The organism is Pseudomonas sp. zfem005 (assembly GCF_032621735.1).
Lineage (GTDB): Bacteria > Pseudomonadota > Gammaproteobacteria > Pseudomonadales > Pseudomonadaceae > Metapseudomonas > Metapseudomonas solani.
In genome coordinates this window covers 1-80,794 of the sequence record NZ_JAVYJE010000019.1, presented here as the reverse complement: position 1 = coordinate 80,794, position 80,794 = coordinate 1, and the positions used below count along the sequence as shown (strand labels likewise).

The 80,794-nt window shown below is 68.7% G+C and carries 53 protein-coding genes and 1 pseudogene; 41 read left to right on the top strand and 13 right to left on the bottom strand.

The features are described 5' to 3' along the window. The first annotated feature begins 709 nt into the window (after positions 1-709). The 16 genes and pseudogenes from RTW82_RS30450 (at position 710) to RTW82_RS30375 (ending at position 40,204) form a co-directional block, all read left to right on the top strand. Positions 710-2,488, top strand: a complete 1,779-nt coding sequence (locus RTW82_RS30450) for a methanol/ethanol family PQQ-dependent dehydrogenase (RefSeq protein ID WP_043241965.1) — start codon at positions 710-712, stop codon at positions 2,486-2,488. A gap of 143 nt (positions 2,489-2,631) precedes the next feature. Further along, the gene (locus RTW82_RS30445) at positions 2,632-5,340 is read left to right on the top strand and encodes an ATP-binding protein (RefSeq protein ID WP_316927414.1); all 2,709 of its coding nucleotides are present in this window, start codon (positions 2,632-2,634) and stop codon (positions 5,338-5,340) included. 64 nt (positions 5,341-5,404) lie between these two features. Beyond that, positions 5,405-6,133: a response regulator transcription factor gene (locus RTW82_RS30440; protein WP_316927413.1), complete on the top strand. Its 729-nt coding sequence runs from the start codon at positions 5,405-5,407 to the stop codon at positions 6,131-6,133. Positions 6,134-6,246: 113 nt separating this feature from the next. After that, positions 6,247-25,449, top strand: coding sequence for a leukotoxin LktA family filamentous adhesin (locus RTW82_RS30435; protein WP_316927412.1), 19,203 nt, complete (start codon positions 6,247-6,249; stop codon positions 25,447-25,449). A 2-nt stretch (positions 25,450-25,451) separates the two neighbouring features. Beyond that, entirely contained in the window at positions 25,452-27,089 is a 1,638-nt protein-coding gene (locus tag RTW82_RS30430) for a ShlB/FhaC/HecB family hemolysin secretion/activation protein (protein WP_316927411.1), read from the top strand. A 29-nt stretch (positions 27,090-27,118) separates the two neighbouring features. Then, positions 27,119-27,862: a SapC family protein gene (locus RTW82_RS30425; protein ID WP_111264069.1), complete on the top strand. Its 744-nt coding sequence runs from the start codon at positions 27,119-27,121 to the stop codon at positions 27,860-27,862. 268 nt (positions 27,863-28,130) lie between these two features. After that, complete coding sequence (locus RTW82_RS30420) at positions 28,131-29,687, top strand: methyl-accepting chemotaxis protein (RefSeq protein WP_316927410.1); 1,557 nt, start codon at positions 28,131-28,133, stop codon at positions 29,685-29,687. Positions 29,688-29,943: 256 nt separating this feature from the next. Further along, positions 29,944-31,465, top strand: a pseudogene (locus RTW82_RS30415) (aldehyde dehydrogenase family protein). 274 nt (positions 31,466-31,739) lie between these two features. Next, complete coding sequence (gene eat / locus RTW82_RS30410; RefSeq protein WP_021219343.1) at positions 31,740-33,110, top strand: ethanolamine permease; 1,371 nt, start codon at positions 31,740-31,742, stop codon at positions 33,108-33,110. Positions 33,111-33,165: 55 nt separating this feature from the next. Further along, positions 33,166-34,560 carry an ethanolamine ammonia-lyase subunit EutB gene (locus RTW82_RS30405; RefSeq protein WP_316927409.1) on the top strand — a complete coding sequence of 465 codons (1,395 nt, stop codon included), beginning with the start codon at positions 33,166-33,168 and terminating at the stop codon, positions 34,558-34,560. 9 nt (positions 34,561-34,569) lie between these two features. Then, on the top strand, positions 34,570-35,385 hold the full coding sequence (gene eutC, locus RTW82_RS30400) for an ethanolamine ammonia-lyase subunit EutC (protein WP_316927408.1): 816 nt from the start codon (positions 34,570-34,572) through the stop codon (positions 35,383-35,385). Positions 35,386-35,689: 304 nt separating this feature from the next. Next, positions 35,690-36,385 (top strand): glutathione S-transferase N-terminal domain-containing protein, encoded by a 696-nt coding sequence (locus RTW82_RS30395; protein ID WP_316927407.1) that lies wholly within the window; start codon positions 35,690-35,692, stop codon positions 36,383-36,385. A gap of 89 nt (positions 36,386-36,474) precedes the next feature. Next, positions 36,475-37,620, top strand: a complete 1,146-nt coding sequence (locus RTW82_RS30390; RefSeq protein ID WP_043243798.1) for a two-component system sensor histidine kinase NtrB — start codon at positions 36,475-36,477, stop codon at positions 37,618-37,620. A 193-nt stretch (positions 37,621-37,813) separates the two neighbouring features. Beyond that, complete coding sequence (locus RTW82_RS30385; protein ID WP_316927406.1) at positions 37,814-39,256, top strand: ATPase domain-containing protein; 1,443 nt, start codon at positions 37,814-37,816, stop codon at positions 39,254-39,256. Between the two features lie 24 nt (positions 39,257-39,280). Further along, positions 39,281-39,655 (top strand): response regulator, encoded by a 375-nt coding sequence (locus RTW82_RS30380; protein ID WP_021216742.1) that lies wholly within the window; start codon positions 39,281-39,283, stop codon positions 39,653-39,655. A gap of 84 nt (positions 39,656-39,739) precedes the next feature. After that, complete coding sequence (locus RTW82_RS30375; protein ID WP_410478879.1) at positions 39,740-40,204, top strand: hypothetical protein; 465 nt, start codon at positions 39,740-39,742, stop codon at positions 40,202-40,204. A 341-nt stretch (positions 40,205-40,545) separates the two neighbouring features. Here the strand turns inward: RTW82_RS30375 and RTW82_RS30370 are convergent, their stop codons facing one another. Beyond that, positions 40,546-42,504, bottom strand: a complete 1,959-nt coding sequence (locus RTW82_RS30370) for a DEAD/DEAH box helicase (RefSeq protein WP_316927405.1) — start codon at positions 42,502-42,504, stop codon at positions 40,546-40,548. Between the two features lie 230 nt (positions 42,505-42,734). Here RTW82_RS30370 and RTW82_RS30365 point away from each other — a divergent pair, with 230 nt between their 5' ends. After that, complete coding sequence (locus tag RTW82_RS30365) at positions 42,735-43,217, top strand: hypothetical protein (RefSeq protein ID WP_021216745.1); 483 nt, start codon at positions 42,735-42,737, stop codon at positions 43,215-43,217. Between the two features lie 3 nt (positions 43,218-43,220). On the opposite strand, the gene RTW82_RS30360 is transcribed toward RTW82_RS30365, so the two are convergent. The 3 genes from RTW82_RS30360 to RTW82_RS30350 all read right to left on the bottom strand — a co-directional run bounded on the left by RTW82_RS30360 (position 43,221) and on the right by RTW82_RS30350 (position 46,679). Further along, positions 43,221-43,988 (bottom strand): alpha/beta hydrolase, encoded by a 768-nt coding sequence (locus tag RTW82_RS30360; RefSeq protein ID WP_316927404.1) that lies wholly within the window; start codon positions 43,986-43,988, stop codon positions 43,221-43,223. A gap of 53 nt (positions 43,989-44,041) precedes the next feature. Continuing rightward, positions 44,042-46,189, bottom strand: coding sequence for a TonB-dependent copper receptor (locus RTW82_RS30355; RefSeq protein ID WP_316927403.1), 2,148 nt, complete (start codon positions 46,187-46,189; stop codon positions 44,042-44,044). A gap of 106 nt (positions 46,190-46,295) precedes the next feature. Continuing rightward, positions 46,296-46,679 carry a DUF2946 family protein gene (locus RTW82_RS30350; RefSeq protein ID WP_316927402.1) on the bottom strand — a complete coding sequence of 128 codons (384 nt, stop codon included), beginning with the start codon at positions 46,677-46,679 and terminating at the stop codon, positions 46,296-46,298. Between the two features lie 154 nt (positions 46,680-46,833). Between RTW82_RS30350 and RTW82_RS30345 the strand changes: the two genes are divergently transcribed. Continuing rightward, positions 46,834-47,835 carry a diaminopimelate epimerase gene (locus RTW82_RS30345; protein WP_316927401.1) on the top strand — a complete coding sequence of 334 codons (1,002 nt, stop codon included), beginning with the start codon at positions 46,834-46,836 and terminating at the stop codon, positions 47,833-47,835. Positions 47,836-47,838: 3 nt separating this feature from the next. Here RTW82_RS30345 and RTW82_RS30340 read toward each other — a convergent pair whose 3' ends face one another. Then, positions 47,839-49,971, bottom strand: coding sequence for an acetyl-CoA hydrolase/transferase C-terminal domain-containing protein (locus RTW82_RS30340; RefSeq protein ID WP_316927400.1), 2,133 nt, complete (start codon positions 49,969-49,971; stop codon positions 47,839-47,841). Between the two features lie 193 nt (positions 49,972-50,164). Between RTW82_RS30340 and RTW82_RS30335 the strand changes: the two genes are divergently transcribed. From RTW82_RS30335 to RTW82_RS30305, 7 genes are all read left to right on the top strand, one after another. Further along, complete coding sequence (locus RTW82_RS30335; protein WP_021216750.1) at positions 50,165-50,623, top strand: GNAT family N-acetyltransferase; 459 nt, start codon at positions 50,165-50,167, stop codon at positions 50,621-50,623. 243 nt (positions 50,624-50,866) lie between these two features. Beyond that, the gene (locus RTW82_RS30330; RefSeq protein WP_021216751.1) at positions 50,867-51,532 is read left to right on the top strand and encodes a DedA family protein; all 666 of its coding nucleotides are present in this window, start codon (positions 50,867-50,869) and stop codon (positions 51,530-51,532) included. A gap of 4 nt (positions 51,533-51,536) precedes the next feature. Then, on the top strand, positions 51,537-52,355 hold the full coding sequence (locus RTW82_RS30325) for a zinc-dependent peptidase (RefSeq protein WP_316927399.1): 819 nt from the start codon (positions 51,537-51,539) through the stop codon (positions 52,353-52,355). Between the two features lie 78 nt (positions 52,356-52,433). Next, entirely contained in the window at positions 52,434-52,961 is a 528-nt protein-coding gene (gene ppa, locus RTW82_RS30320; RefSeq protein WP_021216753.1) for an inorganic diphosphatase, read from the top strand. A gap of 306 nt (positions 52,962-53,267) precedes the next feature. Then, positions 53,268-54,029 (top strand): zeta toxin family protein, encoded by a 762-nt coding sequence (locus RTW82_RS30315; RefSeq protein WP_300936624.1) that lies wholly within the window; start codon positions 53,268-53,270, stop codon positions 54,027-54,029. Then, on the top strand, positions 53,995-54,168 hold the full coding sequence (locus tag RTW82_RS30310) for a hypothetical protein (RefSeq protein WP_164488217.1): 174 nt from the start codon (positions 53,995-53,997) through the stop codon (positions 54,166-54,168). The genes RTW82_RS30315 and RTW82_RS30310 overlap by 35 nt, the downstream gene beginning before the upstream one ends. A gap of 445 nt (positions 54,169-54,613) precedes the next feature. Further along, positions 54,614-54,985, top strand: a complete 372-nt coding sequence (locus RTW82_RS30305; RefSeq protein WP_316927398.1) for a DUF3592 domain-containing protein — start codon at positions 54,614-54,616, stop codon at positions 54,983-54,985. A 77-nt stretch (positions 54,986-55,062) separates the two neighbouring features. Here the strand turns inward: RTW82_RS30305 and RTW82_RS30300 are convergent, their stop codons facing one another. From RTW82_RS30300 to RTW82_RS30270, 7 genes are read right to left on the bottom strand one after another with little or no spacing between them, the layout of a single operon-like run. Beyond that, complete coding sequence (locus tag RTW82_RS30300) at positions 55,063-56,064, bottom strand: Rieske 2Fe-2S domain-containing protein (protein WP_316927397.1); 1,002 nt, start codon at positions 56,062-56,064, stop codon at positions 55,063-55,065. After that, positions 56,061-57,200 carry a hypothetical protein gene (locus tag RTW82_RS30295; protein WP_316927396.1) on the bottom strand — a complete coding sequence of 380 codons (1,140 nt, stop codon included), beginning with the start codon at positions 57,198-57,200 and terminating at the stop codon, positions 56,061-56,063. Before RTW82_RS30295 ends, RTW82_RS30300 begins: the two co-directional genes overlap by 4 nt. Further along, the gene (locus RTW82_RS30290) at positions 57,197-58,351 is read right to left on the bottom strand and encodes an ATP-grasp domain-containing protein (RefSeq protein ID WP_271659920.1); all 1,155 of its coding nucleotides are present in this window, start codon (positions 58,349-58,351) and stop codon (positions 57,197-57,199) included. The genes RTW82_RS30295 and RTW82_RS30290 overlap by 4 nt, the downstream gene beginning before the upstream one ends. Beyond that, complete coding sequence (locus tag RTW82_RS30285) at positions 58,339-59,697, bottom strand: F390 synthetase-related protein (RefSeq protein ID WP_316927395.1); 1,359 nt, start codon at positions 59,695-59,697, stop codon at positions 58,339-58,341. The genes RTW82_RS30290 and RTW82_RS30285 overlap by 13 nt, the downstream gene beginning before the upstream one ends. Then, positions 59,687-60,541 (bottom strand): MBL fold metallo-hydrolase, encoded by an 855-nt coding sequence (locus tag RTW82_RS30280; protein ID WP_265170415.1) that lies wholly within the window; start codon positions 60,539-60,541, stop codon positions 59,687-59,689. Before RTW82_RS30280 ends, RTW82_RS30285 begins: the two co-directional genes overlap by 11 nt. After that, positions 60,538-61,545, bottom strand: a complete 1,008-nt coding sequence (locus RTW82_RS30275; protein WP_316927394.1) for an NAD(P)-dependent oxidoreductase — start codon at positions 61,543-61,545, stop codon at positions 60,538-60,540. Before RTW82_RS30275 ends, RTW82_RS30280 begins: the two co-directional genes overlap by 4 nt. Next, positions 61,545-62,564, bottom strand: a complete 1,020-nt coding sequence (locus RTW82_RS30270) for a beta-ketoacyl-ACP synthase 3 (RefSeq protein ID WP_316927393.1) — start codon at positions 62,562-62,564, stop codon at positions 61,545-61,547. The genes RTW82_RS30275 and RTW82_RS30270 overlap by 1 nt, the downstream gene beginning before the upstream one ends. 285 nt (positions 62,565-62,849) lie before the next feature. On the opposite strand from RTW82_RS30270, the gene RTW82_RS30265 reads away from it, so the two are divergent. From RTW82_RS30265 to RTW82_RS30215, 11 genes are all read left to right on the top strand, one after another. Further along, on the top strand, positions 62,850-63,104 hold the full coding sequence (locus RTW82_RS30265) for a DUF2790 domain-containing protein (protein ID WP_316927392.1): 255 nt from the start codon (positions 62,850-62,852) through the stop codon (positions 63,102-63,104). A gap of 121 nt (positions 63,105-63,225) precedes the next feature. After that, complete coding sequence (locus tag RTW82_RS30260; RefSeq protein ID WP_021216764.1) at positions 63,226-63,984, top strand: sulfite exporter TauE/SafE family protein; 759 nt, start codon at positions 63,226-63,228, stop codon at positions 63,982-63,984. A 157-nt stretch (positions 63,985-64,141) separates the two neighbouring features. Continuing rightward, on the top strand, positions 64,142-64,384 hold the full coding sequence (locus RTW82_RS30255; RefSeq protein WP_021216765.1) for an exodeoxyribonuclease VII small subunit: 243 nt from the start codon (positions 64,142-64,144) through the stop codon (positions 64,382-64,384). After that, on the top strand, positions 64,381-65,268 hold the full coding sequence (gene ispA, locus RTW82_RS30250) for a (2E,6E)-farnesyl diphosphate synthase (RefSeq protein WP_021216766.1): 888 nt from the start codon (positions 64,381-64,383) through the stop codon (positions 65,266-65,268). The genes RTW82_RS30255 and ispA overlap by 4 nt, the downstream gene beginning before the upstream one ends. A gap of 171 nt (positions 65,269-65,439) precedes the next feature. Then, the gene (locus RTW82_RS30245; protein ID WP_316927391.1) at positions 65,440-66,186 is read left to right on the top strand and encodes an AraC family transcriptional regulator; all 747 of its coding nucleotides are present in this window, start codon (positions 65,440-65,442) and stop codon (positions 66,184-66,186) included. A gap of 175 nt (positions 66,187-66,361) precedes the next feature. Then, complete coding sequence (locus RTW82_RS30240; RefSeq protein WP_316927390.1) at positions 66,362-67,432, top strand: ABC transporter ATP-binding protein; 1,071 nt, start codon at positions 66,362-66,364, stop codon at positions 67,430-67,432. Next, positions 67,429-69,060, top strand: coding sequence for an iron ABC transporter permease (locus RTW82_RS30235; protein ID WP_316927389.1), 1,632 nt, complete (start codon positions 67,429-67,431; stop codon positions 69,058-69,060). The genes RTW82_RS30240 and RTW82_RS30235 overlap by 4 nt, the downstream gene beginning before the upstream one ends. 19 nt (positions 69,061-69,079) lie before the next feature. Continuing rightward, positions 69,080-70,072: an extracellular solute-binding protein gene (locus tag RTW82_RS30230; RefSeq protein ID WP_316927388.1), complete on the top strand. Its 993-nt coding sequence runs from the start codon at positions 69,080-69,082 to the stop codon at positions 70,070-70,072. A gap of 14 nt (positions 70,073-70,086) precedes the next feature. Further along, complete coding sequence (locus RTW82_RS30225) at positions 70,087-70,875, top strand: inositol monophosphatase family protein (RefSeq protein WP_316927387.1); 789 nt, start codon at positions 70,087-70,089, stop codon at positions 70,873-70,875. Between the two features lie 29 nt (positions 70,876-70,904). Next, on the top strand, positions 70,905-72,272 hold the full coding sequence (locus RTW82_RS30220) for an OprD family porin (RefSeq protein WP_316927386.1): 1,368 nt from the start codon (positions 70,905-70,907) through the stop codon (positions 72,270-72,272). Between the two features lie 144 nt (positions 72,273-72,416). Beyond that, positions 72,417-72,806, top strand: coding sequence for a cupin domain-containing protein (locus tag RTW82_RS30215; protein ID WP_184489581.1), 390 nt, complete (start codon positions 72,417-72,419; stop codon positions 72,804-72,806). A gap of 22 nt (positions 72,807-72,828) precedes the next feature. Here RTW82_RS30215 and RTW82_RS30210 read toward each other — a convergent pair whose 3' ends face one another. After that, positions 72,829-73,725, bottom strand: coding sequence for a phosphatase PAP2 family protein (locus RTW82_RS30210; protein WP_316927385.1), 897 nt, complete (start codon positions 73,723-73,725; stop codon positions 72,829-72,831). 219 nt (positions 73,726-73,944) lie between these two features. Between RTW82_RS30210 and RTW82_RS30205 the strand changes: the two genes are divergently transcribed. The 5 genes from RTW82_RS30205 to RTW82_RS30185 all read left to right on the top strand — a co-directional run. Beyond that, entirely contained in the window at positions 73,945-75,636 is a 1,692-nt protein-coding gene (locus tag RTW82_RS30205) for an AMP-binding protein (protein ID WP_184489579.1), read from the top strand. Continuing rightward, entirely contained in the window at positions 75,633-78,902 is a 3,270-nt protein-coding gene (locus RTW82_RS30200; protein WP_316927384.1) for a carboxyl transferase domain-containing protein, read from the top strand. The genes RTW82_RS30205 and RTW82_RS30200 overlap by 4 nt, the downstream gene beginning before the upstream one ends. A gap of 382 nt (positions 78,903-79,284) precedes the next feature. After that, the gene (locus RTW82_RS30195) at positions 79,285-79,734 is read left to right on the top strand and encodes a Bro-N domain-containing protein (protein WP_316927383.1); all 450 of its coding nucleotides are present in this window, start codon (positions 79,285-79,287) and stop codon (positions 79,732-79,734) included. Positions 79,735-79,908: 174 nt separating this feature from the next. Continuing rightward, positions 79,909-80,442, top strand: coding sequence for an REP-associated tyrosine transposase (locus RTW82_RS30190; RefSeq protein WP_316927382.1), 534 nt, complete (start codon positions 79,909-79,911; stop codon positions 80,440-80,442). Positions 80,443-80,629: 187 nt separating this feature from the next. Further along, a partial coding sequence (locus RTW82_RS30185; protein ID WP_316927415.1) for a helix-turn-helix domain-containing protein occupies positions 80,630-80,794 on the top strand: 165 nt, incomplete at its 3' end.

The window sequence follows — 80,794 nt, the reverse complement described above, 5'->3', positions numbered from 1 at the left end:
CATGGATGGCCCATCGCGCCGGCCCCCAGACGACGCTTGCGGCGAACGCACTTCAGTGCGGCCCGAAGGGCGAGCGTAGCGAGTAACGACGATGGAGTGAGGGAACCCGACGCAGTCGGGCCGGATGATGGGGCAAGCCCTTTTGGTTTCTTTTGGGTGGTTCGGCACCCCGACGACTGCCAAAAGAGACTCGCCCGGGGGGGCGAAACCAGAAACATCACCAGAGCTCGGCAATCAGCTGGACTCAAATCCTCTAGCAACACTTAACGCAGACAGAGCCAATGAATTCGCACACAAAAGCGGAGCGGCGCTACGCACCGCTTGGCGACTGAAGTCGCTCCTACGAGAAGCACATCGCCGATACACGGGGATCACCGCTGCGTAGGGTGGAGGTCGCTCTTTACCTCCACCAGGCGGAGTCGGGTGGGGCACGCCGTCATGCCCGATCGTTCGTTGCCTGGGCCTGGGAGCGGTGGGCTGAAGCTCACCCTACGCCCACCCGCCCACCCGCCGACCCACGCCCAAGCCCACCTACGCCGATCCTGTGCCCACCCAGCGCCCCTGGAACCGGGTGGGCCGGTATTGCTACCAAGGAACTACGAATCTCCGCACTGAGGTGAATTGGCGGGGAGGGCGGGCGAACCAAGAATTCGCGGCAGACCGGGAAATTTTCCCGGATGACAACAACAAGCCCGTAGAGGTAGCCGCAATGAACCCCACCGGTTTCACCCAGCCTTTCGTCCGCACGGCGCTGTTCGCCGCCATGACCCTTGCCAGCCTGTCGGCCTGGGCGGGCGTCACCGACCAGGACATCAGCGATGCCGGCAAGCGCAACGACCAGATCGTGGTCAACGGCCTCAACCAGCAGGGCCAGCGCTACAGCACGCTGGACACGCTCAACACCGACAACGTCAAGGAACTGCGCCCGGTCTGGGCGCTGTCCTTCGGCGGCGAGAAGCAGCGCGGCCAGCAGGCGCAGCCGCTGATCAAGGACGGCGTGATGTACGTCACCGCCTCCTACTCGCGGGTGTTCGCCGCCGACGCGCGCACCGGCAAGAAGCTCTGGCAGTACGACGCGCGCCTGCCCGACGGCATCATGCCCTGCTGCGACGTGATCAACCGGGGCGTGGCCCTGTACGGCGACCTGGTGATCTTCGGCACCCTCGACGCCAAGCTGGTGGCGCTGAACAAGGACACCGGCAAGGTGGTGTGGAAGAAGACCGTGGCCGACTACAAGGCCGGCTACTCCATCTCCGCCGCACCGCTGATCGCCAAGGGCAAGCTGATCACCGGCGTCGCCGGCGGCGAGTTCGGCGTGGTCGGCAAGATCGAGGCCTATGACCCCGCCACCGGCAACCTGCTGTGGAGCCGCCCCACCGTGGAAGGCCACATGGGCTACGTCTACAAGGACGGCAAGGCGGTGGAGAACGGCATCTCCGGCGGCGAAGCGGGCAAGACCTGGCCGGGCGACCTGTGGAAGACCGGCGGCGCCGCGCCCTGGCTGGGTGGCTATTACGACCCGAGCACCGACTCGCTGTTCATCGGCACCGGCAACCCCTCGCCGTGGAACTCCCACCTGCGCCCCGGCGACAACCTGTTCTCCTCCTCGCGCCTGGCGCTGAACCCGGAGGACGGCTCGATCAAGTGGCACTTCCAGACCACCCCGCACGACGGCTGGGACTACGACGGCGTCAACGAGCTGGTGTCGTTCGACTACCAGGATGGCGGCAAGACCATCAAGGCCGCCGGCACCGCCGACCGCAACGGCTTCTTCTATGTGCTCGACCGCACCAACGGCAAATTCATCCGTGGCTTCCCCTTCGTCGACAAGGTCACCTGGGCCAAGGGCCTGGACAAGAACGGCCGGCCCATCTACGACGACGCCCACCGTCCCGGTGCGCCGGGGGATGCGAAGAAGGGCACCTCGGTGTTCGTCGCGCCGTCCTTCCTCGGCGGCAAGAACTGGATGCCCATGGCCTACAGCCAGGACACCGGCCTGTTCTACGTGCCCTCCAACGAGTGGGGCATGGATATGTGGAACGAGGGCGTGACCTACAAGAAGGGCGCGGCCTACCTGGGCGCGGGCTTCACCATCAAGCCGCTGAACGAAGGCTACATCGGCGTGCTGCGCGCCATCGACCCGAAGACCGGCAAGCAAGTCTGGCGTTATGAAAACTACGCGCCGCTCTGGGGCGGCGTGCTGGCCACCAAGGGCAACCTGGTGTTCACCGGCAACCCGGAAGGCTTCCTGATGGCCTTCGACGCCAGGACCGGCAAGAAACTCTACGAGTTCAACACCGGCTCCGGCGTGATCGCCTCCCCGGTCACCTGGGAGATGGACGGCGAGCAGTACGTCACCGTGGTCTCCGGCTGGGGCGGCGCCGTGCCGTTGTGGGGCGGCGAGGTGGCCAAGCGCATCAAGGACCTGGACCAGGGCGGCATGATCTGGACCTTCAAGCTGCCCAAGGACCTGGTGGCCAAGCGCTGACGGAGCGGGCGCGGCGGCCCGGTGCCGCCGCGCTCTGCCCACTCCGGCGGGGTGGATTCACAGCCTGCCTCCTCATCCCCTAGACTGCGCTCCCCGCCGTCAGCGCTGCGTGCCGGCCTCTCGCCCCGAGGAGCGCCCTGCTCGTGATCCGTCTCAGCCTGCTTCCCTGCCTCGTCCTGCTGTCGTGGCTGCTCGCCCTGCCGGCACAGGCCTCCGCCCCCATCGACCTGCGTGACTGGAACCCCGAGCTGCAGCCCATGCACGCGCTGGACGGCGACTGGCGGCTGACCTGGATCGAGCCGGAGCGCGCCGAGCAGCAGGTGCGCATCCCCTTCACCTGGGGCAAGGGCACCCCGACCTTCTGGGGGGAGGTGGGGTTCGGCCGGGTGGAACTGCGCAGCCAACTGCTGCTGCCCGCCCATGCCAGCCAGCTGGCGCTGTACTTCGATGACTTCAAGTCGGCGGCGCGGGTCTGGGTCGACGGTGCCCTGGTGCTGGAGCGCGGGCGGCCGGGCGATGCCGGGGACGAGGTGCCGCGCCTGCAATCGGCCATCGTGCCGCTGCCCCAGGGGCACACGCAGGTGGACATCCGCATCGAGCTGTCCAACCACTTCCACCATGAGGGCGGCATCGACATGGCCGTCAGGGCCGGCACCCTGCAGACGCTGCAGATGGACGCGAGCCGGCAGCGCGCCCTGTACCTGCTGACCGTCGGCGCGGCCTTCATGATGGCGCTGTTCATGGGCCTGCTCGACCGCAGCGCGGCGCGCTCCCTGGGCGGTGCGCCGCTGGCCGCCATGCTGGTGCTGGCCGGGATGCGCGCGGCCTCCAGCGGCGAGCTGCTGGACCACTACCTGCAATGGCCGGCGCTCTGGATCTACCGCATCGAGTACCTGTCCGGGCACCTGTTCGCGCCGGCCTACGGCTTCCTCCTGCTGCGCCTGTTCCCGAGGGAGCTGTCGCGCCGGCTCGTGGTGCTGCTGGCCGGCGTGGGTGTGCTCGGTGCCGCCCTGACGCTGCTGCTGCCCGCGCACTTCTTCACCCTGCTGCGCGACCCCTGTGCCCTGTGGCTGCTGCTCAGCGAGCTGTACTTCCTCGGCGCCCTGCTGCTGGCTGCCAGGCGTCGCCGGGCGGGTGCCCTGTGGGTGCTGCTGGGGATGGTGGTGATGGACGCCACCATCGTCAACGACCTGCTGATGTACTCCTTCAGCGTCTCGACGCTCAATCTCATCCCGGTGGGGGTGCTGTTCTTCCTCCTCTCCCACGGCCTGGTGGTGGGCAGCCGGGTCATCGCCGCGCTGCAGCACAGCAACCAGTTGCGCGACGATCTCCAGCGCCTCAACGCCTCGCTGGAGGCCAGGGTCGACGAGCGCACCCGGGCGCTGGCGGTGGCCCGTGACCAGGCGCTGCACGAGGCGCAACAGTCGCTGGAGCGCCAGGCGATGCTCAGCCACGAACTGCGCACGCCCTTGGTGGCCATCCAGGGGCACCTCCAACTCCTCGATCAGGGCGGGCTGGATGGTCGCCAGCAGCAGCGCATCGAGACCGTACAGAGCGCGGCGCAGAGCCTCACCGACGTGCTCGACGGCCTGATGCTGCTCAGCCGCGCCGAGAAGTTGGAGCTGCCTCCGGCCCAGGCCTTCTCCCCCGTGCGCCTGGCCGAGGAGTGCGCTGCGATCTTCCAGCCCCAGGCCGAGGCGCGCGCCCTGCGGCTGTCGACCGCCTGCGCGGCCGGCTTGCCGGCCTTCGTGCTGGGCAACCCGAAGCCGCTGCGGCAGATCCTCTTCAACCTGCTGGGCAATGCCCTGAAGTTCACCGAGAGCGGGGAGGTGGTCATCCGCCTGGACAGGGACGGCGACGGCCTCCTCATCGAGGTCCGGGACACCGGCCCCGGTATCCGCCCCGAGCTGCAGGCCAGCATCTTCGACGCCTTCGTGCGGGACCCGCTATCCGACCGCCCCGGCATCGGCCTGGGCCTGTACATCAGCGCGCGGCTGGCCGCCCTGATCGGCCGGCAGCTGACCCTGGACAGTGCGCCCGGGCGCGGCACCACCCTGCGCCTGGCGCTGCCCTGGCCGGAGGTCGACGAGCCCGAGCCGGGCGCGGACGAGGTCGCCCAGCTGCAGGGCATGCGCGTGCTGCTGGTGGAGGACGTGGAGATCAGCCGCCTGGTGACCGCCGAGTTGCTGCAGAGCTGGGGCTGCCAGGTCGGCACGGCCAGCTCCGGCCTCGAAGCGGTCGCCGCCTGTCTGGCCACGCCCTACGACCTGGTGCTGATGGACATGCGCCTGCCCGACATCGACGGGCTCGCCGCCAGCCGCAGGATTCTCGAGGGGGCCAGCGGGCCCAGGCCGCTGCTGCTGGCCCTGACCGCCAACGCGGCTGACCTGGACCCCCAGCAGTGCCGGGAGGCCGGCCTGAGCGGCGTGCTGGCCAAACCCCTGCATCGCGAGGCCTTGCTGGCGGTGCTGGAAAACTGGGAGTCGCCCGCCCCGGTGGCCGCGCCGCAGACCGAGGAGCTGTCCCAGGAGCGTCTCGCGATGCTGCGCGGCTGGCTCGGCGCCGCGCTGTTCGATCGTCTCCTGCCGACCCTGTGCACCTCGTTGCGCGAGATACGGGCGTCGCTCGCCTCGCTGCCCGATGGCGGGCGGGGCACCGAGCAACTGGAGGCGCTGTGCCACCGCCTGCGCGGCAGCACGCTCAACTTCGGGCTCGATCAACTGGCCCAGGCAGCGGAGCGTACGCGCCGTCCGGAGCAGGTCCCGGCGTTGCTGGCGGTGCTCGACCGCCATCTGGTGCTGCTCGAGGATCGGCTCGCGGTCGAGGCCGCCATGAGGCGAACTGACGCATGAGGTGGCAACCCGCCAGCGCTTTGAGTCAGAATCCGCGCCGGTCCGAAACAGGGAAAATGGAGTGATGGCCGATAAGCTGGTGGTGGTGGAGGATGCTCCCGAGATCCGCGACATGATGGTGCTCTACCTGCAGAACGCGGGGTACGAGGTGCACGCCACCGATTCGGGGTGGCAATGCCTGGAACTGGTGCAGGCGCAGAATCCGGCGCTGGTGCTGCTAGACATCGGCCTTCCCGACCTGGACGGGCTGACCGTTACGGCGCAGCTGCGGCGCCGCCACCCGCAGCTCGGCATCATCCTGGTGACGGTGCGCGACGAGGACTACGACCGGGTCGTGGGCCTCGATGCTGGCGCCGATGGCTACCTCACCAAGCCGCTGAACCTGAACATCCTCCAGGCTCAGGTGCGCAGCCTGCTGCGCCGCTGTGGCGGGGGAGAGCGGGTCGGCGACTTCAACCTGCACCTGGGGCGTTTTCGCGTGGACCTGCTGCGCCGGCGCATCTACGACCCGCAGGGCCAGGACGTTAACCTCACGCCCGGCGAGTTCGCCCTGCTGATCGGCCTGATCGAGCGGCGCGGCAGCGCCATCAGCCGCCATGATCTGCTCCACTGCGTGCGCCGTGGCCAGGACGCCGACGAGCAGGTCGATGTGCGCACCGTGGATGCGCTGGTGGTACGTCTGCGTCGCAAACTGGAGCTCAACGCCAATCGGCCGCAACTGATCCTGACCGTCTACGGCAAGGGTTACAGGCTGGCGACTGACGACGAGATCGGCGGCGGCCCCGCTCACTAGGCGGGTATGAATGGCCGTTCACAAGCATGAACGGCGTCTCCTAGCCCTCGCTTATAGCGAATAGAGAAAATTCACCATCCGTGAAATTTCCTTTCGTGACAGTGAGGTCCAACATGCCGGTCGAGCGCTTCTCCCCCCGAACCACACCCCGCGTTCTTCCGGTCCAGCGCTTCCAGCCAAGCCGCATCGCTGCCGCCATCCTCGTCGGCATGGGCGTGCCTTCGGCCTGGGCCGAATCGAACAACATCGTCGCGGCGGGGGGCTCCTACCTGGTCGGCGACACCGTCATCCACTACGCCGGCACGGCGACCAATATCGCCACCAACGGCTCGGTGACGGACATCACCACCGAAACGGTGCGTGGCCAGACCGGCTTCAACTCCTTCAGCCACTTCCAGGTGGGCAGCGGCAATACCGTCAACCTCTACGTGCCCGGTGGCGCCAGCAACCTGGTGAACCTGGTGCACGACTCGCGCGTCGTCATCAATGGCACCCTCAATGGCGTGCTCGCCGATGGCAACCGCATCGGCGGCCATATCATCTTCGCCGACCCCCATGGGCTGGTGGTGGGCGCCAGTGGCGTGGTCAACGTCGGCAGCCTGACCATCACCACGCCGTCCACCCAGCAGATGCAGCAACTCTCCGGCGCCGTCGGCACCCTGTCGGCGGACGGTACCGCGCGCCTGGTGGACGACCTGCGCAACGGCCTCTACAACGACGCCGGTTCGCTCACCGACTACACCGGCACCGAGCGCGGCAAGGTGGAGATCAAGGGCCGGGTCAACGCCGTGGGAGCGGTCAACATCTTCGGCGCCGCCGCCGTGGTGGCCAATGGTGCCCGCATCGAAGCTGGCAAGGACATCGCCGACGCGGTGTTCCGCGGCACGGTGAACACCGAGGGCCTGGCGGTGGGGCAGGCCGTGGCGCGCGCCGATGGCGCCGTGCGCATCGTCGGACGCGATTCGGCGACGGTATCCGGCGAACTCGCGGCCCTGATGGCGGACGGCAGCGGCGCCAACGTTTCGGTGTCCGGCGGCCAGAGCCTGGAGCTCACCGCGACCGCCAACATCTCCACCCAGGGCGCTGCCGGCAAGAACGGCGGCAAGATCGCCCTTGAAGCCAGCACCGTCAATTTGCGCACGGGCTCGACCCTGAGCACCCGCGCCAGCGGTGCCGGCCGCTCGGGGGACATCCAGGTCAGCGCCGTCAGCGATGGCGGTTGCACCTTCTGCGAAGGCGACCAGGTGCAGACGGTCGCCGAACTCACCGACAGGCTGAGCAAACAGCCCAACTCCTTGCTGGCGCCGGAGCGTGGCGTGGCCAGCGTCAACATCGAGAAGGGTGCGGTGCTCGATGCCAGCCATGCCGAGGAATCCAGGCAGGGCGACATCAAGGTCAGCGCCACGGCGATCAGCCGGCAACTGGGGGGCTATTCCGCCGCCGATGCCAGCGTGAAGGTGGCGGGCACCCTCAAGGGCAACGACATCAGCCTGGCCAGCAATGCCGTGGCCGTGGTCGACCCGTCGCTGCTCGGCACGCTGTTCGACAGCGCCGCGATCAAGGCGGACGTGCTGCGTATCAAGAATGAGAACGGCTGGTCCGACGAGGCGGCCTGGGGCAAGGTGATCGGCGACCTCATCAAGCCGATCACCGGCATCGGTTCGCTGAACGATCCCGACCAGCTCAAGGCCCTTGGCGCCGATCCGGCCGACTTCAGCGAGCTGACGGCGCTCATCCCCTTCCTGGCGGTCTCCATCGCCCAGGCCGACTCCACGGTCGAGGTGCTCGATGGCGCCAGCCTGCAGGCCAGCCGCTCCCTGCTGGTCAAGGCCGACAGCACCCGCAACGTGGGAACCGAAAGCTTTTCCATTCCCGTGGTGCAGAGCCTGATCCCGTTCAACGCCGGTGTCGCCTTCGGGCGCATCAGCGGGGCGACCCGCGTCGAGATCAAGTCGGGGGCCGTGCTCAAGGGCGGGCAGGGCATCGCCGTGCAGGCCCACAGCGAGAACAGGCTGGACGTGAAGGCCGAGGCCTCCAATGGCCATGACGCCGAGGGCAAGCCGGTGACCACCACCGGCTTCGCCGCCGCCATGGCCAATACGGCACTGACCACCACCGCGCAGGTGAATGCCGGCGCCTCGCTGAACACCCGTGGCGACGTCAGCGTGCTGGCGCTCAGCGAACAGGACATCAGCAACACGGCCAGTTTCAAATCCATCGGCAACGGTGCCGCAGGCGGCGCGGTGCTCGCCCTCAGCGTGCTCGACAGCGACACCCGGGCGGCCTTCGATGCCAACCTCAGCGGTGCGCGCAACCTCAACGTCAGCGCCACCAACCTGGTATCCCGCCAGCACAACGAAGCCTCCTCGCAGGCCGGCAAGAGCCTGGCCGACTTCATCAAGTTCCGCGCCATGGGCACGGTCGACCCGATCAAGAACTTCGTCCTCAGCAAGTTCAAGGAGGTCAACCCGACCCAGCCCAGCGATAGCAAGTTCCGCCTCGCCGCCTCCCTCGCCCTGGTCGTCAGCGACCAGCAGGCCGAGGCCAGCATCGGCAAGGGCAGCCAGCTGAGCCTCAGCGGCGACCTCAGCCACACAGCGCTGCAGGAGATCCGCAACCTGCACAACCTGTCCAACAGCACGGTCAATGGTTCCAAGCGCGGCTCGGACCAGAACGACTACTCCCTGAGCATGGCGGTGGCCATCGCCACCCTCAACCAGGGCACCCGCGCCCTGGTGGGGGACGGCGCGCAGATCGCCGCGCAGCGCATCGGCATCGGCGCCAACTACATCCAGCCGCTCAACCTGAATGGCTTCGACCGCTGGAGTTCGCTAAGCGACATCGGCAAGCGGATGATCAGCCTCAAGGGCTGGCCCAACGACCTGGCGGGTGGGTTCTCGACGCAATACGCCAATTCCCAGGGCACCTCCGACGAGCTGGCGATCACCGGCTCCGTCTCGGTGCTCACCAACCTGGTGGACACCCGCGCCTGGGTCGGTGACAAGGTGCGCCTGGATGCGCTGACCACCGGCGAGCAGCCCTGGCAGAGCAGCCCGCTGGCCCAACTGGCGGAGCGCCGTGATGGCAAGGGCCAGCTCATCCCGCTCAGCGCCATGGCCAGCGACCGCCGCTGGGACTGGGCGCAGCCCATTACCGTGGCCGCCGGCAACCAGCTCGGGCAACTGGCGATCGCCGGCAATATCGGCATGTTCCTGTTCGGCACCAACGTCGGCGGCGAGGCGGCGTCCCCCTCGGACGGCAAGCCCACGGCCCTGGGCGGAGCGCTCAACGTGCAGACCGTTTCCAGCAAGGCGGTGGCGGGCATCGGTGCGCAGTCCGTGGTCAAGGCCGGCGGTGTCCAGGTCCAGGCGCTGCAGGACGACCTGATCCTCGCCATCAGTCCCTCGGCGGGGTCTGGCGTCAGCGCCGCGGCCAACGGCGCGGCGGTGGCCAATACCCTGACCTCCACCGTCAACGCCTCCATCCACAACACCGCCAGCGTGGAGGCGGGGCGTGTCGGTGTGCAGGCCGAGCACTGCCTGGGCCTGTGGACCGCATCCGGGGCCGTGGCCTTTGGCGCGGGGGCCGGCGTCGGCGGCGGGCTGGCGCTCAATGTGCTGACCACCGACGTCGACGCGCTGGTGGGCAACAACCGCAACTGGCGCCCCTCGGTGATGGGCCAGGGGCTCGACGCCAGCGGCAAGGGCATCTGGAAGGCCAACCTGCTGGACGTGCAGGCACTCAGTTCCGGGCAGAGCGGCGCCTTCGCCATCGCCGGGGCCGTGGTCAAGGGCAAGGAAGAGAAGAAGCAGCAGGAGGACGCCACCCAGAAGGCGGGGGACATCGGCAAGCCCACGGTGGAGCTGGCGGACAGCTTCGGCCAGGCGCTGTTGCAATCCATCACCCTGGGCGTGGTCAACGTCACCCCGGCCCTCAGCTCCCTGGCCAGTACGGCTGGCAAGGTCAAGGACGCTGTCAGCGAGGCGCCCTCGAAGATCGCCAGCGGCTGGGACAGCATTAAAAAGATGTTCGGCAAGCAGGATGCCGGCTCCGGCCCCGATGGTGGCGGCAGCGATTCCGGCGGGCAGGGCAAGGGCTTCTCCATCGCCGCTGCCGGCTCGAGCAGCATCAACGTTTCCCGCCAGCGCAGCCGGGCCGACCTCGGTGACATCGTCCTCGACCCGCGTGACCCGGCCCAGGGCGGCAGCAAGGTCCAGGTCCTGGCGCTCAACCAGACCCATCAGTTCAGCGGCTCCGGGGCCGGGGCGCTGACCCTCGCCGGCAAGCAGAAGAGCGAGTCGAGCTCCGCACTCTCGGGTGCGCTGGCTTACAACCACCTGATGAACGAGACCGATGCCCGGGTCGGCAACGTCCTGCTGCGTGGCAACGACCTGCTCCAGGTCCAGGCCCTCAGCGCCGGGGACCAGATCGCCATGGGCCTGGGCCTGGCCGCAGCCACGGCGGGCAGCGAGACCAACGTGGCGGTGGCGCTCTCCGGCTCGGCGGCCTACATGGGCAACCGCACCCGTGCACGGGTGGAGAACAGCCAGGTGGAGCAACGCGAGGCGGCGCCCGGCAGCATCGAGGTGAGCGCCTACGACCGGGCCCGGGTCATGCTCGGCGGCGGCGCCTTCGCCGGCAGCAAGGGCAACGGCGGCAGCGCCGGCGGCTCGCTGGTGGTGGGCGTGCTGGCCAATGAGCTGGCCGCCGAATGGCTGGGCAGCAGCGCCAGTCACTTCGCGCGCATGGATGTCGCCGCCGCCAGCGCCTCGCGGGTGCTGGCCGGTGCCCTGGCCGGTGCCGTCAGCACCGGCAGTGACAGCGGCGCGGGGGCGGGATCGTTGCTGGCGCTGGTGCTGGCCAACCAGGTCAAGGCGCGCATCGATGCCTATTCGCCCACGGGGGGCAGCAGCCCCGTGCTGTCGTCGTTGCAGGGCGGCGCGTTGAACCTGACCGCACAGAGCGTTTCCGGCGCTTCCGCGCTGGACGCCCGGTTCGCCGGCGCAGCGGATGCGACGCTGCTGGACAGCGGCCTGGACCTGGGCGGCGGCACGACCGTCTCCGCCATCCAGGTCAAGGGCGAGGTGGACAAGGACCTGCTCAACGGCAAGCAGGGCCCCGGTGACCTGTTCGACGGCGATATCGCTGGCGAGGCGGTGCTGGCCGTGGCCGGCAGCCTCGGGGCGTCGGGTGGCAAGGCTGGCGTGGGGGGCTCTCTCGCGCTGGTCTACGCCGGCAGTGGCTACACCGCGAAGCTGGCCAACAGCCAGGTCGATCTCAGTGGCGACCTGACCATCGCCGCCCGGCACAGCGCCGATGTGCTGGCCGCCGCGGTATCCGGGGCCGGCAGCGCCGAGGCTGGCGTGTCCGGTTCGGCCACCGCGCTGATCGGGCGCGGCACCGTGCTCGCCGGGCTGGACATGGGCGACCGCACCCTCAAGGCGAGGAACCTCGGCATCAGCGCCGAGCGCAGCGGTGGCCAGTACTCCCTGGCCGGCAACATCACCGGCAGCAGCGGCTCGACCGCCGTCGGCGGCGCCGTGGGCATCAGCGACATGCAACAGCGGGTCGAGGCCCTGCTGGAGAAAGGGCGCTACCAGCTGGGGGGCGACCTGACCCTGGACGCGGCGCAGCAGAGCCACATCATCAGCGCCGCGATCTCGGCGGCGGTCACCTCGGGCAATGTCGCGGTGGGCGGCGCGCTGACCTTCAACCGCATCGCCGACTCCACCCAGGCCCTGCTGCGCAACGCCCGGGTGGGCGCCGATGACCTGGTCATCCGCACGAGCCAGGCCGGGCAGGGCGCGCTGATCGGCTCGCTGGCCTTCAATCTGGCGGCCAGCGGCAGCAATACCGGGGTCGGCTCGGCCATCGCCATCAACCTCATCGAGGCGACGCGCCAGGCGTCGCTGAGTGACAGCGATGTCGAACTCACCGGCTCGGCGAAGCTGTCGTCGGGGCTCGATGGCCAGATCTGGGGCGTCGGCGTCAACGCCGTCGGGGGCAGCACGGCTGGCGTCGGCGGCTCCGTGGTGGTCAACAACATCGACGGCAGCGACAGCGTCACGATCTCCGGGGGCTCCCTGCGCACCAGCGGCAGCGGCAAGGCCCTCGTACTGGACGCGGCCCAGGGCCAGGGGATGTTGATCGCCTCGCTCTCCGGCCAGGTGACCGGCTCGGGCAATACCGGCGTGGGCGGGGCGTTCTCCGTGAACCGCATCGGTACCCAGCGCAGCGCAGCCATCGACAAGGGCACTATCAACGGCTTCTCCAGCGCGGCGCTGAGCGCCAGCCTCGACCAGGCCATCTACGCCGCTGCGGTGTCCGGTGCCGGAGCCAGCACGGCGGCGATCTCCGGCTCCTCCACCAGCAACGTGATCGAAGGGGGCGAGAAGGCCGGTATCAGCGCCAGCCACCTGGAGGTGGGCAGCCTGGAGTTGAACGCGAGCCGCGGCAACCGCGAGATATGGAGCCTGGCCGGCTCGGTCGGCGGCGCCGGCAACGTCTCGGTCGGCGTGGCCAACGCCAACAACGTGATCCTGGCGCAACGCATCGCCCAGGTCAGCGACAGCACCCTGAAGCTCGGTGGCAAGCTGAGCCTGCTCAGCGGCGGCTCTTCGGGAATCCGCTCCCTGGCCATTGGTGGCGCCGGTGCCGGCTCGGCGGCGGTGGGCGCGTCCCTGGCGATCAACGTGATCAAGGGCGAGGAGCGGGCCAGCCTGGACGACAGCACGGTGTCCGGCGCCAGCGGGGTGAAGATCAGCGTCAGCGAGGGGGCGGCCGATATCTACACCGGGGCCGGCAACCTGCAGGTCGGCGGCAGCGGTGCGGGCGCCGGAGCGGTCGCCATCAGCACCATCGAGCAGCAACGCATCGCGCGGGTCCGCGCCAGCACGGTGGATGCCGGCACCTCGTCGGTGGAGGTCTCGGCCGTCACCGATGGCAGCATCCGTACGCTGGCGGTCAGCGGCAGCGTCGGCGGCACGGGAGCTGTCGCGCTCTCCAACGCCAGCAACAACATTGGCGCGGTGACGCGCGCGCAGATCGACGGCAGCGCCGGCGTGGCCGGTGTGCTCAAGGTCAAGGCAGAGGATCGCTCCAGCATCGCGGCGCTGTCCGGCGGCGCAGCCGGTGCCGGCACGGCTGCCGTGGGCGTGGCGACCTCGGTCAACCGCGTGGCCAGCCAGGTGGAGGCCCGGCTGCTCGGGCGCAACGGCACCCAGGGCTGGAGCCTGAGCGACCTGAGCCTGGACGCGCACTCCGCCGCCACCATCCGCTCGGCATCCATCAGTGGTGCGGTGTCCTCCACCGCTTCGGTCGGCGGGTCGGCCGCCACCAACGTCATCCAGAGTTCCGTCCGGGCCTTCATCGAACAGGGCGCCTGGGTCCTGGCCCGCAACAACGTCGGCGTATCGGCCCGCACCACCGATCAGATCAGCGGTGCGGCCGGTGCCTTCATGGGCAGCGGCACCGCGTCTGTCGGCGGCTCCGCCACGGTCAACGTCATCGAGAGCAGCACCACCGCCGGGATAACCGGCGCGGAAACCCGCGTCAGCGCCCTCGCGTTGGGCGCTGCCGCGACGATCGATAACGGTGTGCTGCTCAACGGGCCCAGCAAGGATGCGCGCCTGTGGAGCAACGCCGAACAGTTCAACCCCATTCCCGGCCTCGCTCTGGGCTCCCGGCAGTTCCGCGGGCTGGCCGTGCAAGCCAGCTCCGTCCAGCAGGTGGGCCAACTGGCGGCGGCGGGGTCGGTTTCCTTCGTGCCGCTGTATAGCGCTTCGGTCGCGGCACTGGGTAACAGCAACGTGATCGGCGGGGTCACCCGCGCCAGCATCGAGTCCGCCCAGATCAACCAGGCCGACGGCGCCGATGCCGCCCAGCAGGTGCTGGTGGGTGCCGCCAGCCATGCGCTGAGCTCAGGCTACCTGGCCAGCGGGGCTCTGAGCCTCGGGGTTGCGGCGGTGGCCGGTGCGCTGGACAGCACCGTCATCCAGCGCCAGACCCAGGCCGTCATCAGCAGCGCGCGGGTATCGAGTCGCGGAGCGACCGAGGTGCGTGCCGGCTCCACCCAGTTCGCCAGCACCGTCCTGGCCAGCGCGGCGGGCGCCATCGTGGGCGGCGCCGGCAACGTGGCACTGATCATCGCCAAGGGCACCACCGAGGCGCGGGTGGACAAGGGCAGTGACCTGGACGTTGGCAGCCTGCGGGTGAGCGCCGATGCGCTGCAGCAGTTCAGTGCCAATGCACTGGCCCTGGCGGGCGGCCTGGTGGGCGTGGGCGCCAACTTCGGCCTGGTGCTCGACCAGGCGCTGACCCGTGCCTGGGTCGGCGAGGCTCCCGGTGCGCCGGACAGCCTGGCCGACACCCGGGTACGTGCCGGGTCGGCCAGCGTGCTGGCCACTGGCACGAGCGAACTCCATAGCAACCTGGTGGGGGCGGCGGCAGGCGGTGGCGCCGTTGCCGGTTCGGCCCTGGTGCAGGTCGTTGAAACCACCACGGAGGCGGGAGCGGGCCAGGCTCAGTTCGGTACCGCGGCCAACCCGTTGGGGGACCTGAACATCGTCGCCCATGACAACCTGCGGGTGACCGGCAACGTCGGCTCGGGCGTGGTCGGTGCGGCCGCACTGGGGGCCTCGGCCAACGTGGTAGTGGCCAACAGCGCCACCCGTGCGCTGCTCGATCGCAGCAGCGTGCAGGCCGCCTCGCTGGCGGTGGACGCGCTACGTGAAGGGTATGCCGAGCTGTTGACGACCTCGGGCGGCCTTGGTTTCGCCAGCCTCAGCGGCAGCATCGGCCTGCTGCTACTGGGCAGTGGCGCCACCCAGGTCGGCACCGGCGACGCGGCCGTGGACCCGCTGAGCTATCTGGACAAGGACGGCAAGGGCACGCTCGCCAGCCTCGACACGATCACCGGCAAGGGACAGGTCGCGGAGCTGAGCCACGAGGAGGTGGTCTGGGACGCTGCAAGCCAGGGCTATGTCCGCGTCAGCGTGAAGGACGACCAGGACCTGGCCCGCGTCAATGCCAGCTCCACCGTCACCGTCAGTGACCGGTTGCGGGGCAACACGCCGCGCACCCACGAAACCGTGGCGCGTGTCAGCGACAGCCAGGTCAGCCTCAGCGGCGCTGCGCGGGTGACGGCCGAAGACCGCCTTGCCAGTCGCAACCAGGCCGGCAGTGCCGGCCTCGCCGGCGGTGCCTACGGTGCGGCCATGGCGTTCAGCCTCTCCAATGCCCAGGTGGTCGCGGAGCTGTTGAACGGCAACCTCAAGGCCGCCAGCCTGGCGATCCGGGCTGCCGCCAGCGACAAGGCCATCGCCGGGCAGGATGGCGATTACACCCACGCGATGTTCGTCCACGCCTTGAGCGGCCAGGCCGCCGCGCTGGGCGCGTTGGGCGGCGCAGTGGCGGCCGCGGTGCTCAACAACGGCGTGAGTGCGTCCTTGGGTGGGGCGGTACAGGTCAGCGGCGACATCGAGGGCCGGGCCGTCGATACGCAGGCGCTGGATGTCCAGGCTTCCGGCCTGGCGGTGGGCGGCCTGGCGGGGGCCGGCCTGGTGCTCGGGGTGGCGGCCCATGACAGCCGCGTCAGCCTCGACGTGGCGGCGAATGCCGCGCTGCGCGCCGGCAATGTCCTGCTTTCCGCCCTGGCGGCGGGGCCGGTCAAGGTGCAGGGCTGGGGGAGCAGCGGCGGCATCCTGGGCGGCTTGAACGCCGTGGTGCTGCTGGCGCGCGATGCCTCCCAGGCGAAGCTGATGGTGGGGCGCGGTGCGGCGCTGATCGCCACGCAGGCGCTCGACCTGGATGCCCAGGTGCGCAGCCGCCTGCAGGCCAGCAGCGAGGGTTATGCACTGGGCGGCCTGCTGTCGGCGGGCGGCAGCCTGGTGGATAGCCTCAACAGCGCGGTCGCGGAGCTGGGCGTGGGCAGCGATGTGCAGCTCGCCGCAACCCAGGGACAGCTGCGCAGCCGGGTGCTGCGTGATGGCGATACCGACAGCTCCAACGTCAAGGCGCAAAGCCTGGCGGGTGGCGTGGGCCTTTCGGCCAATGCCGCCGTGGCCACGGCCCGTTCCCTGAGCAAGGCATTGCTGCATACCGATGCGAGCAGTCGTTTCGGTGGCGCGGCGGGCGGCAACTGGACCTTCCTCGCCGAGACCGACGTTCGCCAGCGTGCCTATGCCGATGGCAAGCTCGGCGGCTTGCTCGCCCTGGGGGCCACGGTGGCGCAGGCCCTGTCCCAGTCGCAGACCCTGGCCGAGGTGGCCGGGCATTTCGAAAGCGCCCTGGGCAGCCTCAAGGTCAGCGCCCTGGGCAGCCAGGACAACCAGGCCGAGGCCCGGGCCGGGCAGGGCGGCCTGGTCAGTGGCGCCGCCGCCGTCGGCAAGACCGCCGACAGCAGCCGCACCCTCGCCAGCCTGTGGGCACGCGGTGCCCAGGACGGCGTGATGAAGGTCGGCAGCCTGGCGCTCAGTGCGCTGCAGCAGTCGCGCTTCAACAGCTTCGTCGACAGCACCAGCGCGGCACTGCTCGGAGTGAGCGGCGCCCATGCACAGAACGACCTCGACCTGGCCACCAGCGCGCTGCTGCTGGACGGCGCCCGGATCGAGAGCCAGGGCTACAGCCAGAGCGCACGCGCGCTGGTGAGCAAGCCCCAGGCGACGGCCTACAACGTGCAGTCCGGCTCCGGCGGCGTGCTGGATGCGGCGGCGGCGCGCAGCCTCACCTCCATTGCCCTGGATACCCGCAGCCTGGTCGGCAACGATGTGCGGCTGCGCGTGGAGGGCGACTGGCGCAATCCGCAGAAGCTGGAGATCCAGGCGTTCAACCGGGTCGATGCCTATGACCGGGTGAAACTCGACAGCGGCGGCGCGATCAGCATCGCCCGGGCCGAGTCGTCGATCGATGTGCTCAAGAGCAACGCCGAGGCCCGGATCGGTGAGCGGTCGGACCTCTACAGCGTGGGCGACCTGGTGCTCGCCGCCAGTGGCGCCTATGCCATCGACAGCAACGCCAATGCCAAGACCTACGGGGCCGCAGGCGCGGCCAGCGGCAGCAGCCTGGCCCGGGTGAAGGCCGACTACCTGGCCCAGGTGAGTGGCAACGCGGCGTTGTTCGCCTACGGCGACTTGCGCCTGCTGGCCGGCCATGGCCTGGACGGCGCGGTCAACCGTGCCGAACTCACCGCACGCACCGACCTGTGGAACAACACCGCCTTCCCGGTGGTGACGGACCCCGCAGCGGCGGCGGAATACATCCGCAGCAGCAACCTGCAGGTGGAGGCCGGCAGCGGCCTGCGCAGCGTGGGTGACATCCATGCGTATGCCGGCCAGGGCCAGGGCGTGCTCTCTGGCAAGGGCGTGGGCAGGGACCTCTATCGACAGGCCGCAGCGGACCTGCTGGGGGCGATCGTCGGCCAGGTATCGCTGGACATCACCGGTGGCGGCACGCGCAACGAGGCGCAGGGCCTGGTGCGCATCGACGGCCAGCTCGACGCCGGCGTCTACAGCCAGCGCAAGCTGGTGATCAGCGGGCTGAAGTATCTGCTCGATGGCAAGGAAGTGGACCCGGCCAGCCTCAATGCCTCCACGCAGGGCACCCTGACCGTGGTGCCGGTGATGCAGGAGGCCAGCGACGGCATCACCTGGACCCTGAGCCAGGGCGAGTACTCGCAACTGCTCACCCGGCGTTTGCAGGAGTTGAACGATCGCCTGTCCAACTACGGCATCTCCGCCGTCGAGCGTGCGGCCTTCGAGGCCGAGCGCACGCTGCTGAACAAGACCCTGGCCCGGCTCTACGAGCAGATCGGCGGCAAGGTGGTGGACAAGCCCGGTGCCATCTCGGGCGAGGGCACGCTGCCCCAGGGCCTGAAGATCTGGCTGCTGGAGATCGACCCGGTGCTGGCCAAGCCGGGCAACATCCTGGTCCAGGGCGATGCCCTGATCGGCAGCGGCAAGCTCAATGCACCGGGCGACGCGAAGATCGAGATCATCAACAACAGCGAGGCCTTCCTCAGCCTGAAGGGCCTGGAGATTCCCGACCATGTCGGCGGCCAGCTGCTGTTCAACGGCGCCAGGATGTCCGGCAATACCAGCATCCGCAGTGCCAACAAGCCCGGCACCGGCACGGTGTCGTTCGCCAGCATCACGGTCGCCGAGAACTCGGCCGCGCCGCGCATCCTGGTGCAGAACCTGCGCAACCCCGCCGACAATCCCAAGGACGTCTCCGGCCTGAGCATGCCGGCGGCCGACATCTACGTGAACGGCAGCCTGCTGAACAAGCGTGGCGAGATCGAGCTCAGCGCCAAGTACGGCAGCATCTACGCCAATGCCGATATCCGTGCGCAGAAGCTCAGCCTGAGCGCCGGGCAGGACTTCGTCCTCAACAATCCCAATGCCTTCGTGCATATCGGTGGAGACCCGGCCAGCAACAACAACGGCAGCACCCTCTACAACAACGGTTCCGCCACGGTCGCCGGGCAGAACGTGGTGATCAACGCGCTTTACCTGAACATCAACGGCCTGATCCAGAGTGGCGTGGCGGATTGGCGCGTGACCATCGACGAGTCGCGCTTCGCCAATATCGACAGCCTGCGCTCGCAGGCGGTCGGCAACCGGCTGCAACTGGTGCAGACCGATGCGCGCACCGGCACGCTCGGCTATGCCTGGGACTTCGACAGCAACAGCATCGTGCTGGACCAGGTGCAGGTGGGCGGGGGCTACATGGAGCTGACCGGGCACATCCTCAGCACGGGCAAGGGCCAGCTCAAGGTGCTCGACGGCTTCAGCCAGGTGCACATCACCAACAACACCAGTCGTCGCCTGGAAATCGCCGGGCTCGACCTGGGCAACGGCGTCGAAGGCACCCTGCGCATCAACGACCTGGGGCGTGGCGAGAACGGCCAGCAGATCGGTGGCGAGCGCCTCTGGTCCACCGTCTATACCCGCGTGGGCGACCAGGTGCAGCGCTACGAAGGCTGGAGCAACGGCCCGTTGACCCTCAAGGGCAGCAGCGCCGGACGCGATGCGACCTACACCACCACGGCGGGGCGTTCCTATGTCTGGCTGACGGGACGCGACGACAGCACTACCACCACTCGCCAGGAATACTGGGATGCCTTCTGGGGTTTCATCCCCACCGGGGACGGCACCCTGGCCTGGGAGAACACGGTCAAGGGGCAGAGCACGGCGATCCCGGGTGCGGAGTACATGGGCTCCACCAGCGGGCTGTACAGGATCGACAAGAACCTGATTCGCAATTACCGCTTCGTCGATGACGCCCAGCTCAACGCGATCATGCAGGGCTACGCATTGCAGTTGGCGGACCAGGATCCGGACAACTCGGCGCTGGCGGCCTTCCGGGTGGGCATCGGCCAGGGCGAGATCGCCCGCGTCAACGAGACCTACACCACCAAGGACCCGGTCAAGATCAACGAATACAGCGGTGGCTACTGCCAGGCGCACTTCATCTGGTGCCAGATCTACCGGACCACCAAGACCAGCGTCTACAGCTCGGGCAGCAAGGAGATCAACCGCTATGCGGTGCAGGCCGACCGGCCCATCGACATCAGCTTCATCGGCAGCGAAAGCGGGCTGATCGACCTCATCTCCAAGGGCTCGGTCACCCTGCGCGGCTCGATGTACAACCTCAGCGGCAGCACCTCGATCAAGGTCGACGGTGCCCTGGAGCAGAACAGCGACAACCTGGTGATCGCGGCGCGCGACCTCGACCTGGACGCCGGGCAGTCGATCGGCAGCCGCGAGCAGGCCCTGCGTGTCGAAGCGACCCGCAGCCTGGGCGCCTCCAGTCGCAACGGCAGCATCGACCTCAAGGCGCTCAACGGCGGGGTCAACCTCAGCCGCCTGAGCGCGGGTGGCGAGCACATCGGCCTCAGCGCCCAGGGCGACATCCTCGGCATCGGCGCGATGACCGTCACCGGCAACGCCATTGAGCTGGTTTCCACCCATGGCAGCGTCGGCAGCGCCGGTCATGCACTGCGCCTGGACTCCGGCAACGGCGCCAAGGGCCTGGTGCGCGCCAGCGCGGTGGGGGACATCCAGCTCGAGGAAGTGGGTGGGGATCTCTGGCTGGATCAGCTCAAGGCCGGTGGCGATGTCTGGGTCAAGGTGGCCTCGGGCAACCTCTATGACGGCAACAGCGAGCTGGGCTACGACGACCGCGCGCTCGATGAGCTGCAGCGGCTCTGGACGAGCATGGGGCTGACCGGAAGCGCGGCCGAGGAGGCCATGGCGCAGCAGCGCGGCGCCCTGATCAAGGCCGGGCAGCAACGCTATGCCCAGTACTGGCGCCTGCGCCAGGGGGGCGAGGTGGCGTTCGACGCGAGCCAGGCCGCCTTCAGCGCCGGCCAGCGCGAGCAACTGGCAGGCCTGGGCTGGAGCGAGCAGCGGATCGCCGGCGAGGAGGCCCGGCGCATGGCCGACTACCAGGCGCTGCATACCACCTACGGCGGAACCACCTACGACCCGAACTTCACCTATCAGCTGCAGGATGCCGAGCTCAGGAGCCTCGAGCAGACGGCCACGTGGAGCGAGGACCAGTTGCGCTACTCCATCGCCGCCAGCCTGCTACGGCGGGACGACGGCAGCTCGGTGGTACGCGAGGCCAATAACATCGAAGGGCGCAATGTCACCCTGGAGGCTTCGCGCATCGGTCGCCTCAAGGCGGATGCGATCGTCATCGACCTGAGCAAGACCGCCTCGCTCACCAACGAGCAGCGCGCCGCCTTGGCGTCCGCCGAGCGCGACGACATCGAGTTCGATGCCGGCAACCCGTTGCTGATCCGGGTCGCGCAACGCGACGATGTCAACGTCAAGGCCAGTGGCACCCTGACCGCCACGGCCCAGAGCGACCTGTTCCTCGGCGGCGACCAGGACTTCAACGTCTTCGCCCTCGACGGCCGCAGCATCAGCCTGAAGACCGATGGCAGCATCGAGAGCGCCAATGGCGACAAGGTGGTGATCCGTGGCCACGACGTGACCCTGGAGGCGACCGGCGGCGCCATCGGTGGCAAGCAGGCACTGAACCTGGCGGTCACCGGAGACCTCACCGCCCGGGCACGGTTGCTGGACCTGGTCCAGCACGGCGACCTCAGCCTCGATCGCCTGACAGGCGTCGAGCGCCTGTCGCTGCAGGTGCTGGGCAACCTGCGTTCGGCCAGCCAGCTGGGCGAGAACCTGTTGGGCGGCCAGATCGATCTCAAGGTCAGCGGCACCACCGGTGCAGTCGGGCAGCGGCTGCAACTGGGCACCGGTTCCGCCTCGCAGCAGATCAACCTGGACCTGGACGGCGACGCCTGGATCGGTGGCTTGCAGGGCCTTGCCAGTCAACCGGGCGTATTGCGCCTGGGCACCCTGAGCGTGGACGGCACGCTCGACCTGGCTCAGGTCGGCGAGTTGCACCAGGGTGGCCAGTGGCAACTCGGCGGCCTGGTGGCGGACATCGCCGGTGGCTGGTCGACGGTCGATGGTGCCAGCCTGCAGGCCCGCCACGGCATGAGCCTCACCAGTGGCGGCGACGTGCGGCTGGGCGATGTGACCATCGCAAGCGGCGACCTGAATATCCAGGCCGCCAGCCTGGCCGGGCTCGCCGCTGGCAGCCGCTGGCAGGCCGACGGCGTGCTGCGGCTCTCCGCCCTTGGCGACATCGGCTCGCAGGCCCAGGGCATCGAGCTGGCGGCCCGGCGCCTCGAGGTGGACAGCGCCACCGGGGCGCTGTACCTGGCCCTGGCGGCCGGCATCCAGGGCGGCAGCCTGGACAGCGGTGCAGGTCAGTGGCTGCGTTCCCTGGGCAACCTGAAGCTCGATCGGGTGAGCAGTGGCGACGGCGTCCAGCTGCGCGGCAATGGCCGGGTCGAACTGGGTGCGCTGAGCGCCCAGCGGGACCTGGACCTGGCGGGCGACGCGCTTGGCATCGACACCCTGCGCAGCCACCTCGGCGGCCTCCGGGCCCAGCTGGCCGGGCAACTGCGCATCGACGAACTGGACGTCGCCGGCACCGGCGACCTGCACAGTGCGTCCGCGACCCTCGGGGCCGCGACGTTCGGTGGTGCGCTGGTGCAGTCCCATGATGGCGACCTGCAGGCAGACGCTTTGTACGTTGGCGGCGGCTGGACGCTGGAGGCCGCCTCGGTGCGTCTCGGCAGCGCCAGCGTCAACGGGCAGGTCAGGCAGACCCTGGCTGGCGCCCTCGACCTCGAACGCCTGGACGCCACTGGCGGCTGGACCCTGGATGCGGGCCGCAGCGAGATCGGCAGCGCCAAGGTCGGCGGAGCGGTGGACATGACCCTGCGCGACGGCCTGCGATTCGGCAGCCTGGAGGCAGGGCAGGGCTGGAACCTGCGTGGCACCGACGCCCAGGTCACCCGTGCGGATGTACGGGGCGCGGTGCAGCAGGTGCTGAGCGGCGCGCTGGACCAACAGGCGCTGCTGGCCGGCGGCGGCTGGACGCTGGAGGCCGCCTCGGCGCGTCTCGGCAGCGCCAGCGTCACCGGGCAGGTCAGGCAGACCCTGGCCGGCGCCCTCGATCTCGAACGCCTGGACGCCACTGGCGGATGGACCCTGGATGCAGGCCGCAGCGAGATCGGCAGCGCCAAGGTCGGCGGAGCGGTGGACATGACCCTGCGCGACGGCCTGCGACTCGGCAGCCTGGAGGCGGGGCAAGGCTGGAACCTGCGTGGCACCGACGCCCAGGTCACCCGTGCGGATGTACGGGGCGCTGTGCAGCAGGTGCTGAGCGGCGCGCTGGACCAACAGGCGCTGCTGGCCGGCGGCGACTGGACGCTGGAGGCCGCCTCGGCGCGGCTCGGCAGCGCCAGCGTCAACGGGCAGGTCAGGCAGACCCTGGCCGGCGCCCTCGATCTCGAACGCCTGGACGCCACTGGCGGCTGGACCCTGGCTGCAGGCCGCAGCGAGATCGGCAGCGCCAAGGTCGGCGGAGCGGTGGACATGACGCTGCACGACGCACTGCTGCTCGGCGACCTGGATGCCGGCGGGCGTCTGCAACTGCGCGGCACCTCTGCACGGCTCGGCAACCTCAGTACCGGCGAGGACACCGCCATCGAGCTGACTGGCGACCTGGCCCTGCAGCGGTTGCAGGCCAAGGGGGCGCGAGTGCAGGCCGGCAATGCATCGCGGCTTGGCGAGATGGACATCGAGGGTGACCTCCAGGTGCGCGTCGACCACGACCTGCTGCTGGAGCAGGCCCGTGTCGCCGGCCATGCCGCGCTGCTGCATGGCGGAAGCGCGGGCAGCCTGCGCTTCGGCTCGCTGGCCGTGGCGCGCACCCTGCAACTCGAGGGCCTGGGCGACTGGCAGGGCGATGTTGCCGAGGTGCAGGGCGACCTGACGGCCGCTATCGGCAGCGGCGATTTCGGCCGGCTGGAGAGCGCCACCGGCGCGGTCCGCCTGGAGGCGGCGCGTCACCTCGCCGTGGATGACCTGCACAGCCGGCAGCAGGGGTTGGAGCTGAGCGCCGCCAGCGTGGAACTCGGGCGCGCCAGCGCAGCCGGCCTGTTCAGGGTTTCCACCCGTGGCGACCTGGTGCTGAACCAGGGGCGCAGCGGCGGCGACATGAGCCTGGTGACTGCGGCCGGCAGCCTGGGCAACGTGCGGTTCGGCCAGGGCGTGGACCCGAGCGATCCGCAAAGCCTGGTCGCGACTCACCTCGCGAGCGGCGGCAACCTGCTGGTGCAGGCGGACGGCGATGTGCTCGGCGGCAACGCCGAGGCGCAACTGGAGCTGCGCATGCTGGGCCGCAACCTGCGCTTCGGCCGGGTCGCGAGCCTCGGGGAGGACGTCTTCCTGCAGGCCAGCGGCGACGCCCGCCAGGGCCACGGCAACGTGTTCGGGCTTGTGGTGGAGGCGAAGCGGGACATCGGCGTCATCGCCGGCGGTGACCTGAGCCTGCCCACCGTGCTGTTCGGCGGCACCTACTCGCTGAAGGCCGGGCGCGACCTGGTGGTTGGCGTGGGCGGTGACCTGGACCTCAACGGCGTCGCCGAAGCCGGTCGCGACCTGCGCTTCGACATTGCCGGTACGGTCGCGCTGCAGGGCGTGCGGGCGGGGCGCGACGTCACCATCAACTCGGGCGGGGCGATCCATATCGACCAGTTCGTCGAGGCGGGCGGCAACGTCCTGCTCAAGGCGGACAAGGGCGACGTACGCGTCAGTCGCATCACCTCCACCGGCCTGCATGAAGGCCGCTCGATCGCGGGCGACATCGTCCTGGCGGCGGCTGGCGACATCGCGGTGGCCGAGGTGGAAAGCCGCAACGGGCGCATCCAGGCCGAAGGCGCGAGCCTGCTGCTGGGCGACCTGGTGGCGGCCCGTTCCGTGGACCTGCTGTCCCGTGGCCTGATCCGTGTGGCCACCAGCCGCAGTGGCGGCGACCAGCGCTGGTCGGCTGACGCGGGCATCGCCTTCGAGCATCTGCTGGCCAAGGGGCAGGCCCTGCTGGACGGCCTGCTGGACATCCGCGGCACCCAACTGGTCGCCGAACAGGGGGCCGTGCTGCGCGCCGGGGTGAGAGGCGGCGCGGTAGTCGCCTCCAGCATCCATCTGCAGCGGGCCGAGGCACCGAGCCTCAGCCTGTGGGCCGGCGACCTCGTTCGCGTGGCGGACGCGGGGATCGGCCAGCGACTGGATCTGCATGCACGGGACAGCCAGCTCTATGGGCGGCATACCGGGAGCGGCCAGCTCGACCTCTGGGCCGAGGGCAGCGGCGATGGCCAGGTGGCGCAGACGCTGGCATTGCGCCTGGAGGCCGCCGACATCGTGGCGCCGCGGCTGCATGTGGCCGATGCGCTGATCGACACCACGGCGGCCCGGGTCGATTTGCGCGATGCACGCGGCGTCGAGCGCCTGGAGCTGCGCACGCCCCTGGCCCGGGTACGCATGGACAACGCCAGCCCGAGCTACATGGCGGACGCCGATATCCAGCTGTACGAACTGGACAAGGCGTTCAGCCTGAAGCAGGACAGCCTGCTGTCGAGCACCAATGCCTATGTCCTGCACCGCAAGCTGACCCACCAGGTGGTCGTCCCCAACTTCAGCGCGAGCCACGAGGGCGAAGGGGTGCCCTACGAGGGCATCACGGCGGCCCGCTATGCCGAGCAGCACCTGTCGTCCGGGCTCACCCTGGTACGCCTTGCGTCCCTGCTGGAAGCCGCCCGCCTGCGGGGCGCGGTGGTCACCGCCTGGGCGCCGAGCTGGAGCCAGGTCCCCCTGGATACCCGTATCAACATCGATGTAGCCGATGAGCGGCTGGAAGGAAATGAGGTGGCACATTGGGCGTTGTAAGCATGACCCGTCGCTGTTCCTGGCTGGTGCTGACGAGCCTGGCCGCCGGGCCGCTGCCGGCCCTGGCCGAAACCATCGCGCCGCAGGTGCCGGGGTTGGTGAACCCCAACCTGCAGCGCGAGCAAATCGAGCAGATCCAGCAGCAACGGCGTATCGAGGAGCGCGCACGGCGCACCCAGATGCCGGCGTTGCGCGGCGAAGAACCGGAGGACCAGCGGCTGCCGGAGGGTGGGGAACGCTTTGTCCTCTCCGGCATCGGCTTCAACGCCTCCGAGTACCTGCCGCGGGAGCAACTGGAGGCCATGGCGCGGCACTATGTCGGGCGCGAGATCGGCTTCGAGGACCTGAACCGCCTGCTCAGGGCGATCAACGAGCTGTACGAGGCGCGCGGACAACTGACGGCCCGCGCCTTGATCCCTGCGCAGGACCTGGAGGGCGGCCAACTGCGCATCGTGCTGGTGGAGGCCAAGGTCGACCAGGTTTCCTGGAAGGGCGGCCCGCGCCGGGTTGACGATGCATTCTATGATCGGCGCCTGCACGTCGAACCGGGCACGACCCTGGACAGCCCGGCCCTGATGAATGCCATCCAGCGCTTCAACGCGACCACGCCCGGCCCTCAGGTGACGGCCAGCCTGGCGCCGGGCGCACGGTTCGGCACCACAGCAGTCGAGCTGGAGGCCTTCGAGCCCGACAGCCTGCAATGGAGCCTGTTCGCCAACAACTACGGGAACGAGGGCACCGGCCGCGAGCAGTACGGCGGCAGCCTGACCTGGTTCTCGCCGACCGGGGCCGCCGACGCCCTCAACCTGTTGCTGGTGGCGACCTCCGGGTCGCAGTACGGCAGCGTGCGCTACAGCCGCCCGGTCAATCGCTGGAACGGTGTCGCCTATGGCGAGGTCGGCGGCAACAGCATGACGGTCGAGGAAGGCCCGCTGGCGTCGCTGAACATCGAGGGTGAGTCCAGGACCTGGACGCTGGGCTTCGACCAGCCCTGGTGGCTGGACGAGCACTGGGTCCTGCAGGGGGGCGTCGGCTACAACCAGCAGCGCTCCGAGAACACCATCGAGGGCTTCACCCTGAGCGAGGTGGATACCCGGGAAGGCTTCCTGCGCGGCCAGGTGGAGTACCGCTCCGCGCCCTGGTACCTGCGCTACGAACAGCGCGTGCGCCAGGCGCAGGTGGATAACGCCGTGAGCGGCGACGGCGGCAGCTATGGCCTGCTCAACGGGCAGGGCTACCTGTCCCGTGCGCTGGGCGAGCAGTACGAGCTGGTGGGGCGGTTCGGCTGGCAGTTCGCCAGTGACACCCAGGCGCTGCCGGCGTCGCTGTTCTACCAGTTCGGCGGCATCAGCAGCGTCCGGGGCTACGATCCCGGGGTGATCTCCTCGCCCCAGGGGGCGACGCTGAACCTGGAGGCCTGGTGGCGGCCAAGCGAACGCTGGCAGCCCTTCGTCTTCTTCGACTACGGCCGGGCCATGGAGCTCGGCATCGCCGACATCGACCTGCAGAGCGTGGGTGTCGGCCTCAACTTCAACTGGGGCCGGCACCTGAGCCTGAGCCTGGTCGCGGCGAACACGCTCAAGGATGTGGTGCCGGACCAGGACAGCGGACAGGTGCTGGCCCAGATTGTCCTGCGTTGACCCCTCAATCGATAGAACGGAGAACCAAGATGACCACGCTGTTGCTTTACAAGGATATCCAGGCCCTCAACCGCGAGCAGCACCAGGCGCTCAAGCTGCAGCAGTCGGAGAACTGCGACTTCGCCGCGTCCACCCACCTGGTGCCGGTCGCTGGCCTGGAGTTCTTCCAGGCGGCGCGCCATTACCCGCTGGTGTTCATCGGCGAGGGCAGCCAGGCCACGCCGATCGCGCTGCTGGGGCTGAAGGAGGGGCACAACGGCTACCTCGACGCCGAGCAGCGCTGGCAGGCCAACACCTACATCCCGGCGTTCATCCGCCGCTATCCCTTTGTGCTGGCCCAAGACGAAGCCAGCCACTTCACCGTCTGCTTTGACGCGGCGTTCAGCGGCTGGAGCGAAGAGCAGGGCAAGGACCTGTTCGACGCGCAGGGGCAGAACAGTGACTACCTCGACGAGATGATCCAGTTCCTGCAGAACTTCACCGCAGAGATGGAGCGGACCCGCACCTTCGTCGAGAAGCTGCACGCCCTCGACCTGCTCAGTCCACGTGCCATCAAGCTGTCCCATACCAGCGGCGAGAGCTTCGTGCTCAGCGATTTCCTGGCGGTGGATGAGGAGAAGTTCCTGGCGCTGGCGGACGAGCAGGTGCTGGACCTGCACCACAGCGGCTTCCTCGGCTGGATCTACGCGCACCTGATGTCCCTGGGCAATGCCAACCAGCTCTTCGACAACTACCTGAAGCGCCGCGAGCCCGCCGAGGTCGTGACCCACTGATGGTGTCGGCCGGCCGCCTGGCCTGGCGGCCGGCCGTCCCGCCAGGCCGGAGCGGCCGTTGCACCTGCGCGGAGCAACGCCGCGCTACTCCCCATGGCCAGGTCCATGCCACGCCTTTCGCCAGGTCGTACTAAGACTAAATGGCTAGGCGGCCAGGCTGTGCAGCCCCGCGGTGGAGGGATTTAATGCGGGCACTTATCAAAAGACACTGCCGGCCTCCACCCCTGCCGGGGAGGCGTCATCGGCCGGTGCTGCACGAGGTGCTCCGATGTCGTCGTCCCGCCTGCCCGTCGCGCTCGCCTGCGCTCAATCCCTGCTTGCCGCCCTCCTGCTGCTGGCCGTCCACCTGGCCGGGTTGCCCTGGCCCGTCGCGCTCCTGGGCCTGATCGCGGCCTGTTGGCTGCCGTTGTTGTGGCGCCGGGCGCCTGTCGAGGCGCCGCAGCAGATGGGCACGGACATCGCCCGACTGACCCGCGAGCTGTCCTTCACCACCAGCCACAATGCGCTGTCCGCCGCCGGCGTGGCCTATTCGGTGAAGCAGCTGGGCGAGCGCCTGGAGTCGCAACTGGACGCCGCCGCGCGCATCGTCGCCAGCGCCGAGGTGATGATCGATACCGAAGAGACCACCACCCGCCTCAGCCACGAGGCCCAGGCTTCCGCCCGCGAGGCGCGGCAGAGCAGCGAGGCCGGGCGCGAGGTGTTGCGCAGCGCCATCACGCGCATGCATGCCCTCAACACCCGCGCCCGTGACAGCCGCGAGCTGATCGCCACCCTCAGCCAGCGCAGCGAGGAGATCCAGCGGGTGACCTCGGTGATCCAGTCGGTCGCCAGCCAGACCAACCTGCTGGCCCTCAATGCCGCCATCGAGGCGGCGCGGGCCGGGGAGCACGGGCGCGGCTTCGCCGTGGTCGCCGACGAGGTGCGCGGCCTGGCCGGGCGCACCGCCAGCGCCACCGAGGAAGTGGGGCAGATGGTCGCCGACATCCAGCGCCAGACCGCCGAGGTGGTGGCGCAGATCGAACACCTCTCCACCGAGCTGGACGAGGGCGTGGCCCAGGTGGAGCTGACCGGCCAGCACCTGGAAAGCATCGCCGGCCTGGCGGTGGGCGTGGAGGCGCAGATCGGCGCCATCGCCAGCGGCGCCGACACCAACCGCGAGCAGCTCACCAGCCTGTTCGCCGCAGTCGACCAGGTGCGCAGCGACCTGGGCATCAGCGACCAGCAGACCCAGCGCCTGGCCGAGGCGGCGGTGCAGCTGGAGGGCCAGGCGGAGACCATCAGCGAGCGCCTCGCCGAGGTGGGGCTGGATGACTACCACCAGCGCGTCTACGACCTGGCGCGCGAGGGCGCCGAGCAGATCGCCCGGCGCTTCGAAGCGGATATCGAGCAGGGCAGGGTGGGGCTGGAGGACCTCTTCGACCGCCACTACCAGGTGGTGCCCAACACCGCGCCGACCAAGTTCCGCACCCGCTTCGACGGCTACGCCGACCAGGTGTTGCCGGCCATCCAGGAGCCGTTGCTCAAGCGCCACGAGGGCCTGGTCTTCGCCATCGCCTGTACCGCCGAAGGCTACGTGCCCACCCATAACCAGGCCTTCGCCCATGCGCCCACCGGCGATGCCCAGGTGGACATGCTGCGCAGCCGCAGCAAGCGCAAGTTCGGCGACCGCACCGGCATCCGCTGCGGCAGCCACCAGAAGCCATTACTGCTGCAGACCTACACCCGCGACACCGGCGAGCTGATGCACGACCTCTCGGTACCGATCTTCATCCGTGGCCGCCACTGGGGCGGCCTGCGCCTGGGTTACCGCCCCGAGCAGGGCTGAGCCTTGATGTAGGGCGGGTGAAACCCGCGATGGCCCGTGCGCGGGGGTGTCGGGTTGCACCCGACCTACGCGTCCCGTTCTCGGTGAACCCGCCGTAACGCCGATGGCAGAGGCCTCGAACCGTCCGCCGCATCTACTACCAAATGAGTAAGGCATCGCTTCCATGGGGGCATTCCGGGGGCTCCGGGGCGCTGACTAAGATCGGCCCATCACCTGGCCACTCCAGCGCCAGGCTCCGACAAGAGAGGCCATCGTCATGATCTATGCGCAACCGGGTACCCCTGGCGCCGTCGTCACCTTCAAGCCGCGCTACGGCAACTTCATCAACGGCGAGTTCGTCGCGCCGCTGGCCGGGCAGTACTTCACCAATACCTCGCCCGTGAATGGCGAGGTGATCGCCGAATTCCCCCGCTCCGACGCCGCCGACATCGATCGCGCGCTGGACGCCGCCCACGCCGCCGCCGACGCCTGGGGCCGCACCTCGGTGCAGGACCGCGCGCTGATCCTGCTGAAGATCGCCGACCGCATCGAAGCCAACCTGGAAGTGCTCGCCGTCACCGAGACCTGGGACAACGGCAAGGCCGTGCGCGAGACGCTGAACGCCGACGTGCCCCTGGCCGCCGACCACTTCCGCTACTTCGCCGGCTGCATCCGCGCCCAGGAAGGCTCCGCCGCCGAGATCAACGAACACACCGCCGCCTACCACTTCCACGAGCCGCTGGGCGTGGTCGGGCAGATCATCCCGTGGAACTTCCCGCTGCTGATGGCCGCMTGGAAGCTGGCCCCGGCCCTGGCCGCCGGCAACTGCGTGGTGCTCAAGCCCGCMGAGCAGACCCCGCTGKSSATCAKSGTGCTGSYSGAGMTSATCGGCGACCTGCTGCCRCCSGGCGTGCTCAACRTSGTMCAGGGCTTCGGCAAGGAAGCNGGGCNARGCSCTGGCCACCAGCAAGCGCATCGCCAAGATCGCCTTCACCGGCTCCACCCCGGTGGGCKCGCACATCMTSMAKTGCGCSGCSRMSAACATCATYCCSTCCACCGTSGAGCTGGGCGGCAAGAGCCCGAACATCTWCTTCGMRGACATCATGCAGGCCGAGCCGGCCTTCATCGAGAAGGCCGCCGARGGCCTGGTGCTGGCCTTCTTCAACCAGGGCGARGTGTGCACCTGCCCGTCSCGSGCSCTGGTGCAGGARTCSATCTWCSMGSCMTTCATGGYCGAGGTGATGAAGAAGRTSAAGGCSATCAAGCGYGGCGACCCGCTGGACACCGACACCATGGTCGGCGCCCAGGCCTCCGAGCAGCAGTACGACAAGATCCTCAGCTACCTCGAYATCGCCCAGCAGGAAGGYGCYGARMTSCTCRCCGGYGGCGSYKYCGAGMRSCTSGRMGGYRACCTKTCCASCGGCTACTACATCCAGCCGACCCTGCTGAAGGGCMACAACAAGATGCGCGTGTTCCAGGAGGAGATCTTCGGCCCGGTGGTGGGCGTCACCACCTTCAAGGACGAGGCGGAAGCCCTGGCCATCGCCAACGACACCGAGTTCGGCCTSGGCGCCGGCCTGTGGACCCGCGACATCAACCGCGCCTACCGCATGGGCCGTGGCATCAAGGCTGGCCGCGTMTGGACCAACTGCTACCACCTGTACCCGGCCCACGCCGCSTTCGGTGGYTACAAGAAGTCCGGCGTCGGCCGCGARACCCACAAGATGATGCTCGACCACTACCAGCAGACCAAGAACCTGCTGGTGAGCTACGACATCAACCCTCTCGGCTTCTTCTAGAAAAGGCTCTCCTGACCTGCCGCGAGCCTCGCAGGTCCAGGCCAGGAGAGGCCCCTTGTAAGTGAAAAACCAGGACCGGGCACCGATCAGGCGGCGCCCGGTCCGCTCCACCCCGGCTCCATCCGACTACAACAACAAGAAACGGTGAACACCATGTGCATCACGCCTCGCTGCTGCCCGCAGTCGGTGGTCCGTGCCCGCTCGGGCCACGCGCCGCCTCCCGCCTCTCCGATCCGTCGCCCCACTTCCCTCAAGGCAACCTCCGGAGACGCGCATGACAACCACTAATCAACTCAAGCCCACCCTCGGCACCCTGCACCTCTGGGGCATCGCCGTCGGCCTGGTGATTTCCGGCGAGTATTTCGGCTGGAGCTACGGCTGGGGCGCCGCCGGCACCCTCGGCTTCCTGGTCACCACGCTGCTGGTGGCGACCATGTACACCTGCTTCATCTTCAGCTTCACCGAACTGACCACCGCCATCCCCCACGCCGGCGGCCCCTTCGCCTACAGCAGCCGCGCCTTCGGTGAGCGCGGCGGGCTGATCGCCGGCATCGCCACGCTGATCGAATTCGTCTTCGCCCCACCAGCCATCGCCATGGCCATCGGCGCCTACCTCAACGTGCAGTTCCCCGAGCTCGATCCCAAGCACGCGGCGGTGGGTGCCTACTTCGTGTTCATGACCCTGAATATCCTCGGCGTCAGCATCGCTGCCACCTTCGAACTGGTGGTCACCGTGCTCGCCGTGGCCGAGCTGCTGGTGTTCATGGGCGTGGTGGCGCCAGGCTTCAGCTTCAGCAACTTCGTGCTCAACGGCTGGGCCGGCTCGGACACCTTCAGCAGCGCCTCGATCTCCGGCATCTTCGCCGCCATCCCCTTCGCCATCTGGTTCTTCCTCGCCATCGAGGGCGCAGCCATGGCCGCCGAGGAAGCCAAGGACCCGAAACGCACCATCCCGCGCGCCTATGTGGCCGGCATCCTCACTCTGGTGTTCCTCGCCATCGGCGTGATGATCATGGCCGGCGGCGTCGGCGACTGGCGCCAGCTGTCGGGGATCAACGACCCGCTGCCCCAGGCCATGAAAGCCGTGGTCGGCGAGAACTCCGGCTGGATGCACATGCTGGTGTGGATCGGCCTGTTCGGCCTGGTGGCCAGCTTCCACGGCATCATCCTCGGCTACTCGCGGCAGTTCTTCGCCCTCGCCCGTGCCGGCTACCTGCCCCGCGGCCTGGCCAAGCTGTCGCGCTTCCAGACCCCGCACCGCGCCATCATCGCTGGCGGCGTGATCGGCATCGCCGCCATCTACAGCGACGGCCTGATCAACCTGCAGGGCATGAGCCTGACCGCCGCGATGATCACCATGAGCGTGTTCGGCGCCATCGTCATGTACATCATCAGCATGCTCGCGCTGTTCAAGCTGCGCGCCAGCGAACCCAACCTGGAACGCACCTTCCGCGCCCCGGGCTACCCGGTGGTGCCAGCCATCGCCCTGCTGCTGGCGGTCGTCTGCCTGGTGGCCATGGCCTGGTTCAACACCCTGATCGGGTTGATCTTCCTCGGCATCATGGCCGTGGGTTTCGTCTGGTTCCAGTTCACCGCCCACCACCGCGCCAGCGCCCCCGCCGACGCGATGCTGACCCGCATCTGAGCCCCCAGGCCGGCTCCGCCGCAATGGCGGGGCCGGCACAGACAGGACGATCGACATGGCAGTTTTTTCCCACAGCGTCGGCGGCCAGACCTGGCGCTTCGACAGCCTCAAGGAAGTCATGGCAAAGGCCAGCCCGGCACGCTCCGGCGACTTCCTCGCCGGCGTCGCCGCCAGCAGCGACGGCGAACGCGTGGCCGCGCAGATGGCCCTGGCCGACATCCCGCTCAAGCACTTCCTCGACGAGGCGCTGATCCCCTACGAGGAGGACGAAGTCACACGCCTGATCATCGACGGCCATAACCGCGCCGCCTTCGACCCGGTCAGCCACCTCACCGTCGGCGGCCTGCGCGACTGGCTGCTCGGCGATGTCGCCGACGAGCATTCGCTACGCGCCCTGGCACCCGGGCTGACGCCGGAGATGGCCGCGGCCGTGTCGAAGATCATGCGCGTGCAGGACCTGGTGCTGGTGGCGCAGAAGATCCGCGTCGTCACCCGCTTCCGCAACACCATGGGCCTGCGCGGGCGCATGTCCACGCGGCTGCAACCCAACCACCCCACCGACGAGCCCGCCGGCATCGCCGCGAGCATTCTCGACGGCCTGCTCTACGGCAACGGCGACGCCATGCTCGGCATCAACCCGGCCACCGACAGCCTGTCGTCCATCTGCGCCATGCTGGAGATGCTCGACGCCATCATCCAGCGCTACGAAATCCCCACCCAGGCCTGCGTGCTCACCCACGTCACCACCTCCATCGAGGCGATCAACCGTGGCGTACCGCTGGACCTGGTGTTCCAGTCCATCGCCGGCACCGAGGCGGCTAACGCCAGCTTCGGCATCAGCCTGGCAATCCTCCGCGAGGGCTACGAAGCCGGCCTCTCACTGAAACGCGGCAGCCTGGGCAACAACCTCATGTACTTCGAGACCGGCCAGGGCAGCGCGCTCTCCGCCAACGCCCACCACGGCGTCGACCAGCAGACCTGCGAAACCCGCGCCTATGCCGTCGCCCGCCACTTCGACCCCTTCCTGGTCAATACCGTGGTCGGCTTCATCGGCCCGGAGTACCTCTACAACGGCAAGCAGATCATCCGCGCCGGGCTGGAGGACCACTTCTGCGGCAAGCTCCTCGGCGTGCCCATGGGTTGCGACATCTGCTACACCAACCACGCCGAAGCGGACCAGGACGACATGGACATGCTGCTGACCCTGCTCGGCGTCGCCGGCATCAACTTCATCATGGGCATCCCCGGCTCCGACGACGTGATGCTCAACTACCAGACCACCTCCTTCCACGACGCCCTCTACGCTCGCCAGAGCCTGGGCCTGCGCCCGGCCCCCGAGTTCGAGGCCTGGCTCGAGCGCATGGGCATCGCCAGCCAGCAGGGTGGCCGCGTGCGCCTGGGCGAGCAGGTGCCGCCCGCCTTCCGCCAGGCCCTGGCGCAGCTCACCTGAGGAAGCCCGATGAGCGACGACAAACGCCCCGCCCTCGACAACCCCTGGCGTGAACTGCGCAGCCTCACCCCGGCGCGCATCGCCCTCGGCCGCGCCGGCACCAGCCTGCCCACCGGCGCCCAGCTGGATTTCCAGTTCGCCCACGCCCAGGCCCGCGACGCCGTGCACCTGCCCTTCGACCGCGCGGCCCTGGCCGCCGAGCTGGCCACACGCAACCGCGACAGCCTGCTGCTGCACAGCGCAGCGGCGGACCGCCACACCTACCTGCAGCGCCCGGACCTGGGCCGGCGCCTGGACGAGGAGTCGGCCCAGCGCCTGCGCCAGCACGCCGAGGCCAATCCCGACGGCTACGACCTGGCCCTGGTGATCGCCGATGGCCTGTCGTCCCTGGCCGTGCAGCGCCACGCCCTGCCCTTCCTGCAACGCTTCGAGGAGCAGGCGGCGGAGGACGGCTGGAGTACCGCGCCCATCGCCCTGGTGGAACAAGGCCGTGTGGCGGTGGCGGACGAAGTGGCCGAGCTGCTCAAGGCGAAGATGGTGGTGATCCTCATCGGCGAGCGCCCCGGCCTCAGCTCCCCGGACAGCCTCGGCCTGTACTTCACCTGGGCGCCCCGGGTCGGCCTCACCGACGCCAGCCGCAACTGCATCTCCAACGTGCGCCTGGAAGGCCTCTCCTACGGCCTCGCCGCCCACCGCCTCCTCTACCTGATGCGCGAAGCCAGCCGCCGTCAGCTCTCCGGGGTCAACCTCAAGGACGACTCCCAGGTGCCGATGCTCGACGGTACCGGCCAGCCTGCACGGGGCAACTTCCTGCTGGGTGGTTGAAGCGCCTTGCCCACCCTGTGGGAGCGGATTCATTCGCGATGGCCCGGGAACCGGGCCCTGCCGCTCCCGGGTCTCGGCGGGTCTCTCCCTGGGCGCTCGGGATGATGAGGTTCGCTGCGCTCTACGCCATCCTGCGGGTCGAGCCGGGTGACTGAACGGCACGCGGCGCCAGTGGTCGAGATGGAACCCCCGACATCCGTGATGCGGCCCGCGATCCCGCCGGGTCATGGCTGTCGCCACTGGACAAGCGCCGCGACCCAGCCATGCTGTCTGCTCGTCCCGCAGCCATTCGACAGGACTCCCCATGACCGACCTTTCCTCCTTCCCCATCACCCACAAGTGGCCCGCCCAGCATCCCGACCGGCTGCAGCTCTACTCGCTGCCCACGCCCAACGGCGTGAAGGTGTCGATCATGCTCGAGGAAATCGGCCTGCCCTATGAGGCGCACAAGGTCAGTTTCGACACCAATGACCAGCTGTCCTCCGAGTTCCTCTCCCTCAACCCCAACAACAAGATTCCCGCCATCCTCGACCCGGACGGCCCCGGTGGGCAGCCCCTGGCGCTGTTCGAGTCCGGCGCCATCCTGCTGTACCTGGCAGAGAAGAGCGGGCGCCTGATTCCCGATGACGCCGCCGGGCGCTACGAGGCCATCCAGTGGCTGATGTTCCAGATGGGCGGCATCGGCCCGATGTTCGGCCAGCTCGGCTTCTTCAATAAATTCGCCGGCAAGGACTACGAGGACAAGCGCCCGCGCGACCGCTACGTCGCCGAATCCAAGCGTTTGCTCGGCGTGCTCGACCGCCGCCTGCAAGGGCGTGACTGGATCCAGGACGACTACGGTATCGCCGACATCGCCACCTTCCCCTGGGTGCGCAACCTGATCGGCTTCTACGAGGCCGGCGAGCTGGTGGGCATCGACGGTTTCGCCAACGTCACCCGCGTACTGGAGGCCTTCCTCGCCCGCCCAGCGGTGGCCCGTGGGCTGAAGATTCCGGGGTGATCTCGGCACCGCTACCGGACGGTGCGCGCGCCGTCCGGGAAGACGTACACTGCCAGTCCCTACCCGGTTCCCCGCCCAAGCAGGTGCCAATGGACCCGAACACCCCCAAGCCCATCCACAGGCTGAACGAGCAAGGCTACGAGCTGCTGGTCAACGCCGTGGTCGACTACGCCCTGTACATGCTCTCGCCCGAGGGCGAGATCATCAGCTGGAACGCCGGCGCGGAGCGGATCAAGGGCTACAGCGCCGAGGAAGCCATCGGCCAGCACCTGTCGATGTTCTTCACCGAGGAAGACCGCGCCGCCAACCGCCCCGCCCACCTGATCGCCACCGCACTCAATACCGGGCGCGCCCAGGACGAAGGCTGGCGGGTGCGCCGTGACGGCACGCGCTTCTGGGCCCTGGCGGTGATGGATGTGGTGCGCGACCACGACGGGCGGATCATCGGCCTGGCCAAGATCACCCGCGACATGACCGAACGCCACGAGTCCGAGCTGCACCTGCAAGGCCTGCGCGCGCAGCTGTTCCAGGCGCAGAAGCTGGAAGCCCTGGGCCAGCTCACCGGCGGCATGGCCCACGACTTCAACAACCTGCTCACGGTGATCATCGGCGCCTCGGCGCTGGCCGGTCGCACCCAGGACCCCAAGCGCATCAAGGAACTGCTCGGCAGCATCCACGAGGCCGGCCTGCGCGGCAGCCACCTGACCCAGCACCTGCTCTCCTTCGCCCGCCAGCGCGACCAGCAGCAGCAAGTGGTGCAGCTGGAAAACACCCTGCATTCGGCGCAGATGTTCTTCAGCCAGGCGCTGCCCAAGGGCATGACCCTGGAGCTGCAGCTGTGCCCGCCACTGCATCCGATCCTGGTGGACCCGAGCCAGTTGGAGATGACCCTGCTCAACCTCATCTTCAATGCCCGCGACGCCATGGAGCAGGACGGCAGCATCGTGCTGCGCGCGGAGAACCGCACCCTGACCGGCGAGTGGGACGAGCTGACCGGCGAATTCCTGATCATCTCGGTGCGCGACAGCGGCAGCGGCATCCCGCCGGACGTGCTGCCGCGCATCTTCGAGCCCTTCTTCACCACCAAGGGGCTGGGCAAGGGCACCGGCCTGGGCCTGAGCCAGGCCTACGGCTTTGTGCGCCAGCACGGCGGCACCATCCGCGTGGACAGCGAACCGGGGCGCGGTACCACCATGACCCTCTGCCTGCCGGCGCTGCTCTACCAGGCCCCCTGAAAGGTGCCGCCGCGCACAGGAACTACTTCAGAAGGCACGACTCTATCGCTGATAGTGACCCGGCAGCGTAGAATCCCCGGGATCAAGGCCGACCCGCCCATGACCGGACGCAATGCGCAGTGCCGGCCAGCCAGGCTCAAGAGCAGGCACGTCGGCCCTCTCAAGCGAACATCCAGATGAGGCAGGCCAGAACTTGGAACAGCTAAAACGCCTTCAAAGCGGCATCGAAGGGCTGGATGCCCTGTTGAAGGGTGGCTTGGTTGCCGGTGCGTCCTACATCGTCCAGGGCCGTCCCGGATCGGGCAAGACCATCCTCGCCAACCAGATCGCCTTCAACCACGTGCGCGACGGCGGGCGTGTGCTGGTCGCCACGCTGCTGGCCGAAACCCACGAGCGACTGTTCCAGTTCCTCTCCACCCTGAGCTTCTTCGACGCCTCGCAGATCGGCGCGCAGATCCAGTTCGTCAGCGCCTTCGACACGCTGGAGAACGAAGGCCTGGACGAGGTGGTCAAGCTGCTGCGCCGCGAGATCAGCCGGCAGAAGGCCACGGTGCTGATCGTCGACGGCCTGCTCAACGCCCGCTCCAAGGCGGATACGCCGCTGGATACCAAGAAATTCATCGGTGAGCTGCAGGGCCACGCCGCCTTCGCCGGCTGCACCGTGCTGTTCCTCACCAGCGCCCGCCTCGACGACGGCAGCCCCGAGCACACCATGGTCGATGGCGTCATCGAACTGGGCGAAGAGCTGTTCGGTGCCCGCTCGGTGCGCCGCATCCAGCTGCGCAAGACCCGTGGCAGCGGTGCGCTGTCCGGCCTGCACGAGTGCGAGATCACCGACGACGGCCTGGTCGTCTACCCGCGCCTGGAAACCCTCTACAGCCGCCCCACGCGCCCCGACAGCGCCGACCTGCAGCGCATCCCCAGCGGCATCGGCGGCCTCGACGCGCTGATCGACGGTGGCCTGGCACGCTCGTCCGTCACCCTGGTGATGGGCCCCGCCGGCGTCGGCAAGACCAGCCTCGGCATCAGCTTTCTCGCCCAGTCCACCCCCGAGGAGCCCGGCCTGCACTTCGGTTTCTACGAGTCCCCCGAGCGCCTGCGCATCAAGGCACGCAGCATCGGCATCGACCTGCAGCCCCTGGAAGACAGCGGCGCCCTGCACCTGAAGTGGCAACCCACCACCGAAGGCCTGCTCGACGGCCTCGGCGCGCGGCTGATCAAGACCGTGGTCGAGAAAGGCATCAAGCGCGTGCACATCGACAGCCTCGGCGGCATGGCCCGCGTCGCCAGCAACCAGTCGCGCCTGGTGGAGTTCTTCAGCGCCCTGATGAACGAGCTGCGCGCCCTCGGCGTCACCGTCCTCGCCACCTGGGAGATGCGCGACCTGTACAGTGCCGACATCAACGCCCCGGCGCCGGAGCTGTCGAGCATCGTCGACAACCTGGTGCTGATGCGCTACGTGGAAATGAACTCTGAACTGAAACGCCTGCTGTCCATTCTCAAGATGAGGGACAGCCGTTACGACCCCTCCCTGCTGGAGGTCGTTATCCACGACCATGGAATCAACCTCGACAAGGCCTTCAAGCATGCGACGGCAGTCATGTCGGGGGCGGCAACGCCCAATCCCGGCAACTGAAACACGCCAACTGGTCAGTGCCTAATGACAACGATCCTGGTAGTCGATGACGAGTATCTGATTGCAGATATCCTGGCCTTTGCGCTGGAGGACGAAGGCTACATGGTGGTCAAGGCCGGCAACGGCCGCAGGGGGCTGGAAGTTCTCGATCGCGAGCGCCCGTCCCTGGTCATCACCGACTTCATGATGCCGATCATGGACGGCCTGGAGTTCGCCCAGGCGATCCGCGCGCGCACGCAATCCCCCGATCTGCCGATCATCCTCATGAGCGGTGCCCAAGGCAGCGTCGGCCGCGACCGCAGCGACCTGTTCGCCGCCGTCTTCGACAAGCCCTTCGACATCAACGCCGTGATCGCCACGGTCGCGCAACTGATCGGCCCCAGCGACGGCCAGGCCTGAACCGCCCCGCTCCGTCTGCCGCCCATTGCCAGCGTCGCCCGCGTCCCGGAAACTGCCGGCTTTCAGCCCCCAGCGGAGACCGCCGTGTCCACCCAAGAACTCGCCAGCGACCCTACCTGGGTCCAGATCTGCCAGGCCGTCGCCCTCGACCCGCAGCGCCGCTTCACCTCCCGCCAGGCCGTGCTGGGCAGCCCCGACGCACTCGAAGCCACGCTCTATCGCGCCGACCCCGACGATGCCGACGCCGATGAAGAAGACCTCGGTGATGCCCGTGTACTGATCACCGGCACTTTCCAGCCCCCCGCCGAATGGAGCGACAGCGAGCGCGAGGAGTACTACGACGACAGCGACCCCGCGCAGTTCTTCAGTGCCCTGATCGAATGCATCGCCGCCCCCGCCAGCCGCGCCTACTTCACCGCCGAAGCCGGCGACCAGGTAGCCGTGAACACCCCCGAGGGCGCCATCGAGATGTACTTCCTCTACGAAATCTTCGAAGACGAAGACGGCCACCACGCCGTGCTCATCCGCGACACCGAAGCCTTGTTCTGAGGCGACGCAGCGGCGGTTTCAGGGCCGCCCTTTCGCGAATGAATTCCACAAGGGCGGCGGCGCTGCGCACCGCTTGGCGACTAAAGTCGCCCCTACAAAGGCTCTCGCCACCGCACGGGCAAGACCGCCGTGTAGGGTGGATGACGCTCTTTTCATCCACCAAGGGAGCGGTGACGGGCCACGTCGCCAGGCGCTTCGCGAGCCCGTAGCCGGACTTCAATCCGGGGCTCCGATCGCGAATGAATTGGCTCCCACAAGGGCAGCGGCGCTGCGCACCGCTTGGCGACTGACGTCGCCCCTGCAGGAGCTTTCGCAGAGCTCGCCCCTACAGGTTCAACGGTTCAGCGACCGCGCCCGGCCAATACGGCGGTGGCGCCCTGGGCCTTGCGGCAGTACCAGATCACGCGGCTAACGCCCCGGGTGATGGCGACGTAGGCCAGACGCAGGCTCTCGTCACGCATGGCCTGGTCGTAGCTGTTGCGGAAGAATCCGCAGCGGGCATAGAGGGCGTTGCGCAGCGGGTGCGCCTCCGTGGGCAGGCAATCGTCGACTATCACCGCCACTTCCGCCTGCAGGCCCTTGGCGCGGTGGATGCTGTAGGCCTTCACCGGCAGCGCCGGGTCCAGTTGCGCCTGGATGCTGCGCAGGGCTTCGTTGCGACGGCCGAGCAGGAGCACGGCGGTGCGCTCGCCGCTGCCACGTTCTTCGACATGGCGGCACTGGGCCTGGATGTCGGCGACCAGGTTCGGCAGCCCGGTGGCCAGGTCGAAGCCCTGCACCAGGCGCACGCCGTCGTCCGGCTGGGCGACCTTCACCGCGCGACTGGTCTTCTCCTGCTTGAAGGCGACGCCCCCGAGCACCGCCTCGCCGTCGCGCACCACCGTTTCGATGGAGCGGTAGTTGGTTTCCAGCAGCAGCACCTTGCTCTTCTTCGCCTTGCCCTTGCCGGGGAAGTGGCGGTCGAAATCCATGAACAGTTCGGGGGAGCTGCCGCGCCAGCCGTAGATGGACTGCCAGTCGTCGCCGATGGCCATCAGGCTCGGCGCCCGGCGCGAGCGCGCCAGCTGGCGGTGCACAGCCTGCAGCCACTGAACGATCTGCGGGGAGATGTCCTGGAACTCGTCGATCAGCAGGTGCGTCAGCGGCTCCAGCAGCGCGGCGTCGAGGCTGCCGGCCTGCAGCCGCTGGGTGAGTTCGGCGAAGGCGTCGTTGAAGGTCATCGCGCCGCGCTCGCGCAACAGCGCCTGGAAGCGCGCCCAGAAGGGCTGCAGGGCTTCGATGAACAGCCGCTCCTGGGGCGGGCAGTTGAGCTTGGCCGGCTGCAGCTGGTCGATGCGCAGGCCGATGCTTTCGATGAACCCGGCCTGGGCATGGAAGGCTTCCGGCAGCGGCAGCGCGGTCAGCTCGCCGGCCAGGCGCAACGCATCACGGGGTGCCTGGCCGATGGCGACGCCCTCTTCCTCCACCGGTTCGGCCAGCCCCAGCAGGCGGTGCACCCGCTGGCGGAACCCGGCATCGGCGGCGTAGCAGGCCTGGTAGGCCTCTTCCAGCAGGCGCTGCTGGGCCGGGCGCAAGCGGCCGGCGGCGAGGGGGTTGTCCGGCTCGGCGCAGGGGTCGCGGTCGTCCAGTTGCTCGAACCAGGCGGGGTTGCCCAGGGCCGCCTTGGCCAGCACGCCCATGGCCGAATGGAAGGTGCGCACGCACTGCCGCGCCTGGGCGGCGTCGAAAGCGAATTCCCAGAAGCCGAGCACCCGCTGCAGCTGGTCGCGCAGCTGCGCACAGGAAGCGTTGGTAAAGGAGATGACGGTGAGCTTGCCGGGCTCGATGCCCAGGTGGCAGAGCATGAACACCACCCGCAGCACGAGGGTGGTGGACTTGCCGGAACCGGCCCCGGCGAAGATGCGGGTGACCGGCGCGCGGCCGAGGATCATCGCCCACTGCTCCTCCGAAGGCGCAGCCACCACGCCAGCGGCCACGGCGGCGGCGACCTTCTCGCGCATGGCCTCGGCGGCACCGGCGCTTTGCCGCAGGGGGCCGCCGTAGATGCCGTCGTCCTGGACCTCAGCCGCCGGCGCAGCGACCCCGCCCGGTTCCTTGGGGGCGGATTTCTTGCCGCTCGAACGGCCCTTGGGCGTGCTGGTGGCACCCTTGCGGCTGCGCCCACGGGGCTTCTTCTGCGCCTGGGCGGCCATGGCCTGCGCAGCCTCGCGCTCTTCACGCAGGTAGGCGGTGGTACGGGGGAAATAACGCGCCAGCGCTCCGGAGAGCAGCGACTTGTAGCGCTTGACGGCAGACAGCATCCAAAGGGTCCGGGAAAGCGAATAACGGGGTGCGATGATAAGGGCTTTGCCCCGGCGCCGTCAGTTGCTGGCCCCTGGCCAACCGGCGGCAAGGCCTTGCCCCGCGCCGGCAATGCGGCGCCGCGCACATTCCCGAGTATAAGGCCGGAAGCCTTCTGCAGCGGGGCTTTCACGAATATGGCCCGATCCCTGCACCAAAGCGGCGCATCCTCTGCATCCAGGGAAAGGCCATGACCATCATCTCCAACAGCTCGCCGCTGGCGACCTACCTCGCCAGCGCCACCAAGCCGTCCACCACCGGCACCAGCGGTTCCACCTCCGGCACCACCACCGGCACCGATGGCAAGGCCACCGACAAGCCGGCGGACCCCATCGCCGAACTGCGCCAGTTCGCCGCCAACCTGGTGGCCCAGGGGCGCGGCGGGCTGATGAACGCCATGGCCGGCAACACCAGCAACGTGCTGAGCAACGCCAGCGCCGCGACCAGGGCCGGGCTCAATGGCGGCAATGGCGCGCAGATGCAGCTGCCGGACGTCTCCACCCTGGACCGCGACGACGCCGCCAAGATGCTGACCCAGGTGCAGAAGCTGCTCGACAAGGGCCTGGAAGGCGCCTTCTCCTTCGTCGGGGTGAACGGCGACAAGCAGACCAGCTCGCTGGAGACCTACCGCGACTGGCTGCAGGCCAAGGGCGGCATCAGCATCTACGCCTGAGCCTCAGCGCAGGGCCTCGGTCAGCAGCGGCAGGTAGCGCGGGTGCAGGGAGATGTCGTTGTGGCCCGCGCCGTCCAGCACCTCCAGCCGTGCCACGCCGGGGGCGAAGGCCGCCGCCAGGCGCTCGCTGCTGTCACGGGGGATGACCTGGTCATCGCTGGCCAGCATCAGCAGCGTCGGCACGCGCAGGGCGCCGACGACATCCGCCGAGCGGTAGCGATCCCGTAGCAACCCGCGCACCGGCGCCCAGGGGAAACGCCCGGCGGCGACGTTCTCGATGCTGTCGTAGGGGGTGATCAGCACCAGCCGGCTGGCCGGTCGCTTGCTCGCCAATTGCACGGCGACGCCGGAGCCCAGGCTGCGCCCCACCAGCGCCACCTGCTCGTGGCGGTCGCGGATGTGGTCGTAAAGCAATTCGGCATCCCGCAGGATCAGGGCCTCCGACGGCTCGCCGGAGCTGCCGCCATAACCCGGGTAGTGCATCAGGTAGAGCGCGCGGTCGGGGAAGGCCTCGGCCAGTTGCTCCAGGTTCAGCGACACATCCTCGCCATTGCCACCGAAGTACAGCAGCGCCTGCGCGCCGGGCCGTGGCCGCACCGTGACCACCAGCCGCCCTTCCGGTACCGCCAATTCCAGGGTGTTCTCCGGCGCTTGCACCGCGCGGGGCTGGGGAAAGTAGAGGAGGTTGCGCTGGAACAGGAAGAGCATGAGGCAGATGGCCAGGTACAGCCCGGCGACGAGGGCGAGGGTTACGAGCAGGGTGCGCGTCATGGAGGGCTCCGAAGGTGTTCCCCCGCGCTGGGCGCGGGGGCGTTTTCAGCCTATCAGAAGCTGAAGTCCACCTTGGTCCACAGGGTGCGGCCGGGCTCCTTGATCGCCTCGGGCTCGGCAGGGAAGCCAAAGCCGGCATCACCGGCGAGGTTGAGGTGCTCGGCGTAGGCCTTGTCGAAGAGGTTGTCGACCCCGGCGCTGACCTTGATGTCGCGGGTCAGGCGGTAGGCGCCGTTGAGGGAGAACACCGCGAAGCCGCCGCTGCTGCCGAAGTCCTGCCCGACGACGTTGCCCTGCCCTTCGGCCACGCGGTTCTGCGCGGCCACCACGCGCCACAGGGCGCCGGCGCTCCAGGCGCCCTGCTCGTAGGCCAGGCTCAGGCGCGCTTCCAGCGGCGGCATCTGCGGCAGCGCACGGCCGTCGGAACTGTTCTTGCCCCAGGCGTAGGCCAGGGTGCCGTCGGTCTTCCAGTTCTCGTCCAGGCGGTAGGCCGCGCCCAGTTCGCCGCCCATGATACGCGCGTCGATGTTATCGGCCCGCGAGGTGTCGCCCATCATCCCCGGGGTGTAGGTGAAGAGGATGTAGTCGCGCACCTGACCGACGTAGCCGGACGCCCAGGCCTCCAGGTCGCCCTCGCTGTACTGCACGCCGAAGTCCAGCTGGGTGGTCTTCTCCGGCTTGACCCCGTCGAAGGCGTTGCGCGAGCCGGCCGGGCCCTGGTTGGGCGAGTACAGCTCCCAGTAGTCGGGGAAGCGCTGCACATGGCCGAGGCCGGCATAGAGGGTGGTGGCGCTGTCCAGATCGTGCTCGTAGCGCGCGAAGCCGCTGGGCAGGGTGTCGGCGCGGGTGTCGCCGAAGGTCGGGTTGGCCATGCCCATCATGCCCAGGGTGCGGCGGTAGTCCTTGGCGTCGGAGCGGTCCAGGCGCGCGCCGGCCACCACGCGGTCGCCCTCCTCCACGTACCAGGTCAGCTCGCCGAAGGCGCCGTAACTGTGCATCAGCGCATCACGGCTGCGGGGGAACTGGTCGGCGTCGGTGAAGGTGCCGGTCATCATCGAGTAGCGCGAGGCGCGCTTGCGGTGCTCGCTGCGCATGGCGTCGAGGCCGGCTACCAGCTCCACTTCGCTCCACTTGAAGGTGGCGGCCATGCGCGCGCCGAGGGTGCGGCGGTCCACCTGGGAGGCCATCGGCATGGGCATCGAGCTGCTCGGGTCGGGGTTGCGCAGGCGGAAGTTGTCCATCACGTGGTCGGCGTAGTTGTAGTAGACCTGCGCCTCCAGTTTGTCGAGCACGCCGCCGAGGTTGCTGCGCTCGAAGCGCAGGCCGAGGCTTTCCCGCAGGAACTGGCTGCCGTCCATGCCGCGCCCGGCGTAGCGGGACTCGCCGTTGCCACGCCCGGCGGAGAGCTCGACCAGGGTGTCGGCGTCCGGGGTCCAGCCGATGGCCACGTCGCCGTTCCACTTGTCCCAGCGCGAGGGCACGGTGTCGCCGTTGCCATCCTCGTAGTCGTCGGACTGGGAATGGTTGCCGGTGGCACGCAGGTAGCCGAGCTCGTTGCCCACGGCGCCGTCCAGCACGCGGTCGAAGCGGCCGTTGGAGCCGGCCAGCAAGCTGGCGTGGAGGCGGCTGCCGAGTTCGCCGAAACGCTCCGGCTCACGCTCGAACAACACGGTGCCGGCGGAGGCGCCCGGGCCCCAGAGCACGGTCTGCGGGCCCTTGATCACGGTGAGCTTGTCGAAGGTCTCCGGCGAGATGTAGGAGCTGGGGGCGTCCATGCGGCCGGGGCAGGCGCCGAGCATCAGGCCGCCGTTGGTGCGCAGGTTGAGGCGCGAGCCGAACATGCCGCGCAGCACAGGGTCGCCGTTGGTGCCGCCGTTGCGGATGGCAGAGAAGCCGGGAATGGTCTTCAGGTAGTCGGCGCCGTCGCTGGCCGGCACCGGCTGCCGGGCCTCCTTCGGGTCGGTGACGATGGTCAGCGGCGAGCTCTGCTGCACGGCGGTGATGACGGTGGCGCTGACCTCGATCGGTTCGGCGGCGGGCGCGACGGGCGCCACGTGCTGCTCGTGGTCATGTTCATGGGCGACGGCGCCCGCGGCGAAGGCCAGGCCGGCGGCCAGGGCGAAGGCATGGCGCCAGCGCAGGCGCGCGGCATCGGGCTGGAAGGTGAAACGGCTGGAACGGCAGGGGGCAGGCTGGTGCATGTGGATTCTTTCCATGATCTGAAATCGTTGGCGCCGTCACGCTCGGGCGACGGGCAGCTCGGGTCGGCGGCGTCAGCAGGACGGCCGCAGGCGCGGGGTTGTGATTTCAGAGGCAGGGAGAGGCGCGGGGATTGGCCGAGGGCCAGCAGTAACGGGGGGGCGTGCGTGTGCGGCGGTCCCGGGGCGGGCGCGGAAGCTCACGGCGACGCTGGAGCCAGGACAGGCCGAGGAAGAAGAGGATGCCGAGGGTGACGGCGCTGCCCATCGGGCAGCTGAAACCGAGGTTGGAGAGCTGCGCCATGGGGCCGGACAGATCACCGTCGACGGAGGGCCCGTCGCTGCCGGTGGCCGAGCAGAAGGCGCCACCGAGCCCGCTGAGTTCCAGGCCCAATGCCTGGCCGTGGTGAATACCGCAGGCGAGCAGGTTGAACAGGACGCAGGCGTAGAGCATCCAGGCGATCAACGAGCGGTCGTGGCGGGCGTTTTTCATGGGCGGCGACTCTAGCACCGAAATTTCACGGCGAGAAAGCCGGCCCTTGTGGTGGATTGCCGCAGCCGATGTCGGATAGATCGCCGCAATCTGCTTGGCCGGAACGGTGTCACAACCGCTACAGTCGCACCTCCAATCCGCAGCGAGAACCCCGATGACCCGCCTCTACGATGCCCGCGGCAACCGCTATGTCGTTACCAAGCCCGAAGCACTGCGCCAACTCGGCATCGCCGTGCCGCAGCACGCCGCCGAGGCGGCACGCCAGCGCGAGCAGTGGAGCGCCGCCGCCATCGAGGCCCTCTGCACCTGGCCCGAGGGCGTGCGGCCGCAAGGCGCCAAGGGCCATCGCTCGGACGGGCTGCTGGTGGGCCCCTTCGGTGACGCTTCGCCCTGGGACCTGCTGATCGTCAACACCGACGGCAGCCTGACCGAACGCAGCGGCAACGGCATGACCCTTTTCGCCCAGTCCCTGCTCGACGACGGCCAGGTCTTGCCCAGCCAGGCCTTCGTCCTGCAGGTGCACCACGACAAGCCCGGCGGCGGCTCGCCGGTGGTCACGCCCATCGAGCCCGCCGAACGCGATGGGCACCCGGGCTTCTGGTTGCAGATGGGCGCACCGGGGTTCGGCCCCGAGGCGGTGGGTGCCGATGACGAGCATGTGGCCGCCACCGACTTCCACGGCCACCCGCTGAGCCGTGTCGACGCCCTGGCGCAGGTGAACCCCGAATGGCAGCGCAGCCAGTTCGTGCGCATCGGCAACCCCCACTGCGTGACCCTGCTGGACGATCCCGCCACGCTGCCGACCATGCCCTGGCTACGCAACGCCGACGCCCACGCGGCACTGGAGCGCATCGCCTACGCCGCGCCCATCGGCGCCGGCAACCCCTGCCCCGCCGGGGTCAACCTGCAATGGGCGGCGCGGGCAGCGGACGGCGCCATCGAGGCACGGGTGTTCGAACGCGGCGAAGGGGCGACCGAGTCCTCCGGCAGCAGCGCCTGCGCCGTGGCCAGTGCCGCCTGGAAGGCCGGGCTGGTGGCGGCCGGTGATGTGCAGGTGCGCATGCCCGGCGGCACCGCGCCGCTGCGCCTGGAGCAACAGGGCGAGGCGCTGGTGGGCGTGTGGCTGTTCGGCGTGGGCACGCGGCTCGACGGCTGAGGCTCAGCCCGTCGCGGTGGCCTTGAGCCCGGCCAGCACCAGCTTCTGGTAGAGCTGCTCGCGCAGGCCGCTGGGCGCGTGCAGGTCCATGCGCTGCAGGTGGCGGGTGTAGTCGGCGGGCTCCGGCAGGTCGAACAGGGTGGCCATGCCCAGTTCGAGGATCTCGCTGAGCTTGAGCTTGCTCTTCAACCAGCGCAGGGCACGCAGCAGGTCCTGCTCCTCGGGGCTGAAGTCGCACCCCAGCGGGTATTCGGCGAACAACCGGGGATGCTCGGCCTGCAGCGCCAGCAGGCGCCAGGGGGTGTTCTGCCGGTAGAGCGGGTCGAGGGTGAAGTCAGCGGGCAGCTTGCCGGCCTTCTGCGCCTCGGCGATCAGGCCGTCCTGGAAGCGCGAGTCGGCGATGCGCAGCAGCGCTTCGATCACCTCGGCGTCGTTCTTGCCGCGCAGGTCGGCGATGCCGTACTCGGTCACCACCAGGTCGCGCAGGTGCCGGGGAATGGTGGCGTGGCCGTATTCCCAGACGATGTTGGAACTGGCCTCGCCGCCGGACTCACGCCAGCTGCGCAGCATCAGGATCGAGCGGGCGCCCTCCAGCTCGTGGGCCTGGGCGATGAAGTCGTACTGCCCGCCAACGCCGCTGAGCACGCGGCCGTCCTCCAGCTGGTCGGCGGCGCTGGCGCCCAGCAGGGTGATGGTGAAGCAACTGTTGACGAAGCGCGCGTCGCGGCGCTGCAGGCGCTTGAGCTCTTCGTCGCCGTGCAGGCGGTTGACGTAGCTGATGGCGGTCATGGCGATGCGCGACAACGGCCCGTCGCCCAGCTCGCGCAGGCGCTGGTAGAACGCCTCGGGGCCGAGGAAGAAGCCGCCATGGATCAGTACCCCGCCACGCACCTGGCCGAGCTGCTCGACCAGGGCCGCGCGGGTGGCGGCGTTCTCCACATCAGGGCTGAGCCGGCGCCCATCACCCAGCAGCAGCTGGCCACCATCGAGGCGCACCGCCTCGCCGAGCAGGCCATGGCGCTGCAGCCAGGCGAGGCTGTCGCCATCCAGCACCCGCGGCAGTTCGTCGAGCAGCCCATCGAGGTCGGTCACGGCGCCGTGGGGGTCCAGCACCCCGGCGTTGGCCAGGCGCTGCAAACGCACGTCGGGGTACACCGGGCGACGCACCACGCCGGCCTCCAGCAGCACCAGCAGGCCGAGCAGGAACATCTCGCTGTTGGCGTAGAGCCCCTGGGCAAAGGGCGCCAGGCCACCTTCTGCCTCCACCAGCGCACCCCAGCGCTGGGGCACCTCCAGGCCATCCAGCACCGCGCGGTAGCCGGCGTTATCCCCCTGGCGCGCCACCAGCGCGGCGGCCAGGCCGTCGGCCATGGCGCCGATGCCCACCTGCAGCGTGCCGCCGTCGCGCACCAGGGCGCTGGCGTGCAGGCCGATGGCATGGTCCTGCAGGCTCACCGGCATGTTGGGGGTGGAGAACAGGGTGCTGCGCTCGGGGGCGTCCAGCACCAGGTCGAATTCGTCGGCGTCGATCTCCGCATCGCCCGGCATATAGGGCAGGGCCTCGTGCACCTGGGCGACGGTGAGGATGGTCTCCCCCGCCGCGCGGCGACGGCGCAGGCGCGGCAGCAGGTCGAGGGTGATATCGGGATTGCAGCTGAGGCTGAAGCACCCGGGGCTTTGCGGCCGCACGGCGACCATCTGCGCCACCAGGTTCAGGCCCTTGCGGTCGAGGTCGCGGGCCACCTGGCTGTAGTTGAGGCTGACGTAGCTCTGCTGGGCCTGGGGGTTGTCCAGCTGGCTGGCCGGCTGCAGGTAGAACTCCTCCACGCGGATATGCGCCGGCAGCTCGCCACAGCGCAGGTCACTGAGGTAGTCGAGTTCGAGGTAGTCGCCATACAGGCGGCGCAGGAAGGGGCCGGAGAAACGCTGCTCCAGCTCGCTGGCCGGTTGCGGCTTGGCCAGGGACAGCGCGGTATAGAGGGTCAGCTGGCGTTCGGGCAGTGCCTTGACCCGCTGGTACAGCGCGTTGACGAAGCGGTTGGGCTTGCCCAGCCCCAGGGGGATACCGAGGCGGATGGGCCCCTCGATCCGGCGCAGCACTTCATCCACGGCCTGTTCCAGCGAGCAGTTGGGCACCTGTCCTCTCCCTTGCAGATCGACGATGCAGGGTTGGACCGGCACGGCTGCATTTTTGCTCAACGTGCGACGGGCTGCGATTCAAACGCTCGCTTGGATTGCGCTTTCCAGGAATTTTCAGGCAGCATCGACCGGGTGCTGGCATAGCACCTGCATTCTTACCAGCCCCAACCACCTACGCCGAGGCCTACTCATGCGCATCGTCCAAGCCACCCTGGAGCACCTGGACCTGCTGAACCCGCTGTTCGTCAAATACCGCGAGTTCTACGGCGAACTGCCCTTCCCCGATTCCTCCCGCAAATTCCTCGAGAAGCGCCTGCGCCGCAAGGAGTCGGTGATCTACCTGGCCCTGGCCGATGACGACGACACCAAGATCCTCGGTTTCTGCCAGCTCTACCCGAGCTTCTCGTCCCTCTCGCTGAAGCGCGTGTGGATCCTCAACGACATCTATGTCGCCGAGGACGCCCGTCGCCAGCTGGTGGCCGACCGCCTGCTGCAGACCGCGAAGAAGATGGCCAAGGAAACCAACGCCGTGCGCATGCGCGTCTCCACCAGCGCCGGCAACGAGGTGGCGAAGAAGGTCTACGAGTCCATCGGCTTCCGCGAGGACAGCGAGTTCGTCAACTACATCCTGCCGATCCACGAAGACTGACCCACCCGCCGGGCGCCCCTCAGGCGCCCAGGCTCCGCCACAAGCCGATCACCAGCGGCACCGTAACCCGCACCACCCGGTGCCGCGGCCCTGTGGGCCTATCCAGCGGAAAACAATGGAAACAGTTGCAACCTTCATGCTGGAACAGGTGGCGACGGATGCTCGCCGTTGCCACATCGCTTGCCCCTATAATGCCGCTCGCCCGGCAGCAGAGCCGCCGCCGCAGAATCGACAAGGCGCCCCATGGATTTCAACCTGCTCGACCTGATCCTCCATCTCGACGAATACCTGAACCTGTTGGTCAGCAACTACGGCACCTGGATCTACGCCATCCTTTTCCTGGTCATCTTCTGCGAGACGGGCCTGGTGGTGATGCCCTTCCTGCCCGGTGATTCCCTGCTGTTCATCGCCGGCGCCATCTGCGCCAATGGCGCCATGGACCCCATCGTGCTCGGCGCCCTGCTGATGCTCGCGGCGATCATGGGCGACAGCACCAACTACATGATCGGGCGAACGACCGGCGAGCGGCTGTTCAACAAGCCCAACTCGAAGATCTTCCGCCGCGACTACCTGCAGCGCACCCACGAGTTCTACGACCGCCACGGCGGCAAGACCGTGACCCTGGCGCGCTTCCTGCCCATCGTGCGCACCTTCGCCCCCTTCGTCGCCGGCGTCGGCCGCATGCCCTACGGGCGCTTCCTGGCCTTCAGCGTCGTCGGCACCATCCTCTGGGTCGGCGGCCTGGTGACCCTCGGCTACTTCTTCGGCAACGTGCCCTTCATCAAGCAGAACCTGTCCGTGGGCGTGGTCGTCATCATCCTGCTGTCCCTGGTGCCCATGTTCATCGGCGTGGTGCATCGCCACCTGCGCCCGGCCGACGCCAGTGACAGCACCGAGCGCCCGGGCTGAGCCCATGTGGTCCCTGCGCAACTGGCGCCGGCGCCGCACGCTGGCGCGCAACCCGGTCGCTGACACGCTCTGGGCCGAGGTGCGCCAGGCGTTGCCGATACTCGACGGCATCAGCGCCGAAGAAGACCAGCGCCTGCGCGAACGCAGCGTGCTGTTCCTCCACGACAAGCACCTGAGCCTCCTGGGCGACGTCCAGCTCGCCCCGCGTGACCGCCTGATCCTCGCGGCCCAGGCCCAGCTGCCGCTGCTGCACCTGGGGGAACTGGGCTGGTACCAGGGCTTCCACGAACTGGTGATCTACCCCGACGATTTCGTCAGCCCCCAGCGCCACCGCGACAGCGCCGGCGTCGTCCATGAATGGGACGCCGAGCACAGCGGCGAAGCCTGGCACCGCGGCCCGGTGGTGCTCGCCTGGCCCGGCGTGCAGGCCAGCGGCGGCTGGGAGGGCTACAACCTGGTGATCCACGAACTGGCGCACAAGCTGGACATGCTCAACGGCGACGCCAACGGCCTGCCACCGCTGCACCGCGACATGCGCCAATCCGACTGGGCCGAGGCCATGCAGGCCGCCTACGACGAAATGAACGCCCGCCTCGACGAAAACGAAGACGCCGAACTGCCCATCGACCCCTACGCGGCGGAAGACCCGGCGGAATTCTTCGCCGTCACCAGCGAGTACTTCTTCAGCGCCCCCGACCTGCTGCTGGCCGCCTACCCCGCCGTCTACACCCAGCTCGCGGCCTTCTATCGGCAAGACCCGGCCACGCGCCTGGCGCGCCTGATCGACGAGCACCCGGACTATCGGAACACGACCAACGGATGAGCACGACGGCGTGGCGCCGCCCAATGAATGTGCATATAATCCGCCCACTTTTTTTGGCCCATTCCCAGGGAGTCGACCATGAGCTACAGCAAGATCCCGGCTGGCAAAGACCTGCCGAACGACATCTACGTCGCTATCGAAATCCCGGCCAACCACGCGCCGATCAAATACGAAATCGACAAGGACAGCGATTGCCTGTTCGTCGACCGTTTCATGGCCACCCCGATGTTCTACCCGGCCAACTACGGCTACATCCCCAACACCCTGGCTGACGACGGCGACCCGCTGGACGTGCTGGTCGTGACCCCGTATCCCGTCGCCCCCGGCGCCGTGATCCGCGCCCGTCCGGTCGGCGTCCTGCACATGACCGACGAAGCCGGCGGCGACGCCAAGCTTATCGCCGTCCCCCACGACAAGCTGTCCCAGCTGTACGTGGACATCAAGGAATACACCGACCTGCCGGCCCTGCTGCTGGAACAGATCAAGCACTTCTTCGAGAACTACAAGGATCTCGAGAAAGGCAAATGGGTCAAGGTCGAAGGCTGGGGCAATGCTGACGCTGCCCGCGCCGAAATCGTCAAAGCGGTTGCGGCTTACCAGAAGTGACTCGTCCGGGATCGCGGAGCTAGAGCCGGTTTCGGGCTTAACTTCTCGCCAATCCCTTCCACGGAGACCATCCGTGGTGCAGTAGGCAATACGAAAAGCCCGGATAAACTCCGGGCTTTTTCATTTCTGGTCGTTCATCTGTCCCATGAGCCGCCTTTCAAGCTGGCTGTCACGTACCGTCCTCCCGGGTGTTGACTGGCACGGCCATCGGAAAACGGCCTGGAGCACGCATCCATCGCCTGCGGCGACGCCTAGTAGACTCACGAGTGTCACGGACATTCGTGCGGCTGCATGAGGTGGCTTGATGTGGACTCCTGCATTGAAGAGAAAGCGATCCGGGATAACGCCATCGCCTTCGCCAAGGCGAACAAGAAACAGATCAGCCGGCGCCTGACCAACCCTGAAATCTATCCTCCAGAGGACGATCCCGTTTCAGTGTTCATGGCGGGCTCACCTGGCGCCGGGAAGACGGAAGCCTCGATCGCACTGGTCAACCTGTTCGCCGACACCCCCATCCTTCGCATCGACCCCGATGAACTTCGAAGTGAGTTCCAGGACTATGTCGGAGGCAATGCCTGGTTGTTTCAGGGGGCCGTTTCGATCCTGGTCGATAGAATTCTGGATGCCGCACTGGAGCAGAAGCAGTCGATGCTGCTCGACGGAACGCTGGCGAACGAGGAGCTAGCGATCAAGAACATCAGCCGGGCGCTGAAGAGAAAACGCTTTGTTCAGATTCTCTACGTTTACCAAGAACCCATGCTTGCCTGGCAGTTCGTCCAGGCCAGGGAAGCAACGGAGGGGCGAAGAATACGGCCAGAGCATTTCATCAATCAGTTTTTCGCAGCGCGTGACGTGGTAAACGCCGTTAAGCTAAAGTTTGGCAAAGAAGTGCGCGTCGACCTGCTGCTGAAAAATAACGATAACTCAAACCGGTTGTACAAAGCGGGGGTTGAGAAGATCGATTACCACGTCCCGCAGCGGCACACGAAAGCGATGCTCGAAGAATTGCTTGGGATCAACCATGGAGCACGTAATGGGCGAGACGAAGGCGGTAACGGACAAGGCTAAAAAATCGACAAACGCATTCTCGGACTTCATCCGAAATGCCAAGTCAGACGAAAAGAAACGCGTCTATGCGACGGTGCTTTCGGAAGCCTCCAAACAACAGAATGAAGTTATTGCAGCTGCCAAGGCCAAGCTTTCCTGACAGCCCTGCATGCAATAAGCCCTGCCCTGTGCGGGGCTTTTTTATATGGGCTGACAACAACCGCTGCTCGTCTCACTTAGACCCACGGACCAGCACCCAAACCCATTGCAAGGTACTGGCTCGATAACACCTTCTACGGATAGCGTCTGACAACCTCGCAACACCCCATAGTTCAGCGGCCCCGTACAAGCAGCAGGGCATAACCAACGCGCTGTGCCTAAAGATCAACACCACCACACATCCCCGGCATCAGAGCAACCCGGGAACTGGCAGTGTCGGCGCAGATTTGCTAAAGTTCGCGCCCGCTCAAGGGCTAACCTCTTGATGCGCATATGAATTCAAAGGCGGTCGCGGCTTACCAAAAATGGGCCCTGACCACCCCCTAAAAGCCGGCCACAAGCCGGCTTTTTTATTGCCTGCTCAATATCCCAAGGAAGGAAGAATCATGTCGGACGCATGGAAGATCATTGGATTTCTGCTCGTTGCAGCTGCCTCCATCTGCTACGCCAGGGTGCACACGGAGATCGAGCAGGACTGGCCTAGGACGCAGGCGATAGTCACCGGCATGAAAGTGACCAGCTCGAAGAACCGAAGAGATCGGTACGAGTACACGGCCACGCTGCTATACCGCTATGAAGCGAACGGAACGCACCATTCCGCCGTCGACCTGAGCACTCCGTTTTCGCGAGAAAGCTCCGCAGAAGACGCAGCCCGTCGCTACCCCGTGGGTACGAAACTCGAGATCGCCTACGACCCGGAGCGCCCTGACCGCTCCCATGTCGTCCAGCCCGGCTTTTCCTCTGCCATTCAACTCTAGACGCGCCTCCGGCCCACGCGACGCGGTGTCCCGCCGGCAGTAGGGAAAGCCCGCCTGATGGAGAAATTCCCTATCGCCTAGAGCCGGATCTCCACCCGCCTCTCCTCGAAATCGAGCGGCTCATCGCCCTCGATCAGCAGCCGAATGCTCGGCCCAAGCAGGTCCTGCCTGCCATCCAGCGGCTTCACTGGCAGGTGCTCGAAACGCCGCTGGTTTGCGCTGACCTGTTCGAGTATTTGCCGGTCCTGGCGCAGGATCACCCCGAACAAGCGACGCAGAACCAGGCGCTTGAGCGCGGCGGGCAGCCAGCCGCGCGCGGTGGCGATGCGGGCGAACAGGCGCAGCCGGCCGTTGCCGACAGGCACGAGCCAGGCACTGACCAGCAGGTTGAGGCCGCCCTTGCGGTCGCGGTATTCGATTTCCGCCAGCCCGGGCAGGCGGAAGCGTCCCATGCTGATGCCGCGCTCGCCTTCGAACAGCCGCGAGATCAGCCCGGACTGCTTGCCCTCTTCGCTGTAGAGGGCCTCGACGCCATCGGCCAGCGGGCGGACCCGTGCGTTGATGCGCTGCCGTTGCCGGTCATGGCGGATCCAGCCGGCATGGACGAAGTGGGTGTGGAAGCCATCGAGGAAGTTCTCCGCCGCCTCCAGCAGCGAACACTCCACCTCGTCGGTGATCCAGAAGGTGTCGAGCGCCTGCCGCTGCTCGGCCGGCCCTGCGGGTGGAATGGCAGGCGCACCGCCCGGAGGGGAGACCCAGACCAGCCCGTGGGCTTCGCAACTGGGCAGGCGATCGATCAGCGGTTTATCGCAACGCTCGAGCCCGGTGCCGGGCACCCGGGTGCAGCGCCCGTCGGAGGCGAAGCGCCAGCCGTGGTACGGGCATTCGATCTGGCCGTCACGGACCTTGCCCGCGCTCAGCGGTGCGAAGCGGTGCGGGCAGCGGTCCGGCAAGGCGGCGGACGTGCCGTCTTCCGCGCGGAACAGCACCAGAGGCAGGTCGTGCAGCTGGCAGGCCAGGGGCTGCTTGCCGAGTTCGTGGCTGAGCGCCACCGGCCACCATCGGGCGGATGCAGTCATAGCTTGAGCTTCTTCATCATCGGCACGGCGATGCCATGCAGCAGGCGGCTGAGCAGGGTCCACACCAGGCGCCGGTGCCAGGGCAGGTGGGCGACGTGGATCAGGCTGTACTCGATCTCCGCCTGCCCGCCGCGCAGGCGCTTGAACCCGGCGGCACCGGAACTGAAGTTCAGCACCACCCGGCGCTCCACGGCCTCCTGCAGGCACAGGCGCGTCAGTTGCCGATAGAGCCCGGCCCGCTGGGGCAGCGCGGTGTCGTAGCCGACGATCGGGGCGCTGATCAGCGTCGCGTTGGCGAACCAGCCCAACGCCCCGTCGATCCGCCCGTCAGGGCCGCGCAGGGCGCGTATGTCGAGCCAGCCCTGCTCCTGGCCACGTTGCAGCCAGGCGGCGCTGTAATGGGGGTTGAGCCGGCAGTACTTGTCCAGGTACAGCAGGTTGTAGAGGTGCTCGATGCGCTGGAAATCGGCTTCGCTCAGTGCCGCACCATCCACCACGTAATAGGTGCTGCGGCGCAGCAGTGTGGCGTCCATGCGGGTGTTGTGATGCTTGAGGAATGCGGCTTCGCCTCCGGCACGGCCATCGAACAGGTAGACCTGGCGGCTGGGAATGCTCAGGTAGCCGAGGTCCTCCAGCCGCTCGCGCAGCGCGCGGTTGCTGGCGTCATTGAGCGAGCGGAAACCGAAGCCGCTGTCGGGAAACTCCGCCTTCAACAATGCCGTGATCGCCGGCAATTCATCGAGGTCCCAGCCGGCCGGGTAGAGGTTGGTGGACAGCAGCCAGTTATTCACCTGCGCCAGCCTGTCCACCTTGGCCAGGCGCAGCAGGCGGTCGACCCCCAGGGTCAGCAGGGTGAGCGGCCAGGTCAGCCAGGGCTTGCCGAGGCGCTTGATCTCTTCACGGGCGTAGCCGCTGTAGGCGGTGCGCGGGGAGACCACGTAGCAATTGCCTTCCGGCTCGCCACCATCGGTGATGCTGATGGGGAACTGCTGGGTGCCGGTGTCGAGCAACGCCAGGCGCGTGGTCACATTGCCCACCAGGCGCGCACTGGCGCAGGCCTTTACATAGGTGCGCGCCAGGCTGTCACCCTCGCCTGCGGGCTCGGCCAGGAGCTGTTCGGCAGGCAGCAGCCTCATCGCGGCGCCTCGCCCAGGGGCTGGCCGTTCCATTCGATGTCCGCCGTGGAGGCGGCCAGCAGGCCGCAACGCCGGGTCAGGGCGCGGGCGATGATTTCCGACAGCCCCAGCAATTGCGTGGTCAGGGGCCAGTAGTCCCCCTGCTGGACCACCACATCGCGGGCGGCGGCGTAGTCCTGCCAGAAGGGTGCGCTGAAGGCGCGTTGCGGCGCCGCCAGCAACAGCACCGCCAGGGCGACCATGCGCGGTGCGGGCGTGGCTTCCAGCAGTTGTCCGGAGGCAGCCCCCAGGCTGGCCACCAGCTGCCGGCGCTGGTCGTCGAACAGGTGCACGCCGCTGGTTGCCCGCGGGTTGCATTCCAGTACATGGAAGCGCCCGGCGCGGTCTTCGATGAAGTCGAAGCCCACCTGGCCGGTGTAGCCGGTCTCCCGGCCGAAGCGCTCGAGAAACTCGCGGATCGGTTGCGGCAGCTCGGGCTGGAAGTAGATGCCCGAGCCCCGGCCCACCCGGTAGCGCGGGTGATAGCAGCCGTGGGCGCGCAGCTCGCCGTCCACCAGCAGGCTGAAGCTGCAGAGCTCGCGCCCCTCGATGAAGCGCTGTGCCACCCAGGGCGCCGCAGCCGTCGGCTGGACCTTGCCCAGTTGTACTGCGCTGGGGCGGATCAGGGTCTGCGAGGCGAAACGCGAGTAGGCCGGCTTGAACACCCACTGCGCGGCCTCGCCGGCGAAGCGTTGCAGGGCCTGGCTGTCGGCCAGCAGGTGGGTTTCGGGCGCACTCAGCGCCCAGCCCTCGGTCATGGCGGCGAAGCGCCCCTTGTGGTGCAGGCGATGCAGCAGGGCGAAGTCACTGGTCAGCACCCGGCACAGCGGTGCCAGCCTTGCCAGGCCGTGGGAGAGGTAGAACACCTCCTCGCAGGTCGGCAGCAACAGGTCGATGCCCTGCGCCTGGATCACCGCCGCCAGCGCTTCGACCCAGGCCGCCGGGTTTTGCCGGGGCTCCGGCAGGCGCACGAAATGCTGCGCCGAACGGCTGAAGCGGCTGAGCGGCAGGCTCAGCGAATCGCCGACGCTCACCGTCCAGCCGGCCTCGTCGAAGGCACGCGCCCATTCCAGGCAGGCCGGCGCACGGGCGCCGAGAATCAGTACGTGCATGGCAGGCCCTCGGGCAGTTCCAGGAGTTTCAATCGGCGGCGCTTGTCCTCGGGTGGCGCAGGTTGCCAGTGCCCGAACCCCAGCGCCGGTGGGCGCACGCCCAACTGGGCGCAGAGCGTGCGGATGCTATCGCCGAGCGCCAGGCAGGCGTCGTCGTGGTCGCCGGCGGCACGCAGGTTGACCTGCCACGCCAGCCCGCGCTGATGGATCTCGTATTCCTGCAAGGCCGCCCCATGCATCAGCAGGGTGCGGCGCAGCACATCGGGGTAGAGCGCGAGCAACTGCCGGCCCGGCAGGTCGGGCAGCCAGAGGATGTCGTCGGCGCGCCCCTCGATGGCGGCGATGGCCCGCTCGACACGCCCGCAGGCGCACGGCGCCTCGGCCACCCGCAACACATCGTTGAGGCGGTAGCGCACGATCATCTGCGTGCGCCGGGAGAAGTCGGTGATGATCGGTTGAAAGCGCGTGCGCTCGGCATCCAGCCACTCCGGCTCGATGTGCAGGTGGCACTCGTTCAGGTGCAGGGTGCCGCGCTCGCAGGTGTAGCCGAGGAAGCCTTCGCTGGCCTGGTAGATCTGCTGCGGTGCCACGCCGAACGCACTGCGCACCGCCTCCGCATCCTCCGCTTCGAGCACCTCGGCGACCGAGAGGATGTGGCTCGGGCGGATGCCCAGACGCCCGGCGAGCGCCGCCTCGGCCAGGCCGCGCAACACCGTGGCCGGGGCCACCAGCACATCGGGGGCATGGGCCGTGAGGCGCGCCAGCGACGGCTCCAGCCCCAGGGTCAGGTCATAGAAGCCGAAGTCGATCCGCCGGCTGGAAAGCGTGGTGTACAGGCGGCTGTTGGCGCGCAGGTAGAAGGCGATGCGCAAGGCCGGGCGCCAGGGCGCCAGCAGGCGCGGCAACAGGTGCCGGGGCAGGGTCTTCGCCAGCAGGATGCCGGCCCAGCGCTGGCGCTCCTCGCTGCTGACCAGGAACACGCCCTGGTTGCCCGAGGTGCCGCTCGACAGGCCGACGGTGATATCGCCCAGGGTCGGGCTGAAATCCCGCGACGCCTCCGCCTGCCGCGCGATCGGCAACACCTCCTCCAGGCTCAGGCCACAGCTGTTGAAGCCGGCGAAATCCCCCATCAACGTGGCCTTGTCCATCAGCGGCAGGCTGGCCAGGTCGGTGATGGCCCGCCCCTGGAAGCGCCCGGCACGAGGCAGCACGTCCCGCAGGAAGTGCCGCAGCTGCCTGGCCTGCCAGGCCTCCAGTTGCTCGCGTCGGGTGAAGCGCAGGCGGTAACGGCTGTGGATGAAACTCGCGATGCTGCGCAGGGCGCCGAGGGCCCGCTCAGCGCTCATCCTCGAACGCCTCCCAGGCCTGGGTGCAGTGGGAGGGCAGCACGGCGACGGCGGGCTCGTTGCGGATCAACGCCCCCAGGCCGGCATAGGTCTGGCGGTACTGCCCGGCGTCGTGGCCGGCGAACCAAAGGGCCGGTGGCGCCGGTAGCCGACCCGCGCGGCAGGCGGGCACCGACCAGCAGGCATCCGCCACCAGAAACACCGGGCGCCCCTGGGCATCGGGGATGAACAACCCGAGCTGGCCCTCGCTATGCCCCGGCAGCGGCACGCCCACCAGGCTGCCATCGCCCAGCAGGTCGAAGCCCTGGTCGAAGGGCTGCATCCACGCCGGCAGATCACAGCGGCGGCACGCATCGGCCAGGCGCACGCGGGCACCGAAATCATCGGGCAGCAGCGTCGGCAGGTGGCCGCCCAGGGTCGCGCGCCAGCGCCGGCCACGCAGGCTTTCGATATGCCGGCGGTCAGCGTCGAGCGCGATGAACGAGGCCTTGGGGAAGTCCCGCAGCCCGGCGATATGGTCGCTGTGGAAGTGCGAAATGATCACCGTGCGGATGTCGTCCGGGGTGATGCCCAAGGCCTGCAATTGCGCGTGCAGCCGTTCCTGCACCGGCAGCTCCACGGGAACCGCCTGGCGGAACAGGCGCTCGGGCAATGCCTGGGTGGCCTGAAAGAAATGCTCGGAGTAACCGGTGTCGTACAGCAGCCAGCCCTCCTCGGGGTGGCGGATCAACCCGCAGAGCGCCGGGAACTCGGTTTTCGCCCAGCGCCCGCCGCGGTCCGCCATGCACTCCAGGTGCCGGCACCAACCGGCGCGCAGGATGTTGAGACTGACGGTGCGGCTCATGGGCGTACTCCTGGTTGGGCCAGCCACCACTGCGCGTGCTGGCGGATGCCTTCGTCCTGAGTGATCACCGGGCGGTAGCCCAGCTCGTCGTGGAGGGCCTGGAGGTCCAGGGTCTGGCTGAAGGCGAGCACACCGGCGCCGTAGCGGGTGATCAGCGGCTCGCCACTGTCGCGCAGGCGCGCACTGGCTTCCAGGCCACGGGCAATGAGGTCCACCAACCGCCAGGGCAACCGGCGGGTGCGCAGCTCCAGCTGGAAGGCGGCGGCGACCTTGTACAGCAGGTCTTCGAAGGCCAGCGGCGTGCCGTTGCTGACGTTGTAGGTGCACAGGGCCCTGGGCAACGGCTGGTTGAGGCCCAGCCAGATCGCCTGGACCAGGTTGTCGACGCAGGTCAGGTCCAGCTGCGCGCGCCCGCCGCGCATCAGCGGGATCGGCCCACGCTGCATGACCCGCAGCAGGCGCGGCATCAGGGTGCCGTCCCAGGGGCCGAACACCGCGCGCGGGCGCAGCAGCACCGCCTCGGGCAGGCCGGCCGCGCGCACCCGCTCCTCGGCCAGGCCCTTGCTGCGGGCATATTCGTTGACCGGTGGCGGCAGGGGCTCGTCCTCGCGCACGCCGAGGCGATCGCGGAAGGCGAAGTACAGGCTCGGCGTGGAGATGTGCACCAGGCGCTTCACGCCATTGGCCTCGCAGGCCTGGAGCACCTCCTCGGTGGACGCCACGTTGGCATCCGCGAACGCCTGGACCGAGCCCCAGGGCGAGGACAGCGCCGCGCAATGGACGATGGCCGCGCAGCCCTGGCTGGCCTCCCGCAGGGTCGCGGCCGCCGTCGGGGAGCCGTGCTCCACCGGCACCCAGCGCAGGGGGCCGGGGCTGTGCTGGATCACCTCGGCCGCCGCCGTGGCGTTGCGCCCCGTGAAGACCACCTCGCAGCCTTCGGCCACCAGGCGCCAGGCGATATGGCGGCCGACGAAGCCGCTGCCACCGGTAACCAGAATCTTCATCAGTACTCCAGGATCATGCCGCCGAGGGACAGGCCCGCGCCGGTGCCGATCAGCAGCAAGCGTTGCCCGCGCTGGATGCGGCCGTCGCGGATGGCGATATCCAGCGCCGTGGGCAGCGAGGCGGCGACCTGGTTGCCGTGCATGGCGAAGATGTCGATGACCTTGTCGCGTTTGAAGCCCAGGCGCCGCGCCGCGTGCTGCATGGCGCGGTGGCTGGCCTGGTGGGGGATGACCCAGTCGATCTGCGCCTGGCTCAGCCCGGCCTGGCTCAGCAGCTCGTCCTTCATGGCGGGCAGGTGCTTGGCCGCCAGGCGGAACACGCCCTTGCCGTGCATGGCGAAGCTGGTCAGCGGCTCGAAGGGCACATCGATGCGGCGCGGGTGATAGCGCGAGCCGCCACCGGGTATCTCGCACAGGTGCGCGCCTTCGGAATAGGTGCGCAGGCTGGAGGCGATGATCTTCGGCCCGCCATCGCCAAGGCCCAGCACCACCGCAGCGGCACCGTCGCCGAAGATCCCGCAGACCTCCACCTGCTGCCAGTCCAGCCCGCAGGAGGCGATGTCCGAGCACACCAGCAGGATGCGTCGATAACGCCCCGCACTCAGCGGCCACGACAGGGTGTCGACGGCGGCGAGAAAGCCCAGGCAGCTGGCGTTGACATCCAGCGCCGGGATGCCCGACGGCCCCAGCCCCAGTTCGAGGTGCAGCAGCGCGGCGTTGCTGGGCATGCCCTGGTCCATGGTGCCGCTGGCGCAGGCGACCAGGTCCACCTGCTGCGGCTGCAGGCCGGCGGCGGCGAGGGCGCGGCGGGCCGCCAGGGCACCGAGGCTGGCAGCGGTCTCCCGGGGGCTGGCGACATGCCGCTGGATGACCCCGCTGATACGCGCCACGCTGCCAGCGCGCAGGTTGAGGCGGGCATCCAGCTCGGTGCTGGTAACGATGCGTTCGGGCAAGGCGTGCCCGGAACCGAGTATGGATACGGGCCTGGCGGGCAGGTGCGCGGGGGGTGAAGTCTGCATTCAAGTTCCGTTTGGATAAGTTGAGCCGTCCCGGCGGCATGGCGCCGCCGCAGTGCCCACACAGGGGCCACTGGCAAGGGCAGATGAGCCCTGGAGAGAATCGGCCGAGCATACGGCAACGCCCCCGGCCGAAACAATTTCACCGGTCGCAATCCCCGGCCTGCGGCGAAGGATCGGAGCGGATTGTTACGCCATCCGAAAAAGCCCTTCTTCGGCGCCTCGCTTTTTCCCCGGCGCGCCATGGTTTCTCATGGTGACCATGAACCACCCGAAGAGGAAAACACCATGAAAGCCCTTGTCTGCGGCGCCACGGCGCTGCTGTTCGTGACCCTCGCCAACGGCGCCCACGCCAGCGAGTCGACCCAGGTCGAACCCTTCGTCTATGGCATGCACCTGGACGTAGCCAAGGTCGTGTCCATCGACGAGCCCCACCAGCTCACCTGCGAACTGGTGGAAGCGACGATGACCTACGTCGACTCCCAGGGCGCGACCCATGCCGTGAGCTACACCAAGCAATCCGACGCCTGCTTCAACAGCTGAGCCCACGCGCGATACGCCTCGCCCCAAGGGCGAGCGGCCCGGGGCCGGCCGGCGCATGACGGCCCCCGCCTTTGCCTCGACGGCGCCCGCTGCGTAAGCTCCGCCCTTTTGCGCCGTTGCCATGACCCTCGCCGATATCCTCTTGCTGCTGCTCGCCGGCTTCGCTGCCGGCGGCATGAACGCCCTTGCGGGCGGCGGCACCTTCTTTTCCTTCCCTGCCCTGCTGGCTGCCGGCCTGCCGCCGGTGACCGCCAACGCCACCAATGCCGTGGCCCTGTGGCCCGCCAGCCTCGCGGCCAGCTGGGCGGCGCGTGACCAGTTGCGCCCGCTGGGCCGCTGGCTGCTGCCGCTGGTGGCGATCTCCCTGCTGGGTGGCCTGGGCGGCGGCCTGTTGCTGCTGGCCGGGGGCGACGAGGTGTTCCGCCGGCTGATCCCCTGGCTGCTGCTGGCCGCCACCCTGCTGTTCGCCGCCAGCCCCTGGCTGAGCCGGCTGGTCAACCGCCAGCGCGAAGCCGGCGCCCTGCCCCGCCACGGCGTCGCGGGCGGCATCGCCCATGCGCTGGTGGCGGTCTATGGCGGCTACTTCGGCGCGGGCATGGGCATCCTGCAGTTGGCGGCCTTCTCCATCGAAGGGCACCCGCTGCTGCGCGCCAATGCGCTGAAGAACCTGCTCTCCAGCACCATCTACAGCGTCGCGGTGGTCACCTTCGTGGCAGCGGGGCGAGTCAGCTGGGCGGAGCTGGCGGTGCTGCTCGGCGCCGCCAGCTGCGGCGGCTACGCCGGCGGCGCGCTGGCCAGGCGCCTGCCGAGTCGCTGGTTGCGCTGGCTGGTGATCGCCGTGGGGGCGGGAATGACGGCTTACTACTTCATTACGGCGTAGGGTTCATCCTCACAGGCGTGTTTTCCACGCTCAACGAAGAGGGTTCCGCCTCCTGCCGGAGCGACGGAAAAGCCCTGAAAACCCTCCCGTTCATTTGCCCGCAAGGGCGCGGCTCTGCTAGTGTCCGCCCGTTCCGAACTGCCCTGAGATGCCCGCCATGGCCCGCAAGAAAGCCACCCCCGATTTCGAACAGTCCCTCGCCGACCTGCAAGCGTTGGTCGAGCGCCTGGAAAGCGGCGAGCTGTCGCTGGAAGACTCGCTCGGCGCCTTCGAGCAGGGCATCCGCCTGACCCGCGAATGCCAGGGTGCGCTGAGCCAGGCCGAGCAGAAGGTGCAGATCCTCCTGGAGCGCGACGGCGAGCTGGAAGAGGCCCCCTTCGACGCGGACGAGCAGGCATGATCGCGGCCTACCAGTCCCGCTGCCAGGCGCGCGTCGACGCCGCCCTGGAAACCCTGTTCGACGCCCCCCGCCCTGAACTGCAACGCCTGTACGAGGCCATGCGCTACAGCGTCACCAATGGCGGCAAGCGCGTGCGCCCGCTGCTGGTGTATGCGGCCTGCGAAGCCCTGGGTGGCGATCTCGACCGTGCCGACGGCGCCGCCTGTGCGGTGGAGCTGATCCACGCCTATTCCCTGGTCCACGACGACCTGCCGGCCATGGACGACGACGACCTGCGCCGGGGAAAGCCCACCACCCACAAGGCCTTCGACGAAGCCTGCGCCATCCTCGCCGGCGACGGCCTGCAGACCCTGGCCTTCGAAGTGCTGGCGGACCGTCGCCTCAACCCGCAGAACAGCGATGCGCGCCTGGCCATGGTCGGCACCCTGGCCCGTGCCGCCGGCCCCGCCGGCATGGTCGGCGGCCAGGCCATCGACCTCGGCTCGGTGGGCCTGCGGCTCGACCAGAAGGCCCTGGAAGTGATGCACCGGCACAAGACCGGCGCCCTGATCGAAGCCAGCGTGCGCCTTGGCGCCCTGGCCAGTGGCAATGCCGACGATTCATCGATGAAGTCCTTGCAGGCCTATGCCCAGGCCATCGGCCTGGCCTTCCAGGTGCAGGACGACATCCTCGACGTCGAGAGCGATACCGTCACCCTCGGCAAGACCCAGGGCAAGGACCAGGCCAGCGACAAGCCCACCTACCCCGCCCTGCTCGGCCTCGACGACGCCAAGGCCTACGCCCTGGAACTGCGCGACATGGCCCTGCACACCCTGCGCCCCTTCAGCGAGGCCGCCGAACCGCTGCGCGACCTGGCCCGCTACATCGTCGAACGGCGCAGCTGACCCGCGTTCCACGCCCGGCGGGAAATACCGCCACGCCAACCCGTCACCTTCCGTCCATCGAATACGCAAAAGCGCGCCCTTCCGGGGGCGCTCCTCATCTGGTGCCCGCAGAAGGGCCCAGGCTAGGTTCAGCGTCCGAAGCCCATGGCCAACGACTCTTCGGCGTGAACGATGCAGCTCGATCAGCTCCCCATCACCCCGGATCTCCCCGCCCTGCTGCGCAGCCTGGAACAGGTCGCACCGCTGCTGGACGCGATGCCGGACGTGGTGTTCTTCGTCAAGGACCTGGACGCCCGCTACGTGCTGGTCAACCAGACCCTCGCCCAGCGCTGCGGCTTCAGGGACAAGGCGCCGCTGCTGGGGCGCACCGCCGAAGACGTGTTCCCGCATCGCTTCGGCCACCTCTACACCGAGCAGGACCGCCAGGTGCTGGAAGCCGGCGACCAGCTCAGCGACCAGCTGGAACTGCACCTCTACCCCGGCCGCAAACCCGGCTGGTGCCTGACCCACAAGCTGCCCCTGCGCGACCCGGCGCAGCGGGTCATCGGCATGGCCGGCATCTCCTACGACCTGCAGGCGCCGCAGTCCAGCCACCCGGCCTTCCAGCGCCTGGCGGCGGTGGACGCCCACATCCGCGAGCACTTCGCCGAGCCCATCAGCCTCGATGAACTCACCGCCATCGCCGGGCTCTCCGCCTCCCAACTCGGCCGCCTGTGCAAGCGCATCTTCCAGCTCAGCCCCCGGCAGATGATCCACAAGGCGCGCCTGGGCGCCGCCACCCAGCTGCTGGCGGGCGAGCTGCCCATCACCGAGATCGCCTACCGCTGCGGCTATGCCGACCACAGCGCCTTCAGCCGCCAGTTCAAGGCCCTCACCGGGCTTTCCCCGAGCCAGTACCGCGACCGCTGCCGCGCCTGAAGCCGGGCGGCCGGCTGTGCCGAACCGCGCACCGCAACCGGGCGAATCGATCAAGCCACCCGCCTGCACCCCGTTCACAGTAGGCCCATCCACGGGGTGCAACGCCGCCCCGGGGCGGCCCGCCCAGGCACCACCCCCGCGCCAACAAGAACAAACACGCGAACGGAGAAATGCGATGTCATCCATCAGCATCAGCCAGCTGGACGTCAGCTACGGCAGCGGGATCAGGGTCATCGACGGCCTCGACCTGCACATCCCCGACGGCAGCTTCTTCACCCTGCTCGGCCCCAGCGGCTGCGGCAAGACCACCCTGCTGCGGGTGATCGCCGGCTTCATCCGCCCCAGCGGCGGGCGCCTGGCCTTCGGCGATGTCGACATGACCCAGGTCCCCGCCCACCGCCGCGGCATCGGCATGGTCTTCCAGGACTACGCCCTGTTCCCCGACAAGACCGTGTTCGACAACGTCGCCTACGGCCTGCGCGCCCGCCGGACCGACGCAGCGACCCTGCGCCGCAAGGTGGGCGAATACCTGGAGCGGGTCGGCATGAGCGGCTTCGCCGAGCGCCACCCCGCCGCCCTCTCCGGCGGCCAGCGGCAGCGGGTGGCCCTGGCCCGCGCCCTGGCCATCGAGCCCGAGGTGCTGCTGATGGACGAGCCGCTGTCCAACCTCGACGCCCAGTTGCGCTTACAGATCCGCGCCGCCATCGCCGACCTGCAGCGGGAGATCGGCATCACCACCGTCTTCGTCACCCACGACCAGGAAGAGGCCCTGGCCCTCTCCGACTGCATCGCCCTGATGCGCAAGGGCCGCATCGAGCAACTGGGCAGCCCCCAGGCCATCTACCAGTCCCCCGCCAGCACCTACGCCGCCGACTTCATCGGCTCGGCCAACCTGCTGGCCGCGCGGGTGCTGGAGCAGGCCGGCGACGACGGCATCCGCGTGCTGGTGGCCGGCCAGCCCCTGCAGGCCCGTGCCGAGGCCGCGCTGCCACAGCCAGACGTGCACCTGGTGGCGCGGCCGGAGAGCATCCGCCTGCGCCCCGCCGGGCAGAGCCTCGGCAACTGCCTGGCCGGCCAGGTGCGGCGCAAGCAGTACCTGGGCAACCGCACCAGCTACCGCATCGAGCTGGCCGACGCCCAGCAACTCAACGTCGACCGCTTCGGCAGCGACGGCGACGGCTTCCACGAAGGCCAGCCGGTGAGCCTGGAATTCGACCCCGCACAGCTCCGGGTGGTGGCCCAATGAACCGGCGCCTGCCCTCCCCCTGGCTGCTCCTCGCCCTGTTCGCCCTGGGGCTGCTGCTGGTGTTCCTGCTCTGGCCCCTGGCCAACCTGCTGCACGGCAGCGTGGCCGGTGCCGACGGCAGCGGCTGGGCCCAGCTGCTGGACGACCCGCGCTACCTGCGCGCCCTCTGCAACACCCTGCTGCTGGGCGCCCTGGTGACCGGCTGCGCCAGCGTGCTCGGGGTGTCCCTGGCCTACGTCACCGCGCGCTTCGACTTCCCCGGCAAGGCCCTGGTGGCGGTGCTGCCGGTGTGCACCCTGGTGGTCCCGGAGGTGATCGTCAGCCAGACCTGGCTGATGATCCTCGGCAACAACGGCCTGCTCACCCGCGCCCTGGAGGACCACCTCGGCCTCGCCCTGCCCAGCTTCTACGGCTGGCCCGGCCTGGTGCTGGTGATGAGCCTGGTCTACTACACCTACATCTACCTCGGCACCCTGGCCGCCATCCGCGGCTTCGACGCCCAGCTGGAAGAGGCCGCCCAGAGCCTCGGCGTGCCGCCGGCCAAGGCGCGCCTGCAGGTGATGCTGCCGGTGGTGCTGCCCGCCGTGCTGGCCTCAGGGTTGCTGGTGTACACCCTGGTGGTGGGCAACTTCGCCATCGCCACCCTGCTGGGCGGCAAGGTGCAGCTGCTCTCGGTGCTCACCTACCTGAGCTTCGTCTCCGAGATGGGCACCAACGCCGGCCTGGAGAGTGCCCTGGCCACCCTGTCCATCGCCATCGTCGCCGGGGTGCTGTTCCTCCAGCGCTGGCTGGTGGGGCGCAAGCGCTATGAGATCGTCCAGGGCCGCAGCGCCCCGGCCCAGCGCCTGCGCGGGGTACGCGGCGCGCTGCTGGGCGCGGCCACGGCGCTGTTCATCCTGCTCTCCTCGCTGCCGCTGCTGACGGTGCTGGCCAGCGCCTTCACCCGCTCGCGGGGGCCGGTGATGCACTGGGGCCAGTTCTCCCTGGAAAACCTGGAACGGGTCCTGCTGCGCAGCCCGGAACCCATCCTCAACACCCTGGCCTACGGCGCCCTGGCGACCCTGGTGGGCATCCTGCTGAGCGTGGTCATCAGCTACCTGGTGATCAAGAAGAAGAACCTGCTCACCCCGGCCATCGACTACCTCGCCATGCTGCCCCTGGCCATGTCCGGCACGGTGCTCGGCATCGGCCTGGTGATGACCTTCAACAACGGCCCGCTGGCCCTCAGCGGCACGGCGGCGATCATAGTCGTGGCCTTCGTCATCCGCCGCTTCCCCTTCAGCGTGCGCAGCGCCTCGGCCACCCTCTACAACATCCCCGACTCCATCGAGGAGGCCTCCATCAGCCTCGGCGTGCCGCCGCTGCGCTCCTTCTTCAAGGTGGTGCTGCCGCTGATGGCGCCCGCCGTCGCCGCCGCGGCGGTGCTCACCTGGACCACCATCGTCGCCGAGCTGAGCGCCTCGCTGGTGGTGTACTCGGCCGGCCGCGAGACCATCACCATCCAGGTCTTCCGCCTGGTGGAAACCGGCCTCCAGGGCCAGGCGGCGGCCTACGGGCTGGTGCTGGTCCTGCTCACCCTGGTCCCGGTGGTCATCGCCACCCGGGTGTTCCGCATCAAGGTCTTCTGAACCGCACCAAGGAGTCGCCATGAACGCCACCTGGAAGCACCGGCTGCCCGCCCTGCTGGCCGCCCTCGCCCTCAACCTGCTGCAACCCGCCCTCGCCCGCGAGCAGGCGGTGCTCTACACCACCAACAACGACTCGGCGGTGCAGGCCCTGCTGGACAGCGGCCAGCGCCTCGACCCGGGCCTGAAGATCGGCGTGGTCAACGGCTCCAGCGCCGCCCTGCTCAAGCGCATCGAGGCCGAGGGCCAGGCGGCTCGGACCGACGTGTTCTGGAGTTCCCAGCCCAACACCCTGGGCGCCTTCACCGCGCTCTACGCGCCCTACCGCTCGCCCCAGGCCCAGGCCATCCCCGAAGCGCACCAGCACCCGCAGCAGCTGTGGAGCACCGCCAACATCCAGGTGGTGGTGATGATGGTGAACCGCAAGCAGCTCGGCGGGCTCAAGGAGCCCACCCAGTGGCGCGACCTGCTGGACCCGGCCTGGAAGGGGCGGATCATCGTCGGCGATCCCACCGCCACCTCCACCGCCTACACCGCGCTCTGGGGCCTGCGCCAGCTGCTGGGCGAGGACGACTTCCGCCGCCTGGCCGCCAACCTGGTGGTCTCGCGCAACTCCAGCGCCGTGCTCAACCAGGTGGCCCAGGGCGAATACGCCGTCGGCCTGACCTTCGAGGGCAACGCCTACGCCTATGTCGCCGGCGGCCAGCGGGAGATCCGCCTGGTCTACCCGGCCGACGGCACCTTCGTCACCGAAGAGGCCCTGGTGCTGGTGAAGAACGGCCCCAACCCCGAGGCCGGCAAGCGCCTCTACGACCTGCTGCTGAGCCGCGACACCCAGGTCGCCCTGCTGGAGCAGGCCTACCGCCGGCCGAGCCGCAGCGACATCGAGGTCAGCGCCCACGTCGAGCTGCCGGAGTTGAAGGACATCGCCGTCTTCCCCACCGACGAGCAGGCCGCCATCGCCGGCCGCGACGCCTTCCTCAGCGCCTGGAAAGGCCTCGACAAAGCCCTCTGACACCGGAGCCGGACATGACCGCCAGCCACCACCGCGCCACCGCCGAACACCTGGCCGACCTCGCCCGCGCCCGCCTGCAGGCCCACTGGCAGACCGCCCTGGAGGACGGCCAGCCCTTCGAGGACAAGGACGACGCCAGCCCCGTCACTGCCATCGACCGCGCCATCGAGCACGAGCTGCGCGAGGCCATCGCCCACCACACGCCCAGCTTCGGCGTGGTGGGCGAGGAGTACCCCGACCACCAGCGCGACGCCGAATACAGCTGGGTGCTCGACCCCATCGACGGCACCAAGGCCTTCATCGCCGGGGTCCCGGTGTACGGCACGCTGATCGCACTCTGTCACGACGGGCGCCCGGTGCTGGGGGTGGTCGACCTGCCCATCGCCGGCCTGCGCTGGGTCGGCGTGGAAGGCCAGCCCACCCGGCTCAACGGCCAGCCGGTGCGCACCCGCCCCTGCGCCGAGCTGGCCCGCGCGCTGCTGGCCAGCAGCAACCCGGAAAGCCTGCCGGCCGAGCACCTCGCAGCCTTCGCCCGGCTGCGCGACGCCACGCGCTGGCGCCTCTACGGCGCCGCCTGCAGCGCCTACGCCAACCTCGCCCGGGGGCGCATCGACCTGGTGGCCGACGGCGGCGGCATGGCGCCGGTGGACTACTGCGCCCTGGTGCCGGTCATCGAAGGCGCCGGCGGGGTGATCAGCGACTGGCAGGGCCGCCCGCTCGGCCTTGGCTCCGGCAGCAGCGTGCTGGCCGCCGGCGATCCCCAGCTGCACCGCCAGGCCCTGGAGCGCCTGCACCAGGCCTGAACCACCCAAGGTCACAAGGAGGACACGCCATGACCGCCATCCATCCCCGCATCCCTCTCGCCCTGTCGCTGGCCCTCGCCATGGGCCTGGCCGAGGCGGACGGCTTCATCGACGACAGCCACGCCACCCTGGCGCTGCGCAACTTCTACTTCAACCAGGACAACCGCGACGGCCACGCCGGCCAGACCGAGGAATGGGGCCAGGGCCTGCGCCTGGACTACCAGTCCGGCTACACCGAAGGCACGGTGGGCGTCGGCCTCGACGCCATCGGCCTGCTCGGCATCCGTCTGGACGGCGGTGGCCGCGCCGGCAAGGCCGACCAGGCCCGCACCCCCAGCGCCCTGTTCCCCCTGGAGCACAACGGCCGCGCCCGCGACGAATACAGCAGCCTCGGGCTCACCGCCAAGCTGCGGGTCGGCGCCAGCGAGGCACGGGTCGGCACCCTGATCCCGCGCCTGCCGGTGATCAAGGCCAACGACGGGCGCCTGCTGCCGCAGACCTTCGAAGGCGCCCAGCTGACGGTGCGCGAGTTCGACGACCTCACCCTGCTGGCCGGCCGCCTGCGCCAGGCCAAGGGGCGCGCCCAGAGCCACCGCGACGACCTCTCCATCAACGGCGCCAACAGCCCGCGCAAGCCCGGCAACGCCGTCAGCGCGGCGCCGGCCCGCTACAGCGACGCCTTCGACTTCCTCGGCCTGGACTACCAGGTCAGCGAGCAACTGCAGGTGCAGTACTACCTGGGCCAGCTGGAGGACTTCTATCGCCAGCACTTCCTCGGCCTCAACCACGAGCAGGCGCTGCCCCTGGGTACGCTGAAGACCGACCTGCGCCACTTCGACACCCGCGCCACCGGCCATAACGCCAGCCGCAGCGGCCGCGCCGAGGGCTACACCGCCGCCGGCTACTACGGCCCCGGCAACGGCGAGAGCGGCGCCCATCGCGGCAAGGTGGACAACCGCGCCTGGAGCGCCCTGTTCAGCTGGAGCCTCGGCGCCTACAGCCTCGGCGCCGGCTACCAGCGCCTGACCGGCGACAGCCACTTCATCCAGCCCAACCAGGGCAACGGCAGCGACGTCTACCTGATCACCGACCGCCAGCTGAACAGCTTCGCCCGCGCCGGCGAACGCACCTGGCTGGCCCAGTACGGTCTGGATTTCGGCACCTGGGGGCTGCCGGGGCTGAGCAGCAACGTCGCCTACCTCAAGGGCAGCGGCATCCGCTCCGAACGCGGACATTTGCAAGAGTGGGAACGGGACTTCACCCTGGCCTACGTGGTGCAGGCCGGGCCGGCCAAGGGCCTGGGCATCACCTGGCGCAACGCCAGCCTGCGCAGCCAGGCCAGCACCGACGTCGACCAGAACCGGGTCTTCCTCAGCTACAGCCTGGCGTTGTTCTAGGGCGCATGCGCAACAGGGCCCTGGTGCGCACGCGCCGGGGCCGTTCGCTGCGGTCCTACCCGAGCTTCAGCCACGCCCTACCCGCCCCGCTGTTAACGTCGTCCAGGCCCTGCCCGACCTTGGTCAACCAGCCTGGAGGCACACATGAAGGCGATCGATATCCACAGCGCACTCGACGGCATCCGCAACGGCCGGATCATGGCCCTGGAGCCGCAGCTCCAGCCGCTCACCCAGTTGACGCCCTTCCACCCCGGCGCGGGCGCCATCCACCTGGGCCGCCTCAGCGGCGAGATGCCCTGGGAGCGCCACCCCGACGGCGACAAGCTGCTGCAGGTGCTGGAGGGCGAGCTGGACATCACCCTGCTCGCCGCCATCGGCTTATTGCAGGAGACGATCCGCGCCGGTTCCATCCTGGTCGTGCCCCGGGGCCTCTGGCACCGCCTGCAGGGGCGCGACGCCGCCGTGCTGGCGGTGGTGCCGCGGCACACCGAGAGCAGTACCCACTACCCGGCGCCGGCCAACCAGTCGGCCTGACCCCGGGCTGCCGGCCCGCCCCTCAGACGGGCTGGGCCAGCGCCAGGGCCGGCTCGTCGCGGCGCGCCTTGAGCAGCCCAAGGCGAATCAGCAGCCAGGGCATCAGTGCGGCGACGAAGCCGCCCATCACCAAGCCACGGAACGCCTGCCAGGCCTGGCCATCGAGGGAGAAGGCAAAGCCGATGTGCTTGAGCCCCCACTGCAGGCCAATGAACGACAGCGCGCCGATGGTCGCCGCCAGCACCCGCCGCCAGGTCGCCACCTCCATGGAGAAGTCCAGGTGGCGATAGCCGTACAGCACCGCGATCATCAGCCCCGCCAGCAGCGGCACGTAGCTCGGCGGCTGGCCATGCCAGGTGAAGTAGGCCAGGGCGGTGGCCGCGATGATCAGCATCAGCAGCACCAGCGCCGGAATCTCGCGCCAACCCTGCCAGCGCTGCGCCAGGGCGAAGCAGCCCAGGGTCGCGGCCCCCAGCAGCGAGCCGCCGATCAGGTCCTCGACATCATGGGCGCCCAGGTACAGGCGGCTGAACAGGATGCCCGTCACCAAGGTGCAGGCCAGCAGCCAGAACCACAGGCGGCGCACTTCCAGGGCCAGCCAGAACCAGATCACCACCGAGATCTGCGCGTGCCCGCTGGGCAGGCCGAAGCTCTCGCCCACCTCGTGGTCCATGCGCAGGGCGATGTCCGGGCGCGGGTCCTGCCAGTAATCCTTGAGCCAGGCGTTGAGCAGCGCGGTGATGGCCACCAGCACCAGCAGGCGGAAGAACACCGTGCGGTGCCAGGCCCAGTAGCCCAGGGGCAGGAAGAAGAGGATGAACTTCTCGTACCCCAGCAGGGTGAAGAAGCGCATCAGCGGCGTCAGCGCGTCGCTGCGCAAGGGCAGCACCCAGTCCAGGCTGTGGAGCAATTCGTTCATGGTCGTCCTTGAGGGCGGGGGAAGGTCGCCACAGATACTGCAGCCCGCGCCCGGCGGCAAGGTCCGATCAGGACAAAAGCCCTCACGACACGCGCAAGCTCCATCAGCCACCCTGAGGGAGGGGTATTCGTCAGGGCGAACATCGGTCCTGCGTCGTGCCGGACTGTCTAGGATGAAGGCCATCCCGCGACACAACGACAAGACCAGCGCGAGGCCCCGATGAACCAAGACCAGTACCTGGCCACCCTGCGCCAGCTCCAGCACGACGCCTGGCCCACCGGCACCCCGCGCGAGCCACAGTACCCCCTCGGCGAACGGCCGCTGACCGAATACCTGCGCGAATGGGCACGGCGCCAGCCGGGCAAGACCGCCCTGCACTTCTACGGCCACACCCTCGACTACGCGGAACTGGACCGCCTCAGCGACCGCTGCGCCGCCCTGCTGGTGGAACTCGGCGTGCGCCCGGGGGACCGCGTCGCGGTGTTCATGCCCAACTGCCCGCAGCTGCACATCGCCTTCTGGGGCATCCTCAAGTGCGGCGCCGTGCATGCCCCGGTCAGCCCGCTGTCCAAGGGGCTGGAGCTGAGCTACCAGTTGAACGACAGCGGCGCCGAGGTGCTGCTGTGCTTCGACCAGTTGCTGCCGGTGGTGCGCCAGGTGCGTGGCGAAACCGCCCTGCGCCAGGTGATCGCCACCAGCCTCAGCGAGCTGCGCCCGGCCACGCCGACGATCCCGGCGCCGGACCTGCTGTTCGCCCCCAAGGTCACGGGCGACGACTTCATCGACTTCTACCCCGCCCTCGCCGCCTGCAGCGCGCCCACGCCTGCGCACCGCCCGCAGCTGGATGACATCGCCGCGCTGAACTACACCGGCGGCACCACCGGCCTGCCCAAGGGCTGCATCCACAGCCACGGCGACATGCTCTACACCTGCGCCAGCTTCGTGCCCACGGCGCTGGGCATGGACGAGCACAGCGTCACCCTCAACTTCCTCCCCGAGTTCTGGATCGCCGGGGAGAACGCCGGCCTGCTGTTCCCGGTATTCGCCGGCTGCACCCTGGTGCTGCTGGCGCGCTGGGACGCCCCGGCCTTCATGGCCGCTGTGCAGCACTACCGCGTCAGCCACTGCGGCCTGCTGGTGGACAGCGCCGCCGAGGTGCTGGACCACCCCCGCGTGGGCGAATTCGACTTCGCCTCCTTGCGCCAGGTCGGTGCCATCTCCTTCGTCAAGAAGCTCACCCTCGACTACCGCCGCCGCTGGCGCGAGCTCACCGGCTGCACCCTGTTCGAATTCAGCTTCGGCATGACCGAAACCCACACCTGCGACACCTTCACCGCCGGCCTGCAGGACAACGACTTCGACCTGCGCGCCCAGCCCACCTTCGTCGGCCTGCCGGTGCCGGGCACCGAGTTCAAGGTCTGCGACTTCGACACCGGCGAGCTGCTGCCCCTGGGCAGCGAAGGCGAGCTGTGCCTGCGCTCGCCCTCCCTGCTCAAGGGCTACTGGCAGCGCCCCGAGGCCAGCGCCGAAGCCTTGCGCGATGGCTGGCTGCACACCGGCGATCTCGGCGTGATCAGCGAGCAGGGTTTCATCCGCTACCTCGGCCGGCGCAAGGAGATGCTCAAGGTCAACGGCATGAGCGTGTTCCCCAGCGAGCTGGAAGCCCTGCTCGGCCAGCACCCGGCCATCCTCGCCAGCGCCGTGCTCGGCCGCCCGCACCCGGAGCGCGGCCAGCAACCCGTCGCCTTCGTCGTGCTCAAGCCGGGCAGCGACGAAACCGGCGCCAGCCTGCTGGAGTGGTGCAAGGCCTCCATGGCCATCTACAAGGTGCCGGACATCCGTCTGGTCGATTCCATGCCGATGACCGCCACCGGCAAGGTCAAGAAGAACGAACTGGAAGCATTGCTGTGAACCGAGCCATCACCCGCCTGCTGATCGCCAACCGTGGCGAAATCGCCATCCGCATCGCCCGTGCCGCCGCCGAGCTGGGCATCCCCAGCGTCGCGGTGTTCGCCGAGGACGACGCCGCCTCCCTGCACCTGCGCAAGGCCGACCAGGCCGTGGCGCTCAAGGGCCGTGGCGCGGCCGCCTACCTCGACATGCAGCAGTTGCTCGACGCCGCCCTGGCCAACGGCTGCGACGCCGTGCACCCGGGCTACGGCTTCCTCAGCGAGAACGCCGCCTTCGCCCGCCTCTGCGAAGGGGCCGGCGTGCGCTTCATCGGTCCGGCAGCCGACGCCCTCGACACCTTCGGCGACAAGGCCCGCGCCCGCGAACTGGCACAGCGCTGCGGCGTACCCCTGGCCGCCGGCAGCAACCGCGCCACCAGCCTGGAAGAGGCCCGCGCCTTCCTCGACAGCGGCCCCATCATGCTCAAGGCCCTGGCCGGCGGCGGTGGCCGCGGCATGCGCCCGGTGCGCGAGGCGGCCGAGCTGGAAGAGGCCTACGCCCGCTGCCAATCGGAAGCACGCGGCGCCTTCGGCAGCGACGCCCTCTACGTCGAGCGGCTGATCGAACAGGCCCGGCACATCGAGGTGCAGGTGGTCGGCGACGGTGAAACGGTGAGCCACCTGTGGGAGCGCGACTGCAGCCTGCAGCGGCGCAACCAGAAAGTCATCGAAATCGCCCCCGCACCGGGGCTCGACCCGGCGCTGCGCCAGCGCATCCTCGACGCCGCCCTGACCCTGGCCGGCGCGGTTTCCTACCGTGGCATCGGCACCTTCGAATTCCTCGTCGACGACGCACGCGGCGACTTCGTGTTCATGGAGGCCAACCCGCGCATCCAGGTGGAACATTGCATCACCGAGGCCGTCACCGGCGTCGACCTGGTGCAGGCGCAGCTGCGCATCGCCGCCGGCGCCCGCCTCGCCGAGCTGGGCCTGGCACAGCCCGCCGCGCCACGGGGCTTTGCCGTGCAGCTGCGGGTCAACCTGGAAACCATGCAGGCCGACGGCAGTGCGCGCCCGGCCGGCGGCGTCATCAGCGCCTACGAACCGCCCAGCGGCGCCGGCATCCGCGTCGACGGCTACGGGTACGCCGGCTACGCCACCAGCCCCAGCTACGACTCCCTGCTGGCCAAGGTCATCGTCCAGGGCGAGGACTTCCCCAGCGCCCTGCGCCGTGCCTACCGCGCCCTCTGCGAATTCCGCCTGGAGGGCGTGGCGAGCAACATCCACTTCCTGCAGAACCTGCTGCGCCGCCCGGAGCTGGCGGACAACCACGTCAGCACCCGCTTCATCGAGCAGCACATCGCCGCGCTGCTGGCCCCGCAACAGGCCGCCCACCCGCACCTGTTCGTCAGTGGCACCAGCGGCCAGGCCGTGCACAACGCCGTGGCCGACGTACCGGCCGGCTGCATCGCCCTGAACGCCCCCAGCCAGGGCGTGCTGGTGAGCCTGGACGTGGCCGAGGGCGACGCCATCGCCGTCGGCCAGGCCGTGGCGGTGCTGGAAGCGATGAAGATGGAATTCGTGGTCAAGGCCAGCCACAGCGGCATCGTCCGCGCCCTGCCCGTGTCCCCCGGCGACGCCCTGTTCGAAGGCGCCGCGCTGCTCTACCTGGAACCGGCAGAAGTGAGCGGCGATGCCGTGGCCAGCGAAGAAAGCATCGACCTGGCGCACATCCGCGCCGACCTCGCCGAGGTGCTCGAACGCCACGCCATCACCCGCGACGAGCGCCGCCCCGACGCCGTGGTGCGCCGCCGCAAGACCGGCCAGCGCACCACCCGCGAGAACCTCGACGACCTGCTCGACGCCGGCAGCTTCATCGAATACGGCGCCCTGGCCCTGGCCGCCCAGCGCCGCCGCCGTTCGCTGGAAGAGCTGATCCAGCAAAGCCCGGCCGACGGCCTGGTGGCCGGGCTCGGCACGGTCAACGCCGCGCAGTTCGGCAACGAGGCCGCGCGCTGCATGGCCATCTCCTACGACTACACCGTGTTCGCCGGCACCCAGGGCGTGATGAACCACAAGAAGACCGACCGCATGCTCGGCCTCGCCGAACAGTGGCGCGTGCCGCTGGTGCTGTTCGCCGAAGGCGGTGGCGGCCGGCCGGGGGACACCGACTTCGTCGGCGTGGCCGGGCTGGATTGCCACACCTTCGTCGCCATGGCGCGGCTCTCCGGCCTGGTGCCGCTGGTGGGCGTCGTCTCCGGCCGCTGCTTCGCCGGCAACGCCGCGCTGCTGGGTTGCTGCGACGTGATCATCGCCACCCGCAACGCCAGCATCGGCATGGCCGGCCCGGCGATGATCGAAGGCGGCGGCCTGGGCAGCTTCAAGGCCGAAGAGGTCGGCCCCACCTCGGTGCAAGGCCCCAACGGCGTGATCGACGTGCTGGTGGAGGACGAAGCCGAAGCGGTGGACGTCGCCAAGCGCTACCTCTCCTACTTCCAGGGCACGGTCAGCGCTTGGCAATGCGCCGACCAGCGCGAGCTGCGCCATGCGATCCCCGAGAACCGCCTGCGCGTCTACGACATCCGCGCGGTGATCGGCCAGCTGGCCGACGAGGGCTCGGTGCTGGAGCTGCGCCGCCAGTTCGCCCCGGGGATGATCACCGCCTTCATCCGCATCGAAGGCAAGCCCTTCGGCCTCCTGGCCAACAACCCCATGCACCTGGGCGGCGCCATCGACGCCCAGGCCGGCGACAAGGCCGCGCGCTTCATGCAGCTGTGCGACGCCTTCGACATCCCCATGGTCTCGCTCTGCGACACCCCCGGCTTCATGGTCGGCCCGGAATCGGAGAAGCACGCCACGGTGCGCCACGTCTCGCGCATGTTCGTCGCCGCCGCCAGCCTCTCGGTGCCCTTCTTCACCGTGGTGCTGCGCAAGGGCTACGGCCTCGGCGCCCAGGCCATGGCCGCCGGCAGCTTCCACTCCTCGATGTTCACCATCGCCTGGCCCAGCGGCGAGTTCGGCGCCATGGGCCTGGAGGGCGCCGTGCGCCTGGGCTTCGCCAAGGAGCTCGCAGCGGTGGAAAACCTCGAAGAGCGGCAGAAGCTGTTCGACAAGATGGTCGCCAAGGCCTACCAGAACGGCAAGGCGATCAACATGGCCAGCTTCCTCGAAATCGACGCCGTCATCGACCCGGAAGAAACCCGCGCCTGGCTCCTGCGCGGCCTCAACACCGCGCCAAAACCCACCCCACGGGAAGGCCGCAAGCGTCCGTTCGTGGATACCTGGTGATCGGTTGTTCCACCGCTCCGTAGCCCCGCTAGGATGGGTTTCGCGGAGTTCGCGGAACGTAGCCCGCCCATCCTCCAAGGCGCCAATGCACCGTCGTAGGATGGCGTAGAGCGAAGCGAAACCCATCAATTCCGAGCACAGACCTGGCTCCGATGCCGGTCCGGCAGCATGGGTTTCGCGGTGCTCTACCCATCCTACGGGGCTGCCCAAGCACCACGCGGAAATTTCCCAAACCCGCCGCCCCCCCTTGTTCGCTCCCAACCATCGCCCTAAGTTCGCCCGGTCGCGGTCAATCTCGCGACCGGGTTTGGCGACCTGTGACCACAAGTACTCGCCGTGAAATGCGCGCGGCGGACATTTGCCAATGGTTATGGGTAAAGAAATGCACAACGCCTACATCCCCACCACCTTCCTCCGCCACGACCGCCCCCTGCGCGGTGTGATGATCGACAACCAGCCCTGGTTCTCCACCTACGACTTCGCCCGCCTGCTGGGCCTGCACCATCCACAGGCCCTGCACCGCCGCCTCAAGCCCCACGAAACCCGCCGCATCCGCCTGCACCGCCGCAGCGGTAGCGAAGAGACGATCGACGTGATGAACGAAGCCGGCCTCTACAAGGCGCTCATCCGCTTCGGCCACCCCGAATGCCAGCAGTTGGATGAATGGCTCACCCGTGAGGTGATCCCCACCCTGCGCGACCAGCAAGACGCCCACACCCACGCACCCCGCCGCGTCTGGATCGGCTGGCAGAGCGAACGGCTGCTGTTGCTGGAATGGCAGGGCGAACTGTGGATGCAGTGGGAGAAGGTGCCGCGTTACCTGGGGCTCTAGCGAGTACCAGGCTATTCCTTGGCAGCGTTGAGGCACCTTCGTAGGATGGCGTAGAGCGAAGCGAAACCCATCAGCCACAAGGTTTCAGGACGAATCGGTCACGCCCACCAGCCCCTGAGAGAACAAGGCGTTCTTAGGATGGGCACGTCCATCCTCAGGCAAGGACGCCCGCCAATGACCGACTACCGCCGCGACCACACACCAGGCGCTACCTGGTTCTTCACCCTTAACCTGGCCAACCGCAGCAGCAGCCTGCTCACCGATCACATCGACCTGCTGCGGGCCAGCTTTCGCGCCGGCATGAAGCGCCACCCGTGGCGCATCGATGCCATCGTCATCCTCCCGGATCACCTGCATGCGCTGTGCACACTGCCACCCGGTGATGCCAACTACGCCCTGCGCTGGCGTCTGATCAAAAGTGGCTTCTCCCGGGCACTGCCCTATGGCGAGCCGCGCTCCGACAGCCGCAAGCAGAAGGGCGAGCGCGGCATCTGGCAACGGCGGTTCTGGGAGCACCGCATCCGTGACGACAAAGACTTCGCCCGCCATGTGGACTACATCCACCACAACCCACGCAAGCACGGGCACGTCGAGCGGGTGGCCGATTGGCCTTGGTCGTCCTTCCATCGCTACGTGAGGGAAGGCCTGCTGCCACAGGATTGGGCGGGGGGCGGAGAGGGGATGGAAGGCGGCGTGGGGGAGCGATGAAAGGACGGGCATCGGCCATCAATGCACCTTCGTAGGATGGTGTAGAGCGAAGCGAAACCCATCAACTCCAGGCACAGACCTGGCTCCGGTGCCGGGCCTGTTCAGCCGGGGGACATAGGTGACAGGTGTCGGGAGACATAGGTAACGCATTTAGGCTTACGGAATCCTTCGAAGAGGAGTTCGAGCGATGCCGTGGCAGGAGTGCACTACCATGTCGATACGACGTGAATTCGTACTGTTGGCCCAACACCCGCAGAGCAACATCCGGGAGCTCTGTCGACGCTACGGCATCAGCCCCAAGACGGCTTACAAATGGCTGGAGCGATATCAAGAACTGGGTGATTCCGGCCTG

Excerpts from the sequence above, each read along its gene's own strand:
- RTW82_RS30450 (WP_043241965.1), top strand. The coding sequence starts at position 710 with ATGAACCCCACCGGTTTCACCCAGCCTTTCGTCCGCACGGCGCTGTTC.
- RTW82_RS30440 (WP_316927413.1), top strand. The coding sequence starts at position 5,405 with ATGGCCGATAAGCTGGTGGTGGTGGAGGATGCTCCCGAGATCCGCGAC.
- RTW82_RS30435 (WP_316927412.1), top strand. The coding sequence starts at position 6,247 with ATGCCGGTCGAGCGCTTCTCCCCCCGAACCACACCCCGCGTTCTTCCG.
- RTW82_RS30430 (WP_316927411.1), top strand. The coding sequence starts at position 25,452 with ATGACCCGTCGCTGTTCCTGGCTGGTGCTGACGAGCCTGGCCGCCGGG.
- RTW82_RS30425 (WP_111264069.1), top strand. The coding sequence starts at position 27,119 with ATGACCACGCTGTTGCTTTACAAGGATATCCAGGCCCTCAACCGCGAG.
- RTW82_RS30420 (WP_316927410.1), top strand. The coding sequence starts at position 28,131 with ATGTCGTCGTCCCGCCTGCCCGTCGCGCTCGCCTGCGCTCAATCCCTG.
- eat (WP_021219343.1), top strand. The coding sequence starts at position 31,740 with ATGACAACCACTAATCAACTCAAGCCCACCCTCGGCACCCTGCACCTC.
- RTW82_RS30405 (WP_316927409.1), top strand. The coding sequence starts at position 33,166 with ATGGCAGTTTTTTCCCACAGCGTCGGCGGCCAGACCTGGCGCTTCGAC.
- eutC (WP_316927408.1), top strand. The coding sequence starts at position 34,570 with ATGAGCGACGACAAACGCCCCGCCCTCGACAACCCCTGGCGTGAACTG.
- RTW82_RS30395 (WP_316927407.1), top strand. The coding sequence starts at position 35,690 with ATGACCGACCTTTCCTCCTTCCCCATCACCCACAAGTGGCCCGCCCAG.
- RTW82_RS30390 (WP_043243798.1), top strand. The coding sequence starts at position 36,475 with ATGGACCCGAACACCCCCAAGCCCATCCACAGGCTGAACGAGCAAGGC.
- RTW82_RS30380 (WP_021216742.1), top strand. The coding sequence starts at position 39,281 with ATGACAACGATCCTGGTAGTCGATGACGAGTATCTGATTGCAGATATC.
- RTW82_RS30370 (WP_316927405.1), bottom strand. The coding sequence starts at position 42,504 with ATGCTGTCTGCCGTCAAGCGCTACAAGTCGCTGCTCTCCGGAGCGCTG.
- RTW82_RS30365 (WP_021216745.1), top strand. The coding sequence starts at position 42,735 with ATGACCATCATCTCCAACAGCTCGCCGCTGGCGACCTACCTCGCCAGC.
- RTW82_RS30360 (WP_316927404.1), bottom strand. The coding sequence starts at position 43,988 with ATGACGCGCACCCTGCTCGTAACCCTCGCCCTCGTCGCCGGGCTGTAC.
- RTW82_RS30355 (WP_316927403.1), bottom strand. The coding sequence starts at position 46,189 with ATGCACCAGCCTGCCCCCTGCCGTTCCAGCCGTTTCACCTTCCAGCCC.
- RTW82_RS30350 (WP_316927402.1), bottom strand. The coding sequence starts at position 46,679 with ATGAAAAACGCCCGCCACGACCGCTCGTTGATCGCCTGGATGCTCTAC.
- RTW82_RS30345 (WP_316927401.1), top strand. The coding sequence starts at position 46,834 with ATGACCCGCCTCTACGATGCCCGCGGCAACCGCTATGTCGTTACCAAG.
- RTW82_RS30335 (WP_021216750.1), top strand. The coding sequence starts at position 50,165 with ATGCGCATCGTCCAAGCCACCCTGGAGCACCTGGACCTGCTGAACCCG.
- RTW82_RS30330 (WP_021216751.1), top strand. The coding sequence starts at position 50,867 with ATGGATTTCAACCTGCTCGACCTGATCCTCCATCTCGACGAATACCTG.
- RTW82_RS30325 (WP_316927399.1), top strand. The coding sequence starts at position 51,537 with ATGTGGTCCCTGCGCAACTGGCGCCGGCGCCGCACGCTGGCGCGCAAC.
- ppa (WP_021216753.1), top strand. The coding sequence starts at position 52,434 with ATGAGCTACAGCAAGATCCCGGCTGGCAAAGACCTGCCGAACGACATC.
- RTW82_RS30310 (WP_164488217.1), top strand. The coding sequence starts at position 53,995 with ATGGGCGAGACGAAGGCGGTAACGGACAAGGCTAAAAAATCGACAAAC.
- RTW82_RS30305 (WP_316927398.1), top strand. The coding sequence starts at position 54,614 with ATGTCGGACGCATGGAAGATCATTGGATTTCTGCTCGTTGCAGCTGCC.
- RTW82_RS30300 (WP_316927397.1), bottom strand. The coding sequence starts at position 56,064 with ATGACTGCATCCGCCCGATGGTGGCCGGTGGCGCTCAGCCACGAACTC.
- RTW82_RS30295 (WP_316927396.1), bottom strand. The coding sequence starts at position 57,200 with ATGAGGCTGCTGCCTGCCGAACAGCTCCTGGCCGAGCCCGCAGGCGAG.
- RTW82_RS30290 (WP_271659920.1), bottom strand. The coding sequence starts at position 58,351 with ATGCACGTACTGATTCTCGGCGCCCGTGCGCCGGCCTGCCTGGAATGG.
- RTW82_RS30285 (WP_316927395.1), bottom strand. The coding sequence starts at position 59,697 with ATGAGCGCTGAGCGGGCCCTCGGCGCCCTGCGCAGCATCGCGAGTTTC.
- RTW82_RS30280 (WP_265170415.1), bottom strand. The coding sequence starts at position 60,541 with ATGAGCCGCACCGTCAGTCTCAACATCCTGCGCGCCGGTTGGTGCCGG.
- RTW82_RS30275 (WP_316927394.1), bottom strand. The coding sequence starts at position 61,545 with ATGAAGATTCTGGTTACCGGTGGCAGCGGCTTCGTCGGCCGCCATATC.
- RTW82_RS30270 (WP_316927393.1), bottom strand. The coding sequence starts at position 62,564 with ATGCAGACTTCACCCCCCGCGCACCTGCCCGCCAGGCCCGTATCCATA.
- RTW82_RS30265 (WP_316927392.1), top strand. The coding sequence starts at position 62,850 with ATGAAAGCCCTTGTCTGCGGCGCCACGGCGCTGCTGTTCGTGACCCTC.
- RTW82_RS30260 (WP_021216764.1), top strand. The coding sequence starts at position 63,226 with ATGACCCTCGCCGATATCCTCTTGCTGCTGCTCGCCGGCTTCGCTGCC.
- RTW82_RS30255 (WP_021216765.1), top strand. The coding sequence starts at position 64,142 with ATGGCCCGCAAGAAAGCCACCCCCGATTTCGAACAGTCCCTCGCCGAC.
- ispA (WP_021216766.1), top strand. The coding sequence starts at position 64,381 with ATGATCGCGGCCTACCAGTCCCGCTGCCAGGCGCGCGTCGACGCCGCC.
- RTW82_RS30245 (WP_316927391.1), top strand. The coding sequence starts at position 65,440 with ATGCAGCTCGATCAGCTCCCCATCACCCCGGATCTCCCCGCCCTGCTG.
- RTW82_RS30240 (WP_316927390.1), top strand. The coding sequence starts at position 66,362 with ATGTCATCCATCAGCATCAGCCAGCTGGACGTCAGCTACGGCAGCGGG.
- RTW82_RS30235 (WP_316927389.1), top strand. The coding sequence starts at position 67,429 with ATGAACCGGCGCCTGCCCTCCCCCTGGCTGCTCCTCGCCCTGTTCGCC.
- RTW82_RS30230 (WP_316927388.1), top strand. The coding sequence starts at position 69,080 with ATGAACGCCACCTGGAAGCACCGGCTGCCCGCCCTGCTGGCCGCCCTC.
- RTW82_RS30225 (WP_316927387.1), top strand. The coding sequence starts at position 70,087 with ATGACCGCCAGCCACCACCGCGCCACCGCCGAACACCTGGCCGACCTC.
- RTW82_RS30220 (WP_316927386.1), top strand. The coding sequence starts at position 70,905 with ATGACCGCCATCCATCCCCGCATCCCTCTCGCCCTGTCGCTGGCCCTC.
- RTW82_RS30215 (WP_184489581.1), top strand. The coding sequence starts at position 72,417 with ATGAAGGCGATCGATATCCACAGCGCACTCGACGGCATCCGCAACGGC.
- RTW82_RS30210 (WP_316927385.1), bottom strand. The coding sequence starts at position 73,725 with ATGAACGAATTGCTCCACAGCCTGGACTGGGTGCTGCCCTTGCGCAGC.
- RTW82_RS30205 (WP_184489579.1), top strand. The coding sequence starts at position 73,945 with ATGAACCAAGACCAGTACCTGGCCACCCTGCGCCAGCTCCAGCACGAC.
- RTW82_RS30195 (WP_316927383.1), top strand. The coding sequence starts at position 79,285 with ATGCACAACGCCTACATCCCCACCACCTTCCTCCGCCACGACCGCCCC.
- RTW82_RS30190 (WP_316927382.1), top strand. The coding sequence starts at position 79,909 with ATGACCGACTACCGCCGCGACCACACACCAGGCGCTACCTGGTTCTTC.